Raw genomic sequence first — 113611 nt, 5'->3', positions numbered from 1 at the left:
CCGGCATTGTCGCCACCATCATCTTCGCCATGGCGCCGGGTGTCCGGTTCACCGAGCTGGGCATCCGCGGAGTTGACCGGGAGGTCGTCGAGGCCGGCCATGCCTTCGGCGCCAGCCCCGGAAAGATCCTGACCCGGATCCAACTCCCGCTTGCCACCCCGACCATCATGGCCGGCATCAACCAAGTCATCATGCTCTCCCTGTCCATGGTGGTCATTGCCGGCATGGTCGGAGCCGGCGGGCTTGGCGGCGACGTCGTTAAGAGCCTGAGCCGGATCGACGCGGCGCTGGGCTTCGAGGCCGGGATCTCGGTGGTCATCCTGGCCATCTTCCTGGACAGGGTCACCGCCAGCCTCGGACGCCGGTCCGCCCCCGCCGCCTAAGCGGCCGCGCACCACCCACAAGATTCCATCAAACCGCCCACGGATTCCCGTGGCGGCAGTTGACTGCGCCCTGGCGCAGGATCGAAAGGAAAAAATGAAGTCATCACCCATGATGCTCTTGACCGCTTTCAGCACGGCAGCGCTGCTGACCCTGTCCGGCTGCGGCGCCGGCGGCAGCTCGGCCGGGTCCGCTGAGGGACCCGGCAACGGCGACAAGAAAGACGTCAAGATTGCCGTCTTCAACGGCTGGGACGAAGGGATCGCGGCCTCCGAGCTCTGGAAGGCAGCCCTGGAGAAGAAGGGGTACAACGTATCCCTGGAATACGCCGAGCCTGCGCCCGTGTACTCAGGCCTCTCCACCGGGGACTACGACGTCACCCTGGACACCTGGCTGCCCATCACGCACAAGAGCTACATCGATAAGTACGGCGCGGACATGGAAGACCTCGGGTCCTGGAACGACGATGCGAAGCTGACCATCGCGGTTAACAAGGACGCCCCGGTGGATTCCCTCGACGAACTGGCCGCCAATGCTGACAAGTTCGGGAACCGGCTGGTCGGCATCGAACCCGGCGCGGGACTGACCGAGGCGACCACCAAGAAGGTCATCCCGGAGTACGGCCTGGACAAGATGGAGTACCTGACGTCGTCGACCCCGGCCATGCTCTCGGAGCTCAAGGCGGCCACCGGCGCCGGCGAGAATATCGCCGTCACCCTCTGGCGCCCGCACTGGGCCTACGACGCCTTCCCGCTGAAGGACCTCGCGGATCCGAAGGGCACCCTGGGTAAGGCCGAAGGCATCCACAGCTACGCCAGCAAGTCCTTCGCCAAGGATTACCCCGCCCTCTCCGGCTGGTTGAAGGGCTTCAAAATGGACTCCAAGCACCTTTACTCGCTCGAAAACGCCATGTTCAACGGTGAGAAGACCGACAACTACGGTCCGGTAGTGCAGAAGTGGATGGATGAGAACAAGGACTTCGTCGCGTCCATGACCGACTAAGTCCCGGCCCGGCGTCCGGCACCCAGGTGCCGCCAAGGCCTACCGCGTCCTTCCTCTCAGGGGGAGGGACGCGGGGCTTTTAAGCCTGCAGCCATGCCGCGGATCCGGTGCAGCGTGGCCCGGGACAAGGAGCTGAAAGCCCCGCTGAGGCGTAAAATCGTAGGTGGGGGAAGGGCCTGGAAAGGGATATCACCATGCTCAAAGACCAGCCGGTCGGCGCCGTGTTGCCGGCCGCGGATATCGCCCGCGCCCGCGATTTTTACCGCGACAAGCTCGGGCTCGAACCTGACAACCAGGATGCCCAGGACAACCTGCAGTACACCTGCGGCTCCGGGAGCCGATTCATGCTGTACCTCACGCCGAATGCCGGGTCTGCGAAGAATACGCAGATGGGCTGGATGGTGCCGGACCTGCCGGCCGCCGTCGAGGAACTGCGCGGAAAGGGCGTGGTCTTCGAGGACTACGACTTCCCGGGCCTGAAAACCGAGAACGGCATCGCGACCCTGCCGGACGGGAACTCCGCGGCCTGGTTCCTGGACAGCGAGGGCAACATCCTGAACCTCAACTCCGGCATGTGACACCCGGCATGCGGCGCCGTCGTCGGCGTTCAGGCAGGGACATCCCGGCCTGAACGCCGCCGCTTGCCACAAAGGGTCGCTACGGACGGCCCCTTAGCCGCCGTTTCCGGCAAACGGGCACGCGCGGATGGGCCCGGCGACAGAATGACCGGCCGGGTCAGCCCTCCGCGGGCGCCGGGGCAGCCCCGGAAGAAGCCTCGACCCCGGCCATGCTCGGCCCGATCGCGTCGACGGCCTGGGAGAGCGGGATGCCCGAACCGTCCCGGCGGCCGTGCTCCACCGGCAGGGAGCGCGCCACGCCGGCCAGCGAGGACGCCTTGGCCGGGCCGTGGCCCGCCCAGGCCAGCAGGAGCGTGTCTTCGCCCTTGAGGAACCGGTGCGCCCGGACCCCGCCGGTGCCGCGGCCCTTGGCCGGGTATTCGGAGAGTGCTGTCACCTTCGCGGCGCCCGGGGCGGTGCCCGGCAGGGCCCCTCGGTTCCGGCGATGGTGACGACGACGGCGGCCTCGTCATCGGCGCGGGCGGTGCCGAAGTGCAGCACCCGGTCCCCGGCGGCCAGCTTGATTCCGGCCATGCCGCCAGCGGTCCGGCCCTGCGGACGGACCGCGGAGGCGCCGAAGCGGAGCAGCTGGGCCTGCCGGGTGATGAAGACCAGGTCGACGTCGTCGCCGTCGGCCGCCTCCACGCCCACCACGGTGTCCTTGTCCTTGAGCGCGATGACCTCCCAGTCCTCGCGGTTCAGCGGGTAGTCCGGCTGGACGCGCTTGACCACGCCCTGGGCGGTGCCGACGGCCAGGACCCGGTCCAGCGGGGCGAAGGCCACCAGCGTCTCGCCCTTGAGCAGGGTGATGAAGTCCTTGGCGGGGACGCCGCCGGCCATGTTCGGGGTGCCGTTGGTGGGCGGCAGCACGGGCATGTCCACCACCTGCAGCCGCAGCATCCGGCCCTGGGAGGTAATGGCGGCGATCTCACCGCGGGCCGAGGTCTTCACCACGGAGCGGAAGACGTCGTGCTTGGCCCGTGGTCCGGCCTCGGCCAGGCTGTCCTGGTTGGCGGTCCGGGCGATCTGGCCGGAGGCGGTGAGGATCGCCCAGCACGGGTCGTCCGCGATCTCCAGGGCCAGCGGCGCGGCCTTGCCTTTGACCGGGGCGGCGGCCGCGGCGGCCAGGGTGGGGGAGACGGCCTCGGATTCGAGCAGCACCGTCCGGCGCGGCGTCCCGTACTTCTCTGAAATTTCCCCGAGCTCGTCGGAGACCAGGCCGCGCAGCAGTTCGGGCGAGTCCAGGATGGCCTGCAGCTCGGCGATCTCGCGCCGCAGCTCGTCCTGTTCCTTCTCCAGCTCGATCCGGGAGTACTTGGTCAGCTGCCGCAGCCGCAGTTCCAGGATGTAGTTGGCCTGGATCTCGGAGAGGTCGTAGATGGACATCAGCCGGGTCCGGGCCGCGGCCGCCTCGTCCGAGGAGCGGATGATCTGGATGACCTCGTCGATGTCGACGATCGCGATCAGCAGGCCCTCCACCAGGTGCAGCCGGTCCTGCTTCTTCGCCAGCCGGAACGCGGTGCGCCGGCGGACCACGGTGATGCGGTGGGTGACGTAGACGCTGAGCAGTTCCAGCAGGCCCAGGGTCTGCGGCTGGCCATCCACCAGGGTGACGTTGTTGATGCCGAAGGAGTCTTCCATCGGCGTGTAGCGGTAGAGCTGCTGCAGCACGGCGTTGGGGTTGAAGCCGTTCTTCAGCTCGATCACCAGGCGCAGGCCGTGCTTGCGGTCGGTGAGGTCCACGATGTCGCTGATGCCCGAGAGTTTCTTGCCGTTGACGGCGTCCTTGATCTTCTCGATCACCTTCTCCGGGCCCACCATGTACGGCAGTTCGGTGACCACCAGGCCGGTGCGGCGGGCGGAGAGCTGCTCGACGTCGACCTTCGCCCGGGTCTTGAAGGAGCCGCGGCCGGTGGCGTAGGCGTCCCGGATGCCGTCCAGGCCCACGATCCGGCCGCCCGTGGGCAGGTCCGGGCCGGGGACGAACTTCATCACGTCCTCCAGCGTGGCGTCCGGGTGGGCGATCAGGTGCCGCGCCGCCGCGATGACCTCGCCGAGGTTGTGCGGGGCCATATTCGTGGCCATGCCGACGGCGATGCCGGTGGCGCCGTTGACCAACAGGTTCGGGAACGCCGCCGGCAGCACGTCCGGCTGGGTGAGCTGGTTGTCGTAGTTCGGGACGAAGTCGACGACGTCCTCGTCCAGGTGGTCGGTCAGGGTCAGCGCCGCCGCCGCGAGCCGGGCCTCCGTGTACCGGGGCGCGGCCGGACCGTCGTCGAGCGAGCCGAAGTTGCCGTGTCCGTCGATCAGGGGCAGCCGCAGCGAGAAGTCCTGCGCCATGCGGACCATTGCGTCGTAGATGGCGGTGTCGCCGTGCGGGTGCAGCTTGCCCATCACCTCGCCCACCACGCGGGCGCTCTTGACGTGGCCCCGGTCCGGGCGCAGGCCCATCTCGCTCATCATGTAGAGGATGCGCCGCTGCACCGGCTTCAGGCCGTCGCGGGCGTCCGGGAGCGCCCGGGAGTAGATCACCGAGTAGGCGTACTCCAGGAAGGACCCTTCCATCTCGGAGGTGACATCGATGTCGACGATGTTCTCGTGATAATCCTGGGCTTCCCCTGCCGGGGGCGTGGTTTGGCGGCGTGCCATGGGGCTGGTGGGTCCTTCTGCGTGGTGCTCAACGGGTGCTGCGTAAGTTTATGGCTAGGCTAAGCCTATGGTGGATCAGCCCGTGGACGGCGTATATCCGGAACATTGGGAAGCCGATGTCGTGCTGCGCGACGGCGGCACGGCCCACCTGCGGCCCATCCACGCCGCCGACTCCGACGCCGTGCAGGCCTTCCACGTCGGCCAGTCGCAGAAGTCCATCTACATGCGCTTCTTCGCGTTCAAGTCCAAGCTCTCCAGCAAGGAACTCAAGCGCTTCACCGAGGTCGACTACAAGGACCGGGTGGCGCTGGTGATCACCATCGGCGGCGACATCATCGGCATCGGCCGCTACGACCGGCTCGATGACCCGGCCGAGGCGGAGGTGGCCTTCAACATCGCCGACGCCCACCAGGGCCGCGGCATCGGCTCCATCCTGCTCGAGCACCTCGCCGCCGCTGCCCGGGAAAACGGCATCCGCAAGTTCAGTGCCGAGGTGCTGCCGGAGAACCGGAAGATGCTGATGGTCTTCTCCGACGCCGGCTACGACGTCAAGCGGCACTTCGACGACGGCGTCGTCAGCCTCGAATTCAACATCGATCCCACGGACAAGTCCCGCGCTGTGATGGAATCCCGCGAACACCGCGCCGAGGCCCGCAGCATCCAGGAGCTGCTGGCCCCCGACTCGATCGCCGTGATCGGCGCGAGCCGCCGCTGGGGGACCGTGGGCTACCAGCTGCTCGAACACATCATCGAGGGCGGCTTCACCGGCCCGGTCTACGCGATCAACCCCGAGGCGCTGGAATTGGCCGGCATGCTCTCCTTCGCCCGTCTCTCCGAGGTCCCCGGCCCGGTGAAGCTCGCCATCATCGCCGTGCCCTACGACGAAGTTCCCAAGGTGGTACAGGAGTGCGGCGAGGCCGGGGTCAAGGGCATCGTGGTGGCCACCGCCGGCTACGCGGACGACGGCGAACGCGGCCTGGCGCGGCAACGTGAACTGGTCCGCCAGGCCCGCGCCAACGGCATGCGGGTGATCGGGCCGGCCTCGCTGGGGATCGTCAACACCAACCCCGCCGTCTCCCTCAACGCCTCGATGGCCCCCTCGTTGGCCCGCCGTGGCGGCCTGGGACTGTTCAGCCAGTCCGCCGCGATCGGCGTCTCACTCTACGCCGCGTCCAGCCGCCGCCGGGTGGGGATCTCCACCTTCCTCTCCGCCGGCAACCGTGCCGACGTCTCGGGCAACGACCTGATGCAGTACTGGGAGGACGACGCGGACACCACCGCCGTCGGCCTCTACCTCGAATCGATCGGCAACCCGCGCAAGTTCTCCCGCCTGGCCCGCCGGCTGGCGCGCACCAAGCCCGTGATCGTCGCCAAGTCCGACGCGATGGGCCTGAACCTGCCGCCGGGCCACTCGGTCCGCACCACGCAGGCGCCGCCGGAGGCGCTCGATGCCATGATGCGCCAGGCCGGCGTGATCCGGGTGGGGACCATCGAGGAACTCATGGACGTCGCGCAGATCGTCTCCAGCCAGCCGCTGCCCCAGGGCCCTGGTGTGGCCGTGTTCAGCAACTCCCGGGCCCTCGGCAAGGTGGTCTCGGACAGCGCCGAGGCCGCCGGGCTCGGCGTCGAGCGGATCGTCGCGGACGTCGACCTGGACACCGGCATGTCCCGCGCCCTCCCGGCGCTGCGCCGCAGCCTCCAGGAGACCCTGACGCTGGAGAATGTGCACGCCGTCGTCGTGGCCCTACTGCCCGCCCGGGGCCTGACCGTGGAGAAGATCGGCGCCGTGCTGGCCGAATGCTCGGCCGCCGCCGGCAAACCCGTGGTGGCCGCGTTCACCGGCATCCTGGACCCCTCCATCTACGTCGAGGGCATGGTGGGCGACGCCGGCGAGGCCCCGCCCGTGCCCTGCTACTCGAACCCGGGCGCCGCCGTCGCCGCCCTGGCCGCCGTCGTCCGCTACGCCCAGTGGAAGGTCCGGGACCAGGGCCTGTTCGTCGAGCCCGAGGGCTGCGACCCCGACGCCGCGCACCACGACCTCGAGGAACTGCTGCGCCCCGTCGGCGGCGAGCAGCTGGTCCGGCTGGACCCGGCCGCCGCGGACCGGCTCCTGGGCCACTACGGCATCCACGTGCTGCCCTCGACGGGGTTCGAGACCGACGACGACGCCGTCGCCGCGGCGGAGAGGCTCGGCTGGCCGGTGGCGATCAAGACCACCGACCCGGCGCTCCGGCACCGGCTGGACCTGGGCGGGGTGCGGCTGGACATCCAGGATGCCGACTCGCTGCGGGCCAACATCGCCCAGATGCGCCGGTCCCTGCAACGCTACGGCTCGCCCTCCCTGGAGGTGCAGACCATGGCGCCGGTGGGCCAGGCGTGCACCTTCCGGGCCATCGAGGACCCGCTGCTGGGACCGGTGGTCTCCTTCGGCCTCGCCGGGGACGCCGTGAACCTGTTGGACGACTGGGCGCACCGCGTGCCACCGCTCTCCGGCTCGGACGTGCACGACTTCATCCGCTCACCCCGGGCCTCGCGGAAACTCTTCGGCTACCAGGGGCTGCCCGCCGTCGACGTTGCCGCGCTGGAGGACCTCGCGGCCCGGCTCACTCGGCTCAAGGACAACCACCCGGAAATCGCCCTCGTGGAGTTCAACCCGGTCCTCGCGGGCACCGAGGGGGCGGTGATCCTCGCCGCCGACGTGCGGATCGCCAACGCCGCCCAGCGCACCGACACGGCCCGGCGTGCCATGCGCGCCTGAGGCTCCGGACCGCCCCGGCGTTGTCCACATCGGGGCGCCGCGGTTAGCAAGTGACTAGCCGATCTGTGAAAATGGAACCCATGACCTCCCAGCCCCCAGCATCCCAGCCACAGGCTTCCCTCTCAGCCCGCCACGGTGCGCCGCACGCCGGCCTGCACGACCACAGCGCGCAGGGACAGAGCCTCACGGATGCGCTCGAGCAGGCCGGCTTCTACCCGCGGCTGGTCGCCGACGTGGTGGCCGATGCCCTCGACGGGCGGGACTGCGTCTCCCACCTGGTGCACCTCGAAACCCACTTCGACCGGGCCGAGGTCCGCCGCCACATCACCGTGCTGGTGCTCACCGAGGACATGCTGGTCATCACCCACGTGGACGACCAGCAGCTGGACGAGGCCGGCGAGCAGATGGTCGCCCAGGTCTCCACCGAGTCCGTCCCGGTGGCCCAGATCCGCTCCGTGGTGCTCAGTTACATCTACGCCCAGCCGCAGGACTACAAGCCCTCGGACCCGGTCCGCGAACTCACGCTTTCCATCGCCTGGTCCGGCGGCCAGCGGCTGGACATGGGCCCGGCCAGTTGCGGGGACCCCCAATGCGAGGCGGACCACGGCTACAGCGGCACGATTGCCCAGGAGGACATCGTCCTGCGGATCAGCGCCGAGGCGGACGGCCTGCAGGCGGTCCAGGACGCCAAGCTCTTCGCCCGCGCCCTGCGCGCCGTGAACACCGGATCCGGTGCCCCGGCCGGCCACGGCGTCTCCACCCTGCCGCCGCGCTCCCGCGCCGGCGTCTTCGCCAACCGCCTGAGCCGCGGCCATCAGCGCTGAGATGGGCGCCGACAGCACCGCCGGTCCTGCATCGGTTTCGGGCGGCCCTGCCCTGTCCACCGGCCCCGCCCTGTCCACCGGCCCCACGCTTCCCTCGCCGCCGGCCTACGGCCGAAAGTCCATCGCCGAGGTCTTCGGCAGCGCGGCGGCCAGCATCGGTGTGCCCGGTTTTGAGAACCGGCTGTCGTTGCCCCCGGCGCGGCGGGTGTGCGTGGTCCTGGCCGACGGCCTTGGCCGGCAGCTGCTGAAGCAGCGCGCCGCCCACACGCCGTTCCTGCGCTCGGTGCTCCAGTCCGGGCAGGGTGAGGTCCCCGCCGGCGTCGATGCAGCCTTCCCGTCCACCACCGCGGCGTCGCTGGCCAGCTTCGGCACCGGCCGCTCCGCCGGCCAGCATGGCATGGTGGGCTACGACGTCGTGGATCCGGACCAGGACCGCGTGGTCAACATGCTCAGCAACTGGGACGACGGCGTCGACCCGCGCCGCTGGCAGCCGTTGCCTACCGTGTTCGAACGCGCCGCGCAGCACGCCGACGTCAGCACCGTCGCCCTGCCCCGCTTCAGTGACTCCGCCATGACCCAGGCGGCCCTGCGCGGCGGCCGGTTCATCGCCGGCACCACCGCGCACGCGCGCACCGCCGCCGCTGCCGAGGCGATGGCCGGGGCGGAGACCGCGCTGATGTACTTCTACGTGCACGAGCTGGACAAAGCCGGCCACCGCTATGGTGCCGCATCGGCCCAGTGGGAACACCAGCTGGAGGAGCTCGACGCGACCGTCAGCCGGCTGAACTCGACACTGCCGCCGGGGACCACCGTGCTGGTCACGGGCGACCACGGCATGGTGGACGTGCCCGAGTCCCAGCGCCTGGACTACTCCGCCGAACCGGCCCTGATTGAGGGGGTCCGGCACACCGCCGGCGAGCCCCGGATGGTCCACCTCTACCTGGAGGAGGACGCGGGGGAGGCCGGCCGCAGCCGGCTGGTGGCGGCCTGGCGGGCGCGGTTCGGCGAGCGGATCTGGGCTTTTAGCCGCGAGGAGGCTATCGCGGCGGGGCTGTTTGGCGACGTGCGCGACGCCGTCGGCCCCCGGATCGGGGACGTGATGATTGCCGCCCGCGACACCTTGGCGCTTTATGACACCCGGCGGGTCCCCGCGCGGGCGCTGGAGGTGGTGGGCCAGCATGGCTCGCTGACCAAGGCCGAGCGGGAAGTCCCGCTGCTGTGCTTCAGCGCCGCCGGCAAGACCGGCAGCCCCAAGGCCCGGCGCCGCTAACAATCCGTAGCGGGGACGGCAACAGTTCGATCTCTCGGTGGCTACTCGCTGCGGGTGCCGAAGACGATGTCATCCCAGCTGGGCACGCTGGAGCGCTTGGGTTTGGCCGGCTGGCGTTCGGGCGTCTCCCCGGCACGCTCCGCCCGCGCCTCAGACCGCGACAGTTCCGGGTTCCGGTTGCCGGCGGGGATGATGCTGTCCGGGGTGCGGGGCTGCTCGGGGGACTCCGGCCGGGCCGCGCGCCGGGAGGTTCCGCCGCCCAGCAGTTCGTCGAGTCCGGGGCTCGACGTCGGCCCCTGGCCGTTGCCGCGCACCGGGCGCAGCTGGGAGGCCGCGATGGTGATTTCCCGGGTCTCCGTGCTGACCCCGTCGTGCAAACGCAGCGCGTCGCCGGCGTCGGCGGCATCATGCCGGGGCGCCAGCGTCAGCCGGGAGAGCATCGAGGGCCGGGCATCGCGGCGGCGGGTGAAGGCATCCGGCCCGGGAATGGAATGCGGCTCAGCCTTGGCCGCCGGAGTGGAGGTCGTCTCCGGCTCGACGGTCTTGTCGGCGTCGCCGGCTTCGGCCTCAACGGTGGTATCCGTGCCGCTGCCGTTGGGAGTGTGAAGGTCGGCGTCATCGGAGGGACCGGCGTCGGACGTGGTGTCGCTGTCGGAGGCATCGCCCGGGGCGGGGACCTCGGAGGGCCGGGGGTGGGCCGCCGGGACGCCCTGGCTCAGCATGAGCGCAAGCGCGTCATCCGCGTCCTCGTCCACCCCGATCCGGTGCCCGCGGCGGGAGCGGAGCATGTCCAGCAGTCCGTCGTTGTCCCGGTCCTGGCGGGAATCCCCGGGCAGTGACCTGTCGGCGGGGACGATGCTGAGCTGCGCCGTCGCCGTGCGCGCGGCGGCCTCGGCGTCGGTCTCGAAATCGAAGGGCCGGTCGGAAACGGCCGAGAGCCGGCGGGACGGGACGGGCCCGTCCATCGGCTCAAGCTCACTGAGCTGCTGCGCCCAGCGGTTCGCGTTCTGCAGGGATTTCAGCGCGGGGCTGAACGTCCATGAGGCGGGCGGTTCCTCGCCGATGGCGGCGTGGCCGCCGGCCGGCAGCGAAAACGCCGCCACCACGTTCCACAGGCCGTCGGGGCGCCGCCAGGAATCCCACTCCACGGTCTCCGGCGCGACGCCGTAGGCGCGCAGCCGGTGGCTGACCATTTCCTCCAGGGTGGCAGGCTGGTCGCCGAAGTGGGAGCGGTACCCCTCGTGGCCCGCAGTGGGGGAGGCAACCTCGATCCGGCGCGCCTGCTGGGCGACGTATTCGCGCTCGGCCAGCACCGGACCTTCGTAACGCTCAACCTTGGCCAGCGGCATGCCCGAGAGCTCGGCGACCTCCGCGGCGGTTGCGCCGCTGCGGATCCGGGCCTGGATGTCCCGCGGGGACATCGCTATGGGCTCCGGCGCCGGGCCCGGGGCAGTCTTCGAGGGCCGGTTCACGGCAGCACGAAGCGCTTCATCGATCGGCAGCTGGAACATCTCGCCGCCGGCGCCACTGAACAGGAGATGCTCTCCATCGTCGTGGACGCCTACAAGCCGTAGATCCTGCATACAAATCCTCCACCCTGGCATTGCTAACACTCGAAACTCTGCCACTGCCGGGCACCAAAAGCGGTGAAGAGGGAGGGCGCGCCGCGAATTTCCGGCATTTTCCGCCCTTCACGGGCCCCGCTGGCCGGCATTGCGTGAACGCCCGGGCCCCACGTCCCGACCGCGTCCGCCGGACTCTGGCGCGCTGAACCCGCGTAGGCAAGAATGACCCGACGCCGGGCACAAAAACACCCGTCCGGCGTTGACGCCGGTGAACCGGACCCGGACCGCCCGGGGAAGAGCAAGACCCCGGCGGACGGCGACGGCGACGACCCCCAACGAGTGCGGAGTGTGAGCGAAAAGTAATGGCGACAGACTACGACGCGCCGCGGAAGAGCGAAGAGGACCTCAACGAAGACTCGATCGAGGAACTGAAGTCCCGTCGGACCGAGAAGCCCTCCGCGGCGGTGGACGAGGACGAGACCGATCTGGCCGAGGGTTACGAGCTCCCCGGCGCGGACCTCTCCGGTGAGGAGCTGCTGGTCCGGGTGATGCCCGCCCAGGCGGACGAGTTCACCTGCGCGTCCTGTTTCCTGGTCCGGCACCGATCCCAGATCGCGCGGGAAAAGGACGGCATGAAGTACTGCGTGGAGTGCGAGGGCTGAGGCGGCCCTCGATGGCCCCCGGCGGCGGCTTAGCGGTTCAGCGGCCCAGCGGCCTGTGAGTCAGCGGCTTAGCGCTTCAGGGCGGCGACGAATTCGGCGGGACGGCGGGTCGAGGCCAGCCAGTAGGGCGTGCGGTCCATCGGATCGGTGATCTCGATCCGCACCACCGGGTCGATCCAGCCGCGGATGCACATGAAGGCCAGCCCGTTGAGCCGGGGGCCGCGTTCCGCCGTCGCTTCCCCGCCCTTGAATGCCTCCACGGTGCCGACGAAGCGGCGCTCGATCGTCGCCCGGCCCACCCGCAGGGTTCCCGCGGTGACCTGAAGGGACGGGGTGGAGACGATCAACAGCACGGCCAGGATCACGAACAGCACCACCGCCGCGGTGATGCCCGCGGTCATGCTGATCGGAGCGAACACCAGGATGCCGGCCGCCGACAGTCCCGCCGCCACCAGCCAGATCCAGAAGCTGGGCCACAGCTTTTCGCTGAACAGGACGGTGGATTCGTCGGGGGTCTGGTTGGAGGCAGGCACGGCGGCGCTGGATTCGGGCATGAGGCCAGCTTTCCACTTTTCCCGGGCTATTTCACCTTGGCGGGACGTCCCGGGAGGGCCCCGACGCCCGGGCCCGCAAGGCATCCTCCCGCCCGGCGCCGCGGTAGGCCGAACGTTTCCGCTGGCGTTACAGTGGGGGACTGTGACTGAAGAAACAACCCCCGCACCCGCCGTCCCGGGTCCCACCCTGGCGGTCCAGCTGAAGATGCTCGACGACGGGTTGGAACCGCCGTCGTACGCGCACCCCGGCGACGCAGGCGCGGACCTGCGCGCCCGCGAGGACGTCGTCCTGGAACCCGGCGAGCGGAAACTGGTGCCCACCGGCGTCGCCATCGCCCTGCCTGTCGGCTACGTGGCGCTTATCCACCCGCGCTCGGGCCTCGCCACCAAGCACGGCCTGACCGTGGTGAACGCCCCCGGCACCGTCGACGCCGGCTACCGCGGAGAAATTGCGGTAACCCTGTTGAACACTGACCGCTCCGAGTCCATCGAGCTGCGGCGCGGCGATAGAATTGCCCAAATGGTCATCCAGCGTGTGGAGCACGCGGAGTTCGTTCCGGTCCAGGAGCTCAGTGATTCGGTCCGCGGCACCGGCGGTTTCGGTTCCACCGGCGGGTTCAGTTCCACCGGCGGGTTCGGCGCGACGCAGGCCTGACCGGCCCCAAGCTACACCGCCCGGCCCGTCAGGCCGGCACACCCGGTCCGTCCCGGACGAGCAGCGGCGGAACACAACGAAGGAGACAACCCATGGTTTTTGGGCGTGGCAGGAAAGCCAAGCAGGAACAGCCGAGCGAGGCCGTCGAGGCACCGGAGACCGGCGCCGACGCCGCCGCGGACACGGCCGTCCGCGGGTCCGGCCCGTACGACGTCTCGGAGATTGAGAACCAGGACGGCTACGTCGACCTCGGCGCCCTGCTGATCGCGCCGCGGGAGAACCTGCAGCTGCGGCTTGAGGTCGAGGAGGCCACCCAGCGCGTCGTCGCCGTGACCATGGACCTGGAGGGCTCCAGCCTGCAGCTGCAGGCCTTCGCGGCGCCCCGGTCCGAGGGGCTGTGGGACGAGATCCGCGAGCAGATCGGCCAGTCCGTCGGAAGCCAGGGCGGCCAGGTCGAGGAGATCGAGGGCCACTTCGGCATCGAACTCGTCGCAAAGCTCCCCGCCGGCGACGGCAGCGAGGGCTACCGGGTGGCCCGCTTCATCGGCGTCGACGGCCCGCGCTGGTTCCTGCGCGGCGTGCTCGGCGGGGAAGCGGCCATCGACCGGGAAGCCTCCCGGGATCTGGAGGACCTGTTCCGCAAGATCGTCGTGGTGCGCGGGGACAACCCGATGCCGCCGCGGGACCTGCTGCAGCTGCGCCTGCCCAAGGACACCAGCGCCACGGCCCCCGGCCCGGCCGGACGCCCCACCTTGGACCAGCCCGAACGCGGACCGGAGACCACCCAGATTGGGTGACGCCCCCGGAGGCCTGTCCTCCGACGCCGTCCCGGTCCGCGGCCTGCCCGAGCGCGGCCGCGTCCTCTGCCGCGGCTTCATCGAATCCGTCACCTACGCCCCCGCGGGCGAGGTGGCGGCGTTTACCGCGATCATCACGGACCACGACGCCCCGGCGGCGCGGCCCCGCCGCGTCACGGCCGACGCCGCACCGCCCACCGCCCGACGCCGCCGCCAGGTGGCCGCGGACCGGCTCCGCGTGGTCTGGCTGGGCCGCCGCCGCATCCCGGGCGTCCACGCCGGACTGGAGCTGAAGCTGGAGGGGATGGTTACCGTCCGCGACGGCCTGCCCACCATGTTCAACCCGCGCTACGAAATCCTGTCCCGCCTGGAGGAACACTGACCATGCCCGAGATCTCGCCGTTCCAGGACCCCCGGCCGCGCGAGTCCCAGCCCGGTTCCGCCCAGCCCCCTGAGGCGCAGCCCACGGGCGCCCAGCCGACCGGCGCCCAGCCCACCGTGGCCCAGCTCGCCGAGGATTACGCCGCGAAGGCGGGCCTGCACCGCACCAGCAACGGCAACATCGACGTGCTGAAAAGCGCCGGCGGTGTCCAGGGCCTGGCCGAGAGCATCCTGCCCGGCCTGGTCTTCCTGATCGCCTTCACGGTGTCCCGGGAGCTGACCCAGGCGCTGGTGGCCGCCCTCGCCGTCGCCGCCGCCTTCACCGTCGCCCGGCTGGTCCAGCGCAAGCCGCTGACCCAGGCGCTGGCCGGCATTGCCGGCGTCGGCCTCTCCGCCTGGCTGGCCAACACCACGGGCAAGGCCGAGGACTTCTACGTCCTGGGCTTCTTCACCAACCTGGGCTACATCGTGGCGATGAGCATCTCTATCGCCGTCCGCTGGCCGATCGCCGGGCTGCTGTTCGGCTTCATCCGCAACGAGGGCCTGCACTGGCGCAAGGACCCGGCCCGCGTGAAGGCCTACCGGATCGGCACCTGGGTGATCATCACCGTCCTGGCCCTGCGCCTCCTGGTCCAGGTGCCGCTGTACTACATGGGGGAGCAGGGCCTCGCCGCCCTCGCCACCACCCGGCTGCTGATGGGCGCCCCGCTGTACATCCTGGGCCTCTGGGTGGCCTGGCTCCTGACCCGGCCCGCCGACCCGGCAACCGAGACTTCGGCCGAACCCAACTAGCTCGCAGCTGAGGCCGTCATGAATGCTCATAACGGCCTCAGCTGTCAGTCAGTTGGGTCGGCCCGCCGACGGGGCACGGGGACGGCGGTTGGGGGCCTAGCCGTCGAAGCCGTCGTCCTCGATGGCGTGGCTGTGCGCGGGCTGGCCGGAGCGGCCGTCGGAGTCATCGTCGGGCCCGGCCGCGGCATCCGCAGCGGCGTCGCCCTCGCCGGCATCCGGGGCCGAGAGCAGGGCCCGCAGCTCGTCCTCGGCGGCGATGGTGGTGACGAAGAACAGCTCGTCGCCGCCGTCGATGACGTCGTCCCGGCTGGGGGTAATGGGGGCCTGGTCGCGGAGGATTGCCACCAGGGTCGCGTCCTCGGGCCATTCAATGGCGCCCACCGTCAGGCCGATCACGTGCGAATCGTGCGGCACGGTGAATTCCACCAGCGAGGAGACGCCGGTCTGCAGCGTCAGCAGCCGGACCAGGTCGCCGATCTCCACGGCCTCCTCCACCAGCGCCGTCATCAGCTGCGGGGTGTTGACCGCGACGTCGACGCCCCAGGAATCGTCGAACATCCAGTCGTTCTTCGGGTTGTTCACCCGGCCCACGGTGCGGCCCACGCCGAACTCGGTCTTGGCCAGCAGCGAGACCACCAGGTTGACCTTGTCGTCGCCGGTGGCGGAGACGACGACGTCGGCGTCCTCCAGGCGGGCGTCCTTGAGGGTGCTGAGCTCGCAGGCGTCGCCCACCAGCCAGTGCGCGCCGCGCAGGCCGCTGCGGCCGATCACCTCCGGCTTGAGGTCGATCAGCAGAATTTCGTGCTTGTGCGAGAGCAGTTCGCGGGCAATCGAGGAACCGACGCTGCCGGCACCGACGATGACGACCTTCACTTAGGACTCCTTGGCGGGGGATTTGGCGAGGATGTGGGCCACCTCGGAGGTGCGGTCCACGCTGAGCATGGCGTGGACGGTGTCGCCGTCCTGCAGCGACATGCCGGGCGTCGGGAGCATCCCCTCGCCGAAGCGGGTGAGGTAGGCGATGCGGATGTCCGCGGCCTTCTCAATAGCGGTCAGCGGGTGGCCGACCCAGCCGGCGTCGAGGTCCACCTCGGCCAGCACCAGACGGCCGGAGGGGTCGCGGAAGTCACCGGCGAGGTGCTGCTCGGGCAGGATCCGGCGCAGCACCTGGTCGGCGCTCCAGCGCACGGCGGCGACCGTGGGGATGCCCAGGCGCTGGTAGATCTCAGCCCGGCCCGGGTCGTAGATGCGGGCCACCACGTGCGGGACGTGGAAAGTTTCCCGGGCCACGCGGGTGGCCAGGATGTTGGAGTTGTCACCGCTGGAGACGGCGGCGAAGGCGTAGGCCTCCTCGACGCCGGCGCGCTTGAGCGTTTCGCGGTCAAAGCCGACGCCGGTGACCTTACGGCCGGTGAAGCCGGTGCGGAGCCTCCGGAAGGCACGGTCGTCCTGGTCGATGATGGCGACCGAGTGGCCGGCGTCCTCAAGGGTGTGCGCCAGGGTGGCACCCACCCGGCCGCAACCCATGATCACGAAGTGCGCCACATGTGCCTCCTAAAGCGTCTGTCTCACGTTGCTGCGTAAACTCTACCGGCCACCGGGGCCCGGCAGCCGCGCCCCGGCCGCCATGACATCGGGTGCGAATCAGACTAACTTTGTCTGGTGCTGACAATTTTCAATGCCGTGAAGCGGGTGCTGGTGGGGCGTCCCTTCCGCAACGACCGTCTGGCCCACACGCTGCTGCCGAAGCGGATCGCGCTTCCGATCTTCGCCTCGGACGCGCTGTCGTCGGTCGCCTACGCCCCGGACGAAATCCTGCTCACCCTGGCCCTGGCCGGCGTCAGCGCGGTGGCATTCTCGCCGTGGGTGGGCCTGGCGGTGATGGTGGTGCTGCTGACGGTGGTGGCATCCTACCGGCAGAACGTCCACGCGTACCCCTCCGGCGGCGGCGACTACGAGATCGCCAACGAGAACCTCGGCAAGTACGCGGGCCTGACCGTGGCCTCGGCCCTGCTGGTGGACTACGTCCTGACCGTGGCGGTGTCCATGTCCTCGGCCGCGGCATACCTGACCACTGCCGTTCCCTCGCTGCACGGCCAGCAGGCCGCAATCGCCACCATCGGCGTCGTGATCCTGGCCCTGGTGAACCTGCGTGGCATCCGGGAAGCCGGCAGCGTCTTCGCCGTCCCCACCTACATCTTCATGGTCTCCATCCTCGGCATGACCGCCGTCGGCGTCTTCCAGGCTGTCACCGGCCAGCTGGGCCAGGCACCCTCGGCCGAGTTCCAGATCGTCCCGGCGCCCGGCTTCGACGAGGGCCTGGTGGGCCTGACCGGTGCGTTCCTGCTGCTGCGGGCCTTCTCCTCCGGCGCCGCCGCCCTCACCGGCGTCGAGGCGATCAGCAACGGTGTGCCCAACTTCAAGAAGCCCAAGAGCAAGAACGCCGCCACCACGCTGCTGCTCCTGGGCGTCATCGCGGCGTCCATGCTGGCCGGCATCATCTACCTGGCCAACGCCACCAAGGTGCACATCGTGCAGGACCCGGCCAAGGAGTTCCTGCTCAACGGCCAGCCCGTGGACGAGGGCTACATCCAGAACCCGGCCATCAGCCAGATCGCGCAGACGGTCTTCGGCGCCGGCTCCATCCCGTTCTATATCGTGGTGGCCGCCACCGGCGTCATCCTCGTCTTCGCCTCCAACACGGCGTTCAACGGCTTCCCGGTGCTCGGCTCCATCCTGGCCCAGGACGGCTACCTGCCCCGCCAGCTCCGCACGCGCGGCGACCGGCTGGCCTTCAGCAACGGCGTGCTGGCCCTCGCCGCCGGCGCGCTGGTGCTGATCATCTCCTTCAACGCCGACGTCACCAAGCTGATCCAGCTCTACATCGTGGGCGTCTTCATCTCCTTCACCCTCAGCCAGCTTGGCATGATCCGGCACTGGGGCCGGGAGCTGAAGCTCGCCAAGGACCCGGCCGCGAAGCTGCGGATGCTCAAGTCCCGCACCATCAACACCATCGGCTTCGGCATGACCGGCCTGGTGCTGGTGATCGTGCTGATTACCAAGTTCGAACAGGGCGCCTGGATCGCCCTGCTGGCCATGTTCATCCTGTTCCTGATCATGTGGAGCATCCGGGCGCACTACGACAACGTCGCCAAGGAACTCGCCGTGGACGAGGACTCCTCGCCGCGCGCCCTGCCCACCCGCGTCCACGCGGTGCTGCTGGTCTCCCACGTCCGCAAGCCCGTGCTCCGCGCCCTGGCGTACGCCCGCGCGTCCCGGCCCTCCCGGCTGGACGCCATCACCGTGGACATCAGCCCGGAGGAGACCGAACAGACCCTCGCGGACTGGGAGAAGCTGGACATCCCGGTGCCCATCACGGTTCTGGCCAGCCCGTTCCGCGAGACGGTCACGCCCATCATGGAGTACATCAAGAACATGCGCCGGGACTCACCCCGCGACCTGATCGTGGTGTACATCCCGGAGTACGTGGTGGGCAAGTGGTGGGAGCAGCTGGTGCACAACCAGACCGCCCTGCGGATCAAGACCCGGCTGCACTTCGAACCCGGAGTGATGGTCGCCAGCGTGCCGTGGCAGCTGAAATCGTCCGAAGAAGCCAAGAGACTGCAGGATATTCAATGAGCACCGACCGCCGGACCCCTGCCGCCACCGAACTGGTCGTCGACGTCGGCCGGGTGGCCCACGGTGGCCACGCCGTGGCCCGGCACGAGGGCCGGGTCATCTTCGTCCGGCACGGCATCCCGGGGGAGAAGGTGCGCATCAGGCTCACTGACGACGCCGAGGGCGCCAAGTTCTGGCGCGGCGACGTCATCGAGGTGCTCGAGGCCTCCGAGGACCGGGTGGAACACTTCTGGCACGCCGCTGACGCGCGCCGCGCCTGGGCCCACGGCCACCCGCCGGTGGGCGGCGCCGAACTGGGCCACATCTCCCTGCCCCGCCAGCGCCGGCTGAAGGCCGAGGTGCTGGCCGAACAGCTGCACCGCCTGGCCGGCATCGACGCCCACGCCCTGGCCGGCCTCCCGGGCGCCGGCCACGTCGAGGCGGTGGGGGAGGACGCGACCTCGGGTGCGCCGGGGCTTGGCTGGCGCACCCGCACCGGGTTCGCGATGACCCCGTCCGGCCAGCTGGGCATGCACGCCTACCGCGCGGACACCGTCCTCGCCGTCCGCGAGATGCCGCTGGCCGTGGACGGCATCAACGACCTGCGCCTCTGGGACCACGACTTGCAGGGCATCGAACGGATCGAGGTCGCGGCCCCGGCCAACGGCTCCCGGCCGCTGGTGCTGCTGGTTCCCGCCCCCGGCACCCGGCCGCAACGGGTCGCCGCCATCGCGGCCCGGTTCCCGGAGACGGTCTCCGTCGCCCGGCTGGACCCCGCCACCGGTGAGGTCACCCAGCTGCGCGGCCGCACCTGGGTGCAGGAAACCGCGGCCGGCCACGACTTCCGCGTCACCGGCGACGGCTTCTGGCAGATCCACCGACACGCCCCGGAAACCCTGGTGGGCGCGGTCAAGGAGGCCCTGCACGACGGCGGCTACCTCGCCCCCGGCTCGGCCGTGGCCGACCTGTACGCCGGCGCGGGGCTCTTCACCGCCGCGCTGGCCGACGCCGTCGGAGTCACCGGCTCCGTGCTGTCCGTGGAAGGATCGCCCGGCACCAGCAGGGACGCACGCAAGAACCTGCACCACGCCCCGCAGGTAGAAATTGTCCAGGGCAAGGTCGAACGGGTGCTGCGGCAGAAACCGCGCAGCTTCGACGCGCTGATCCTTGATCCGCCCCGTGCCGGCGCCGGCAAGGCTGTGGTCAGCCAGCTGGTGGACTCCGCGCCGCGCGCGATCGCCTACGTCTCCTGCGACCCGGCGTCGTTCGCCCGCGACGTCGGCTACTTCCAGCAGCGGGGCTGGGCACTGAAGTCCCTGCGCGGGTTCGACCTGTACCCGCATACGCACCACCTGGAGACGGTGGCGTTGCTGACTCCCGGGGCCCGGGCCACTAGGATGGGCGGAGTAGTCCGACGTCGCGCGGGCTCAGCACCCCGTTTCCCGACGGTCCCGCGGAGAACATCCCGCTCCGGACCGTCCCGGCCGGCTTGTCCGGCAGCTGGTTAGGCTTGCCTAACTAGCTTAGGGGTCTGCGGCGCGACAAAGATGAAACAGTTGCGAGAGGAGTCCTGCGATGAGCATTGTGGACAGCTTCGGTGCAAAAGGCAAACTTAATGTAGCCGGTACCGAATACGAGATTTTCCGGTTGAACTCCGTCGAAGGCGCAGACAGCCTTCCGTTCAGCCTCAAGGTGTTGCTTGAAAACCTGTTGAGGACCGAGGACGGCGCCAACATCACGGCCGACCACGTCCGCGCCCTGGCCGGCTGGGATCCCAACGCCGAGCCCGACACTGAAATCCAGTTCACGCCGGCGCGCGTGATCATGCAGGACTTCACCGGCGTGCCCTGCGTTGTCGACCTCGCCACCATGCGTGAGGCCGTCAAGGACCTCGGCGGTGACCCCACCCGGGTGAACCCGCTGGCACCGGCCGAACTGGTCATCGACCACTCCGTGCAGATCGACGCCTTCGGCAACTCCGGCGCACTGGAGCGCAACATGGAGATCGAGTACCAGCGCAACGGCGAGCGGTACCAGTTCCTCCGGTGGGGCCAGACCGCGTTCGACGACTTCAAGGTCGTCCCGCCGGGAACCGGCATCGTGCACCAGGTCAACATCGAATACCTGGCCCGCACCGTCATGACCCGCGAGGTTGACGGCACCCTGCGCGCCTACCCGGACACCTGCGTCGGCACCGACTCCCACACCACCATGGTCAACGGCCTGGGCGTGCTCGGCTGGGGCGTCGGCGGCATCGAGGCAGAGGCCGCCATGCTCGGCCAGCCCGTCTCGATGCTGATCCCGCGCGTCGTCGGCTTCAAGCTGACCGGCTCCATCCCGGCCGGCGCCACCGCCACCGACGTGGTGCTCACCATCACCGAGATGCTGCGCCAGCACGGCGTGGTCGGCAAGTTCGTCGAGTTCTACGGCGAGGGTGTCGCGGCCGTGCCGCTGGCCAACCGCGCCACGATCGGCAACATGAGCCCCGAGTTCGGTTCCACCGCCGCGATGTTCCCGATCGACGACGTCACCCTCGACTACCTGCGCCTCACCGGCCGGGCGGACGAGAACGTCGCCCTGGTCGAGGCCTACGCCAAGGAACAGGGCCTCTGGCACGACCCGTCCCGCGAGATCAAGTTCTCCGAGTACCTCGAGCTGGACCTGTCGACGGTTGTTCCGTCGATCTCCGGCCCGAAGCGCCCGCAGGACCGCATCATCCTCTCCGAGTCCAAGGCCCAGTTCCGCGAGGACCTGCGCAACTACGTCAAGGTCGACCTGGCCGACGGCAGCCTGGACGAAGCGATCGATGAGAGCTTCCCGGCCTCGGACGCGCCGTCGTTCACCGCCAACGCCAGCCACCTCACCGAGGAGGCCCCGCACTCGCACGGACCAAAGGCCAATGGCCGCCCGTCCAAGACCGTGGCCGTCAAGACCGCCGACGGCCGCGAGTTCGAACTGGACCACGGCGCGGTGTCGATCGCCTCGATCACCTCCTGCACCAACACGTCCAACCCGTCCGTGATGCTGGCCGCCGCACTGCTGGCCCGCAACGCCGTCGAAAAGGGCCTGACCGCCAAGCCATGGGTCAAGACCTCCGTCGCCCCGGGTTCGAAGGTCGTTACCGACTACTACAACAAGTCGGGACTGACCCCGTACCTGGAGAAGCTCGGCTTCTACATCGTCGGCTACGGCTGCGCGACCTGCATCGGCAACTCCGGCCCGCTGGACGCCGAGATCTCCGAGGCCATCCAGGCCAACGACCTCTCCGTCACCGCCGTGCTCTCCGGTAACCGCAACTTCGAAGGCCGGATCAACCCGGACGTGAAGATGAACTACCTGGCCTCCCCGCCGCTGGTCATCGCCTACGCCCTGGCCGGCACCATGGACTTCGACTTCGAGAACGACCCGCTGGGCCAGGACGAAGCCGGCAACGACGTCTTCCTGAAGGACATCTGGCCGAACCCGTCCGAGGTCCAGGAGACCATCGACTCCTCGATCGACAAGGGCATGTTCGCCCGCGGCTACGAAGGCGTCTTCGAAGGCGACGAGCGCTGGAAGGCCCTCGACACCCCCGCCGGCGACACCTTCGCCTGGGACCAGGACTCCACCTACGTCCGGAAGCCCCCGTACTTCGAGGGCATGAAGGCCCAGCCGGAGCCGGTCCAGGACATCAGCGGAGCCCGCGTGCTGCTCAAGCTCGGTGACTCGGTGACCACCGACCACATCTCCCCGGCCGGTTCCTTCAAGTCGGACACCCCGGCCGGTAAGTACCTGCTGGAGCACGGTGTCGAGCGCAAGGACTTCAACTCCTACGGTTCCCGCCGTGGCAACCACGAGGTCATGATCCGCGGCACCTTCGCCAACATCCGGATCAAGAACCAGCTGCTCGACGGCGTCGAGGGTGGCTTCACCCGCGACTTCACGCAGGCCGATGGCCCGCAGGCCGCCGTGTACGACGCCGCCCAGAACTACCAGGCCGCCGGCACCCCGCTGGTCGTCCTGGCAGGCAAGGAGTACGGCTCCGGTTCGTCCCGTGACTGGGCTGCCAAGGGCACCGCGCTGCTGGGCGTCAAGGCCGTCATCGCCGAGAGCTACGAGCGCATCCACCGCTCCAACCTCATCGGCATGGGCGTCCTGCCGCTGCAGTACCCGGCCGGCCAGAACGCCGCCAGCCTGGGACTGACCGGCACCGAGTCCTTCTCCGTAGAGGGCGTCACCGCCCTCAACGAAGGCACCACGCCGAAGACCCTCAAGGTCACCGCCACGGCAGAAGACGGCACCACCACGAGCTTCGACGCGGTCCTCCGCATCGATACCCCGGGTGAAGCCGACTACTACCGCAACGGCGGCATCCTGCAGTACGTGCTGCGCCAGATCTCGGCCAGCTAGCACCACCGGCCGCGCCTCCGGGCGAGGCCACCCGAAGCCCCGGACCGTCACTGACGGGCCGGGGCTTCGGCGTTCCCGGGCCCGGCGGGGGAGCGGTACGCGCGGCTGGCGGCCCGGGATGCGCAACCGGCGGACACGCCGAGGCGTTAGAGTTGTAAGGCATGTCTACTACCCGCAAGGAGGGCCGTTGGGAATCTTGGAGAGCATCCGGAGTCCGCAGGACCTGAACACGTTGTCCCAGGCGCAGCTGGACCAGCTGGCCGCCGAGGTCAGGGAATTTCTGATCGGCAATGTGTCCCAGACGGGCGGCCACCTCGGGCCGAACCTCGGCGTCGTCGAACTCACCATCGCCGTGCACCGCATCTTCGACTCGCCGCGCGACAGCATCGTCTTCGACACCGGCCATCAGTCCTATGTGCACAAGCTCCTCACCGGACGCCAGGACTTCAGCACCCTCCGCCAGCAGGGCGGCCTCTCCGGCTACCCGGACCGGGGCGAGTCCGAGCACGACATCGTCGAAAGCTCCCACGCCTCCTCCTCGCTGTCCTGGGCGGACGGCATCTCCCGCGCCCGCCGGCTCACCGGCGACGGCGACCGGTACGTGATCGCCGTCGTCGGCGACGGCGCCCTCACCGGCGGCATGGCCTGGGAGGCACTGAACAACATCGCCGCGGACAAGAAACGCCGCGTCGTGATCGTCGTCAACGACAACGGCCGCTCCTACGCCCCGACCGTCGGCGGCGTCGCCGACTACCTCGCCTCGCTGCGCCCCACCATCGACTCGCTCCGCGCCGCCCCCGCCTACGAGGGCGCGCTGGACTGGTGGAAGAAGCGGCTGCAGAGCGGCGGCCCCGTGGGCCAGTTCACCTATAAGAGCCTGCATGCCATGAAGAAGGGCATCAAGGACTGGTGGGCCCCGCAGGGCATGTTCGAGGACCTCGGCATGAAGTACATCGGCCCCGTGGACGGCCACAACCTCCAGGCGATGGAAAACGCCCTCTCCACGGCCAAGAACTACGCCGGGCCCGTGATCGTGCACGCCATGACCGAGAAAGGCCACGGATACGCCCCGGCCCGCGCCCACGAGGCGGACCAGTTCCACGCCGTCGGCATCATCGACCCGGAAACCGGCGAACCCACCGAGGCCGGCGGCGCCAAGTCCTGGACCTCCGTCTTCGCCGATGAGATCGCCGACATCGCGGACGAGCGCAAGGACATCGTCGGGATCACCGGCGCCATGCTGATCCCCGTCGGCCTGCACAAGTTCGCCGCCAGGCACCCGGACCGAGTGTTCGACGTCGGCATCGCCGAACAGCACGCCCTCACCTCCGCCGCGGGCATGGCGTTCGGCGGCCTGCACCCCGTGGTGGCCGTCTACGCCACCTTCCTCAACCGTGCCTTCGACCAGCTGCTGATGGACGTGGCCCTGCACAAGGCCGGCGTCACCGTGGTCCTGGACCGCGCCGGCGTCACCGGCCCCGACGGCGCCAGCCACCACGGCATGTGGGACATGGCGATGGTGCAGATCGTCCCCGGCCTGCACCTGGCCGCACCGCGCGACGCCACCCGGCTGAAGGAAGAACTCCGGGAAGCCGTCGCCATCGAGGACGCGCCCACCGTGCTCCGCTACTCGAAGGGCAGCGTCGGCGCCGAGGTCGAGGCGCTCGAACGCCTGGCCGACGGCGTCGACGTGCTCGCCCGCCGGCCCGCCGGCTCCACCGACAACGACGTGCTGATCGTCAGCGTCGGCGCCATGTCCGAGCTGGCCCTCGACGTCGCCGGCCGGCTCGGGGCGCAGGGCATCAGCTCCACCGTCATCGACCCGCGCTGGGTGCTGCCCGTACCCGCCTCGGTGATCGCCCTCGCCTCCCACCACCGCCTGGTCATCTGCATCGAGGACGGCGTCCGGGCCGGCGGCGTCGGCTCCCGGATCCGCCAGGAGATGCGCGCCGCCGGAGTCGACACTGCCCTGAACGAGGTGGGCCTGCCGGTCGAATTCCTGGACCACGGGACCCGCAGCCAGGTGCTGGAACGCGTCGGCCTGACCGCCCAGCAGATCACGCACGACGTCGTCGCCCAGGTCCTCGGCACGAAGGTGCCGTTCGCGCGCCCGCTGCCCGGCCAGGAACACCCCAGCACCGGCAGCCTGCCGATCCTCTGACCGAACCACCAAAGGAACACAGCATGAGCGGCATCATCCGCGTCTACAAGCGCGACGAGGAAGGGGTCCTGCACTTCCGCGAGGCCTGGATCGACGAGGACTACTCCGAGTTCGTCATGAACCACGGCGTCGTGGGACACCAGAGCAAGACCGAGGAGACCGAGGTCGCCGATCCGGACGCCGGCGAATCCCTCATGGAGGCCTTCGCCGCCCAGTGCGCCGAGGACGGCTACGCCGAGGTCCCCGAGGAGGAACAGTCGTGGGTGGTGGCCCAGTACGCCCTCAAGACCAAGGAGGGCACCAGCCGGGACCGCTACCTCGAGGAGAAGGCCAAGGACGCGCTGATCAGCCACCTGGCCTGGCGTGGCCTGGGCGTGGTGGACCGGTCCGAGTTCTCGGACGCCAAGCTGAACATCTTCTGCCTGACCCCGGACGTGGCCAAAACGGTCAACGCGATCAAGGTCTGCATCCGCGGCGAGGCCCTGGACTTCACCAAACTCAGCATCGGGGCGGCGCCTTATGGCTCCACGGACTATAAACTGAAACACTCCGCAAAGCCGGCCTCCAGCTTCTCGCTGTAGCCGACGGCACCTGCAAGGAGCCGGACCCGGCTCACCTGGAATTGGGGGCAGCGACTGGAAGGACACGCAATGACGCGCAAATCCCCACGACCCGGCAGCACCCCTCCCCGCAGGACTGGCCGCCCCGGCCCGCCGCTCACTGGCGCACGCCGGGGTGGAGACGCTGGAACACCTGGTCCCGCTGGGCCGCCGCCAGCTCGCCGGCATGCCGGGCATCTGCCCGCGCACCCTGGCCCAGCTGCAGGACGCCATGGACGAGCACGGGCTGGAGCTCCCCGCGGGGTAGGGCGTTATAGGCTGAATTCCATGACTGATTACCGACGCGTAGGAAATTCCGGACTGACCGTCTCCGCCGTGGGCCTCGGCTGCAACAACCTGGGCCGGGCCGGTACCGCCACCGAGACGCAGGAGGGAACCGACGCCGTCGTCCACGCCGCGCTCGACGCCGGCATCACTTTCTTCGACGTCGCCGACGTCTACGGCCGCGAACCGGGCCTCAGCGAAACCATGCTGGGCAAGGCCCTCGCCGGCCGCCGCGACGACGCCGTCATCGGCACCAAGTTCGGCCTCGACATGAACGGCGCCAACGGCAACGACTTCGGCGCCCGCGGCTCCCGCCGGTACATCATCCGCGCCGTGGAGGCCTCCCTGCGCCGGCTCGGCACCGATTGGATCGACCTCTACCAGTTCCACACCCCGGACCCGCAGACCCCCATCGTGGAAACCCTCGACGCGCTCAACGAGCTCGTGACCAGCGGCAAGGTCCGCTACATCGGCCACTCCAACCGCGCCGGCTGGCAGATCGCCGAGGCCGAATACGTGGCCCGCGCCCGCGGCGGCGCCCGCTTCATCTCCAGCCAGAACCACTACAACCTGCTGGACCGCCGTGCCGAACAGGAAGTCACCCCGGCCGCGGAGGCCTACGGCCTGGGCGTCCTGCCCTACTTCCCGCTGGCCAACGGCCTGCTCACCGGCAAGTACGCCAAGGGCCAGGCCCCCGAGGGCTCGCGCCTGAGCCACACCCGCACCAACCTGGTCAACGACGCCGATTGGGACCAGCTGGGCCGGTTCTCCGCCTTCGCCGCGGAACGGGACCTCACCGAGATCCAGGTCGCGTTCTCCTGGCTCGCCGCCCAGCCCTCGGTCAGCAGCGTCATCGCCGGCGCCACCCGCCCCGAACAGGTCCGGCAGAACGCCGCGGCCGTCGCCTGGGTCCCGGACGCCGCCGAACGGGCCGAGCTGGACGAGATCTTCCCGCGCACGCCCAAGGTTGCCCTGTTCTGAGCGAGGCAGTCCCCGGCGCCCCGGCCGCCGGTCCCCGCATCCTGATGGACGTCGACACCGGGATCGACGACGCCCTCGCCATCGTCTACCTGCTGTCCCGCCCCGAGGTGGAGGTGCACGCCATCACCTGCACCGCCGGGAACGTGGGTGCCCGGCAGGTGGCGCTGAACACCCTCTCGTTGCTGGAACTCTGCGGCCGCAGCGGGATCGAGGTGGCCACCGGCGCCGAGGTCCCGCTGCAGGTCCCGCTGGTCACCACCGAGGAAACCCACGGGCCGCAGGGGATCGGCTACGCCGAGCTCCCCGCCCCGGCCAAGCCCATCTCGGACCGGCACGCCGTCGACCTCTGGATCGAGGAGGCCCGCGCGCATCCCGGCGAGCTCACCGGCCTGATCACCGGTCCGTTGACCAACTTCGCCCTGGCCCTGCGCCGGGAACCGGAGCTGCCGCGGCTGCTGAAGTCCCTGGTGATCATGGGCGGCAGCTTTTACTACCAGGGCAACACGACGCCGACGGCGGAGTGGAACACCCACGTGGACCCGCACGCGGCCAAGGAGGTCTACGCGGCCTACCGTGGCCTGCCCGAGGACAAGCTGCCCATTGTCTGCGCACTGGAAACCACGGAACGGATCGAGATGCGGCCCGAGCATCTGCGCCGGCTGGGGGAGGCCGCCGGGCTGCCGGAGCCGGAACTGGTGCTGCCGGAGCAGCCCGAGGGCCTGCGCAGCACCGCCGCGAACCCGCTGGTGGCCTGCCTCTCCGACGCGCTCCGGTTCTACATGGAATTCCACCGGCTCTACGACCAGGGCTACGTGGCGCACGTTCACGACGCGTTCGCCGCCTGTGCCGCCGCCGGGCGGACCCCGTTCATCACCCGGCTGGCGACGGTCGACGTCGAGACGGAGTCGCCGCTTCTGATGGGAACCACGGTGGCGGACTTCCGCGGCCTCTGGGGCTGCCGCCGAACGCCCGGATTGTCTCCGGCAACGACCCCGATGCCTGCTTCGCCGAACTGGTCGACTCGGTCGGGGCGCTGGCCCGCACCCTGGGCCCGGACCCTAACCCGAACCCTGGGCCGGATCCCAGCCCGAACCCCGGGCCGGTCACCAGGGTCCGCAAAGGCTAAGATGGTAGCTGCGCCGAGGTGACATCAGGCGGACTTTGCCGACCCCAGCCGAAGGATCCCCATGTCACAGCAGCCCCTGACTCTCCCCGCGACCGGACCCCGCGCCGGTGAACCCCGCGGCCGCCGTCGCCTGCTCCTGGAGATCGCCAGCGCCGTGGCCATCGCCGCCACCTACGTCTACCTGGTCCTGACCCAGCCCGTGGAACTGGCCGACGGCCCCACCAGCGCCTCCGCCCTCGTGGCCCTGGGCGGCTTCCTGCTCGGCGCCGTGCTGCTGCTCGTGGCCGTCCTGCCGACCCTGCCCACCTCCACCCTGGTGCTGATGCCGGTCGCGATCGTGCTCAACGTCGTCCTCGGCCAGCTGATCGGCACCACCGGGCTGCCGTTCTACATTGACGCCGTCGGTACCGTCCTGGTCGCGGTCCTCGCCGGACCGGCCGCGGGCGCCGCCACCGGCGTCCTGGGCAGCATCATCTGGTCCTTCTTCAACCCCACCGTCCTGCCGTTCGCCGCCGGCGCCGCGCTGATCGGCTTCCTCGCCGGCATGGGCGCCCGCGCCGGGCTGTTCCGCCGCTTCTACCTCGCCCCCGTGGCCGGGTTCGTCACCGGCATCCTGGCCGGCGTCGTCTCCGCGCCCATCGCGGCTTTCGTCTACGGCGGCACCGCAGGCCTGGGCACCGGCGCCCTCGTCAGCGCCTTCCGGGTCATGGGCGACACCCTGCTGGCCGCCATCACCAAGCAGGCTCTGATCTCCGACCCGATGGACAAGGCGATCGTCTTCACCATCGCCGCCCTCCTGGCCTACGCCCTGCCGCGCCGCACCACCTTCCAGTTCCCCTTCGTCCGCCGCTTCCGGGTCCTGGCCGGCAAGGCCCCGGCCACGCCCGACGCCTAGGGTGCGGCTGCACCCGCTCACCGCGCTCACGGCGGCGGCCTGCACCGCCGTCGTGACGACGGCGGCCGGCAGCTGGCCGCTGTCCCTGGCGGTCGCCGCCGGCGCGGCGCTGCTGGCCGCGCGGGCCGGCGTGGCCGGACGGGTGCTCGGCTCCGCGGCGGTGATCCTCGCCCCGCTCCTGCTCTCCCTGCTGGTGCTGCACGGTCTCTTCTTCCCCGAGGGGCGCACCGTCCTGGCCCAGTGGGGCCCGGCCCGGGTCACCACCGAAGGACTGAGCTTCGCCCTGGAGCTGGCCACCCGCACCACCGCCTCGGTGCTGGTGCTGCTGCTGTTCTCCTTCACCGTCAGCGTGCCCGACCTGCTGGCCGCCCTCGCCGCCCGGCGGATCCCGCCGCAATTCAGCTTCGTGCTCGCCTCCGCCCTGACCCTGGCGCCCGGGATGGCCGCCCGGCTGGAACGCATCCGGCAGGCCCAGGAAGCCCGCGGCCTGGTGGTCTCCGGCGGCTTCCTCTCCCGGCTCGTCGCCGCCCGGCTGCAGGCGGTCCCGCTGGCCCTGGCCCTCGTCGACGACGCCGGCGTCCGTGCCCAGGCACTGGACGCTCGCGGCTTTGGCAACCCCGGCCCGCGGACCAGCTACCGCGAACTCGAGGACCCGGCGGGGCAGCGGGTGTTTCGCGCCTGCGCCCTGCTGATCGCGGCGGCCGCCGTCGCGCTCCGGCTTGCCGGCGGCTGGTCGGCTGGCGGCTGGCTCGGCACCGGCTGGCTGGGGGCGGGAGAGTGAGCCTCCTCGCCGCCGCGATCAGCGGCTTCTCCTACCACGGCGACGACGCCCCGGCGCTGCACGGCGTCGACCTCACCCTCCGGCCGGGCACCCTCACCGCCGTCCTCGGCGGCTCCGGCAGCGGCAAGACCACCCTCGGCAAGATCCTGGCCGGCTGGCTCCGCGCCGGCACCGCGGGCAGCCTCCGCGGCAGCCTGGCCCTCGGCGGGGAACGGTTCGGTTTCACCGGCGGCGACGGCGACCCCCGGATCGACCCCGCCGCCTGGTCGGGCCGGGTGGGCTACGTGCCGCAGGACGCCGCGACCATGCTCTCCACCGTCCGCCACACCGTGGCCGAGGAACTCGCCTTCGGGCTGGAGAACCGGGGCGTGCCCCGCCCGGAGATGCTCCGGCGGGTGGCCCTCACGGCCGAACGGACCGGGCTCGGCGGCCTGCTGGAACGGAATCCGGAACGGCTTTCCGGCGGCGAACTCCGACGCCTCGCCGTCGCCTGCGCCGTGATCGGCGAGCCCGAGGTGCTGATCCTGGACGAACCACTCGCCTCGCTGGACCCCGCCGGGGCGCAGGGCATCGCCCGCCTGGTGGGCGACCTTCGGGGCGCCGGCACCGCCGTCGTCGTCCTCGGCCAGGCCGCCGACGGGCTCGCCCGCAGAGCCACCCACTGGCTGGTCCTGGGGGACGGAACGGCCGTGACCGCCGGGAAACCCTGCGACATCCCAGAGCAGGTGCTCCGGGACGCCGGGGTCCTGGCGGGCGACGCCGCCGGGGAGTCCGGCACCCGGCGCCCGTCGACCCTGCCGCCGCCCCCGTCCTGGAGCTGCGCGACGTCGGCTTCGGCTACGCACCCGCCGGCACCGGACCCGCGCGTTCGGGGCGCCTGCTGTCCCGGCTCCGGCCCGCCCGGCTCCGGCGCGAGCGGGCTGACGACGCCGACATCCCCCGCTGCTGCGCGGGCTGGACCTCGCGGTCCGGCCCGGCGAGATCGTCGCCGCGACCGGCCCCAACGGCGCCGGAAAGTCCACCCTGCTGCGCCTGGCCAACGGGCTCCTGCAGCCGCGGCACGGCGAGGTCCGGGTCCTCGGCGCCCCCATCGCCGGAGTCCCCGCCGGCCGGGTGGCGGACTCGGTGGGCCTGCTCTTCCAGCAGCCCCGGGACCAGCTGTTCGAACGGACCGTGCTGCGCGAGGTCGGCTTCGGCCTGCGCCGGCTCGCCGGCCCGGACGGGGACCCCACGGCGCGCGCCCTGGAAGCCCTCACCGCCGTCGGCCTGGCCGGCTCCGCCGCCGCGCACCCCGCCGAGCTGCCCTCCTCCCGGCAGCGGCTCCTGGCCCTGGCCACCGTGCTGGCCCGCCGCCCGGCCCTGCTGGCGCTCGACGAACCCACCGTCGGCCTCGACCGGCACGGCCTGGATCGGCTGCACGCCGCCGTCACGGACGCGGCCCAACGCGGCGCGGGCGTCCTGCTGGTCACGCACGACGCCGCCTACGCACGGGCGGCCGCACACCGGGTCCTGGAACTCGACGGCGGCAGGCTCCGGGAGACGTGGCGGCGGCCCGGGCCCTGATCGCTGGCGATCTCCAACCCTTTTCCCGGTATTCCCCCAGCCACGGCCTATACCGTCCAGCCATGACCTCAAAAACCCTTGTCATCAACTCTGCCCTGGGCGCCCTGATTCTCGCGCTCGGAGCGGGCACCTACCTCTCCGTCACGGCCGCAGGGTCCACCACCCCGGCCGCCTCGGTGCGGACGGTTGCGGTGACCAAGGCCGGCATCTCCTCGGTGGCCACCGCCTCAGGCAACGTCACCTCCGCCACCACCACCGTGGTCAACGCCCAGAACTGCACGGGCGCCATCATCTCCGTCAGCGCCGCAGCCGGCCAGCAGGTAGCCGCGGGCCAGCAGCTGTTGACCATCGATCCCACCAACGCCCAGAACGCGCTCAAGACCGCCGAGGCCCAGCTCGCCTCCGTCACCGCGCAGGCTAACCAGCAGGAGGTCAGTGCCGCCGGGCAGGTGTCCTCGGCGAACCAGAGCCTCGTCAACGCCCAGCAGTCCGCCAACCTGGACGCCGCCCAGCAGGCGGCGGCCGTGGCGGCGGCGCAGAAGGCCGTGGACGCGGACAACGCCGCCGTCACCGCGGCCCAGACACAGCCGGTGCCCAATCCCAAGCCGGCCAACTGGACGGACCCCGTCGTCGCGGCCCAGAACCAGCTCGCCAAGGACCAGCAGGCGCTCAACAACGCGCAAAACCAGTCCTCCTCCACCCAGCTCAAGGACAAGCAGCAGCTCGCCACCGCCTCCACCGCGCTGGGTAACGCCCAGAACTCCGCGGCCTCCGCCGGCGGCACCAACATTACGAGTGCCCAGGTGGCGGTGGAGACCGCGCAGGCCAACCTGGCCTCCTGCAACGTCAACGCTCCGGCCGCCGGCACGGTCACCGCCGTCAACGCGACGGTGGGCGCCCTGGCCGGGTCCTCCGGCGGCTCAGGCTCTGCGGCGGCGGGGTCCACCGGAAGCGGCGGAACCAGCGGCGGGGCGTCCGGCGGGTCCGCCGCCTCCGCCGGCAGCAGCACCACCGGGGCCAGCGGCAGTTCCTCCGCGGGCCTGGTCACCATCAGCGACACCACGCACCTCCAGGTGGTGGCCGGGTTCTCCGAGTCGGACATCGCCGCCATGAAGCCGGAGCAGACTGCCCAGTTCGTCTTCCCGGCCCTGAACGCGCAGGGCGACGCCCAGCCGGCCACCGCTGCACCGGTGACCGGCAAGGTGGTCTCCATCGCGCAGACCTCCAGCACCACCAACGGCGTCGTCACCTACCCCGTGACCGTGTCCATCGCCAACCCGCCCGCCGGCCTTCGCCTGGGCCAGAGCGCCAACATCACCGTCACCACCGCCGTCGCGGACAACGCCCTCTTGGTCCCGAGCCTAGCGGTGACCACCAGCGGCGACCGGCAGACCGTCAACGTGATCCGGAACGGCACCACCACTCCCACCAAGGTCACCACCGGAATCACCGCCAACGGCAGGACCCAGATCCTGACCGGGCTCTCCGAGGGCGACCAGATCGAGCTGCCCGCCATCTCCAACACGCTGGACAGCGGCACCGGAACCACCCAGCAGGGCGGCTTCGGCGGAGCCGGGTTCGGCGGCGGCACCCGCGGCGGCGGCAGCCGGAACGGGGGCCAGTAGGCCATGGCGGCGGTCATCGAGCTGACCAACGTCAGCAAGGTCTATGGCAGGGGAGAGGCCGAGGTCCGGGCCCTGGACGACGTCAGCATCGGGATTGAACGTGGGGATTTCGTGGCCATCATCGGTGCCTCCGGGTCCGGCAAGTCCACCATGATGAACATCATCGGCTGCCTGGACGCGCCCACCTCGGGCGGCTACTTCCTCGACGGTATCCGCACCGCGGACCTCGACGAGTTCCAGCAGGCGCAGATCCGCAACCGCAAGATCGGCTTCGTGTTCCAGAACTTCAACCTCATCTCCCGCACCAAGGCCGTGGAGAACGTGGCCATGCCGCTGGCCTACGCGGGCGTCGGCCGGCGGGAACGGCACACCCGGGCGCTGGCGATGCTCGACGCCGTCGGCCTCGCCAGCCGCGCCGACCACAAGCCCTCTCAGCTTTCCGGCGGCCAGCAGCAGCGCGTGGCGATCGCCCGGGCACTGGTCACCAACCCCGTGCTGCTCCTCGCCGACGAACCCACCGGCGCCCTCGACTCCCGGTCCTCCGACGAGATCCTCGACCTGTTCGAACGGCTGCACGCGGCCGGCCGGACGATCGTCATGATCACGCACGAGATGGACGTGGCGGAGCGTGCCGGCCGCGTGGTCCGGATGCAGGACGGCCGGATCATCTCCGACGTCCGGCAGCGTCCGCTCCGCATCCCTGCCCTGGCGGCGGCGCAGTGAGCCTCCTGGAATCCGCGCGCTTCGCCCTGGCCGGCGTCGCGGCCAACAAGCTTCGTTCGGTGCTGACCACGCTGGGCATCCTCATCGGCATCGCGGCGGTCATCGTGCTGCTCGCCGTCGGCGCCGGCACCAGCAACGCCATCAAGGCGCAGATCGGCAAGCTCGGCACCAACGTGCTGACCGTCAGCCGATCGACATCGGTGGGCGGGCGGGCCGGGGCCGGCACCGCGGTCAGCGGCACCCGGACCCGGAGCACCAACCTCACCCTGGACGACGAGAAGGCGCTGACGGACCCGGTGCTGGCGCCCGACGTCGCCCGGACCGCGCCGATCGTGCAGGCCCAGGGGGTGACCGGGACGTACAACAACGCCACCCACTCGGTGGCGAGCTTCCTCGGCACCACGGCGCCCTACTTCACCATCAGCAACAGCACGGTGGCCGCCGGCAGCCTCTTTACCGACGCGGACCAGCAGGGCGCCGCCCCGGTGGCGGTCATCGGCGCCACGGTGGCCTCGGACCTCTTCGGGATTGCCACCGCCTCCGCCGTCGGCCAGACCATCCAGCTCAACGGCCAGAACTTCACCGTGTCCGGGGTGCTCACCGCCAAGGGCTCCTCCGGCCTGAACGACCCGGACGACATCGTGGTGGTTCCGCTCTCGACGGCGCAGAGCAAGTTCACCGGCTACGCCCCGACGCTCGCCTCGATCACCGCCCAGGCGGCGTCCGCGGACGTGATGAACCAGGCGCAGAACGAGCTGCAGATGATCCTGGACGCCCGGCACGGGGTGGACGCCACCAACCGCGACTACCAGATCCGGAACCAGGCACAGATCCTCACCACGGCCACCAACACCACCCAGACCCTGACCATCCTGCTGGGTGCCGTGGCGGCGATCAGCCTGCTGGTGGGCGGCATCGGGGTCATGAACATCATGCTGGTCACCGTCACCGAACGCACCCGGGAGATCGGCATCCGCAAGGCCATCGGCGCCTCCCGCGGCAGCATCGTCGCCCAGTTCCTGATCGAATCGCTGATCATCTCCGTGATCGGCGGGGTCGCCGGGATCGTGATCGGCTTCGCCGGCAGCGCCTTCCCGGTGCTCGGCGTGCAACCCGAGGTCCAGCCGTGGACGGTGTGGCTCTCGCTGGCCGTCTCCGCCGTGATCGGCCTGGTCTTCGGGGTCTATCCCGCCAACAAGGCCGCGAAGCTGCGGCCCATCGACGCCCTCCGCTATGAATAGGACAGCCATGAAGAACGTATTTGCCGGGGCCGACGGCCCGCGCCGCCGCCGGGGGACCGTGGGGGAGAACGACGGCGGGGCCGCCCTAGGGAGTACGGGCCCCGAAACGGCCGGTACCGAGGCGCTGCCGGTGACCGCGGATACCGGGTCCTGGGGAGGCCCACACCCGGCCACGAAGGCGCTGCCCGCCGGGACGGCTAATGAGGCGTTTCACACCGAGGCGCTGCCGGCGGCGGCCCCGGAACTGCCGGACGCCGCGGACGAACCGTTCGTCCCGCGCAGCCGCTACGTGATGGGCCGGTCCACCAAGATCCTCGTCTGCGTCGCCCTGGTGGCCGGCGGTATGTTCGCGGGCTCCGCGGTGCAAAAGCAGATCGACGCCGGCAACCGCTCCCAGCGGACCAATTTCGGAACCTTCCAGAACGGCGGCAATGCCGGCTCCCAGAACGGGGCAGGGACCGGGAGCACGACGCCGGGTCAGGGCCGCCGCGGCGGCCAGACGGGAACCGGCGGAACCACCGGAACCGCCGGCGGCAGCGGGACCGGCGCGGGCGGACAGGCGTCGGCGCCGGCCCAGAGCGGAAGCAAGTAGGCCGGACCCTTGCCGCGCCGCCAGAGAAACTAGAAAGCGAAGCAGAAGAGCCAACACGGCAAAGCGCCGCCGCTCCCGTCCGTGAGGATAGGGAACGGCGGCGCCTTGTTGCCGGAATAACCCGGCGAACCACAATGGGAGGCCGGCAGCCTACGCGGCCGGCTCCGAGGCCACGCCCGCGGGCAGGAACTTCTTCCCGTTGACCCGCTCCGAGGCACCCACCCGGTCCAGGTAGGGGGTGATGCCGCCCAGGAACATTGGCCAGCCGGCACCCAGGATCATGCAGAGGTCGATGTCCTCCGGCCCGGCCACGACGCCCTCGGAGAGCATCAGGCCGATCTCCTCGGCCAGTGCGTCCTGCACCCGGTGCAGCACCTCCTCGCCGGTCGAGGGCGAGTCGCCGAAGCTCATCAGCGCCAGGGTTTCCTCGGGGATCCGGGGGGAGCCGGACTTCACCGAGGCGGGGTCCCAGACGGAGGTCACGCCGTTGTCGATCAGGGCCTGCAGGTTCTTCGAGACCGGGAAGCGGTCGCCGAAGGCCTCGTGCAGGGATTCCTGGACGTGCTGCGCGACCGGCAGTCCCACCATGGCGCCGAGGACGAACGGCGTCATCGGCAGGCCCATCGGGCGCAGGGCGTTGTCCGCCACGTCCGCCGGGGTGCCCTCGTCGAACGCGGCCGTGACCTCGCCCATCAGCCGCAGCAGGATCCGGTTGACCACGAACGCCGCGGCGTCCTTGACCAGAACGGCGGACTTCTTGAGGCCCTTGGCGAGGACGAACGCGGTCGCCAGCACGGCGTCGTCCGTCTTCGGCGCCCGGACGATCTCCAGCAGCGGCATCACGGCCACCGGGTTGAAGAAGTGGAAGCCCACCAGGCGTTCCGGGTGCTCCAGATCCTCCGCCATGGCGGTGACCGAGAGCGAGGAGGTGTTGGTGGCCAGGATGCACTCGGGCGAGACGATCGCCTCGACCTCCTTGAACACCTGCTTCTTTACGTTGAGTTCCTCGAAGACGGCCTCGATCACGAAGTCGGCGTCGGCGAAGGCTTCCTTGGACACGGAACCGCTGACCAGTGCCTTGGTGCGGTTCGCGGCGTCGGGGCTGATCCGCTTCTTCGCCAGCAGCTTGTCCACCTCGCCGTGGACGTAGGTGACGCCCTTGTCCACGCGGGCCTGGTCGATGTCCGTCATCACTACGGGGACCTTGAGCTGGCGGGCGAACAGCAGCGCCAGCTGGCCGGCCATCAGGCCCGCGCCGACGACGCCGACCTTGGTCACCGGCCGCGCGAGCTTGCGGTCCGGGGCCCTGGCGGGCCGCTTGGCCCGGCGCTGCACCAGGTCCAGGAAGGCGTACACGGTGGAGCGGAACTCGTCGGTCTGCATCAGGTCGGCGAGGGTCTGGCACTCCAGCTCGGCCGACTCGGCCTGGGTCATGGTGCGGTTTGCCTCGAGGACGTCCAGGACCTTGGCCGGGGCGGGGGAGGCGTTGGAGGTCTTGGCCTCCACGAACGCCCGTCCCGCGGCGACGGCGCCTGCCCAGCGTTCGGCGACGGCGGGATCGGCGGGGTCGACGGCGGAGGCGCGTGCCGGGGTTTCGACGCCGGCGATCACCTTCGCGGCCCAGGCCACGGACTGCTCCACGAAGTCGGCCGGCTCGAAGATCGCGTCCGCGACGCCGAGGTCGAAGGTCTGCGGGCCGGTCAGGGTGCGGTTGTTGCTCAGTGGGTTCTCGATCATCACCTTGACGGCGTTCTCCGGCCCGATCAGCCGCGGCAGGATGTACACGCCGCCCCAGCCCGGAACCAGACCGATGAACGCCTCCGGCAGCGCCAGGGCGCCCGCGCCGGTGGAGACCGTGCGGTAGGTGGACTGCAGCGCGATCTCAAGCCCGCCGCCCAGGGCCAGGCCGTTGATGAACGCGAAGCTCGGCACGCCCAGGTTCGCCAGGGTGGAGTAGACGTCGTGGCCCAACTGGGCCATCCAGAGGCCCTGCTCGCGGCCGCTGACCGACTTGACCGTGGACAGGTCCGCGCCGGCGACCAGGAAGTACGGCTTGCCGGTGACGCCGACGCCGACGATCTCGCCGCGGGCGGCCCGCTCGCGCAGGCCCTCGAGGACGGCGCCCAGTTCCACCAGGGTGTTCGGGCCCAGGGTGGTGGGCTTGGAGTGGTCCAGTCCGTTGTCCAGGGTGACCAGCGCGAAGGTGCCTGGGCTGGTGCCGTTCACGGCCGGAAGCGCGATGTCCTGGACGTACGAGTGGGTGACCGTCTCGTTCGGGAACAGGGTGGCAAGTTTCTGGAAATCGGCGGCGCTCATGCTGCTGCTCCCGTCTCGGTGGCGGTGTCGCCCGTGGTGGTGGTCTCGGTGCCGTAGTCGGCGTGGTGCGGGTTCTCCCAGATGACGGTGGCGCCCATGCCGAGGCCGATGCACATGGTGGTCATGCCGTAGCGGACGCTGTGGTCCTCTTCGAACTGGCGGCCCAGCTGGTTCATCAGGCGCACGCCCGAGGATGCCAGCGGGTGGCCGACGGCGATCGCGCCGCCGTAGCGGTTAACCCGGGGGTCGTCGTCGGAGATCCCGAAGTGATCCAGGAAGCTGAGCACCTGCACGGCGAAGGCCTCGTTGATCTCGAACAGGCCGATGTCCTCGATGCCGAGGCCGGCGTTCTTCAGTGCCTTTTCGGTCGCCGGGACCGGGCCGATGCCCATGACCTCGGGTTCGACGCCGGCGAAGGCGTAGCTGACCAGGCGCATCTTGACCGGCAGGCCCAGTTCCTCGGCGGCGTCGGAGGAGGCCAGCAGTGCGGCGGTGGCGCCGTCGTTGAGGCCTGCGGCGTTGCCGGCGGTGACCCGGCCGTGCGCGCGGAACGGGGTGCGCAGTCCGGCGAGGTCCTCGACCGTGGTGCCGGGGCGGGGCGGTTCGTCCACGGAGTTCACGGTCCAGCCCTGGCCCGGCTTCATGGTGGCCACGGGGACCAGGTCCGGCTGGATCTGCTCCTTGGCGTAGGCGGCGGCGAGCTTGTCCTGGGAGGCGACGGCGTAGGCGTCGGTGCGCTCCTTGGTGATGGCGGGGAACCGGTCGTGCAGGTTTTCGGCCGTGTTGCCCATGTTCAGGGCGGCGGGGTCCACGATCCGCTCGGACATGAACCGCGGGTTCGGGTCCGCGCCGGCGCCCATCGGGTGGTTGCCCATGTGCTCGACGCCGCCGGCGATGACGACGTCGTAGGCGCCGAAGCCGATGCCGCTGGCCGTGGTGGTCACCGCGGTCATGGCGCCGGCGCACATGCGGTCGATGGCGAAGCCGGGAACGGTGCGGGGCAGTCCTGCGAGCAGGGCGGCGGTGCGGCCGATCGTCAGGCCCTGGTCACCGGTCTGCGTGGTCGCGGCGATGGCGACCTCGTCGATCCGTTCGGCCGGGAGGGAGGGGTTGCGGCGCATCAGCTCGCGGATGCACTTGACCACCAGGTCATCGGCGCGGGTCCCGGCGTAGATGCCTTTCTCGCCGGCGCGGCCGAACGGGGTGCGCACGCCATCGACGAAGACGACGTCGCGCACGGCGCGGTGGGCGGAGCGGGGGGTGCCGCTGTTGCGGGCTCCGCTGGGGCTGTCTTGGCTCACGTGTAACTCCTCATTGAGACAGGGGTGCCGGGCCCGTCCCCGCGGCCGGTGACGGCTGGTGCGCGGGATGGCCCTGGCGGCATCGCTAGCAATGTTACTCGTGAGTAACATCACAAGCAAGGAGCCTGTTCAATGATGTCGGAGTGTCTTCGGTCCGACGTGTGACGTCCCGGAGGGTGCGCAGTCCGGCCGCCTGCCCTCAGGCGGCTGCCCTCAGGCGCCCGTCCGTCAGACAGCGGGCGGCGTGACCGGCTTCGGTTCCTTGGGTGGCAGCGGCTGCGGGTTGAGGAACGAGTCTGCGATCAGCCCGGCGGTGAGCTCGATCTGCCACTGGCGGGCGCCGAGGTTCTGCAGCTCCTCGGCGATGCCCTCCTCGCTGACCTCGGCCGGCGGGCGCCAGGCCACTCGGCGCAGGAAGTCGGGGGTGAGCAGGTTCTCCACCGGCAGGTTCAGTTCCTCGGCCAGGGCCTGCAGCCGGGGCCGTGCGGTGGCCAAGCGCGCCGCGGCCTCGGGGTCACGGTCGGCCCAGACGCGCGGCGGCGGGGGAGCGTTGGTGGGCAGGTGCAGCGGAGGAAGGTCCTCGAGGTTGCGGGCGGTGCTGATGCAGCGGAGCCAGCGCGGGGCCTCGCGCTGGGCGGCGCGGCCGTGGAAGCCCTTGGTGCCCAGCAGCTGCGGGACCGTGGTGGGCATCGCCTTCGCCGCGGCCACCAGGGAGGAATCGGGGATCAGCCGGCCGGGGGCGACGTCGCGCTTCTGGGCCAGGGAGTCGCGTTCGAGCCAGAGTTCGCGGACCGCGGCGAGCTGCCGGCGGTCGCGTATCTGGTGCAGGCCGGAGGTCTTGCGCCACGGGTCCACCCGCGGCGGCGCCTGTCCGGCCTCGAGGATCGCGGCGAATTCCTGTTCGGCGTACTCCAGTTTGCCGTCCGCGGTCAGCAGTTCGATCAGTTCTTCGCGGAGTTCGGTGAGGACCTCGACGTCGAGGGCGGCGTAGCGCAGCCAGGGTTCGGGCAGCGGCCGGGTGGACCAGTCTGCGGCGGAGTGTTCCTTCGCCAGGCCGAAGCCCAGGAGTTGTTCGATCACGGCGGCGAGGCCCACCCGGGGCAGTCCGGCCAGCCGGGCGGCGAGTTCGGTGTCGAAGAGTTTGTCCGGCCACATGCCCAGCTCGGAGAGGCAGGGGAGGTCCTGGCTCGCCGCGTGCAGGATCCATTCCACGCCGCGGAGCGCGTCGTTGATGATCGTCAGGTCGCGGAACGGTTCCGGGTCGATCAGCCAGGTTCCGGCACCCTCGCGGCGGATCTGGACCAGGAAGGCCCGCTGGCCGTAGCGGAAGCCGGAGGCGCGTTCGGCGTCGACGCCGGCGGGGCCGTGGCCCGCCGCGAGGGCCGCTGCGCAGCGTTCCAGGCCGGCCTGCGTTTCGATCACGAGGGGGACGCCGTCACGCGGGGCGTCCAGGTCGATGACCGCGGGGACCAGGCTGTCGAAGCCCTCGACCGTGATGTGCTCGGCTCCTCCGGGCTCCGGCGTGCCGGCCGCTGTGGCGGCGGCGGTGGGGGCGGCGGCTGGTGCGTCAGCCGTGTCTGCGGGGCTGGAGTCCGGTATCTGAGCGGTCATGGTGACTCCAGTTTACCGATAACCCCGCTGAGCAGGCCGAAAGCCGCTTGACGGGACCCCGCGGCAGGGTCCGGCGAGGGGTGTAAACGGGGCCGCAGGGGACGTCGGGAGGGGGCTCAGGCGGTCCGGGGGCGTCGGCGCGGGAGCGCGGCCACGCCCTCGGGGAGCGGCGGCAGCCCGGCGAAGGTGCAGACCATGTCGGCCCAGGCCTCCAGGTGGGCGCCGATGTCCCGTCCCTCCGGGGTCCATGAGGCCCGCAGCTCGATGTCGATGGTGCCGGGACGGTCCGCCAGTGTGCCGAAGCTTTCCGAGAGAACGCGGGTGGCGGTCCCGCCGGCGGAGCGGTACGGGGCCCGGTGGTTTTCCAGCGCCTCGACCAGCCAGGTCCACGCCACGGAGCCAAGCATCTCGTCGTTGCCCATATCGGGTTCGAGCTGGGCACGGATGTAGGTGACGATCCGGAATTCGCCGGCCCAGACCTCGGAACCGTCCGGGTCGTGCAGGAGGATGAAGCGCCCTGTGGCGAGTTCGACGTCGTCGCTCCCGGCGGCCGGTGCCAGCGCCGCGGCAGCGGGGCCGTGGACCGCGCCCGGTGCCCCGTCGCCGGGTCCCACCACTTCGGCGCCGAGGGCGACGGAGAAGGGGCCAGCCGGGCAGGGGCGGGGATCTCGTCGAGGCGCAATTCGCTGCGGCAGCGGGCTTCGCGGAGGGTGCCCAGGGCGAAGAGGAAATCCGCCGGCGCCTGGTCGAGTGCAGTCACAGGGACAGGGTAAGCACGGGGTCCGCCCCGGCCGGGCAGGCTCGCCGCCGGGCCGGAGCGGAGGGACGCCTAGTGGTCCGAGAGTTCGTGCCGGATGGCGGCGACAAACGCATCGACGTCGTCCTCGGTCGTGTCGAAGGAGCACATCCAGCGCACCTCGCGCCGCGCTTCGTCCCAGTCGTAGAACCGGAACGAGGTGCGCAGTCGGTCCGCCACGCCGGGAGGCAGGATGGCGAAGACGCCGTTGGACTCGGTCTTCTGGCTCAGCTCGACACCGGGGACGGACTCGACGCCGGCGCGCAGCCGGGCCGCCATGGCGTTGGCGTGCGAGGCGGAGCGCAGCCACAGGTCGCCCTCCAGCAGGGCGATGAACTGCGCGGACATGAACCGCATCTTCGAGGCCAGCTGCATGTTCATCTTGCGCAGGTAGATCAGGCCGTGGGCGGCCTCGGGGTTGAGGGCCACCACCACTTCGCCGAACAGCAGGCCGTTCTTGGTGCCGCCGAAGGAGAGGATGTCGACGCCGGCGTCGCGGGTGAAGGCGCGCAGCGGCACGCCCAGGTGGGCGGCGGCGTTGGCCAGCCGGGCGCCGTCCATGTGCAGCTTCATGCCCTTGGCGTGCACGTGCTCGGCGATGGCCCGGACTTCCTCCGGGGTGTAGCAGGTGCCCAGCTCGGTGGTCTGGGTGATGGAGACGGCCAGCGGCTGGGCGCGGTGCTCGTCGCCCCAGCCCCAGGCCTCCTGGTCGATCAGCGCGGGGGTCAGCTTGCCGTCCGGCGTCGGGACCTGCAGCAGCTTGATGCCGCCGATCCGCTCCGGGGCGCCGTTCTCATCCATGTTGATGTGGGCGGTGGAAGCGCAGATGACCGCACCCCAGCGGGGCAGCAGCGACTGCAGGGAGAGCACGTTCGCGCCGGTGCCGTTGAAGACCGGGAAGCACTCAATGCCGGTGCCGAAGTGCTCCTCCATCAGCTGCTGGAGTCGGGCGGTGTAGTCGTCCTCGCCGTAGGAGACCTGGTGGCCCTCGTTGGCGGCGGCCAGGGCGGCCAGCACCTCGGGGTGCACGCCGGAATAGTTGTCGGAGGCGAAGCCGCGGACCGCGGGGTCGTGCAGTCGGGCGATCGAGGGTGCTTGTTCGGGGGTGTGGACCGCGCTGGTCATCGTTTCGTTCACGCTTTCAGTGTAGGCAGGTGCCGGTTCAGCGGCTAAGCGGCAGGCGCCGGCCGTTGAGTTCCCCGGCGGGGGTGTCGAAGAGCCGGACGACGGCGGCGGCCAGATCGGCGACGTCGGTGTAGCCCGGGAATTTACGCTCCGGTGCCGCGGCGCGCATGGCGTCGTCGACCAGCGCCTTGACCACGAAGACCGCGGCGGCGCTGTGCTGCTCCACCGGGTGTTCCTTATGGCCGGACTGGTCCCGCCGGAAGCCGTCGGCCACGGCCAGGGTCCAGGCCTCGGCGGCGGCCTTGGCCGCGGCGTAGCTGGCCGCGCCTGCGGTCGGGGCGGCCGCGGTGGTGGAGGAGACCATGGCGAGCCGGCCGGTGCCGGAGGCGGCGAGGTCGGCGTAGAAGGCGCGGCTGACGTTGCGGAGCGTGGTCACGGCGTTCCGTTCCAGGAAGTCCCAGTCCTCATCGGGCTGGTCCGCGATGCCCTTGGCGCCGCGCCAGCCGCCCACCAGGTGGATGACGCCGTCGAGCCGGATGCCCCGCCCGGCGAGGTCGGCACGCAGGGCGGCGACGGCGGCCGGGTCGGCCAGGTCACAGGTCAGCGGAACCACGCCGTCGCCAGCGGCGGCCGCGGCGGCCGCGATCCGGGCGGTGTCCGAGCCCACGGTGAAGACCGTGTACCCGGCGCCGCGGAGGGCGCGGGCGACGGCGATGCCGGAGGCGCCGCTGCCGCCCGCGACCAGGACGTTCAGCACGTCAGCGCTCATGCGGCGGTTTCGGAGGTGCCGGTGATGCCCGCGGTGGACTCGATGACGGTGCGCATCTTCTTCTCCAGCGCCTCGTAGAACATCGAGAGCGGGAACTCGTCATCGAGGACCTGGTCGGTCAGGCCGCGCGGCGGGCCGTCCAGGGGAGTGCCTCCGGGCCCTTCGCCCAGACCGAGGCCGGGTTGGGCGTGACGGTCGAGGAGATGAGCTCGTACGCGGCCAGCCAGTGGGCGGTCTTGGGCCGGTCGATGGAGCGCCAGTAGAGTTCCTCGATCCGGGCGCCGAGTTCGACGACGACGTCGGCGGCCTCGTCCCAGTCGATGCTGAGCTTGCTGTCGGTCCAGTGCAGGACATGGTGCTGGTGCATCCAGGCGAAGAGCAGCTGGCCGCCCAGGCCGTCGTAGTTGCGGACCCGGCTGCCGGTGATGGCGAAGCGGAAGATGCGGTCGAAGATGACGGCGTACTGCACCAGCTTGGCGTGCCGGCGGGCCTCCGGATCGGCGTCCTCGTCCTTTTCGATCTTCACGGATTCGCGGAAGGCGGTCAGATCGCAGCGGAGTTCCTCCAGGGAGTACAGGAAGAAGGGCATGCGCTGCTTGATCATGAACGGGTCGAAGGGCAGGTCGCCACGCATGTGGGTGCGGTCGTGGATCAGGTCCCACATCACGAAGGTTTCCTGGGTCAGCTCCTGGTCCTCCAGCAGGGCCGCGGCATCGGCCGGCAGCTCCAGGGAGGTGATGTCCGCGGCGGCACGCAGCACCCGGCGGAAGCGGGCGGCCTCACGGTCGGCGAAGATGGCGCCCCAGGTGAAGGTGGGGGTCTCGCGGACGGCGACGGTCTCCGGGAAGAGCACCGCGGAGTTGGTGTCGTAGCCGGGGGTGAAGTCGAGGAAGCGGATCGGCACGAAGAGCTTGTTGGAGTACTCGCCCGCCTCGAGGCCGTCGATGAATTCGGGCCAGATGACCTCGATCAGGACGGCTTCGACCAGCCGGTTGGTGCTGCCGTTCTGGGTGTACATCGGGAAGACCACCAGGTGCTGGAGGCCGTTGACCCGGTGCTGCTGCGGCTGGAAGGCCTGCAGCGAGTCCAGGAAGTCCGGGACGCCGAACCCGCCGTCGGCCCAGCGGCGGAAGTCCGTGACGAGCAGGTCCAGGTAGGCGGCGTCGTGCGGGAAGGCCGGGGCCAGGGCGGCGATGGCTCCGGTGATGGTGGCGACGTGGTCCGCTGCGGCGGCGTGGTCCGCGGCCTCGGGAACCGAGCCGTCCTTGATCTGCAGGGCCTGCAGGGCGGTGGCGGCGGACTTCAGGCGCTGCCAGTCCGGGGACTCGGCGGTGATCGGGGCGGAAACGGTGAGGGCGGTAGCGGTCACGTCGGCGGCCTTTCTGGTTGCTCGGGAATCTACGGCGAGCGTAGCAAGCAAGCAGCATCCCTAACGCAAAATTAGCGCGAGCATAAGAAAGACTGGGGCAACCGTGGCTGCCCCAGTCTTCCAGCTCAAGCTGTCCGCGCCCTTGGCTAGTCCTCGGCCGGGACCAGAGTCAGGGACACGGAGTTGATGCAGTACCGCTGGTCCGTGGGGGTGCCGTAGCCCTCGCCCTCGAAGACGTGGCCGAGGTGCGAATCGCAGGCGGCGCACCGGACCTCGATCCGCTCCATGCCCAGGGTGCGGTCTTTGATGTAGCGGACATTTCCTTCCGCGAGCGGTGCCCAGAAGGAGGGCCAGCCGCAGTGCGAGTCGAACTTCTCGGCGCTGGTGAACAGCTCGGTGCCGCAGGCGCGGCATTTGTAGACGCCCTGGGTGTGGGTGTCCCAGTACTCGCCGGTGTAGGGCCGTTCGGTGCCGGACTGACGGAGCACCTGGTACTCGGCCGGGCTCAGTTCCTGGCGCCACTCATCCTCGGACTTGACCACCGGCTGCACGCCGGTGCCGGCAGACTCCGGTTCGGTGACGGGGGAAGGGACGGGTGAATTCTTGGGTTTGTTGCCAAAGATACTCATGGCATCCATAACGCTTAGGAGTCCCCGATAAATCCCGAGCCGGCGTACAGGTGCAGCACCGGCAGGCCCAGCTTGTCCTGCGCCTCGTTGGCCCAGTCGGTGTGGAAGGTGTCAGCCACCGCGTGCGGGCGGGTGATGACAACGGCCTGGCCGGCGTTGAGTTCCCGTGCCTTGGCAACCAGGGCATCCACCGGCTTGCCCTCGACCACCTCTCCCGTCACGCCGCCGCCGATGCCGCCCAGGGCGGTCAGCGAGGCCGCGAGGGTCTCCGCGGCGGCCGTGCGCTCGTGCTCCGGATCCGGCTGCTTGCCGGAGAGCTCGCGGAATGCCTTCGCGAACTCCAACATGGAGAGGTTCTCCAGGAAGTCCACCAGCAGGTGCCGTTCGGTGTTGGCTGGGACCAGGACCACCAGGGGCATGTCGCCGTCGGCGACCAGGGTCTCGATGTTGACGCGGTCGTCCGCGTTCAGGGGCTCTTCTGTCAGGATGACAATCGGGTCGCTCATGCCCCCAGCCTAGTCCCCGCGGTCAGCATCCGGGCGGGTCCCGCGCCCGATGCCGGACTGGCGTGCCGGGTGGGTGAGAATGATGGCATGGTCTCCCTTCCGCGTCCCTCCCGGCGTCCGGTGCCGGCACCGATGTCAGCCGCCCTCGCCGGGCAGAGTCCGTCTCCGGCGTCGCGCGCCATGCAGCGTTCCTCCGGCGGCGTGTTCCGCCGAGGCGCCAGCCGCCGCGTCCTGCCCGTGGCGGTTGCCCCCGCGCCGGCCGCGTCCCTGACCCGCAACGCGAAGTGGGCGGCGGCCGGGATTGCCGGCGGCGGGGCCGCTGCCGGACTTCTGGCCGCCGGATCGTCGGCGCTGGCGCTGTACTTCGCCCGCCGCGTGGTAACCCCCGTCCGGGTACGGGAGGAGGACCAGGAGGTCCTGGCCGTGATCCGCGACGGCGGCGGGAAGCCGCAGGTGATCCTCAAGGCCACCCCCGACGCCGTGGTGGACGGCGTCTATGGACTGTTCTTCGACGGCGGCCTCGGCCACGCCCGGATCGGCCGGATCGTCTCCTACTCACCGGCGGAACAGACCGTGCTGCGCGAGGTGGAGGCCGTCTACGGCGGCGACCTTAGCCAGGTCCGGCGCGCCTACTGGAGCGGCGCAGTGCATCCGCATCCCGCGGCGCTGGGCCTGCCCGCTGAGGACGTCGAGATCGAGGTCGACGGCGGCACGGCGCCGGCGTGGCTCGTCCGCCCCGCCCCGGCCATCGACGCCCCGGCCGGCGTTCCCGCCGCATCCTCTGCTGCCGGAGTGGCACCAGACGCATCCTTCGCGCCCGCCGCGGGTGAAACACCCGCCGCTCCCGGTGCCGCGGCGCCGTCGTCGGACGTATGGGCGATCATGGTCCACGGCCGCGGCGCCTCACGGCAGGAGGGCCTCCGGGCCGTCCGCGTGGCCCGCGACCTGGGTCTCACCAGCCTGCTGATCACCTACCGCAACGACGGCCAGGCGCCCTCCGCCCCGGACGGGCGTTACGGGCTGGGCTGGACCGAATGGCGCGACGTCGAGGCGGCCATCGGCTACGCCCTGGAGCACGGCGCCCGCGAGGTGGTGCTTTTTGGCTGGTCCATGGGCGGCGCCATCAGCCTGCAGACAGCGGACCTCTCCCGCTACCACCACCTGATCCGCGCCATGGTGCTGGACGCTCCGGTGATCAACTGGGTGGACGTGCTGGCCCACCACGCCCAGCTGAACCGGATCCCCTCGGGCATCGGACGCTACGGGCAGCTGATGATGAGCCATCCGCTGGGGCGGCGCCTCACCGGTTTGGCCGCGCCGGTGGACCTCAAGGCGATGGACTGGGTGTCCCGCGCGGTGGAGCTGCGGACGCCCACGCTCATCATTCACTCGGTAGACGACGAGTACGTTCCCTACGGCCCCTCCGCGGTGCTGGCGGAGAAGAACCCGGAGATGGTCACCTTCGAATCGTTCGCCACCGCGCGGCACACGAAGGAGTGGAACGTGGACCCGGAACGCTGGGAAGCGCTGGTGACGGCCTGGCTGGGACAGCAGTTGGCCCCGCGGGCCACCCCGGTGGATTAGGCAGAACGTCCGGCCGTTAGCGGCCGGTGCCGATCCGGGCCGTTCGGGCGCCGGTGAGCCGGATCAGGTCCTGCGGGCTGAGCTCCAGGTCCAGTCCGCGCCGTCCGCCGGAAACCAGGATGGTTTCGAGGGCCAGGGCGCTCTCGTCGACCACGGTGGGGGAGGCCTGCCGCTGGCCCAGCGGGGAGATGCCGCCGAGGACGTACCCGGTGCGGCGTTCCGCCGTCGCCGGGTCGGCCATGGCGGCCTTCTTCCCGCCGAGGGCCGCCGCGATGGCCTTGAGGTCCAGGTTGCCGCTCACCGGCACCACGCCGACGGCAAGCCGGCCGTCGACGTCGACCATCAGGGTCTTGAACACCCGGGCCTGGTCGATGCCCAGCACCTCGGCGGCCTCCATGCCGTAACTGGCCGCCGCCGGATCGTGGGTGTAGGGGTGCGCGGTGAAGGAAACCGCGGCCGCCGCGAGTGCCGCGGTGGCCGGGGTTCCCTGGGAGGCAGTCTTGCGTGCCATGGTGCCGTCTAGCCCTGCTGCGGCAGTTCGGCGACCTTGCGCTTGATCCGGCCTAGCATCGCGGTCATGCCGCGCATCCTCAGCGGCGTGATGGCGCGGGTCAGGCCCAGCAGCTCTGGCATGTCGTCCGGCACCGCCAGGATCTCCGCGGGGCTCAGCCCGTCCAGTCCCTCGTGCAGGACACCGGCGAACCCGCGCGTGGTCGGCGCCTCCGGCGGGGCCTTGAAGAACAGCCGGACGCTTTCGGCCCCGGACTGATCCGCGGCGGGCTCGGTCTCGATCGTGAGGAACAGCGGCGACTGGCACTCGACCACCTGTTCCATCAACTCCGGGTGGTCCTGGAGCCGGGCCGGCGGGTCGGGAAGTTCGCGGGAGAACTCCAGCAGCAGCTGCAGGCGCTCGGATTCCTCGAGGGCCTGGAAGTCGTCAACGATCTCCGCAAGGGCGGTGGGCAGGGCAGTGGAAGTCACGATTCCAGCTTACTTTCCCGCGGGGACGGTGCCGCGCTCGGTGCCCCTGGCGATGGGGACGCGGACGGCGTTGCCCCACTCGGTCCAAGAGCCGTCGTAGTTGCGGACGTTCTCGAAGCCCAGCAGGTACTTCAGGGCGAACCAGGTGTGGCTGGAACGCTCGCCGATCCGGCAGTAGGCCACGACGTCGTCGCCCGGGGTCAGCCCCGCCTCGCCCAGGTACAGAGCATCGAGCTCGGAGCGGTCGCGGTAGGTGCCGTCCTCGGCGGCCGCGCGGGCCCAGGGAATGGAGGCGGCGGTGGGGATGTGGCCGCCGCGGAGGGCGCCCTCTTCGGGGTAGGCCGGCATGTGGGTTCGCTGGCCGGTGTATTCCTCGGGGGAGCGGACGTCGATCAGGGGCTTGCCCAGGTGGGACAGCACGTCGTCCTTGAAGGCGCGGATCGGGGCGTCGTTGCGCTCGACCACGGGGTACTCGGCCGGTGCGACGGCGGTCTTGTCCGTGGTGAGCGGCCGGCCCTCGGCGATCCACTTGTCGCGGCCGCCGTTGAGCAGCCGGACGTCCTCGTGGCCGAACAGGGTGAAGACCCAGAGCGCGTAGGCGGCCCACCAGTTGGACTTGTCGCCGTAGATGACCACGGTGCTGTCACGGGAGATGCCCTTCGCGGAGGCCAGGGCGGCGAACGCTTCCCCGTCGACGTAGTCGCGGGTGACCTCATCGTTCAGGTCCGTGTGCCAGTCGATCTTGACGGCGCCCGGGATGTGGCCGGTCTCGTAAAGCAGCACGTCCTCGTCGGATTCGACCACCACCAGCTGGCCGTTCCCGACGGCCCCGTCCTCCAGTGCGGCGGCGAGCCAGTCGGTGGAGACCAGCCTCTCGGGGTGGGCGTAGCCGGCAAATTTCTCGTTCTGCTCAACGGGGTAGGGCATCAAGAGCGCCTTTCACTGGGAGTCGGGGGTGCCGGGCGGACGCGTGTCGCGGCCCCGGGCCTATGACAACACTAACCACGGGCGCGCGGGATTGTTCCTTCGGGGTTCTCAGGGGGAAATATGGTCTTCGTCACGGCCGCGGCCGCCGCCGGTAGCCACTGCGGCTTTGCCGGTAGTCTTTCTGGGGACACGAGACCAGCAGAACGGACCACCTTGGTACAGATCGAACAGCTCGCCGCCAGAACCCCGGCGGTTTCCGTGGATGAACTCCTCAAGGGTTTTTATCCATCGCCGCGCTTTGGTGAGGTCTCTTTCGCCAGCTACCGCCCCGATCCGGCCCAGCCCAGCCAGGCCCACGCGGTCCGGGCGCTGGAAACCTTCGCGGCCGGCGTCGGCGCCGGAAGCGGCGATGGCCTGTTCAAGCGGCTCTTCGGCAAAAAGGAGACGTCCCGCGCGGGCATCTACCTCGACGGCGGGTTCGGCGTCGGCAAGACCCACCTGCTGGCCTCGCTCTGGCACGCGGCACCCGGGCCCAAGGCGTTCGGCACCTTCGTGGAGTACACCAACCTGGTGGGTGCGCTGTCCTTCCGGAAGACCGTGGAGGCCCTGAGCAGCTACAAGCTGGTCTGCATCGACGAGTTCGAGCTCGATGATCCGGGGGACACGGTGCTGATGTCCCGGCTGATGCGCGAGCTCGCCGACGCCGGGGTCAAGCTCGCGGCGACCTCCAACACCCTGCCCGGTTCCCTGGGCGACGGCCGCTTCGCCGCCGTCGACTTCCAGCGCGAGATCCAGGTGCTGGCGGACCAGTTCGACGTCGTCCGGATCGACGGCGAGGACTTCCGCCACCGCGGCCTGCCCAAGGCTCCGTCGCCGTTGCGCAACGACGAACTAACCCACCACATGCAGCGGGAGTTCGACGGCAAGACCGTGGCCAAGGACGAATTCAGCACGCTGATCAACCACCTGGCCGGTGTGCACCCCAGCCGCTACCGGCAGCTGATCGACGGGATCGACGCCGTGGTGTGGCGCAACGTGGAGACCATCACCGAGCAGGCCGTCGCGCTGCGCTTCGTGGTGCTCGCCGACCGGCTGTACGACAAGGATGTGCCGATCCTCGCCAGCGGCGTCCCTTTCGACCGGCTCTTCACCGAAGAGATGATGACCGGCGGCTACTTGAAGAAGTACTTCCGGGCGGTCTCCCGCCTGACCGCCCTGGCCCGCGAGGGCCAGAACCACGAACCGTCGTAGGGTCCGCTACGGCTGATTAAACGACGAAGGTGCCGGCGCCGCCTCACGGCGGGACCGGCACCTCGCTGACGTACCTGGGTTAGAGGCCCTGCTGCCGGGGTTCCCCGGCTACTGGCGGGACTCCCGCGACGTGGGGTTCGCTGGCGGGACCCGTTTCGGGCCGGCCATTGGCGTTATCCACGTAATCGGAGGCGCCCCGCTGAACGGTGTCGACGCGGTCGGCGTACTTTCCGCCGGTCTTGGAATCGACGAAGTCACCGGCCTTCTCAATACCGTCCTTGATAGCCGTTTCGTTGCCATCAATCAGCTGCTGAGCCTTGCCCTTTAGATCGTCAAGTAAACCCACGGGCACCTCCTTTCAATCGCGGAGCCAGATCGCTCCTAGCGCTTTCGATCCTAGCCCCGGCCCGGAGGCATGCCAAGGGTACTGACGGTTTGTACGCCCAGAGGAGAAAGCCAGGGCTATAGGACAAAACGTGTGTATGGATTGGGCCTGCTTCCCAGTGACGGCGGGGGAAATCAGGGGTAGCTAAGCTTTGAAAGCTTAGGGTGGCTGGGGTGCTTGCATATCTCTGGAATGTTCGATCTGCGGTCGACCGCTGGTTCGGAACGGAAAAACGGCGGCTGGGAAGCAGCGGTACCGGTGTCTGTATTGCGGGGCGAGCCGCTCGGGTGAACGCCCGGATGTGAGCCGGCGCGCGGAGCTGGATGCTTTTCTGGGCTGGCTGCTGGGCACGGGCTCGCAGACGTCGGCTGCCTCGTTTGGCACTGCCCGGTCGTTCCGGCGCCGCACAGCATGGTGTTGGAATATCGCCCCCTCTATTCCGGCGACGGGCGAGATCTATGACCAGGTCCAGATCGACGGGATCTACGTCGGGTCATGGTGCTGCCTCATCGCGATCGCCGGAGAGCACGTGATCGGCTGGCAGTGGTGCGACACTGAGAAAAAGGCCGCCTGGGCCGCTTTGCTTCAACGCTTCCCGCACCGCGGGTGGTGATCACCGATGGTGGTTCCGGGATCGCGGCCGCCCTGTCCGATTGCTGGTCAGATACCGCGGTGCAACGCTGCCTCGTCCACGTTCAACGCAACGTACGCACCTATCTGACCAGCCGCCCGCGGACCGAGGCGGCCAGGGCCCTACTGCGGTTGGGGCGGGCTCTCACAAGGACCAGCACACCTGCGCAGGCCGCGGCGTGGCTGGGCCACCTCAACGACTGGCACCAAGACCACGGTCACCTCGTCCGGGCCCGCACCTACCGCACCGCGACCACCATGGCACCGGCATGGGTCCGGTCGAACCAGAGCTGGTGGTTCACCCACGACCGGCTTCGAAAGGCCTACCGCCTCCTGGAACGGCTCAGCCAGGCCGGGACGCTGTTCACCTACCTCCGCCACGAGTTCGCCGGACTCGACATTGCCGCCACGACCAACCGGATCGAGGGCGGCACGAACGCCCAGCTACGACTGATCCTCCGGGCCCACCGAGGGATGAGCGAAAAACACCAGAAACGGGCCATTGAGTGGTACCTCTACCTGCACAGCGAAACCCCGGTCCCGCCGTCAAAGCTCATCAAATCGCAACACCACACGCCCGCACGCCGCCCTGCTCAAACCACCCTTGAGCAACCCCACGGGCCGGAGCAATACGGCACCGCAGCCACCGCAGAAGAAGGCCTCTGGGCCCGGACGGGCTGGGCAGGACGCCCCTGACACACCCGGGATTTACACACGTTTTGTCCTATAACCCGAAAGCCATGGCGGGAGGGTCATCACGACGGCGGCCGGCGGCGGGGCAAGGAAGGGTGGAACCGAAAAAAGGGCTATAGGACAAAACGTGTGTATGGATTGGGCCTGCTTCCCAGTGACGGCGGGGGAAATCAGGGGTAGCTAAGCTTTGAAAGCTTAGGGTGGCTGGGGTGCTTGCATATCTCTGGAATGTTCGATCTGCGGTCGACCGCTGGTTCGGAACGGAAAAACGGCGGCTGGGAAGCAGCGGTACCGGTGTCTGTATTGCGGGGCGAGCCGCTCGGGTGAACGCCCGGATGTGAGCCGGCGCGCGGAGCTGGATGCTTTTCTGGGCTGGCTGCTGGGCACGGGCTCGCAGACGTCGGCTGCCTCGTTTGGCACTGCCCGGTCGTTCCGGCGCCGCACAGCATGGTGTTGGAATATCGCCCCCTCTATTCCGGCGACGGGCGAGATCTATGACCAGGTCCAGATCGACGGGATCTACGTCGGGTCATGGTGCTGCCTCATCGCGATCGCCGGAGAGCACGTGATCGGCTGGCAGTGGTGCGACACTGAGAAAAAGGCCGCCTGGGCCGCTTTGCTTCAACGCTTCCCCGCACCGCGGGTGGTGATCACCGATGGTGGTTCCGGGATCGCGGCCGCCCTGTCCGATTGCTGGTCAGATACCGCGGTGCAACGCTGCCTCGTCCACGTTCAACGCAACGTACGCACCTATCTGACCAGCCGCCCGCGGACCGAGGCGGCCAGGGCCCTACTGCGGTTGGGGCGGGCTCTCACAAGGACCAGCACACCTGCGCAGGCCGCGGCGTGGCTGGGCCACCTCAACGACTGGCACCAAGACCACGGTCACCTCGTCCGGGCCCGCACCTACCGCACCGCGACCACCATGGCACCGGCATGGGTCCGGTCGAACCAGAGCTGGTGGTTCACCCACGACCGGCTTCGAAAGGCCTACCGCCTCCTGGAACGGCTCAGCCAGGCCGGGACGCTGTTCACCTACCTCCGCCACGAGTTCGCCGGACTCGACATTGCCGCCACGACCAACCGGATCGAGGGCGGCACGAACGCCCAGCTACGACTGATCCTCCGGGCCCACCGAGGGATGAGCGAAAAACACCAGAAACGGGCCATTGAGTGGTACCTCTACCTGCACAGCGAAACCCCGGTCCCGCCGTCAAAGCTCATCAAATCGCAACACCACACGCCCGCACGCCGCCCTGCTCAAACCACCCTTGAGCAACCCCACGGGCCGGAGCAATACGGCACCGCAGCCACCGCAGAAGAAGGCCTCTGGGCCCGGACGGGCTGGGCAGGACGCCCCTGACACACCCGGGATTTACACACGTTTTGTCCTATAACCCCGAAAAAAGCAGCTCCCGGGGGAGCTGCTGTAAGAGTGGGCGATACTGGGATCGAACCAGTGACCTCTTCCGTGTCAGGGAAGCGCGCTACCGCTGCGCCAATCGCCCGCAACCGGAAGAATCCGGAGTGGATGGTAAAGAGAGCGGACGACGAGATTCGAACTCGCGACATCCACCTTGGCAAGGTGGTGCTCTACCAGCTGAGCTACGTCCGCATTTAGTCCGTCCGGCAATGCCGGCGGTACTGGATCAAGCAAGTTGCCTTGCTTTGGTGGGCGATACTGGGATCGAACCAGTGACCTCTTCCGTGTCAGGGAAGCGCGCTACCGCTGCGCCAATCGCCCCTATGCATCCGGCCGGAACCGGAAACCAGGGTTTTCACCGAGGTGGGTACGGGATTCGAACCCGTGTATACGGCTTTGCAGGCCGCTGCCTCGCCTCTCGGCCAACCCACCGTGTAGACAGAATCCGTGAAGATCCTAATCCGTGACAGTGTCCTGCGAGCGGACGACGAGATTCGAACTCGCGACATCCACCTTGGCAAGGTGGTGCTCTACCAGCTGAGCTACGTCCGCAGTGTTGATTGTTGATTTCCCGCCGCACTCGGCAGTTCCTCGCGTTCCAACGAGTAAGAACTCTATAGGAGGTTCAGGCAATCTACAAATCGACGGCGCTGCGCCGGCTTCCTACCCCGCGGATCCCTGTAACCACGCGGATTTTGCTAATTACAGGGCTGTAATTCGAGGCCGTTTCAGGGAGCGCCAAATGGGGTTGAGAGTGCGGGTTGAGCGGGGCCATGCTCGGCATGGCGCCACCTGGGAGGCTTCCGCATGCCGGTCGGGCGCTCTGAAACTTTGGCTTCGTAGCTCCGCGGGTTTCAAGGAGGATGCGATGCCGAATGCTTGGGAACGCCCCACATGGGGTCCCGGCGAAGGCGGAACAAGGGCGTCTCGGAGGCTACGACGTCGGATGGCTGCCCCGCGCGCCTCAGGAAGACGGGTGCCGGAGCTGAACGGAAAAGCCCGACGTCGACACTGGGCCAGGGCGCTACGCGAATATGACGCTGGTCGGGGGTGCAGCTCGGCACGGGGATGCGACGCCTGGCCTAAAGATGACGCGGGACCGGGCTTCAACGCGGGATTGGGGTGTAGAGGATGCCCCGATGCCCCGATGCCCCGAGGCTGCGGCGGACACTCATTCGACGACCCCGCGCAGCGTCGACAGGGCACTTAACGGGCTGCCTCGCCGCGGTTGAAGGCCGATTTTTGATTTCCGCCGGGGTGGGCTAGCATTCAAGGGCACCCGGGGCGATTGGCGCAGTGGTAGCGCGCTTCGTTCACACCGAAGAGGTCACTGGTTCGAACCCAGTATCGCCCACCAACAGATGGTCCGTTCCGCTCGTAGAGCGGGGCGGACCATTGTGTTTTAGCGGTGAGACGTCGTTAGGGGCTGGCTCCGGCGGCCCGTTCCCAGTACGGGTTTGGGTAACTCGGCGGACACCGGCCAGGGGCAGCGCCTCCCGGCTATCTACCGGCTACCGGCTACCGGCGCACGCAACCGTCGTCGTCGTTGATCGCCTCCACAGCTTTATATCGCGTCAGACCCCTGTGAAAGAGTTCTTGCCATGACAGCCCCACTCCTCGCCCACGCCACCGAGTACGGACGGATGTACGCCCGTTCCACCTCGGCCCAGTTCACGGTTCCCTCGATCACCACAGTGATCGGCCAGCAGCCGCACGGACTGGATGGCTGGTTTGGCTACATGGGCGCCAACAGCCTGGCCGCCGATCCGTCCCTGCCGGAAATTCTGGGCAGCCCGGCAAAGGTCCGCCAGGCCGTCAGCCGGGCGGCGAAGGCCGCGGAAACATACCGGGACGACGCCGCCAAGCGCGGCGACCGGGTCCACAACTACTGCGAACAGGTTGCCTTGCGCGCCCTGGGCCGCCCTCACCAGATGAAGGAGACCCGCGAGGCACTGGCGGCCAACGGCGAGGAAGCCTTCGCCGCCCGCTTCGACGAATGGTGGGAGCTCTTCCAGGTCGAACCGATCGCACCGGAGATCACTGTCTGGAATCAGACGGTGGGATACGCGGGCACGCTCGACCTGGTGGCCAAGATCAACGGCCGCACCTGCCTGATCGACTACAAGACCAAGGGCACCACGCGGGACGGCATGGTGAAGCCGCTGGACGCCAAAGTGGTGATGCAGCTGGTGGCCGGCATGAAGGCCGAGGAGAGCCTGGTGGACCCGGTGGCGGGGGAGTGGGAGCCCTGGCAGCACGGTGACTCGCCCATCCTGCTGGCCGTGGCGATCGGCGAGACCGAGGTCCGCCCGGAACGCGCCAACCCGAATGTGCTGAAGCACCACTGGTGGAAGTTCTGCGCGCTGCGCAGGGTCTGGGAGATGTCGGCCGACACCGTGGCGGCAGGTCCGGCTCTGCTGCCGATCGCCCCGCCGATGGCACGCTAACCCTTCGCCTTAGCGCGTCTTTCGGGCCGAAACGCCCTTCCGCGAAGCGGCGCCGGAGTAAGCACCCTAGGGCATGGCTAATCGGCGTAGCTCTCTTTATCACTGCATGGTCGGTGCCCTCACCATGGCACTGCTAAGCGGTTGCGCGGCTCCCGGCGGGCCGGGAGAGGGGACGGCATCCGCAGCACCCACCGTGGAATCGGGATCCCCGACCGCTCAGGCTCCTGGACCAGCGACCACGCCGGCATCCCGGTCGGGCGCCCCAGCCACTACGGCCGTGCCGGCGTCTGAGACTCCTGTGGCCGTGCCGTTCAACCTCTTCACGCATTGCGGTATCCGCGAGGCATTGGTCGACGGGACGTACTTTCTCGCCGATAAGATCCTCGACGACGGCAATGGCAACCCTCCCGGCGGCTGGGACAACCCTTACCAGGCCGGCACGATGACGGTCAGTGGCTCCACAGCGGTCTTCCGGGACGACGCGGGACACACAGTGACTTTCCGTTCGCGGCCGGGAGCCACCGGTTTCCTGAACATGTGTTCGTGACAAGGGTTTCCCGGAGTGCGACAGCACTGCCGCGCCGGCCGGATGCCTACCGGATGCCTATGGTCGCGCCCGGGCCAAGACAGCGTGGCCGGGGATGCCGGCGACAATGGGACGGAAGTATCGGGACGGAAGTAGCAGCACCGAGGTAGCGGGACGGAAGAACCGGCTAGGCAGCAACGGGACGGAAGAATCCGTTGCGGCGCGGTCTTCGGTCGGGGTCAACGTGCGGCGGCGGGATGAACCACGGCACCCCCAGGCGGACACGGAGTTCCCACTGCTCCTTATGGAGCACGTGGTGGTGATGCGAGCACAGCAGCACTCCGTTGTCCGTACTGGTGGCCCCGCCGCGTGACCAGTAGTCGATGTGGTGCGCCTCGCACCACGGTGCCGGGATGGAGCAGCCGGGGAAGGCGCACCCTTGATCCCGGGCAACCAGTGCCTTCCGGATATGCGGCGGGAACACCCGGGACGCCCTGCCGATGTCCAGGACGCGGCCCTCACCGCCGAGCACCACGGGAATGATGTCCGCGTCGCACGCGATCTTCCGCACCGTGGATGCTGTGACCGGTCCGGCGAAAAGCATCGACGCCGTGCCCTCGCTCGATTCGATCCGTTCCCGCAGGTCCCGATAGTCGATCGTCACCATCACCTGGGGCCGCAGTCCACCCGCAGCAGGCAGACCGCCGGAACCGAGGGCAAGCTTGCAGCCGCCTACCAATCCATCGAGACGTTTCTGGGCAACGGAACGCAGGTCCAGGGACACGCCGTCGTCGCTCCCGATCCGCGGGTTCGTCGCCGTGTTCATGACGGTGATGAGGTGTTCGCACTGCTCATCCGTGGCGAAAATCTCTAGGTGGTGCAGACCGTGCCTCCGCCTCCGGATGAAGGCGCCTTGCAACTGCCGGAGCAGTTCCTCCGACGGTTCGCTCCCGTCCTGGTCCACCGCGTTCAGCCACCGCTGGGCGATCCGGACAAGAAAATCGGGGTCATGCTCGACGGCGCTGCGGGTGAGCGCGTGTTCCATGCGTTCGAGCGTCCGGGCGTCGCAGACGGGTTTGGCCCTTTCCAGGGCCGCCACGGTGACGCCGGCCGACCGAGCGGAGACGTCGCCCGCTGCCACCGCGGCTCCGAGTTCCTCGCGGACCGGCGGCAGGAGTTTCCCCGTGAGGTCCTGCCGCGGCAGCACCGCCTCGGCCAGCCGCAGCCTGCTCCGCGCCTCGGCGAGAGAGATGTGCAGCCTGGCCCGGAGGAATTCCGCGGTATTCCGGAAGCCGTCGTCGGCGGCGCAAGACGCGGTGGCGCCGGCTTGCTCGTCGTCCATCAACCGCCCGGTTGCCGCCGTCGGTGCTGCAGCCGCAGTGGCTGAGACTGTGGGCGTGGCCGACTCCTGCCAGCCGGTGGTCCAGCCGGGAACGGCGCGGGCTTCGGGCGCGGCCAGCTTCCGGCTCCGGTTCACCGCCGCCGCGGCCACAAGTTGCCAGTATTCGGTAAGGCGGGAAAGCTCCTCGGCTGCATCCGCCAGATCGGCCGCGTCCTGTAGATCGAGCAGGGAGGCATCCCGAGCCCCCGCGGGACCGGCCTCCCGCATCAGGGACAGGGCCGCATACACTCCGGCGACCGACGTCGGTCCGGAATCGATCTCCGCGATGAAACCCCCGATGGCTTCCATGTATCGAGTCTCCTGCGGGGGTCTGACATTTTAGGCGGCCCATGGACATTGCGGGGGAGAAGCATCCCCCCAAAATCCTCGGCACCGAATCTGGCACTAAACTGGATGGAATCCCTGACCGCCCAGCTCGAAGGACAGATCACCCATGGCCATTTTGAACATCCGCATCATCGGGGACCCTGTGCTGCGCACAGTTGCCGATCCCGTGACGGAGTTCGGGCCCGAGCTGGAGAAGCTGGTGGCGGACATGCTCGAAACCATGGAAGACGTCGAGGGCGCCGGCCTGGCCGCCCCGCAGGTGGGCATCAGCCAGCGGGTCTTTACGTACCGGATCCGCGGCGTCGAAGGTCACATCATCAACCCCGTCCTCGAAAACAGCGAGGACTTCCAGCCCGACGAGGTGGAGGGCTGCCTCTCCATCCCCGGCCTGGGCTTCCCGGTCCGCCGCTTCCGCCACACGCGGGTCACCGGCGTCGACGTCCGCGGCAACCCGGTGGAACTCGAAGGCGAAGGCATGCTTGCCCGCGTCTTCCAGCACGAGACGGACCACCTGGACGGCATCCTCTTCACCGACCGTCTCGAGGGCGAAGACCGGAAGACCGCCCTGCGCGCCATCCGCAACGCCAACTACGACTCAATCACCGAAAAGACGACGTCGAAGCGCGCCAAGACCGTCGGCTCCAGCTTCGGAGCCGGCGCCTCCTTCGGTTCCGCCCAGTGAAGGTCCTCTTCGCCGGCACTCCCGCCGTAGCCGTCCCCTCGCTGGACGCACTGGTCGCGGCCGGGTTCGACGTCGTCGCCGTCCTGACGCGCCCCGACGCGCCGCTGGGGCGCAAGCGTGTCCTGACCCCGTCGCCGGTGGCGGCGCGGGCGGCCGAGCTCGGGATCGAGATCATCCACGCGGCCAAAGTCGACGCCGACGTGACGGCCCGGATTGCTGCGGCCGCGCCGGACGTCGCCGCGATCGTCGCCTACGGCGGCCTGATTCCGCGGGCCGCGTTGGGTGTCCCCGCCCACGGCTGGATCAATCTTCACTTCTCGCTGCTTCCGGCCTGGCGGGGTGCTGCCCCGGTTCAGCGCGCCCTGATCGCCGGTGACGACGTGACCGGCGCCGTGACCTTCCGGCTCGAGGAAGGCCTGGACACCGGACCCGTCTACGGCACCCTCACCGAGTCCGTCGGACCCGATGACACCGCGGGGGAACTGCTGGAACGCCTCTCCCACAGCGGCGCCGTACTGCTGGCCCAGACGCTTTCCGCGGTCGACGCCGGCAAGGCCGCCGCGGTCCCGCAGCAGGGGGACGTCACCCTGGCCCCGAAGCTCACCCTGGAGGACGGCCGCCTGGACTGGCAGCTTCCGGCGTTGGCGATCAGCCGCCGCTCCCGCGGCGTGACGCCCGAACCGGGGGCCTGGACCACCCTGGACGGCCAGCGGATCAAACTTGAACCCGTCCGGCTCCGGCCCCAGGCAGCGGCGCTTCCGCCGGGACACCTGGCGTTGGATGGCAAGGCCGTCCTGGTGGGAACCGGCTCACACCCGGTGGAACTGACCCGGGTACAGCCCGCAGGCAAGAAAATGATGGCCGCCGCCGACTGGGCGCGCGGGCAGGCAACACTGGAAAGCGTGGTCTTCGAATGAGCGAGTCCGGATCGAACGGAAACGGCCGCGGCCGCAGCGGAGGCGGCGCGGGCAACCAGCGCGGCCAAGGCAACTCCGGCAGCCAGCGCGGTAAGGGCGGCGCCGGGGCCGACAGCTCCCGCGCCGGCGTGCGCCGCGACGCGCAGGGCCGCGAACGAAACCGGGGACCCAAGCGCAACTTCACCGAGAACGCCCCGGCCCAGCGCACCCGTCGCGCCGACCCGGCCCGATTGGTGGCGTTCGAGGTGCTCCGCGCCGTCGCCGCCGAGGACGCCTACGCCAACCTGGTGCTCCCGGCGCGGATTCGCCACCACGGCCTGGACAAGCGCGACGCCGGTTTCGCCACGGAACTCAGCTACGGCGCCCTCCGCGGCCAGGGGACTTACGACGCCATCCTGGCCCGCTGCGTGGACCGGCCGCTGGACCAGCTGGACCCGGCGATCCTTGATGCCCTGCGGATCGGCGCACACCAGTTGCTGGCCATGCGCGTCCCGGCGCACGCCGCCCTCGACGAGACCGTCGGACTGGCCCGGGCCGTCATTGGGGCCGGCCCCTCCGGCCTGATCAACGCCGTGCTGCGCAAGGTCTCCGCCCACACCCTCGACGAGTGGCTCGAGCTCCTGCTCGCCGGCGAAGCGGACGAGACCAAGGGCGCCGCCATCCGCTATGCCCACCCGGAATGGATCGTCCGGGCTTTCCGCCAGTCCCTGGTGTCGCACGGCCGGCCGGTCTCCGAGATCAATAGCCTGCTCGAGGCGGACAACGCCGCCCCGGTGGTCAACCTGGTGGCCCTGCCCGGCCTCGGCAGCCTTGACGAGGCGCTCGAAAACGGCGCCACCCCCGGTGAGCTGGTGGAGGGCTCGGCTCTCTCCAGCGGCGGCGACCTGGGTCGGCTAGCCTCCGTCCGGGACGGCAGCACCCGCGTCCAGGACGTCGGCTCCCAGCTGGTGGCCCGCGCCCTCGCCGCGGTGGACCTCGGAGAGGCAGGCCACGGCGAAGACAGGAGCGACGACGGCGAACGCTGGCTTGACCTCTGCGCCGGACCCGGCGGCAAGGCGGCCCTCCTCGGCGCCCTCGCCCGGCAGCACGGTGCCACGCTGCTGGCCAATGAACCCGCCCCGCACCGCGCCAAGCTGGTCAGCCAGGCCCTCAGCGCCGTCCCGCGCGAGACCTGGCAGGTCCGCACCGGCGACGGCCGCGAAGTGGGAACCGAGATGACCGGACAGTTCGACCGCGTCCTCGTCGACGTGCCCTGCACCGGCCTTGGCGCCCTGCGCCGCCGCCCGGAATCACGCTGGCGCCGAACTCCCAAGGACCTCGCGGACCTGGGCCCGCTGCAGCGGGAGCTGCTCAAGTCCGCGCTCGACGCCGTTAAGCCCGGCGGCGTCGTGGCGTACGTGACCTGTTCGCCGCACCCGGCCGAGACCACCGCCGTCGTCAGCGACGCCCTGCGCAAGCGCGAGGACCTGGAACTGCTCGACGCCGGCGCCGCCCTGGACGCCGTGAGCCTCACCGGGCACCTGGAGGCCGGCCATGAGTCGACCGCCCAGCTCTGGCCGCACCTGCACCGGACGGATGCAATGTTCCTGGCGCTCATCCACAAAAAGGCCTGATCCAGCGCTCATACTGGCACCACACCGGCTCCACAGCAAAGGACTTTCATGACGCACACCTGCATCAACCCCAGCATCCTCTCGGCCGACTTTGCGAACCTGCAGACGGAGCTGGCGAAGATCCGGACCGCGGATGCGGTGCATGTGGACGTGATGGACAACCACTTCGTGCCCAACCTCTCCCTGGGCCTGCCCGTGGTGCAGCGGCTGCAGGAGATCAGCCCGATCCCGCTGGACGCCCACCTGATGATCGAGCACGCGGACCGCTGGGCACCCGCCTACGCCGACGCCGGCGTCGCCTCCGTGACCTTCCACGCCGAGGCGTCGATCGCCCCCGTGAAGCTTGCGCGCGAACTGCGGGCCAGGGGAGCGAAGGCCGGGCTGGCGCTGCGCCCGGGAAGCGGCGTCGAGCCGTTCTTCGACATGCTCGGCGAACTGGACATGATCCTGATCATGACCGTGGAGCCCGGCTTCGGCGGCCAGGAGTTCCTGGAACTGACCCTGCCCAAGATCCGCCGGGCCCGCGCGGCCATCGACGCGTCCGGCCTGGACGTGTTGCTGCAGGTCGACGGCGGCATCACCGAGGACACCATATGGCGCGCCGCCGAGGCCGGGGCGGACGTCTTCGTCGCCGGTTCCGCGGTCTACGGGGCCGACGATCCGGCCGAGGCGATCGAGCGGCTCCGCGAGGCCGGAAAGCGCTGACACCGGGCCCGGCGCCTGTTGCGTCCGGTGACGGCCGTGGGTCCGGAATACCCTGCCGTCAGTCGCGGTTGTGTCAGAATAGCTACACACATACGTGCTCCGGGGTCGGTGTAAGTCCGAACCGGCGGTGACAGTCCGCGACCCGCGAGCCGGCGCCTTCCAGCAGGAGGGCAACGGCGGACGGTTGAACCGGTGGAATTCCGGTACCGACAGTTAAAGTCTGGATGAGAGAAGCACGTACAGCTGTTCCTGCGGCGCCCCTTCGCGCCGCGGCACTGCGCTGTCGTATACCCCCGGAGCCATCGCGGTTCAGAGGAAAGGTATAGACAGACACATGAACCCCCTGCGATGGCTCTTCAACCGCACCGCGGTCCTCCGGGATCGGGCGGGCGGCCGATGAGCGTTCACCCCACCACACCTGACTTCAGCGCAGCAGAATCCGCTGCCATGGATGCCGCCCTCGCCGCGGCCGCCCTCGGCCCCCGCGGCGCAAATCCGCTGGTGGGAGCCGTCATCATCGCCCCCGACGGTTCCCCGCTGGTCACCGGCTACCACCGCGGCGCCGGCACCCCGCACGCCGAGGCCGACGCGATCGAGCAGGCGAAGCTGGCCGGGTTCGATCTCACCGGCACCACCATGGTGGTCACGCTCGAACCCTGCAACCACGTGGGCCGCACCGGCCCCTGTGCCCGGGCCATCATCGACGCCGGCATCGCCAACGTCGTGTACGCCGTGGACGACCCGCATGATCCCGCCGCCGGGGGAGCGGCCACCCTGCGCGCCGCCGGGGTCACCGTACGTTCCGGCCTGGCAGAGGAGACGTCGCTGGAGCTCAACCGGCGGTGGTTCGACGCCGTCGCCGCCCAGCGGCCGTTCGTCACCCTGCACATCGCGCAGACCCTCGACAGCAGGATCGCCGCCGCGGACGGCACCAGCCAGTGGATCTCCAGCCCCGAGTCGCTTCGGGATAACCACGCCCTGCGCGGCCGGATCGACGCGATCCTGGTGGGCACGCAGACCGTCCTGGTGGACAACCCGCGGCTGACTGCCCGCACCCCCGACGGCCGGAACGCGGACAAGCAACCGCTGCGCGCCGTGATGGGACTGCGGGGGATCCCGGAGGACGCCGCCGTGCACGGCGACGACGGCAAGGTGCTGCACCTGCCCACCCGTGAGCCGGCCGAGGCGCTGGAACAGCTATTCGACGCCGGCGTCCGGCACCTCATGGTAGAGGGCGGCTCCAGGATCCTCAGCGCGTTCCTGTCCGCCGGCCTGGTGGACGAGCTGATCCTTTACCTGGCGCCCACCCTGCTGGGCTCCGGCACGGCCGCCCTCGAGGATCTCGGCATCGGCACCCTTGCCGACGCCCAGCACTGGGACTGGGACGAGGCCACGGGCGGCTCCGTGCAGCGGCTCGGCCGCGACCTGCGGCTGCACCTGCGGCCCCGCACCGGCAACGCCGCCAGAGAAACAGCCACCCCTTCTTCATCTGAGTCCACCCCGCGCCATGCCGCGGTCACTGCCCCAGGAGGCAACTGATGTTCACCGGAATCATCGCCGAACAGGGAAAGGTGCTCTCGGTCTCCCGTGACGGGGACACCAGCGCCACCCTCCGGCTGCACGCACCCTCCAGCACCGAGGGCCTGGCCCACGGCGGCTCCATCGCCGTCAACGGCGTCTGCCTGACCGCCACGGACATCGACGGGACCGACTTCAGCGTCGACGTCATGGGCGAGACCCTGGTCCGGAGCACCATCGGCGGCCTCGCCGCAGGGGACCAGGTCAACCTGGAACGCTGCCTCCCGGCGGGCGGCCGTCTCGACGGGCACGTCGTCCAGGGCCACGTCGACGGCGTCGGACACCTCCTGGAGCGCGAGGCACTGGGCAACTGGGACCGGCTGCGCTTTGGTGTGCCCGCGCCGCTGGCCCGTTACATCGCCGAAAAGGGTTCCATCGCAGTCGACGGCGTCTCCCTCACCGTCACCGCGGTCAGCCCGGCCCCGGCGTCCGAGCCGTGGTTCGAGGTGGGGCTGATTCCCACCACGCTGGCCGAAACCGGGCTGGGTGCCAAGGAGATCGGCGCGCCGGTGAACCTGGAGGTGGACGTGCTGGCCAAGTACACCGAACGGCTCCTGGCCTTCGCCCCCGCCCGGACCACCGGGGAGGACGCATCATGAGCACGCTGCAGAACCGCCAGGACGACGCCGTTCGCGCCGCCGGCGCGGGTGCCCGGGTGCTGGACCCGGTCGAGGATGCCATCCGCGCCATGGCGGAGGGCCGTCCGGTGCTGGTGGTCGATAACGAGGACCGCGAGAACGAGGGCGACATCATCTTCGCCGCCGCGCACGCAACCCCGGCGTTGATGGGCTGGACCATTCGGCACAGCTCCGGCGTGATCTGCGTGCCGCTGGAGGACGACCGCGCGAATGCCCTGGCCCTGCCCCCGATGGTCACCATCAACGAGGACGCCAAGGGCACCGCCTACACCGTCTCCTGCGATGCCGCGATCGGTGTCAGCACCGGAATTTCCGCCACGGATCGGGCCCTTACGGCCCGGATTCTGGCCGATCCCACCAGCGAACCCAGCTCCTTGACCCGGCCCGGGCATGTTTTCCCGCTCCGCGCCGTTAAGGGGGTGTGCGGGAGAGGCCCGGCCACACCGAAGCAGCCGTCGAGCTGTGCCGGCTGGCCGGCGTCGAACCCGTTGGTGTGATCGCAGAAGTAGTGCACGACGACGGAGAGATGATGCGGCTGGACGGACTTCGCAGCTTCGCGCTGGAGCACGGCTGCCCGCTGATCTCGATCGCCGACCTGGTGGCGTACCTTGAGGCCGGGAACACCGGTAGCCACGCGGCGGCCTCCGCCTAGGACCTTGGACAGAGGAGAAACAATGACGACTTCCCCAGCGCAGCCGGCCACCCCGGCGCAGCAGCCGCACCCGGTCAGCGGCGGCCCGATCGTGCAGCTTCCCACCGCCTTCGGCGAATTCGTGGCCCAGGCCTGGACGGACCTGGAAACCGGCGCCGAGCACCTGGCGGTGAGCTCCCCGCTGCCCGCCACCGACGGCAAGGCGCCCCTGGTCCGGCTGCACTCGGAGTGCCTCACCGGCGACGTGTTCGGCTCCTACCGCTGCGACTGCGGCGAGCAGCTGGCCTACGCCCTGGAACTGATCCACGAGCACGGCGGCACCCTGCTCTACCTGCGCGGCCAGGAAGGCCGCGGCATCGGCCTCGCGAACAAGATCCGGGCCTACGCGCTGCAGGAAGCCGGCTTCGACACGGTTGAGGCCAACGAGCAGCTGGGTCTGCCCGTGGACGCCCGCTCCTACCAGGCCGCGGCCCAGATCCTGGCGGAGATGGGCCTGAACGAGGTCCGGCTGCTCAGCAACAACCCGGACAAGCAGGACCGGCTGGCCCAGGCCGGCGTGCACGTGGTCGAAATGGTGCCCACCGAGGTGCCCTCCCGCGAGCAGAACCTGCGGTACCTGCAGACCAAGAAGGACCGGATGGACCACCGCCTGGTCCTCGACATGCAGCCGGCCGCGCTGGACCCGGGAGCCGGGGCCGCCGGCGTCGAATCCGGTGTCCAGGCCGGCTAGGCCGCACGGAATCCCCACCCACTTTTCCCACAGAACCAACAGCAAGGACACCCCATGAGCGGCCACGGCGCCCCCACGATCGACCTGACCACCCAGTCCGCGGAAACCGGCAACCTCAAGGTGGCCATCGTCGCCGCCAGTTGGCACACCACCATCATGGACGGCCTGCTCGACGGCGCCCTGCGCGCAGCCAAGGACGCCGGCATCGCAGAGCCCACCGTCCTGCGCGTGCCCGGCACCTTCGAGCTGCCCGTCGCCGCCGCCCGGCTGGCACCGCACTTCGACGCCGTCGTCGCCCTCGGCGTCGTCATCCGCGGCGGCACCCCGCACTTCGAATACGTCTGCGAGGCGGCCACCATGGGCCTGACCGAGGTCAGCGTCCGCACCGGCACCCCGGTGGGCTTCGGCGTGCTGACCTGCGACACAGAGCAGCAGGGCATCGACCGGGCCGGCCTGCCCGGCTCGAACGAGGACAAGGGCCACGAGGCGTTCACCGCCGCCGTCGCCTCCGCCGTCACGCTCAAGCAGTACAGCTAGGCTGTGGAATCCCTCACATCAGGGGAGTCATCAGGAGACCCGGCAGGCGGGGCCACGCCCCGAGCAAGTAGGCTGGAGGGTGTGAAGAATTTCGAGTCGCTGTTCGCAGAACTGAGTGAGAAGGCCGCCAGCCGCCCGGCAGGCTCCCGCACCGTCGCCGAACTTGAGTCCGGCGTCCACGGCATCGGCAAGAAGGTCGTGGAGGAAGCCGCCGAAGTCTGGATGGCCGCCGAGTACGAATCCGACGAGGCCGCAGCCGAGGAGATCTCCCAGCTGCTCTACCACCTGCAGGTCCTGATGCTCGCCAAGGGACTGACCCTGGAAGACGTCTACAAGCATCTCTAGCCACGCGGTTCCGCGTCCCCGGCCCACGCCGGCGGACGCGGAGCAATCCGTGGCCCGCAGTGCCTGTTACCCCATGACGATCCACCCAGAAAGAAATCTCCCATGCTGAGAGTTGCCGTCCCGAACAAGGGATCCCTGTCCGAAGCTGCCTCCGCCATGCTCGCCGAGGCCGAGTTACCGCCAGCGCCGCGACAGCCGCGAACTGGTCATGGTCGACCCGGACAACGACATCGAATTCTTCTTCCTCCGCCCGCGCGACATCGCCGTCTACGTCGGGCAGGGAACGCTCGACGTCGGCATCACCGGCCGCGACCTGCTCCTCGACGCCGAGGTCGACGCCGAGGAGCTGCTGCCGTTGGGCTTCGCCGCCTCCACCTTCCGCTTTGCCGGCCCGGTGGGCGACTTCAGCTCCATCGACCAGCTCGAGGGCAAGCGCCTGGCAACCAGCTACGACGGACTGCTCCGCGGCTACCTGGCCGAGCGCGGCATCAATGCCAAGGTCGTCCGGCTGGACGGCGCCGTCGAATCCTCGGTCCGCCTGGGTGTGGCCGACGCGATCGCCGACGTGGTCGAGACCGGGACCACGCTCAAGGCCGCCGGCATGGAGATCTTCGGCGAACCGATCCTGAAGTCCGAGTCGGTGCTGATCGGCCGCAAGGGCGAGCAGAACCCCGCCGTCGAGATCCTCATCCGCCGTCTCCAGGGCGTGCTGGTGGCGCGCCAGTATGTGCTGATGGACTACGACATCCGCAACGAGCTCGTGGAGCAGGCCGCCGCCCTGACCCCGGGCCTGGAATCGCCCACGGTGTCGCCGCTGCGTGACTCCGACTGGGTTGCCGTGCGTTCGATGGTGCCGAAGAAGGACACCAACCGGATCATGGACGAGCTCTACGACCTGGGCGCCCGCGCCATCCTGGTCAGCAGCATCCACGCCTGCCGGATCTAAGTCAGCCAAGGCCCCGAACAGCACGTCAACAGCAGGAGCAGTCATGTCAGTAGCCGTTCGCGTCATCCCGTGCCTGGACGTCGACGCCGGCCGCGTGGTCAAGGGCATCAACTTCGAGGGCCTGCGCGACGCCGGTGACCCGGTGGAACTGGCCCACCGCTACGACAACGGCGGCGCGGACGAGCTGACCTTCCTGGACGTCACGGCCTCCTCGGGCAACCGGGAGACCACGTTCGACGTCGTCCGGCGCACCGCCGAGGAAGTCTTCATCCCGCTCACCGTCGGCGGCGGCGTCCGCGGCGTCGCCGAGGTGGACAAGCTGCTGCGCTACGGGGCGGACAAGGCCGCGATTAATACCGCCGCCGTGGCCCGGCCCGACGTGATCGACGAGATCACCCGGCACTTCGGTTCCCAGGTGCTGGTGCTCTCGGTGGATGCCCGCCGCACCCGGCCCGGGTCCAAGCCCACGGCCTCCGGCTTCGAAGTCACCACCCACGGCGGCCGCCAGGGCACCGGCATCGACGCGCTCGAGTGGGCGCGGGAAGCTGCGGACAGGGGAGTGGGGGAGATCCTGCTCAACTCGATCGACGCCGACGGCACCAAGGACGGCTTCGACCTGGAACTGATCCGGCTGGCCCGCGCCGCCGTCAAGGTTCCGCTGATCGCCTCCGGCGGCGCCGGCCGGCCGGAGCACTTCCCTCCCGCCGTGGCGGCCGGAGCCGACGCCGTCCTGGCCGCCTCGGTCTTCCACTTCGGTCCGCTGGACATGATCGCCCAGGTCAAGGCCGCAATCCGCGAGGCCGGGTTCGAGGTTCGGTAGATCGGGCCGGCGCTTTCCCGAATGACTTTGTGGTGCCGGGCGGGTTCCCCGGAATCCACTGGGCAACGCGTTGAGTCGGACTTGATCCCGGCCGCACCCCCGCCTCGCTGAGGGTGTCTCATAACTAATGTTTGGTACTCCGATTTCTCCACATGGTTTCGAGACGTAGTGTGACTTTCGGCGATAAATGGCGGCTTTTTCACGGCGCTCTTTGGCGCATGGTTCAGTCCGGAAGGGGATCCGTCACCGTTCAGTAGGTCCCTTGCTACGCTGTCGCCATGACCCATACGTTGCTCGAGCTCGAACGTGCCTTCCGTCTGTCGTGGAGTGCAGAGACGACGTGTCTCGACGCCAAGAGCCTCGCGAAGTGGCACCCCGGCAATGCGGCGCACGGCCAATGCGGACCCACAGCTCTCATCGTTCAAGACTTGCTCGGCGGTGACCTCCTCGTCGCAGACGTCAGCGGCGGCGAAGAGGACGAAGTCCACTACTGGAACCGGTTCCCCGGTGGCCTCGAAATCGACCTCACCAGAGAGCAATTCAGAAGTCACCGCATCATCGGGGAGCCCCGCGTCGTCGTCCGGCCCCCGGGAGGGCCACGAGCGTACGTCAGCGAGTACCAGCTGCTTCGCACAAGGGTGCTGGCCGCGTTGAACCTCTGATCCATTCGCTCGTCGAACGTCCGTTGAAGGATCCTTTACCGGGCGCTGTCAACGGTCGGTAGCGCCAGCTTCACTATCCCGTGGTTCCCAAGCTCCCACGAGGCAGCCCCGAGCTGACTACTAGGCTGGCGCCATGGAATCGTTGCCCAACACCGCTCCCGGCGCCTGGCTCAAACCTCTGATGGACACTGTGTGCCGTGACATGCACGTTGTGGTGCCACGGGGATTCCCCGCCTACGCCAGAATCTTCCATCCGATGACCCGGGACCGCCCAACGGACACCGGCTCCTGGCACGGACATCCCCGCGGTGGCGTCTTCCCCCTGGACGAGCAACAGGTCCGCTGGTCTAACGTCGCGACTGCTTTCGGGACCAAGATGCACCCACTAGCCCAATTCCACCGGCTCCTCGGGCAACGACCGGACCAGCAGGAAATTTTCGACAATGAGGGCTGGCGCTATTCCGAACCCCTAACCGGCAACCTCGCACCGAACATCCTCGCGGCCCTGGCTGCGCGCCTCTGCGAACATACGTCCACACCAAACAAGGGTGTGACCGCCATCTGGGAAGGATGGGGAGGCCTAACGAGTTCCCTCGGCTACGCCCAACTCACGTTCACGGACACGGAGATCCCCGGAGACATTGCTCCCGATTCTTCCTCACTCCCCACGGGACCCGGCTCGGGCCTGTTACCGGCAGAGGCGATCAACGGAGAAACACTTAGCCTTCCCGGCCGCGCCCACTACCTCTTCAACGCCGCGCCGCAGTTCTACCGCGACCGCGAGTGGGTGAACCATGTGCCCTGGCACCACTCCCCACACTTCCCGCAATCACCGAACATCCTCTGGCCAGAGGACAGAAGCTGGGTCATGGTGACCGAAATAGACTTCGACTCCACAGTGGTCGCGGGCAGCCAGGAACTCATAGCGGCGCTAGTGCAGGACCACGCCATCGAAGCGCTACCCCTAAAGGAGGGAGCAGACCTGACACGGGACGCCGACATCATCAACCGCCCCGGACAGTAGCCGAGCCTTGCACCTCACCGCACCCACAAGCGGCGCTATAGCACTCACCTCGTTTAGGGGCCCGAATGAGGATCCGCTTACGGGCTCAGATCCCCAGCTTGAGCAAGACGGACGTTAGATAAGCTGGCTCCGAACGGGCTGCCGAACAGCGCACACCTTGGGGGAAGATATGGATCACAAGACGAGACTATTGATTGCGGGCGCTGGGATTGCCGGCTTGAGTGCATTGACACAACTTCTGTTCGTCATAACGAAGCTCCCGGTCATCTTTTGGTCAGATCTTCTGGGCGGAATCGCCGCAGCCATCGTCACAGCAATTTTCCTGGTTCTTCTTCGTGGTCGCCTCCGGCGGTCGGCGTAAGGACCTCATTCGCTGACATATCTGATGGCTAGGTGTCCCGTTGAGGATCCCCTATCGAACGCGGGAGCGCCGCCCCTTAGGCCACCGGCTTACGGACCTAGGCGGACTGCCCTCTCTTCAGGATTGTGACCGTCAAGTGCTGCACGCGGCGGCCTTACCCCGGGGGAGTTTTGGCGATTCAAAAAGAGGCGTAGGGTTGCGATAAATTTTTTGGAGGGCAGACAAAGCCAATGACGAAGGCGACACTGGAACCAACACCCCGTAGCAGGTTAGAGAAGGCTTACGACTCCAATATCTTGACCTTTATACCGTCACTACTGGTCATGATGACGGTGATGAATCCCTTAATTCACGAATTGAGCTTTTGGTTGGGCCTCGCGGCCACCATCGCGATCGGGGCAACCCTCACGATAATCCTTACCCTGCCCCTGATTCCGGTCAAAAAACGGCGAGTGACAACGGATGCAGACAAAGGGATCTTCGAGTGCGCTCATAGGGAGAAGGGTTCAGCACTCAAAGGCAGATGGGCCCTAGGGTATGCAAAGGCAGAACCCGACAGACTCCTGTTCCAAGCAAAGACTGGTGTGATCGGTCCTGCAGCTGGACCGATCGAGGTCTATGCGGGGCCGACTCCTATAGGAGAACCTACAAAGGCACCTTGGGGAGTATTTCCAAAAGGAATGATTTTAGAGCTGAATACTGACAAGGGAGTGGTCGAGCTGGCGGCCACTCCTGCAAGCCTGCGTCTGCTCGGAGAACGATGTCGAGGAGAAGTCTCGTAGCAAGGGTGGTTGACCGACGAGCGAACAGTCGCAAACACCTGTCCAGAGCACCGTTGACAGTCATCGACATCACCCAGTTCCGTAGCGTGCGGACGCTCCCGAGGCCGCTAACCGATCCTCATTCGGGCCCCTAAACGAGGTGAGTGCTATAGCGCCGCTTGTGGGTGCGGTGAGGTGCAAGGCTCGGCTACTGTCCGGGGCGGTTGATGATGTCGGCGTCCCGTGTCAGGTCTGCTCCCTCCTTTAGGGGTAGCGCTTCGATGGCGTGGTCCTGCACTAGCGCCGCTATGAGTTCCTGGCTGCCCGCGACCACTGTGGAGTCGAAGTCTATTTCGGTCACCATGACCCAGCTTCTGTCCTCTGGCCAGAGGATGTTCGGTGATTGCGGGAAGTGTGGGGAGTGGTGCCAGGGCACATGGTTCACCCACTCGCGGTCGCGGTAGAACTGCGGCGCGGCGTTGAAGAGGTAGTGGGCGCGGCCGGGAAGGCTAAGTGTTTCTCCGTTGATCGCCTCTGCCGGTAACAGGCCCGAGCCGGGTCCCGTGGGGAGTGAGGAAGAATCGGGAGCAATGTCTCCGGGGATCTCCGTGTCCGTGAACGTGAGTTGGGCGTAGCCGAGGGAACTCGTTAGGCCTCCCCATCCTTCCCAGATGGCGGTCACACCCTTGTTTGGTGTGGACGTATGTTCGCAGAGGCGCGCAGCCAGGGCCGCGAGGATGTTCGGTGCGAGGTTGCCGGTTAGGGGTTCGGAATAGCGCCAGCCCTCATTGTCGAAAATTTCCTGCTGGTCCGGTCGTTGCCCGAGGAGCCGGTGGAATTGGGCTAGTGGGTGCATCTTGGTCCCGAAAGCAGTCGCGACGTTAGACCAGCGGACCTGTTGCTCGTCCAGGGGGAAGACGCCACCGCGGGGATGTCCGTGCCAGGAGCCGGTGTCCGTTGGGCGGTCCCGGGTCATCGGATGGAAGATTCTGGCGTAGGCGGGGAATCCCCGTGGCACCACAACGTGCATGTCACGGCACACAGTGTCCATCAGAGGTTTGAGCCAGGCGCCGGGAGCGGTGTTGGGCAACGATTCCATGGCGCCAGCCTAGTAGTCAGCTCGGGGCTGCCTCGTGGGAGCTTGGGAACCACGGGATAGTGAAGCTGGCGCTACCGACCGTTGACAGCGCCCGGTAAAGGATCCCTGAACGGACGCCATACAAAGGATCGGCCGCCGGGCGCTCGTTCGCGGGCGCTAGGGTAAGTCCCATGACGACGGTTGCTTCTCTGCCATCAGGCCTAAGCCTGACGGCAGCCTCCGCCGCTGATGCCGGCCATTTCTTGGGCGACGCTCCGTGGGCTCGAGCGGATGGGTGGCGCACAGGAGGATCCGCGCTCGTGGCAAAGGTACGGGATGAGCTGGCGGGAATCGTAGTCTCCGCCACGAACTCAATCCATCCGCAGAGAGACCTTGTTTTCGTGTTCGTTCCCGCGAAGTTCCGGCGCCAAGGCATCGGAACCGCGCTGGTGACCTCTATAAAGGCGCGGAGAGGCGTGCCGTTCTCAGTCAAGGCCCATCCGGGAACAGTGGCCCATTCTTTCTACAAATCACTCGGTGCCGTGCGTTACCAGTTGTGCCCGCCCGAGAGGATCGATGCCTCACATTCAGAGGTACGCCGTTGGGCACGCGAAAACCGTGGTGAAGCAGTCTACGCGGGCGATCGCTTCACACTCCCGCAGCTGACGGAGGCATGGACTGAGATGTACGCAGTCGTGCACGCGACCTGGTCACCCACCGGTCCACGGGAAACGCTCCTCGCTGAGTTCGGCCCCATGATCAAAGAAGAACTGGATCAGACCCCGAGCGCCATCCTTCTCAGGGAGGACCGGATTGTCGCGGCATGTTTTGTTTTTGGTACGGAACAGGATCCGGAAATTGAGGCGATCTGCGAGTCCATGGATCCATCTAGCGCGTCCGCGCGGGAGGACGTCGCAGCCTGCATGGCGAAAGTACTGACAGACGCGCGAAATACCCCGGTTATGTTCGACGGTCACATCACCGATCCCCACTTCTATCCGTTACTCCGGAGCATCCAGGTCGTCACAGGAAAGCCGTTGGAACTCCTCGAGATTCCGGCATAGCCGAACTCAGCCAGAGATACGGGGCGCTGCAAACTGTTGTCCGGATAGGGATCCGTGCACGTATGTAAGTGGGTCGCACTTGACCACGCTTGTGGCGTTGTGAGCGGAGAATTGGGACGTACGAGAACGCTCGCCGTAGGCTAACCTCGTGCTGCACCTCCTCATCGACACCTCGACATGTCTCGACCTTGCGCAACGTCGAGACGGACAGCGTCGGATCGTCGCTCTGCGGATACTCATCCTCCAGGGAAAGGTAAAGCTGAACCGTACCGGGTTTTAGGCCGTCTTCTTGCTGGTGGCCTCGTCGTCTGATGAGGCGTCTATTTGAGCATAGTAGTTCTGCTCGAACTCGTCGGGCGGGATCATGGACAAGGTGCTGTGAAGCCGCTTGGTGTTGTACCAGTGGACCCAGTTCATGGTCGCCTTCTCCACATCCGCCAACTGCTTTAGCGGGCCTGTCATGAAGGGACTGCCTTTGCGGACGCATTCGTTCTTGTACAGACCGATCGTGGATTCCGCGAGGGCGTTGTCGTACGCGTCGCCGACGCTGCCGACGGAAGCCGCCAAGCCTTCAAGCAGCAGTGCCTCTCCGAACCGGATCGAGGTGTACTGGGAGCCGGCGTCACTGTGATGAACCATGCCAGCAGGGACCGGCGTTCCGGCCTGATCCCGGCGCCAGAGCGCCATCTTCAAGGTGGTGAGCACCATGTCCGTGTCCTTGATCGTCGAGCCGTGCCACCCCACGATCGCCCGGGAGAAGACATCAATCGCGAAGGCCACGTACGCAAAGCCGGCCCACGTTCTGACATAAGTGAAGTCGGTGACCCACACGGCGTTCGGCCGGGCCGCGGTGAAGTCCCTGTTCAGCAGATCCGGGGCCCGCTGGGAGTCCTTCGCTGGCGCACCGGCTCTGGGTTTCCGGCCCCGGACGAGGCCGTTCATGGCTTCATCCCGCATGAGCCGGTCGACGGTACATCTGGCCACTTCGTGGCCCTCTCTGCGCAGCCAGGCTGTCATTTTCCGCCGTCCGTACAGGGACTCGGGTTTCTCTGCGGTGTCTTTCAGCGCGTTGACGATAGCAGCGTCCGTGACAGTCCGGGCAGCGGGTGCTTTGGATTTCCAGGACCGGTAAGTCCGCGGGGCGACCTGCACGCCCTGCTCACGCAGGACCTTGCAGGCCGGCTCGACCCCGTGGCCATCGGCACGCATTTCGTCGATGAATCCGGCTATTTGCGGCGGCGAGGGTCGAGCTCCCTCGCGAAGAAAATCGAGGCTTTCTTCAGGATCTCGTTGGCCTCCCGCAGTTCCCGGTTCTCACTTTCCAGCTCCCTGATCCGGGTCTGCTCGGCACTGGTGACGCCGGGACGTTCGTCGGCGTCGATCTGGGCCTGGAGAACCCACCGGCGCAGGGACTCCCTGCCGATATTGAGCTTGGGTCCGATGGCGGAGCAGGCGGCGAAAACGGAGTCGTACTCACTGAGGTGGTCCAGGACCATCCGCACGGCACGCTCACGCTGGTCCTGGGGGTATCGCTTGGGCATGATCGCCATCCTTCACAAAAAAGGAAGCGGCATCAAACCCGGTACGGTTCACTGCTGCCCTTGAAGGTGCTTAGCGCTTCCAGGAATTATGCTGTACGCCTCGCCGGTCAGCTCGCATTTTTCAGGGAGATCCAGCCCTGGCGCGGCGAATCCCACAAAATAGGCACAGAAGGTCCCCAGAAACGACGCAAGGCCCACGGCTAACCAGTGTTTCGGACTCCAACTTCGCATGACACCCATAGTCCCAGATGCAGGGATGAAAGGCCGGAGAATTAATGATGCCAAAATTCGCTAATTTGCCAGTCATTGAGTGAGCCCAGTGGGCGGCTCCCTGCCCGCAAGCCGATGCTCAACCGGGCGGTGAACGCGGGTGAAGCCTGAGCCCGCGTCATCGCCCTTTGATCAGACGTCCAGCAATGAATCGTCATACCAGACGTCTTCGTAGCCAGGTGCCAAGAGGAAGCGCCACCCCGGCGGCAAAGCGAGATAGGGAATGACTTCCGGGCACAAGCTATCCAGATGCTCGATGTGCAACGGGACAAAGAAGTCGTGCACGGTTCCTATCTCTTCGCCGCGCCAGATGAACCAGCCGCTGGTCCCTGTAGCGGCGGGATGCCTCAGGCCATTGAGTGGGAGAACATCACGTGATCGCACATTTTCGGCGACTCCTAGCTTCACTCCGTACGAGGGCGGTGCTGGGACAGCCCCGAACCTGGCGGTTAGCTGGATCTGGGCAGAAAGGATCAAATCATGCACACCAAGAATCTTCGCCTATAAAAGCAGGAATACCTGCCAGTTATTCGCTCCACCCCACCGCAAAACCCATGAAGCTACAAAACCGCAGGTTGTAAGGGATTGGCCTTCGTGGAATTCTTTACGCCATGCGCCTTTTCCGTAGGAAAGAACCGTCTGCTCCCCTGCACCCTATCTCTGCCTTTTGGGAGTGGTGGGTAAGGAAGGGCCACGTGCTCGATCCCCGGAACCAATCGCCTGCTATTGAACAGCTGAGTCAGAGGGTTGCAGCGATCCATCCGGACCTGACATGGCACTTCGGCGCCGGAAGCGAGTCCGAACACCGGCTCACTGTGTCGGCTAACGGAACAGCGGAGGTGCGGCCCTCGGCCCAGCGATGGCTCCGTGCTGCCCCGCCTGCAGATCCGACCTGGGAGTTCCGTTCGAGCCAAGAAGCAGACCCGAACGCTCTAGGCACCGTGTTGGAGATCGCCGGCAGTAAGCTCGATCTGTCGAAAACCGGGTTCCGCGTCGAAACCGCCGAGGAGGAGCTCAGGGTCCATATTGGGGTGTACCACCCGGTGTTCCGGGACCTTCCGGAGTCCACAAGACTGCAAGTGTCATTCCTCGTTCTTGACTGGCTTCTCGGCGAGGATGACGTCGAGCGCTGGCTGGGCCAGATTGAGGCACTTACAGTGCCTTCGGCGGACTCCACCAACGGCGACGGCGTCCTCCGCGCCGTCGAGTCGATCGCCGAACACCACGACCCTGATAAGTGGACACTATCCGGATGGGAAGACGCCAATGGCACTCCCGCGTTCGCGAGCTTTAGAAGATCTCTGCGCTGGATCGACCACCCGACTCTTGACGTTCACCACGGTGTCCATGCTTCGTTTGCATCCCAAGACAATGGACTTCCAGCCGACGGGGCCGCGCTCGACTCACTCCGAAGCCTCGAGGATGAGCTGGAATCGCTGCTTGGTCCTCGTGGTCTGGTCATTGGCCACGAGACCGCCTCCGGACGTCGCACCTTCCACGTCTACACCGACGGCGAGGACCAAAACGTAGCAGCCGGGCTGTCCGATTGGGTTCGAGCTCGACATCTTTCCATCGAGTCTGCCCCTGACCCGGCTTGGCGCCGCGTACGCCAGTTCACAGGCTGAGATCCGCAACGGGCCTGCCGGCGAACCTCGGGGTGGCAGCCCGAGCGCGCCCGCAGAAGGATCCCTCAACGGGCGTTTGCTGACAACGAACCGGATGTTCAGCCGGACAGGATCTTTTCGAATATGTCGTCCGTTTCAGTTGCCCACTGTTTGCGCCCGGCCTGGTCAACGTATTGGTACGTTGTCGTGGTCGTCCGCTCCGCGAATGAGAATCCCAGGCGTTGATAGAGACGGCGGGCTCCAGAATTATCGACGCCGACGCCAAGATACAGCTTGCCGAAGCCCCGCCGCGCGGCCTGGGTTTCTACCCATCCGCACAAGGCCGTACCTGCTCCGGCGCCCCGAAAGGCCTCGTGCACGAACAGATGCTTCAGCTCCGGGCGTCGTCGGAGCGGAAATCTAAGACGACAGTGCCAAGCAACTGTTGATCTCGCCACGCAGCTGCGAACACGATGTTCCCGGCTTCCTGCTCACGCAGAAAGTGGCGTGCGATACCCGAACCCGGCGGTTCGCCGGCTTCCAACGCAACCAAATCCCGGTCAGTACACCTTCGAACTTCTGGATCAATCCTCATTCAGTCCCCCACTGTACGTTTCGTCGAGCGTACCGACTCGCCAGACAAATGATGACTGAGCCCGTCCGAAAGGGGATCCCCTTACGGGCGCCCTTACCAAAGTGCGCAGCAAGGGGTTCCCAACCAGATCTGATGCTCCCGGACTCCGTCGTGCAAGAATCGCCGCATGGACGAGGACGAGCGGCACATGAGGGACGAATTGATGATCCTGGACGCTTTACTGAGTGCGATGGATCGACGTGACGAGGTCTTTCGGATAATTGAGGACTCAGAGAACGAAGACGAAGCGAGACGCAGGGTGGGCCAGCTGCTAGGGGTGGACGAGCTGGGCAGCCGGGTGGTCCTTGACCTGCAAGTTAGAAGGCTTACCCGAGATCAGCGGCAGAGGCTTGCTTCTCGGGTGGCGGAGTTGAGATCGCAGTTGCCTGCCGACCGATATCGGCGTCGAGCCCAGAGAGGGGTTTCCTACTCCTCGCCGGGCTTTACTCCGACCCAAAGTGGAGAGTCTTGGTGACCGCCACATCCTCCCGAGGTGGGTTCCCGGAAACGCGTGCTTAGCGCGCACGAGAACCCGATACACCAGCTACGGAAGCGTGCTGTTCTTCCCGGCGAAGGAACACTTCAAACGGATTTTCCAGTGCAGTCTCCGTAGCCCACCTAATGACATCTGTAACCTGCCCGGCATCCTTGACCGACCATTCATCGACCAGCTAGGCGAAACGCGGTGACGGCGGTGGAGTCCATACCGGACGCGATAGACGGGCCTCGGGTCAGCATCCCCAAGGACTATCCATCTTCCCTGCCGCGCAGAGCCCGTGTAGACCGGCCTTAGCGGCGAGGCGTGCCGTCCGGAGTAGCCCTCCATAACGGAACTTCCGAATCAATGTGTCTCATAACCTCAGTGCCTCGAAACCCTAGAGTTTCGAGACGCCTCGGAACCCCGGCTAGAGCTCCTGTGGCAACTCGCCCTTCCTCGAAAACTGTCAATCGTCAACGTCACCTCCCCCACCCTTTTGTCTATCGATGATTGTCGATATACTGAGGAAAGAGTCGAAATCACGCTGGTGACGTCCGTGCCGGATGTCCACCCGAATGAGTGGGCTCCGTGTTTCGGTATCGAATCGAACCACCCCGAGACCAAGGAGAACAACATGCCTGCTATCCGAATTTACGAATCCGCCCTCTGCTGCGACACCGGGGTCTGCGGCCCCGACGTGGACCAGTCACTGGTGGATGTGACCGCGGATGTGCGACACCTCCAGAGCCTCGGGGCAGACATTGCCCGCCACAACCTGGCCAGCGAACCTTCTGCTTTCGCGGAGGACGAAACGGTCCGTGGATTCATGCACCTGGTCGGATCCAAGGGCCTTCCGCTCACTATCGTCGACGGCGTTACGGTCGCCACCGGCACCTACCCCACCAGGGGGCAGCTGCTGACCTTCGCCGGACTGGACGAAGCCGCTGTTGAACCGCAGTCCCGTCCGGAACTTGGCCTGAGTGAAAAGTCCGGCTGCTGCGGCGGCTCAGCGAGCTGCGGCTAGGCCCCGGCGTGAAGTTTCTTGAGAGCGCGCCCCGGTTCCTGTTCTTCACCGGCAAGGGCGGTGTGGGCAAGACCTCCGTGGCGTGTGCAACAGCGCTCACCCTCGCCAAGTCCGGTAAGCAGGTGTTGCTGGTCAGCACTGACCCCGCATCCAACGTCGGGCAGGTCTTCGGTGTGACCATCGGAAACACCGTCACGCCCATCCAGGACGCGCCCGGTCTTTCAGCCTTGGAGATTGACCCGGAGCAGGCCGCCGAGGCATACCGGGAGAGGATCATCGCACCCGTCCGCGGTCTCCTGCCCGAATCTGAACTCGTCGGCATTGCCGAGAGCCTCTCGGGCTCCTGCACCACGGAGATCGCCTCGTTCGATGAGTTCACCAACCTGCTCGCCGACGACAGTTCCTACGGGGAGTATGACCACATCGTCTTCGACACGGCGCCGACCGGCCACACCATCCGGCTCCTTCAGCTGCCCGGCTCGTGGACCGATTTCCTGGCCGCCGGCAAGGGAGACCCCTCCTGCCTGGGCCCGCTGTCAGGACTGGAGAAGCACAAGCAGGTGTACGCCAAAGCAGTCCAGGCACTGACGGACCCGGCGAGGACCCGGCTTGTCCTGGTCAGCCGCGCGCAGACCTCGTCACTGAGCGAAATTGAGCGGACCTATCTCGAACTCAACCAGATCGGGATCGGTGGAGGTTACGTCGTCGTCAACGGCGTCCTCCCGCCCGCCGCCGGCGATGAGGAGCTGGCGCGGGCGCTACGGGTACGGGAGGCTGCCGCCATCGCGGCCATTCCCGGGACGGTCGCCTCTCTTCCACGAGACATACTGGATCTTAAGCCGGGCAACATGGTCGGCATTCCGGCACTCGAGTCCCTGTTCACGGCCACCTCCGGCGCCAACATCACTGATGCCGCTGCGCCGGTCTCCGAGGTTGAGGACGCTCCGCTGGCGGCCCTGGTGAATGAAGTGGAGCTCGACCGCCATGGCCTGGTGATGTGTATGGGCAAGGGCGGGGTCGGGAAGACCACCGTCGCTGCCGCCATTGCGGTTGCCCTGGCCAAACGCGGGCATGCGGTGCACCTGACCACGACGGATCCCGCAGCGCACCTCACCGAAACACTCCACGGCTCCATCCCGGGCCTGACGGTCTCCCGCATCGACCCGGAAGCGGCCATCGAGGAATATCGAAACCATGTGATGGAGACCAAGGGCCGGAATTTGGACGACGACGGGCGCGCGGCCCTCGCTGAGGACCTGTTGTCGCCCTGTACCGACGAGGTGGCTGTGTTCCGGCAGTTCTCCAAGGTGGTCCAGGAGTCCCGCCGGCACTTTGTCGTGATAGACACGGCACCGACCGGGCATACGCTGCTGCTTCTGGACGCCACCGGTTCGTACCACCGGGAGATCGCCCGTCAGGTCGGCGACACCATGGGGTTCGTTACGCCGCTGATGCGGCTTCAGGATCCGGCCCAGACCAAGGTCGTTCTCGTCACGCTGGCCGAAACGACGCCCGTGCTCGAAGCCGAAGAGCTGCAGGGTGATTTGGAAAGGGCCGGAATCCAGCCGTGGGCCTGGGTCATCAACAACTCGATCGCCGCCGCGCACCCGCAGGCGCCGTTCCTGCGGGCCCGCGCCGCGAGCGAAATCGAACAGATCACGAAGGTACACACCGTGGCGGACCGAGTCGCCCTCATTCCGCTGCTGCCCGAAGAACCCACCGGTGAAGAGAGGTTGTCGGCCCTGACGGCACTCAGCTCCCAGCCCGCCTGAGGGGGATGCAGCCGCCGCCGACGCGTGGCGGGGGCTGTGACCCGATCGGCTAGCCGTCCTGGCGCTCAGCCAGCAGGGCTTCTATGTCCCGGACAGCGGCTTCCAGTCTGGCGATCGTGTCGCGTTGGATCGACCGCAGGTACTCGGCATCCGACTCGCCGTCCTGCACCCAGTTCTCGTCGCCCGGTGAGTCCATTGCCTGGCGCGTGTTGGCGGTTGCCGTCCTGATGTTCTCCAGCATCGCGCGTAACCGGTCCTCGGTGGTGGGAGTTTCGGCATTCATGGTGTCCTCCTTGGTTGCGGTCGCGTCGTTGGCTTCCAGGGGCTACCTTCGCTGCCGCCGTGTTGGCAGCGCAAGAACTAAAGGACCCGCGTGCGCCGTTCGATCAGCACGGTGTCCTTCCATTGGCCGACAGCAGGGCCGTGGGCCATCCGGGCAATCTTCTCCCGCCGTCCCACCACCCTGAAGCCGTGGGCAAGGTGCAGCCTCATGCTCGGCTCGTTTTCCGGAAAAACGCTCGCCTGGATGGTCCAGATGCCGTCCTCTTCCGTCGAGTCGACCAACGCCTGAAGCAGGAGTGTTCCTATCCGCCGGCCGCGGGCTGCCTCGGAAACGTAGATGGAGTGTTCCACGACGCCGGAGTACACCGTGCGGCCGGAAGCGGCGGAAACAGCCGCCCAGCCGAGAACACTGTCGTCGGCCGCCTGCACAACGAGGCGGTGGCCGGTCAGCCTCGAATCATCGAATCTGCGCCAGTCCGGCGCCTCGACCTCGAACGTTGCCTGCCCCGTCGCGATTCCCTCAGCGTAGATCCGCTGGACCTCGGGCCAGTCGGATTCCCGCATCGGCCGGACGACGACGTCGGGCACCGGGCCCTGGGTCACAGGGACGCCAGGAGGCCGGCCGTCTGCTCCAGGGCGCCGGGGACCAGGGAGTAGTAGGCCCAGGTGCCGCGCTTTTCCCGATGCAGCAGGCCGGCGTCAACCAGGATCTTCAAGTGATGGGAAACGGTGGGCTGGCCCAAGTGCAGCGGCTCGGTCAGGTCGCACACGCAGGATTCGCCGGAGGCTTCGGCCTTGACGATGGAGAGCAGCCGTAGCCGGTTCGGATCAGCGAGGGCCTTAAAACCAAGGCCTTCTGCTTCGCCTCTTCAGCGCCCAGGGCCGGCGTTCCCGCCGGGGCGCAGCAGGATTTCTCCGTGGCCGGTTCGAGGGTAGAGAGCGGGTTCATGTACCCATTATGCCCCGATATTGACAGTCATCAATATAAAACCGTACCGGGCCATGTTCGGGCGCGGGCGCAGATGGTTGCTCCTTCAGCCGCTGGCTGATGCTACGAGTTGGCCGGTTCTGAGCTGTGAGGGAGGACTACCTCATCCGCGGTCTTGGCCGCGGAGGGGAACAGGACGAGGAGGAGGCCCACGCCTACGGCCGCGCCGATCAGTTGCGCTACCACAAAACCGGGAACGGAGGCCGGGGCGATGCCGGCGAAGGTGTCAGTGAAGATGCGGCCGATTGTAACGGCGGGGTTCGCGAACGACGTCGAGGACGTGAACCAGTACGCGGCGCCGATATAGGCGCCCACCGCGGGAGCTGCGAGGACGCCCCGGTTGGTGGCGGCCAGGGCGAAGATCAGCAGAACGAGCCCTGCTGTGGCGACGACCTCGCCGAGGAGATGCCCGGTGGTCGCCCGGTCCTTGCCCGAAATGGAGGTGCCCACGTCAAACATGGCGTTCGCCACGACGCTGCCGCTGATCGCACCCACTGTCTGCGCAACGATGTAGGTGCCAAGTTCCGGCAGGGTGAGTCCGGTGCCGCTGCGGCGGCCCAGAGTCCAGTCGACGAGCGAGACCACGGGGTTGAAGTGGGCGCCGCTGACCGGACCGAATACGAGGATCAGGACCGTCAGGCCCAGTACCGTAGCGGTGCTGTTCTGGAGCAACTGCAGGCCGACGTCGTTGGGGGAGAGCTGCGCGGCGGCGATCCCGGAGCCGACGACGATCATCACGAGCAAACTGGTGCCGAGCAGCTCGGCGACGGCACGGCGCCACAGCGGCGGTAGTTGAGAAGTCATGCCAACAGCTTGACTCAAGTTATTTACTCAGTCAAAATTGAACCAATGAATACTGACCCAGTTGAAGTCTTTCGGGCGCGGGTCGCCAAGCACGCGGCCCTCGCGGATCCCGCGCGGCTGCGCATCGTGGACCTGCTGACCCTGGGCGATCTATCCCCGACGGAGCTGCAGGCCGAACTCGGAATGCCGTCAAACCTGCTGTCCCACCACCTGCGCACGCTAGAAGGCGCGGGCCTGACCACCCGCCACCGCTCGGAGGCGGATAAGCGCCGCAGCTACATCCGGCTCACCGCCGGGGCGCTGGAAGGCCTGGTGCCAGGGGCTGAACAGGGCGCCCGCCGCGTCCTTTTCGTCTGCACCCGGAACAGCGCCCGGTCCCAGTTGGCCGTCGCACTCTGGAACCAGGCCAGTGAGATCCCTTCAATCTCGGCAGGTACGCACCCCGCGGACCGCATCGCCCCGGGCGCAATCGAGGTCGCCCGCCGCCACGGCGTCGCTCTCGCGGACCTTCCTCCGCGCCGGCTGGATGAAGTGGCGGACCATGAAGACTTCGTCGTGACCGTGTGCGATAACGCCCACGAGGAAATCCCCAACCTCGGCGGGATCCACTGGTCCGTACCGGATCCGCTCCGGCTGAACAGCCCGGACGCCTTCGAGGGCGCCTTCGCGGACATCTCCCGCCGCATCAGCGACCTCGCACCCCGCCTGTACGCCGCCTAAAATCCAAGGGCCCATCCATATTGACAAGTATCGATCTATTGTCCGATACTTCATGCATCGACAAACGTCAATGTCTCGTCGGTAAAGCGGTGCGGTGACAACGACCCAATGAAAACCGATCCACACCTAACTGATCCCAGGAGAAAACCCGTGAGCACCGAAACTGCCAAGAAGCCGTCCGTCCTGTTCGTCTGCGTCCACAACGCCGGACGCTCCCAGATGGCCGCCGCCTTCCTCACCACCCTGTCCAAGGGCGAGATCGAGGTCCGCTCGGCCGGTTCCCAGCCTGCGGACAAGGTCAACCCGGCCGCCGTGGAGGCCATGGCGGAACTTGGCATCGACATGTCCGCCGAGATCCCGAAGGTTCTCACCACCGAGGCCGTGAAGGAATCGGACGTGGTGATCACCATGGGTTGCGGCGACACCTGCCCGATCTTCCCGGGCAAGCGCTACGAGGACTGGGAACTCGAAGACCCTGCAGGCCAGGGCGTTGCCGCCGTTCGGCCCATCCGCGACGAGATCAAGTCCCGGATCGAGGACCTAATCGCTTCCCTCACCCCCGCCGCCAAGTAGGAGCAGAACCATGACTGAACATCTGATCATCATCGGGTCCGGCCCTGCCGGCTACACCGCCGCGATCTACGCCGCCCGCGCCGGCCTAAAGCCTCTTGTCATCGCCGGCGCGGTCACCGCGGGCGGCGCCCTGATGAACACCACCGAGGTGGAAAACTTCCCTGGCTTCCCCGCCGGCGTGCAGGGCCCGGATCTGATGGACGGGCTGCAGCAGCAGGCCGAAAAGTTCGGCGCGCCCGGGTGGTGTTCGACGATGTCACCGAGGTCACGCTGACCGGCCACCTCAAGCGTGTGGTCACGGCCGCCGGCGAAACCCACGAAGCGCCCGCGGTCATCCTCGCCACGGGCTCCGCCTACAAGGAACTGGGCCTGCCGGAGGAGAAGAAGTTCAGCGGTCACGGGCTCTCGTGCTGCGCCACCTGCGACGGGTTCTTCTTCCGCGACCAGGACATCATCGTCGTCGGCGGCGGGGACTCGGCCATGGAGGAAGCGACCTTCCTGACCCGCTTCGCCAGGACCGTGACCGTGGTCGTCCGCAAGGATGAACTGCGGGCCTCCCGGATCATGGCCCAGCGCGCCAAGGACAACCCCAAAATCAGCTTCGCCTGGAACTCCGCCGTAACCGCGATCCACGGCGACGGCAAGGTCACCGGCGTCACCCTGACCGACACCCGCACCGGCGAAACCCGGGAACAGGCCGCCACCGGCATCTTCGTCGCCATCGGCCATGTCCCGCGCACCGAACTGCTGCATGGCCAGGTTGACCTCGACGCCGAGGGCTACATCAAGGTCGACGCCCCCACCACCGTCACCAACCTGAGCGGCGTCTTCGCCTGCGGGGACGCCGTGGACCACCGCTACCGCCAGGCCATCACCGCCGCCGGCACCGGCTGCGCCGCCGCCCTCGACGCCGAACGCTACCTCGCCGCGCTCGACGACGCGGACAGCATCGCCACCGCCCTGGTGGAAGAACCCACCCACGCCTGACCCCCAAAGGACAGGGGGTGAGCTGAACGACGACAGGATGCTGCAGTGACTCTCCGGTTGCTGCGACCACTGCCCTGATGACATGCAGGGCTGCTGCTAGCCGCCCCCAACGCGACCCGCCCAACTAGCTCGCAGCAGGGGCCGTTTTGAACCCACAAAACGGCCGTAAGTGACAGCTAGTAGGGCACCGAACTGCCACACCTACGGATGAAACAGAGGACACCATGGATTCAGCGAAGAACCTACCCGTTGCCGTGATCGGCGCCGGCCCCGTGGGCCTGGCCGCCGCGGCCCACCTGATCGAACGCGGCCTCGAACCGCTGATCCTCGAAGCCGGGCCGACCCCGGCCGCGGCCATCGAGCAGTGGCGCCACATCCGGCTGTTTTCCCCGTGGCAGTACAACACCGACTCCGCCGCCGTCCGCCTGCTCGCCCCCACCGGATGGGAATCACCGGAGCCGACGGCGCTGCCGACCGGTGGGGACCTCATCGACCAGTACCTCACCCCGCTGGCTGCACTGCCCGCGATCGCATCACGCCTGCACACCGGCGCCCGCGTCATCGCGGTAACCCGCCTCGAAATGGACAAGACCCACAGCCGGAACCGTGCCACCACCCCCTTCGTGGTCCGGGTCGAACACGCCGACGGCGAAGTCCGCGACTACCAGGCCGCCGCCGTCGTCGACGCCTCCGGCACCTGGTCCACGCGCAACCCGCTCGGAAACTCGGGCCTGCCCGCCCTCGGCGAAGCCGCCGCAGCCAAGCACGTCTCCTCATCGCTGCCGGACGTGCTGGGCCGCGACCGTGGAGCCTTTGCCGGCCGTAGCGCCGTCGTGGTCGGCGCAGGACACTCGGCCGCCAACACCCTGATCAACCTCTCCGAGCTCGCGGCCGAGGTCCCCGGGACGAAGATCATCTGGGCGATCCGCGGCGCTTCGGCCGCCAAGGTCTACGGCGGCGGCGACAGCGATGGGCTGGCCGCCCGCGGCCAGCTCGGTGCCCGGCTCCGCAACCTCGTCGAGTCCGGCGCCGTGGAACTCCACACCGGCTTCGGGATCGCCTACCTCGCAGCGTCCGACGGAGCCGTCACCCTGACCTCCACGGACGGCCGCACCCTTGAGGCCGACGTCGTCGTTCCGGCCACCGGGTTCCGCCCCAACCTGGACATCCTCCGGGAACTCCGGCTGGAACTGGACCCGGGCGTCGAGGCGCCCCGCGCCCTCGGCCCCCTGATCGACCCCGAATTCCACTCCTGCGGCACCGTCGAACCGCACGGCGCCAGGATGCTCGCCCACCCCGAGCAGGACTTCTACATCGTGGGTATGAAGTCCTACGGCCGGAGCCCCGACCTTCCTGCTCGCCACCGGCTACGAACAGGTCCGCTCCGTCGCCGCAGCCCTGGCCGGAGACCGTGAAGCAGCCGACACCGTCCAGCTCGACCTCCCCGAGACCGGCGTCTGCTCCTCGGACATCGGCATCAGCTGCGACGTTCCCTCGGCCGCGCCGGCAGGGTTTGTGGCCGAAACCTCCGGCGGCTGCTGCGGAGCTCCCGAACCGGTCCTCGTCGGGTTCCCCACCGGCCTGGCCCACGGCCGCTCCGGCGAAAACTGACCCCGTTCACACGTCCATTGACCACATGGAGTTCTGACATGACCGACCACAGTGAACACGGCCTGGGGCTGCAGGACAACACCGAACTCCTGCACCGAATCAGCGCGCGGCTGGCGGACCGGTTCGCCGGCAATTTTGCCGCGGAGACGGTCGAACGCTACGTCTTCGAGTCCTACACCGCCCTGGCGCGGACCGCGAAGATCAAAACGCACCTGCCCTCCACCACCGAGCACTTCGCCAACGACCGGCTCAACGCCCTGGCCAAATCCAAGGGCGCCGTCACGAGCGGGGTCCCGGAGGTATTGTTCGTCTGCGTGCAGAACGCCGGCCGCTCCCAGATGGCCGCAGCACTCCTGAATGTCGAGGCCAAGGGCAGGATCCGCGTCCGGTCCGCCGGCTCCCTCCCCGCCGCCGAACTGGACCCCGCCGTCGTGGCTGCGATGTCCGAAATGGGCCTGGACCTGACCCGGGACTACCCCAAGCCACTCACCGACGATGTCGTGCGCGCCTCGGACGTGGTGATCACGATGGGGTGCGGTGACGCCTGCCCGATCTACCCCGGCAAACGCTACGAGGACTGGGAACTGGCAGACCCGGCAGGCCTGCCCGTTGCGGCCGTGCGGATCATCCGCGACGAGATCCACGACCGGGTCAAGGCACTCGCCGCATCCCTGCTCCACGACCCCAGCCCAGAGAAGGAAGAATCCAAGGCATGACCGAGACTACGAAAACACCCGGCGTCCTGTTCGTCTGCAGCAAGAACGGCGGAAAATCCCAGCTCGCCGCAGGACTGATGAATCAGTTCGCCGGCGGGTCCGTCACCGTCTACTCCGCCGGAACCAACCCCGGGAAGTCACTGAACCTCCAGGCCGTGGAGTCCCTGTCGGAACTGGGCATCGACATCACCGGCGAGCACCCCAAACCCGTCACCGACGAGGTGCTGGACGCGGTCGACGTCGTGATCGTCCTGGGCAACGAGGCAAAAGTCGAAGCCCCCGAGGGCAAGAGGCTTGAGGTCTGGGATACGGACGAGCCCTCCGAGCGCGGCATCGAAGGCATGGAACGCATGCGCCTGGTCCGGCATGACATCAAGGCCCGGGTCCGGAAGCTGCATGCGGAGCTTACCGGGAACTAGACCGTGCCAGCCCCCGCGCTATCCCGGACACTGATCGCGGAGGGTGCTCCGCGCGGCGGCCTGGCCGCGCTGTGCATCACCCAGACGACCGGGTGGGGCGTGCTCTACTACCCCTTGATCGCGGCGGTCCGCCCCATCGGCCAGGACACCGGCTGGGCCCCGGCCCTCGTGACCGGAGCCTTAACCTGGGCACCGTGCAGGGCATCTTCGTGGCCCCGCTGACAGCTGGCTACTTCCTTGATAGCGCGCACACCCTGGCGCCGCTCGGGTTCACCGTTGACGAAGCTCTCGCGGTGACGATCGCTCTCGGGATGCTGGCGGCGTCTCCGTTTGGAGACGCGGTGAGTTCTGCGCAGCGGAAAGTCGCTGCCGTCATGGAAGACCGCAATCTTAGAGAGACTGCGGGACTTGCAACGCGCATCCATCTCCTGGTCGAGGGTCCCACGGCAGTGGTGCCTGACGAATTCTCAACGGCGCTCCGATCCGGGCAGGTGCTTCGCATCGCCTACGTCGACCGCAACACCATCACTACCTCACGCGAAGTCGAACCTATGGGCTACATCGGGAAGGGCCGCAACTGGTACCTGGTTGCCTGGTGCCGCCTCCGAAACGGCGTTCGTGCGTTCCGTGGCGATCTCATCAGCATGGCTGAACCGACAGGCGAAAAGCCGCCGCAACGCCCACTGCATCCAGAGGACCTCGGCATTGTCCATGGGGTTCTCCGCGAGATCACCCCCGGCGGAGAAGTCGCTAAACACCGACACTACGGTGTCGGGACATCACTTTAGGCTGGACAGGTTGAGGCAAGACTCCTACAGACTGGAGAACCCATGGAATTCGCATCAATCCGCATTATTACCCACGACGTCGAGCGGCTCACCCGTTTCTATGAGATAGTCACGGGCACGACCGCTCTAAGGCCGGCTCCCGTATTCTCAGAGATCCGCACCGGCAAGTGTGTTATCGCGATCGGGAGCACAGCCACCGTGAGTATGCTTGGCGACCAGGCTCCGAAGCCCGGTAGCAATGACAGTCTCGTCATCGAGTTCCTCGTCCCGGACGTGGACGCTGACTTGCTCGACTCAGCGCTTCACTGGAGAACATCGTGCTCGAACCGACCACCATGCGGTGGGGCAACAGGTCGACGCTGTTCCGCGATCCTGATGGCAACCTCATCAACCTGTTCTCGCGCCCGGCAAACTGAGCTCAATCACCTCTTCAGCCCGGAAGGTCGAGTCTGAAGCGCAATCACGGCGGCCCCGTTGAAGGGTCCTCATCCAGACGTGCCTGCCTCCGGCGAATCAGCCGAGATCTCGGTTATTGCATTCACCCACGTCGAATGGACAACCATGCGTCCGGTGAAGAGGGTTTTGTTAGGGCAACTGATACTTCCGCGGGCTATGCCCTGATGTGTCTTAGGATCCAGGAGCCCCGAATCCGTGGCCTTTTGAGACGTCCCGGTGGGAAGCTACAGACCGGAATTATCGGCGGTGGCCCGAATTATCCAGGCCGACGAAATGTGATTGGCCCAGGGTGCGACCGCGGTGAAAGTCGCGAAGTGCCCGTTCCGATTCCGGGTCCGATCCCGCAGGCGGCCGCAGCGAGCGTCGTGAGACATCCCGCCATATAGACGCGACGATAATGACCAGAGCGGCAATGCCTAAAAGAATCCATTCCATGATCTCCCCCTAGGGCGTCAGTTTAGCTGGCGGCCAGAAGGGTGGCCAGCACCACGGCTTCACCGCCCGCGTAGCACCAAGGTGGGTAGCATGCGAAGGATGACGATCAAATTAGAGAACGTTGGAATTGCCGTCCGCGACATCGAAGCGACGATCGCTTTTTTGTTGACCTGGGCCTCAAACTTGTCGGCCGGGACACTATTGCGGGGAGTGGGCCGACACCGCAGTCGGCCTCGACGGGAACCACGCCAAAATCGCTGTTTTGACGACGCCGGACGGGCACGGCCAGATCGAGCTCTTCGAATACCTTCACCCCGATGCCATCGAGACAGGCCACCCTGCCCAACGAGATTGGGATGCACCGCGTGGCGTTCTCCGTGGACGACATCGACGCGGCGCTCGACATAGCGTCACGGCACGGCTGTTATCCGCTTCGCGGGGTGGCAACATATCGGGACCTCTACAAGCTCACCTACCTCCGCGGACCCAGCGGCATCCTGGTCATGGTGGCCGAGGACCTGACGAAGAACAGGGGTCCGGCTCAGTAGCGTCTCTACACATTTCGGGCGGCAGGAAAAACAAATTGTGCGCTCTCTGTTGCCCCGCCGTCGCGCTGGATAGTTTGGGCGCCATCGCGCCAGCGAGTGGCGCGCGAGGGGGACGAGCTGCACCTGCCGGTAAGTCTGCGGGCCCCGGACCTGCCGGAATGCGGATAGCGGGGCCGGAACAAAGGCCGACGCCGGCACCAGTTATGCACGCAGGTGTTACGCCCCGGTGATCCCGACTAACTCCCCGGACCATTGATTTACGGGTTTCCACCAATCACGGCGAACGAGGGCGTACAGTCGGTGTATCGGGACACCGTGACTGGACATCCGGTTTCCCGGGCATTGAAACCAGCTCCGCGCCCGCCGCCGGCAACCAGCGACTGCGACATCCGGTCACCGCAAACACGTGGTGATGAGTTGGGACGACGAGGGCGGCCACCACCGTACTGCCCCGCAGGCCGGTCTCTTGCGGCCCTACCCTCCCTTACGAGGGGCCCGGTTTCGGGTTCCTTGACACTCAGCCGCCGTCGATCCGGCCGTTCCCCGGCGTTTCGACAGCGAATCTTCAAGAAATGTTGGCGCTATGCCATGACCACCACTCCAGTACATCCTGTCCATGTCGAGGGGCGTCTTTCCCTCAGCGGCGTTCTCGCCTCCGCCCTCCCTCACGATCTCGGCACGGCTAAGGCCGCCTCTCGTTACATCGTCCCTGCGGTCTTCTCCCGCAGGCCCCAGCCCCGGGAACTCGATCTGCTCCATGATCAGAGCGTGACCCGGCGTTTGGCGGATGAAGGATACAGCGACGTCGAACTGCGCGTCTCGGACCGCCGCCTCCTGATTACCAACACGAATTTGCAGGATCTTAAGTCAGGTCTCGCACACCTGATTGGCACAATCCTGAACGATATTTCCGTCCAGGCCGAAGCCGAGCGCGCCCACAGGTCAGAAGAACTGGACGCCTTGGGGCTTCTCGACGAGCAGCGAATCGAAGCGATCCGTCGGTCCGCGGCGGAAATCAGCTTCGACTAACACTCAACAGCTCGCTCCGGTGTCACTTCTGTGTCTTGTGGTGCTTCCCCGGCACGTATTAGGGGGCCGGGGAAGCACCGCCCGGCACGAACCAGGAACGGAAGAGGAAACCATGACTACCATGCACCTTGAGGAACACTGGCACCGGCTGTCCGCGGCCAGCAAACAGTGGCTGATCGATAACCCCGGTTGTGTAATTTTGCCCCGGACCATCACGGCTGAAATAAATGCCGAATCGGGAGAGGGCGCAGATTCTGATGGTCACGGCGAAACTGTCCTGTCACAGGAAAACATCGATTTCATCCGCTCCAAGGCCCACCAGGAAACTTCCACGAAGCAGCCGACCTATCGGTTCTTCGATTCGGTACAGCCCTAGACCCCGGCTCCCTGGCCACCGTCGCCCAAACCCGGACGAATCCCACAGGAAGAAAAATAGAAACGGTCTCCGTTGTGCTGCACTGACGGCTCAACGGGACATAGGTGGAGGTATGGCAATCTACGATTCCCGGAGTTTTTACACGCGCGGTGATTCCATTACTGTCGGTGCCTCACGGGACCATATCGAACGTTCTCTTCTAACCTTCGGTGCAACCGATGTTCTTCTAAGCCAACGCGGTCACGTCAACGCTATTTCGTTCAGGGCCTGCGGAAGGCAATTTCGAATGGTGCTTCCGCTAGTGCAGGCAAAGGGGTTCGACACTGTTCCGGATGGCGTTTCCGAGGCCCCGGGCCGTGACGTTACCGCAAAAGTACTCGAACTCGATGCCCGTCGCTTTTGGCATGCCTTAGCCGTCCTGACGGATGCCAAACTCGCGGCGGTGACAGCGGGTGTTGCAACGCTGGAGTCTGAATTCCTGGCTCATGTCGTGCTCCCGGGTAACCGAACAGTGGTGGACGAACTCGGACCCGTCATAGCCTCTGCCTACAGGTCCGGGCAGCGACCCACGATAGGCACTGCGTGTCCTCCGACCTCGGCCAGGGCGAACACCATGACGTGAATCACAGGATTTCCCGGATTCCTATCGGACCGTTCCCGAGGGTTTAGAGTCGAGGCAAAACTAATGGGGGCGGAGTCTCGGTGCAGAAGCTGACGAGTCTGAACAGGCCGAATACAACGCCAGCGCCGGACCGTGGGCCGGCAATTGCTGTTGTCACCGCTGTGGCGGGTTCGCTGCTGCTCATTGTCTTGACGGGCTATCTCACGATGCAGCTTGTGATGTCCGAGATGGGCGCATTCATGACCCTTGATTCCCGTGCCGTTGGGATCTCAACCGGCTGGTTGCCTTCTGTGTGGCGGCTGAGTCTGATTCTTCTCGCCCTCGCAGCTGTGGTGGTGCACCGCAGTATCGTCCGGGGCACAACCGCCCGGATCGTTGCGCTGGCAACCCTGGCTGCTGTTGTGTTCATCGGCACCACGATGACGACCGGACCCCACCCCGCCGGGGAGCAGCAGTCCCTGATCCTGGTGATCGCTGCAGAAGGTGCCAAATCACCGCTAGTCCTCGCTCTCATTGGAGCAGGTGTTGCCGACCTGGTTGCCCGCCGCCAACCGACGCGTGCGCAGTAACCTGCCGCGGCACCTGACAATTGACAGCTAGGGAAGGGTCCTTTGCGCGGTCCTGCGACGGCGGGATTCCGCCGCAGCCTGCTTTCGGGACGTCGGACACTGTCGCGTGGGCCCGGTGGGGTCTAGTGTTTGGACCCTCTTGGTGGGCGTCGTGGGGGCGGTGCGCGGCTCCCGGGAGGGCCTGGTGGCCCAGGGCGGGAAACTCCCCGCGGTGTCCTAAGCGGGCCCAGTGATTCATGGACGGCGCCTTTGGAGGCAAAGGCGACAGATCGGAACAGCAATGATGGCTGACCCGGAATTCCCTCTGCCCGTTACCGCTCCTGGCAGCGGAGTCTATCTGTTGGACGACCACGAAATTGTGCGGCGTGGTGCGCGCTACTTGGTGGAGTCTGCCGGATTGGTTGTCGTGGGGGAGTCCGGGTCGGCGCGTGAGGCGTCCCGCCGGATTCCTGCCCTGCGCCCGGTCCTGGCCATTCTCGATGATGATCTGCCGGACGGCTCGGGAGCGGAAGTATGCCGCGCCGTCACCACGGCCGACCCATCTATCCGGTGCATCCTGGTGACGGCCAGCGACGACGAATCGGTGCTTATCCGCTCAATTCTCGCGGGTGCCTGGGGTTGCCTTTCGAAGCTGGATGACAGCGGTGAGCAGCTCAGGCTGATTTCCCGCGTTCTCTCCGGCCACGCCGCGTACAGCCGCAGGTTTTATCCGGCCCTCATGGGACCGGCCCGGGATGTGCATCCAGGGGTTGACGAGATGAGGCTACGGGACTTGTCGAAGCGCGAATCGACGGTTGCCCTGGGCATCGCCACCGGGCTCACCAATCGGCAGATTGGCCAGGAGATGTTCATCGCCGAGAAGACGGTAAAAAACATGGTCTCTTCGATATTGAGCAAGCTTGGCATGGCCCGAAGAACCGAGGTGGCCGTCATGGTAGCCGGGACGCTCAACCGTTCACGTGCCGTCGCTGCCGCCGGCGCGGACTACCGGTCCTGCGCTTCTCCCGACCTGGTCTCCGATGTCACGGCCGCACTGCGGGAATGCGTCAGCGAGGATCCTTTACAATCCGAGACCACGGGGGCGCGGACCGCAGCTGCTGCCAGGCTCGCCCGGACGCTGGCCGCCACCAATCCTTGAGCTGTCCCAGCTCCTGGCCTCCCTGCACTCGCGCCTGCGGGCAGTCGCCTAGAGCCCGACCTCGGCGGACTGCAGTAGCGCCACGGCATCGGGCTGGCCCTCGAAAGTCACCAGCGCGTGCCGGGTCCGGCCGTGGGCGTGCATCAGGAGCTCTCCGGGTTCACCGACGATCGCCACGGAGACGGGGGCCCGCTTGGCGACGTGCCGGGGCCCGGAGGGGCTGACCAGCACGATGCCCAGGTCAACGCCGCGGTAGAGGATGGCGGCGCGCTTGATCAGGTCATCCCACAGCGCATCCGAATAGCCCTCGTCCAGCGCCCGCGGAGCCCAGCGGTCCACGGCCCGGCGCACGTCCTCGGTGTGGACGAAATATTCGGTCAGGTTGGAGCTCTCGTCCAGCGCCTTGATCCGCATGGGGGAGAGGGCGGGCGGCCCGGCGCGGAAGGTGTTGACCAGCTTCGCGTAGGCCTCGGGGCTCTTCAGGGTCTCCGCGAGTTCCGCCGTCGCCTCGTCCGAGGTCTTCCTCAGGCTCTTGATGAGCAGGCCCAGTCCCACGCGCGCCTTACGCTCGCGCAGGTACAGGTGCGCGGCAAGATCACGCGTCTGCCAGCCCTTGCAGAGCGTGGGGGAGTCGGGGCCGGCCGCAAGCAGGGTTTCGGCCAGGACTTCTCGGGACGGGTCGACGAAATGCATCACTTGTGAAACTAGCACGAGACGCTCCTCCCTGCGCACAGGAAACGGCCGCCATTTCGCATCCCATGGCCGTAACCCGTGGTGCGGGTGATGAAGGAAATAGGACGACGACGGCGGGCCGGGCCCCGACGGGTGCCCCGGGGCACGGCGTCGAGGTCGCCCGGAAGTCATTCGGTAGCGCCCGGCCGCTTCGCAATCGGACCCGGCGGGCGGCGTGTCCCGCGCAGGCACTAGACTTGGGGGTGATGTCTGAGCAGCCCGCCCCCGCCCCCGCCGCGCCTTCCGGCCCCCTCCCCGAGGACCTCGCACGGTCCCTGAAGCGGGACGCCGCCGGACTGGTCGCCGCGATCATCCAGCAGTTCGACACCGGCGAGGTGCTGATGCTCGGCTGGATGGATGACGAGGCACTGCATCGGACCATGACCACCGGCCGGGTAACCTTCTACTCCCGGTCCCGCCAGGAGTACTGGCGCAAGGGCGATACCTCCGGCCACGTCCAGTGGGTCAAGTCGCTTGCGCTGGACTGTGACGGCGACGCCCTGCTGGTCCGCGTCGACCAGGTGGGCGCAGCCTGCCACACTGGCACCCGCACCTGCTTCGACGGACGCGACCTCGACGCCGTCGTCGGCCACGCCGGCTGACCGCCCGGAGCCATCCCGCGCAGCCGGCGACGCCGCGGCCGGAAACTACCGCAGCCGAACCAACCCGCACACCTAAGACCTACAGAACAGGTGGAAGTACGCAGCCATGCAGGACCTCGGAATCATCAGCCCCAGCCTGGAGGAGTTCCGCGAGCTCGCGGCCGGCAACCGCGTCATCCCGGTCCGGCTCAAGGTGCTGGCCGACGCCGAAACGCCTATCGGCCTCTACCGCAAGCTCGCCCAGGGCCAGCCGGGAACGTTCCTGCTCGAATCGGCCGCCGTGGGCGGATCCTGGTCCCGGTACTCCTTCATCGGTGCCCGGTCGCGCGCCACGCTGACCACCAAGGACGGCCAGGCGCACTGGCTCGGCGAACCGCCCGTGGGCGTCCCCCTGTCCGGCAGTCCCGTGGACGCCGTCCGCGACACCGTCCGCGCCCTGCACACCGAACGCTTCGAGGGCCTGCCGCCCTTCACCTCCGGCCTGGTCGGCTTCCTCGGCTGGGAGTCCGTCCGTCACTGGGAAAAGCTCACGAGCCCGCCCGAGGATGACCTGCAGCTGCCCGAGATGGCGCTCAATCTCGTCACCGACATGGCCGTGCACGACAACATGGACGGCACCGTCCTGCTGATCGCCAACGCGATCAACTTCGACAACAGCTCCGAGCGCGTGGACGAGGCCTGGCACGACGCCGTCGCCCGGGTCAAGGAGCTGCTCGCCAAGGTCAGCACCCCCACCGCGCAGCCGGTCTCCGTGCTCGAATCCGCCGCCCTGGACTTCGCTTCCAGCGTCCAGGAGCGCTGGGACGAGAACCAGTACCTCGCCGCCCTGGACCGCGGCAAGGAGGCGATCGTTGACGGCGAGGTCTTCCAAGTGGTGATCTCCCGCCGCTTCGAGATGGAATGCGGCGCGGACCCGCTGGACGTCTACCGCGTGCTCCGCAACACCAACCCCAGCCCCTACATGTACCTGTTCAGCCTCGCCGACGCCGACGGCCGCGAATACTCGATCGTCGGCTCCTCGCCCGAGGCGCTCGTGACGGTCACCGGCGACGAGGTCATCACCCACCCGATCGCCGGATCCCGTCCGCGCGGCAAGAGCGTGGAGGCGGACAAGGCCCTGGCCGAGGAACTGCTCGCCGACGAGAAGGAACGCGCCGAGCACCTGATGCTGGTGGACCTCTCCCGCAACGACCTCTCCAAGGTCTGCGTCGCCGGCACCGTGGACGTCACCCAGTTCATGGAGGTGGAGCGGTTCAGCCACATCATGCACCTGGTCTCCACCGTCGTCGGCCGGCTCGCCCCCGACGCAACCGCCTATGACGTCCTGAAGGCCACCTTCCCGGCCGGCACGCTCTCCGGCGCCCCCAAGCCGCGCGCCCTCCGGCTCCTGGACGAGCTGGAACCCCACCGCCGCGGCATTTACGGCGGCGTGGTGGGCTACCTCGACTTCGCCGGCGACATGGACATGGCCATCGCCATCCGCTCGGCCCTGCTGCGCGACGGGCGCGCCTACGTCCAGGCCGGCGGCGGCATCGTCGCGGACTCGGTCAACGCCGCGGAGGCCCAGGAAACCATTAACAAGGCCGCGGCCCCCATGCGCGCGGTGCACACGGCCCAGTCGCTGCACACCATCACCCCGGACACGGTGCCGGGTGCCGAGGGGAGCCGGGCATGAGCGGCACGGTCAAGAGCACCAGCCCGGTGGTTCCCCGCTGGGCCCGCAAATCCAGCCTGGTCCTGCTGATCGTGGTGCTGGCCCTGGCGGTCTTCGGCGCCACCACCCAGGCCTGGCTCACCGTCCGGCTGGACGCCGGGCAGCTGGGCCAGGCGGTCGCCAACCGTGACGGGCTCCAGGTGCAGGGGAGCAAGGCCGCGACTGCGGTCACGGCGCTGGCGCTCGTGGCGCTGGCCGGCGGACTCGCCGCCGCCATCGGCGGCAAGGTGGCACGCTGGGTCATCACGGTCATCATCCTGCTCGCCGCCGCCGGAATCGTCACCGCCGCCGGCACCGTGCTGGCGGATCCGCTGGCCGCCGCGCAGGGATCCATCGCCGCCGCCACGGGCATCAGCGGCAGCAACGTCTCCGTGGCCACCACCGTCTTCCCCGTCCTGGCCGTCGTCGCAGGGGCGCTGCTGGGCCTGTCCGCGCTGCTGATCGTCCCGGCCAGCCGACACTGGAAGAGCCGGACGAAATATGACGCCGCCGCCGTCAAGGCAGGTACCGGCGGTCCCGCCGACGAAATCGACAGCTGGGACCGGCTCACCCGCGGCGACGACCCGACGTAGGCAGCGCCCCGCGCGGCCCGGCTCACTTGCCGACCGGCCCGCCCGCGCCCCCGGCCATTGTCACGGCCAAAAAATGGCAGAATGTAAGCAGTATTGATCCTGAGGAGATTTCCATGAGCAAAGCCCCCATGTCTGCACCGAAGCCCGCCGCCGGCACCGGCATCTACGACGACGTCGACCACAGCGAGCCCACCGGCCACGGCAACAGCCCCGCCGCCTGGATGACCGTGATCATCATGCTGGTGGGCGCCCTCATCGCATCGATCGCCTTCGTGATCGCCAACACCCCGATCTTTGTCGCCGGCGCGGTCATCATGCTGGTCGGCCTGGTCGTTGGTTTCGCCATGCGCAAGGCCGGCTACGGCGTGGGCGGCAGCAAGCTGAAGAACTCCGGCCACTAGGAGTGAGTGTTCTCGACGACATCAATGCCGGTGTCCGGGAGGATATGGAGGGCCGCCAGCGGTTGGTTTCGCTCGCCGAGCTGAAGGACCGCGTGGCGGCCATTGCGCCGGCCAGGGATGCCTGGGCGGCCCTGGGCGGGGACTCCGCCAGGGACCAGCTGAAGGTGATCGCCGAGATCAAGCGCAGCAGCCCCTCCAAGGGGGCGCTGGCCACCATTGGCGATCCGGCCTCGCTCGCGCGGCAGTACGCCGACGGCGGCGCGGCCGTCATCAGTGTCCTGACCGAACAGCGCCGCTTCCACGGTTCCCTCGCGGACCTGGACACGGTCCGGGCCGCGGTGGATGTGCCGCTGCTGCGCAAGGACTTCATGATCGACGAGTACCAGTTCTGGGAAGCCCGGGCCCACGGCGCGGACCTGATCCTGTTGATCGTCGCCTCCCTCACCGATGCCCAGCTCCGTGATTACGCGGCGCTGAGCCACGAGTTGGGGATGAACGCCCTGGTCGAGACCCACACCCCGGAGGAAGTCGAACGGGCCGCGGCCGCGGGCGCCAGGATCATCGGCGTCAACGTCCGCAACCTCAAGACGCTCGACGTCGACCGCTCCGTCTTCGCGGACCTCGTGGCGGCCATCCCGGCCGGCGCGCTCGTAGTCGGCGAGTCCGGTGTTCGCGACGTCGACGACGTCCGGCACTACGCGGCGCACGGCGCCAACGCCGTCCTCGTCGGCGAAGCCTTGGTCAAGAACGCGACCCCGCAGGAGCGGATCGGCGAATTCGCTGGCCGCGGGCGCCGAGGAAATCGCAGCACGGGCCTGACGCCGGGAGGGCACCGGGCCCCTGCGGTCCGGCCCTCCGGCGCCTCCGTGCGGCCCCCAAGATCTAGTTAGCAGTGGAACAGGATGGTGAGACTGATGGTCGATGCACCCATGACCGGCTCAGAGGAAAGCCCCGCGGACGCGTTCCTGCAGGGCAATCGGCCCGATGAAGCAGCGCAGGGCACGCCTTCGTTGCGGCACGCCCCGGGACCGTACTTCGGTTCCTATGGCGGCCGCTGGATGCCGGAATCCCTGATCGCCGCCCTGGACGAACTCGAGGACACCTTCGAGAAGGCCAAGGCCGATCCCGAGTTCACCGCGCAGATCGCCGAGCTGAACAAGAACTACTCCGGTCGGCCCTCGCTGCTGACCGAGGCCAAGCGGTTCGCCGAGCACGCCGGGGGAGTCCGGATCTTCCTCAAGCGCGAGGACCTCAACCACACCGGCTCGCACAAGATCAACAACGTCCTCGGCCAGGCCCTCCTGGCCAAGCGGATGGGCAAGACCCGCGTCATCGCCGAGACCGGCGCCGGCCAGCACGGCGTCGCCAGCGCCACAGCCGCGGCCCTGCTGGGCCTCGATTGTGTCGTCTACATGGGCGCCGAGGACTGCCGCCGGCAGGCCCTCAACGTCGCCCGGATGGAACTCCTCGGCGCCACTGTGGTCCCCGTGACGAACGGCTCCCAGACCCTCAAGGACGCCATCAACGAGGCCCTCCGCGACTGGGTGGCCAACGTCGACAGCACCCACTACCTGCTGGGTACCGCCGCCGGCGCCCACCCGTTCCCGGCCATGGTGCGCTACTTCCACGAGGTCATCGGCGAGGAAGCCCGCGCCCAGATGCTGGAACAGACCGGCCGGCTTCCGGACGCCGTCTGCGCTTGCATCGGCGGCGGCTCCAACGCCATCGGCATCTTCCACGGCTTCCTGGACGATCCCTCCGTGAAGATCTACGGCTTCGAGGCCGGCGGCGACGGCGTCGAGACCGGCCGCCACGCCGCCACCATCACGCTCGGCCGCCCGGGCGTGCTGCACGGCGCCCGCTCCTACCTGATGCAGGACGAGGACGGCCAGACGGTCGAATCGCACTCCATCTCCGCCGGCCTGGACTACCCGGGCGTCGGCCCCGAGCACTCCTACCTCTCGGACATCGGCCGCGTCAGCTACGAGCCCATCACGGACAGCGAGGCCATGGACGCGTTCCAGCTGCTGTGCCGCACCGAGGGCATCATCCCCGCCATCGAATCCGCCCATGCCCTCGCCGGTGCGATCAAAATCGGCCAGCGCCTCGCCGCGGAAGCTGCCGAGTCCGGCAACCCGGAGAGCGTGCACGAGAAGATCGTGCTGGTGAACCTCTCCGGCCGGGGCGACAAGGACGTGGCCACCGCCGCGGAATGGTTCGACCTGCTGGACAAGAACTCTCCGGAAGCGGAGATCGCCAAGGAAGGGGAGCAGCTGTGAGCTCCGATACGCCTGCAGCGGCCAGCAAGTCCGCCGCCGCCATCGACCGCGCCCGGTCCCAGGGCCGCGCCGCGCTGATCGGCTACCTCCCCGCCGGGTACCCCAGCGTCGAGGAAACCATCGCCGCCGGCAGAGCGCTGGCCGAGAACGGTGCCGACCTGATCGAAATCGGCATCCCGTACTCGGACCCGGTCATGGACGGCCAGGTCATCCAGGCCGCCACCACCGAGGCACTCGCCAAGGGATTCCAGGTCAGCCAGGTCTTCGACGTCGTCCGCGGCATCACCAGCAAGACCGACGCCGCCGTCCTGGTCATGACCTACTGGAACCCCGTGGTCCGGATGGGCGTGGACGAATTCTCCCGCCGCCTGGCCGAGGCCGGGGGAGCCGGGCTCATCACGCCGGACCTGATCCCGGACGAGGCCACCGAATGGATGGCCGCCTCGGACAAGTACGGCCTGGACCGGGTGTTCCTGGTGGCGCCGTCGTCGACTCCCGAACGGATGAAGCGTACGGTCGATGCCAGCCGCGGCTTCGTCTACGCCGTCTCCATCATGGGCGTCACCGGTGCCCGCACCTCGGTCAGCTCCGCTGCGAAGAACGTGGTGTCCGCGGCCCGTGCCGCCGGGGCCGAGCGGGTCTGCGTGGGGCTGGGCGTCTCCAACGCCGGGCACGTCCGCGAGATCGCCGCCTACGCGGACGGCGTGATCGTCGGCACCGCGCTGGTCGCGGCGATCGGTGAGGGCGGCGTCGATGCGGTAGCGTCCCTGACGAAAGAGCTCAGCACCGGCCTCACCAAGGAAGAAGCGTAGTCAATGCAGGCAGTCCTCCACGCGGCAGCGCTGGTTCCCGCGAGCATACCGAGCCCGGTCTGGTCCGGATTCGACATCCCGCTGCCCTGGGGCTCCCTGCGGATTCACGCCTACGCGCTGTGCATCCTGGCCGGCATCATCGCCGGCCTCTGGCTCACCTCCGTGCGCTGGGCCAAGCGCGGCGCCCCTGAGGGCAGCGTCTGGGACATCGCCATCTGGGCCATCCCGTTCGGCATCATCGGCGGCCGGCTCTACCACGTGGTCTCCTCCCCGGATGCCTACTTCGGCCCCGGGTTCGACGGCACCGGCGACCTCTCGCTCATCCCGCAGATCCAGCGCGGCGGCCTGGGCATCTGGGGCGCCGTGCTGCTCGGCGCGGTGGGAGCCTGGATCGGCTGCCGCCGCTCCGGCGTCAAGCTCAGCGCCTTCGTCGACGCCGCCGCGCCCGGCCTGCTGCTCGCCCAGGCCATCGGCCGCTGGGGCAACTATTTCAACCAGGAACTCTTCGGCGGGCCCACCACGCTGCCGTGGGGCCTGCAGGTGGACCCCACCAACCCGAACTTCCCCGCCGGCATGCCGGCGGACACGCTCTTCCACCCGACGTTCCTCTACGAGTCCCTGTGGAACCTCGTCGGCGTCGTGATCCTGCTGGCCCTGGACCGGAAGTTCTCCTTCCGCCGCAGCCGGCTCTTCTGGCTCTACGCCATGTACTACACGCTGGGCCGGGTCTGGATCGAGGCCATGCGCATCGACGACGCCGAGCAGATCAGCCTGTTCGGTATCACCACCCGCCTGAACGTGTGGACCAGCCTCCTGGTCCTGGCCGCCTCGCTGCTGGCCTTCATCCTCCTCGGCGTGCGCAAGAAGACCGGCGAGGACACCGTGTACCTGCCCGGCCGCGAACCCGCCGCCGTCGAGGGTGACGACGATGTCGAAGACGACGATGCCGCCGAGGGCAGCACGGAAGAGCGCGACGCCGGCGACGCGGACGCCCGTGACGCCGAACGGGACGCGGAGGACCGCGACGGCGACGCCGTTGAGGGCGGCCGCGAGGGCGAGAAGGCCACCGTTCCACCCGTCCGCCATTCGGACTCCGCTGTCTCAGATAATGAATCCCGTGATAATCTCCCGGTGAATACCAGCGGTCCGGACCGGGCTTCGGCCCAGGCCGTCGCCGCGGGCGAACCCAACGGCGGCCACGATGCCGCCGCCGCGAATTCGGCAACCGGGAAAACCGGCCGCCGCGCCGCCGGAACCGCGCCGGAGACTGACGCCACCCCATAGTTCAGGACCGGCATTCGGGCTGCAGGGAAACCCCGGCCGGGCCCGTTACCCACAGCGTCGTGGTCTCACAGGACAGCGTGTCCGGCACATAACAGCCGCGCGCAAGTCCGGCCGGCGGCCCGCGTAACTGTTCGTGCAGTATGCGGCTCTGGCCTACAATTCCAGTAGGAAAATCACACTGTTGTGCCCGTCACACCGGCGCAGCGTCACGGGCCAATGTTGTCCCTCCCATACGCTCGATCAGGAGGAAGGACGTCTCCCATGACCCAAACTCTGCACAGCCCCAGCTGGTCTGAACCGGACCAGCCCGCGACGGCACTCTCGCCTTTCCGGCGCTTCGCGGCACTGCCCGACGCCGCAGGCCTGTACAACCCGGAGCAGGAGAAGGACGCCTGCGGCCTGGCCATCATTGCCACCCTCCGCGGCGAACCCGGCTACGACATCGTCGATGCCGCGCTCACCGCCCTGCGCAACCTCGAGCACCGCGGTGCCGTCGGAGCTGATGAGGGAACCGGCGATGGCGCCGGCCTCCTCATGCAGATCCCGGACGAGTTCTTCCGCGCCGTGACCAGCTTCGAGCTGCCCGCCGCCGGCCAGTACGTGGTGGGGACCGCCTTCCTCCCCGCCGAGCAGCGCGAGGCCGACGCCGCGAAGGCAGGCATCGAAGCCCTCGCCGCCGATGAGGGCCTCACCGTCCTCGGCTGGCGTGAGGTTCCGGTCGTCGCCGACCTGGTCGGCGCCATGGCGCGGGCCTGCATGCCGTACTTCTCCCAGCCGTTCCTGGCCTCCAGCACCGGCGAGGCGCTCTCCCGCAACGACCTGGACTCCCGGGCCTGGCGGATCCGCAAGCGCGCGCAGAACAAGTTCGGCGTCTACTTCCCGTCCCTGTCGTCCCGGACGATCGTCTACAAGGGCATGCTCACCACCGCCCAGCTGGAGCCGTTCTACCCGGACCTCTCGGACAAGCGTTTCAAGACCAAGCTCGCGATCGTGCACTCGCGCTTCTCCACGAACACCTTCCCGTCCTGGCCGCTGGCCCAGCCGTTCCGCACCATCGCGCACAATGGCGAGATCAACACCGTCAAGGGCAACCGGAACTGGATGCGGGCCCGTCAGTCCCAGCTGGCCAACCCGCTGCTGGGCGACAGCCCCGAGGAGCTTTACCCGATCTGCACCCCGGGTGCCTCGGACTCGGCGTCGTTCGACGAGGTCGCGGAGCTGCTCTGGCTCTCCGGCCGGCCCATCACGCACTCGATCATGATGATGATCCCTGAGGCCTGGGAAAACCACGCCACCATGGACCCCGCCCGCCGGGCGTTCTACGAATACCACTCGCTGCTGATGGAGCCGTGGGATGGCCCCGCCGCGGTGTCCTTCACCGACGGCGCCCTGGTGGGCGCCACCCTGGACCGCAACGGCCTGCGCCCGGGCCGCTACTGGATCACCGAGGACGGCCTGGTGGTCTTCGCCTCCGAGGTCGGCGTGATCGACGTCGAACCGGCCAAGGTGGTCAAGAAGGGCCGCGTCTCGCCGGGCAAGATGTTCCTGGTGGACACCGAGGCCGGCCGAATCATCGATGACTCCGAGGTCAAGGCCGAGGTGGCTGCGGCCAACCCGTGGGCCGAATGGCTCAAGGACAACCTGATCGACCTCAAGGACCTGCCCGAGCGCGAGCACGTGGTGCACACGGCCGCGTCGGTGAACATCCGCCAGCGCACCTTCGGCTACACCACCGAGGAACTGAAGATCCTGCTCGGCCCGATGGCTCGGACTGGCGCCGAACCCCTCGGCGCCATGGGCTCGGACACCCCGGTGGCCGTGCTCTCCAAGCGGCCCCGGCTCTTGTTCGACTACTTCGTGCAGTCCTTCGCCCAGGTCACCAACCCGCCGCTGGACGCCATCCGCGAGGAACTGGTCACGTCCCTGACCTGCGCAATCGGCCCGAACGGCAATCTGCTGGACACCAAGCGCGTGCGCCAGCCGCAGGTCTCGCTGCCGTTCCCCGTGATCAACAACGACCAGCTGGCCAAGATCGCGAACATCGAGAACGTCGACGGCGACCGCGTGGCCATGAAGGTCCGCGGCCTGTACCGGCCCGAGGGCGGCGAGAACGCGCTCCGGGCCCGGCTGACCGAAATCTGCGAGCAGGTCTCCGGCGCCATCAACCGCGGCGTGCAGTACATCGTGCTCTCGGACCGAGACTCGAACGCTCAGTGGGCCCCGATCCCGTCCCTGCTGCTGGTCAGCGCCGTGCACCACCACCTGCTGCGCAGTGCCAACCGCACCAAGACCGCGCTGGTGGTCGAGGCCGGCGACGTCCGCGAGACCCACCACGTGGCCGTGCTGATCGGCTACGGCGCGTCCGCGGTCAACCCGTACCTGGCGATGGAATCCGTGGAACAGCTCATCGCCTGCGGCGACGTCACCGGCGTCACCGCGCAGGACGGCGTCTACAACCTGATCAAGGGCCTGGGCAAGGGCGTCCTGAAGATCATGTCCAAGATGGGCATCTCCACGGTGGCCTCCTACACCGGCGCCCAGACCTTCGAGGCGCTCGGCCTCGGCCAGGAACTGGTGGACGAATACTTCGCGGGCACCCACTCCCAGCTCGGCGGCGTCGGCCTGGACGTCATCGCGGCCGAGGTGGCCGCCCGGCACCGCATGGCCTACCCGGAGAACGGGATCGAGCAGCCGCACCAGCCGCTGCTGGGCGGCGGCGAGTACCAGTGGCGCCGCGACGGCGAACCGCACCTGTTCAACCCGGAGACGGTCTTCCGGCTGCAGCACGCCACCCGCGAACGGCGCTACGACATCTTCAAGGCCTACACCCGCGGCGTGGACGATCAGTCCACCAACCTGATGACCCTCCGCGGGCTGCTGAAGTTCAAGGACGGACTGCGCCCGGCCGTGCCGCTGGAGGAAGTGGAACCGGTCTCCAGCATCGTCAAGCGCTTCTCCACCGGCGCGATGAGCTACGGCTCCATCTCCCAGGAAGCGCACGAAACCCTCGCCATCGCGATGAACCGCCTCGGCGGCAAGTCCAACACCGGCGAGGGCGGCGAGGACGTCGACCGGCTGCTGGACCCCACCCGCCGCTCCGCGGTCAAGCAGATCGCGTCCGGCCGGTTCGGCGTCACCAGCCTCTACCTGACCAACGCCGACGACATCCAGATCAAGATGGCCCAAGGCGCCAAGCCCGGCGAGGGCGGCCAGCTGATGGCCCAGAAGGTCTACCCCTGGGTGGCCCGGACCCGGCACTCCACGCCCGGCGTCGGACTGATCTCCCCGCCGCCGCACCACGACATCTACTCGATCGAGGACCTGGCGCAGCTGATCTACGACGCCAAGCGGGCCAACCCCTCGGCACGGGTGCACGTCAAGCTCGTCTCCGAGGTGGGCATCGGCACCGTGGCGGCCGGCGTCACGAAGGCCAAGGCCGACGTCGTGCTGGTCTCCGGCCACGACGGTGGCACCGGCGCCTCGCCGCTGAACTCGCTCAAGCACGCGGGCGTGCCGTGGGAGCTCGGCCTGGCCGAGACCCAGCAGACCCTGATGCTCAATGGCCTGCGCGACCGCGTGGTGGTGCAGGTGGACGGCCAGCTCAAGACCGGCCGCGACGTCGTCATCGCCGCGCTGCTCGGCGGCGAGGAATACGGCTTCGCCACCGCGCCGCTGGTGGTCTCCGGCTGCATCATGATGCGCGTCTGCCACCTCGACACCTGCCCGGTAGGCGTCGCAACGCAGAACCCGGAACTCCGGTCCCGGTTCAACGGCAAGCCCGAATTCGTGGTCAACTTCTTCGAATTCCTGGCCGAGGAAGTCCGCGAAATCCTCGCCGAACTGGGCTTCCGCAGCCTGGAGGAAGCGATCGGCCACGCCGAGATGCTGGACACCCGCGAGGCGATCAGCCACTGGAAGGCCGAGGGCCTGGACCTGGACCCCATCCTGCACGGGCTGGAGTTCGACGACGACGCGCCGCTGCGCAACCTCACCGGCCAGAACCACGAACTGGACAAGCACTTCGACCAGCGCCTGATCGGGATGGCCGCCGAGGCCCTCAGCGACCGGACGCCGGTGAAAATCTCCGTCGACGTGATCAACACCGACCGCTCCGTGGGCACCATGCTGGGCCACGAGGTCACCAAGACCTTCGGCACCGACGTGCTCGCCCCGGACACCATCGACATCACCCTGACCGGCACCGCCGGCCAGTCGCTCGGCGCGTTCCTGCCCGCGGGCATCACGCTGCGCATGTTCGGTGACTCCAACGACTACGTCGGCAAGGGCCTCTCCGGCGGCCGCGTCATCGTCCGCCCGGACCGCACCAACGTCTTCCCGGCCGAACGCAACGTCATCGCCGGCAACGTGATCGGCTACGGCGCCACCAGTGGCGAGCTGTTCCTGCGCGGCCAGGTGGGGGAGCGGTTCATGGTCCGCAACTCCGGTGCCACCGCCGTCGTCGAGGGCATCGGCGACCACGGCTGCGAGTACATGACCGGCGGCCAGGCGCTCATCATCGGACGGACCGGCCGGAACTTCGGCGCGGGCATGTCCGGCGGCACGGCCTACGTCCTGGACCTGCAGCCCGAACGGGTGAACAAGCAGGCCCTCGACGCCGGCGAACTCCTGCTGCGCGAGCTCGACGCCGAGGACCGCGAGATCGTCCGCGCGCTGCTGACCCGGCACGTGGAGGAAACCGAGTCCCAGCACGCGGCCCGGTTGCTCGAGGACTTCGACGACACCGTCGCCCGCATCACCAAGGTCCTGCCGCGCGACTACGCGGCGGTCCTGCAAACCCGTCTCGACGCCATCGAAGAGGGCCTTGACCCCGACGGCGAAGAAGTTTGGTCTCGAATCCTGGAGGTTACCGGTGGCTGATCCACGCGGATTTTTGAAAGTACGCCAGCGTGAGACCCAGCCGCGCCGCCCCGTCCCGGTCCGCATCATGGACTGGAAAGAGGTCTACGAGGCGCAGGAAAAGGGTGTCCTGAAGGCCCAGGCCGGCCGCTGCATGGACTGCGGCGTACCGTTCTGCCACCAGGGCTGCCCGCTGGGAAACCTGATCCCGGAATGGAACGACCTGGTCTGGCGGGACAAGGGCGAAGAGGCGATGGAGCGGCTGCACGCCACCAACAACTTCCCCGAGTTCACCGGCCGGCTCTGCCCCGCCCCTTGCGAGGCGTCCTGCGTGCTGGGCATCAACCAGCCCGCCGTGACCATCAAGCAGGTTGAGGTCTCGATCGTGGACCAGGCGTTCGACAACGGCTGGGTCACCCCGCTGCCGCCGGCGCGCCTAACCGGCAAGACGGTCGCCGTCGTCGGCTCCGGCCCGGCCGGCCTGGCCGTGGCCCAGCAGCTCACCCGGGTGGGCCATACCGTCGCCGTCTACGAACGCGACGACAAGATCGGCGGCCTGCTGCGCTACGGCATCCCCGACTTTAAGATGGAAAAGGACCACGTCGACCGCCGGCTGGACCAGATGAAGGCCGAGGGCACCCGCTTCCGCACCGGCGTCGCCGTCGGCACCGACGTGACCTGGGAACAGCTGCGCCGCCGCTACGACGCCGTCGTGATCGCCACCGGCGCCACCGTGCCCCGTGACCTGCCGATCCCGGGCCGCGAGCTCGAGGGCGTGCACTTCGCCATGGATTACCTGGTGCCCGCGAACCGCGTGGTGGCGGGGAGACCGTGGAGTACCAGATCAACGCCGCCGGCAAGCACGTGGTGATTCTCGGCGGCGGCGACACGGGCGCGGACTGCCTCGGCACCGCACACCGGCACCAGGCCGCCTCCGTGACCACCCTGGCGATCGGCAAACAGCCGGCCGCCGAGCGTGCGCCGCACCAGCCCTGGCCCACCTTTCCGACCCTGTTCGAGGTGGCCAGCGCCCACGAGGAAGGCGGCGAGCGGACCTACCTGGCCTCCACCGTCGAGTTCGTTGGAGAGAACGGCAAGCTCACCGGCGTCAAGGTCGCCGAGACCGAATTCGTCGACGGCAAGCGCCTGCCCAAGGCCGGGACCGAGCGGATCATCCCGGCGGACCTGGTGTTCCTCTCGCTCGGCTTCACCGGCGCCGAACCGGCCGGCATCACCGAGCAGGTCAGTGCCGACTTCGACGGCCGCGGCAACGTAGCCCGGGACGGCTACTACATGACCAACACCGAGGGCGTGTTCGTCGCCGGTGACGCCGGCCGCGGCCAGTCTCTGATCGTCTGGGCGATCGCCGAGGGCCGGGCCTGCGCCGCCGCAGTGGACAAGTTCCTGATGGGCAGCACCACGCTGCCCGCGCCAGTCGCACCGACGGACCGTGCCATTTCGGTCCTCTAACCCGGCTCCGGGCCGGCGGGGCGATCCCTCGCCGGCCCGTGAAGGACGCCTGCCGTTCTTCTCCCCGTCAGCTTAAACAACCAAGAGACTACTAGGGTAGGTATATGAGACGCGCTAAAATTGTGGCCACCTTTGGACCGGCGATCGCCAGCTTCGAGAACACTCTCGCCGTGCTGGAAGCCGGCGTGGACGTGGCCCGGATGAACATGAGCCACGGCGACTACTCCGTGCACGACAACACGTACGAGAACGTGCGCAAGGCCGCTAAGCAGCTGGGTAAGGCCGTCGCCATCATGGCCGACCTGCAGGGTCCCAAGATCCGCCTGGGCCGCTTCGTCGACGGCCCGCACCTGCTGGCCGTCGGTGACATCTTCACCATCACCACCGAAGACGTCCCGGGCACCAAGGACATCTGCTCCACCACCCTGAAGAGCCTCACCGAAGACGTCAACCCGGGCGACGCCCTGCTGATCGACGACGGCAAGGTGGCCCTGCGCGCCCTGGAGGTCGACGACGTCAAGGTCGTCGCCCAGGTGGTCGTTGGCGGCTTCGTGTCCAACAACAAGGGCATCAACCTCCCCGGCGTGGCCGTCAACGTGCCCGCGCTGAGCGAAAAAGACGAGGATGACCTCCGCTGGGCCATGAAGCGCGGCGTCGACATGGTGGCGCTGTCCTTCGTTCGCGACGCCTCCGACATCACCCGCGTCCACGAGATCATGGACGAAGAGGGCCGCCGGGTTCCGGTCATCGCCAAGATCGAGAAGCCGCAGGCCGTCGAGCAGCTGCCCGAGATCATCGACGCCTTCGACGCCATCATGGTGGCCCGTGGCGACCTCGGCGTGGAGCTTCCGCTGGAGGAAGTGCCGATCGTGCAGAAGCGCGCCGTCGAACTGGCCCGCCGCTGGGCCAAGCCGGTCATCGTCGCCACCCAGGTGCTCGAATCCATGATCGACAACCCGCGCCCGACCCGCGCCGAGGCCTCCGACTGCGCCAACGCCGTGCTCGACGGCGCCGACGCGGTCATGCTCTCCGGCGAGACCAGCGTGGGCAAGTTCCCGATTGAGACCGTCAAGACCATGGCCCGGATTATCGAATCCACCGAGGTCCACGGACTGGAGCGCGTCCCCCGCTGGGCACCAAGCCCAAGACCCGCGGCGGCGCCATCACCCGTGCCGCCGTCGAGATCGCCGACCAGCTGGAGGCGAAGTACATCTGTACCTTCACCCAGTCCGGTGACTCCGCCCGCCGCCTCTCCCGCCTGCGCCCCACCCGCCCGGTGTTCGCGTTCACCCCGGTGGAGCACGTGTGGAACCAGCTGGCGCTGACCTGGGGTATCCAGCCGGTGCTGGTCCCGATGGTGGGCCACACGGATGAGATGACGGCCCAGGTGGACCGCAACCTCCTCGAGATGGACCTCGTCGACGACGGCGACATGGTGGTCATCGCCGCCGGTTCGCCTCCGGGCAAGGCCGGTTCGACCAACATGCTCAAGGTGCACCGCGTGGGCGACCTCGCCGACGCCGGCAGCCAGGGCGACGCGACCGTCACCAAGGACAAGCTCGGCCCGTGGCCGGAAAAGAAGAAGAAGAACAACAAGATCTAGTTCTTCGGACAGATAAGGAGGGCCCCGCCGCTGGAATCCAGCGGCGGGGCCCTCCTTGTTATGTCTCTGTGGTGCCGTCCGGGCTTTAGTTGACCTGGTTGATGATGGTCTCGGCGACCTCGCGCATGCTCAGGCGGCGGTCCATCGAGGTCTTCTGGATCCAGCGGAACGCCTCCGGCTCCGTCAGGCCCATCTTGGTGGTCAGCAGGCTCTTGGCGCGCTCGACGAGCTTGCGGGTGGCGAACTGCTCCTGCAGGTCGCTGACCTCGCTCTCCAGGGCCTTGATCTCCTCATGCCGGGAGAGGGCGATCTCCAGGGCGGGGATCAGGTCCGCGGGGGTAAAGGGCTTGACCACGTAGGCCATGGCTCCGGCGTCGCGGGCGCGCTCGACCAGTTCCTTCTGGCTGAAGGCGGTCAGCAGCACGACGGGGGCGATGCGGGCCTTGACGATCTTCTCGGCGGCGGAGATGCCGTCCATGACGGGCATCTTCACGTCCATGAGGACCAGGTCCGGCTTCAGCTCCTCGGCGAGCTGCACGGCCTTCTCGCCGTTGTCCGCCTCGCCGACGACGTCGTAGCCTTCGCCGCGCAGGATCTCGATGATGTCCAGGCGGATGAGGGTCTCATCCTCGGCGACCACGACGCGGCGGGCGGGCTGGGAAGCGGGGGTGGAATCCGTCTGTTCTGACACGGGAACTCCTTGAAAAGGTACGGCGGGCGTTGTGCCATTCTGTGGCGCGTCCGCGGGTGTACTGGGGCCGTTGGGGATCGATGCGGCTTCACTGGCGCGATTCTGGAATTCAGCCTATCTGCATGTAGAGTAAATCCGCGCACCGGAAGCGATCGCGTTGCTCACAGGACCCCTGGAGCGGCCGATTATGACAGCCGGTGTCTCCGCGCCCGAGTGGCGGAATTGGCAGACGCGCCGCACTCAAAATGCGGTATCGAAAGGTGTGTGGGTTCGAGTCCCACCTCGGGCACAGTAACGCACCCAGCTAGGGGGCAGAGACCCTTATCCCTGCGACGGCGCCGGTCCAGGGGCCCGCGGGGTCGTACCGGATTAATCGGGCAATGACATGGCCCGCCTGCAACTGCACAATTTCTATTCGGGTAGCCGAGCAATCGACCTCGAAAATCTTATCTCTCTTACCCCCAACAACCTGCTCGGTCAGGCGAATTTGCGCATAAGGGATACCGACGCAGGCCATGGTGAAGATATAGGCGCCGGGGTCCTGAATGAGGGCGTCCTCGCGGAACCCGACGCTCGGGCCGTTCGCAGCGCTTGAGGCGGACAGCAGCACCCTGCCCGGCGCGTTCGCGAGGCGGCGCTCAATGTCGGTGTAGTTCCGGACTTCAGTGGCGAGCATGTCTGCATCTTGTTGCGGTGCGCCCCCTGCCTGAAGAGCGGAACTGGTTTTCACCTCCGCCGGAGGGTAATGCCCTTCCTGTTCGTCCTCGTAGGTGCAACCTGTAAGCAGTGTTAGGGCAACCAGTGCCGCGGAGACGTGGAGCCGTCTCTTTCTCCCTCTCCATGTCATGGGCCGAGCCGACCGGCGCAGGAGGCCGAGGGGTTATTCAACGTAGCCTCCCGCCTCATCGCGGAGATGCAGGATCGCGTGGACAGTCCCATAGGCGATGAGCGCCAGGACGAAGCTGAGGACCAGGGTCCATGCCGCGACATCGAAGTACGGGCCCCGCATGATCGGACACCATGCGGCGTCCGGCTGGCGGTGTAGGAGCGGATCGCACTCGATGCTGGACCGTGTCAGCGACAGGTGTAGCAATGCTGAGGCGATCGCACCGGAGCAGATCCCCGCCACCGCGGACGCGGGCCGATGGCGGCACGTAGGTTTCGCCGCGTCGGCCAGTTGCTCACGCGCGAGATCCTGATCGGTCCGGGCAACGGATGGCCGTGGTGGGACAGGACGCCCGAACGCGTTCGTTGGTATATGCGGCGCTGCGGGGTAGGGCTGGTCCGGCGAGTCTTCGGGGACTTCCATGGGTATGCTCCTGCTTGGGCATGCACAGCGTGGTCGGCTTTGGCTCCGGACGTCACCGTCGAGAGGTTGCCGCCTGCGGGGGAGTGCCGCTCGTCTGTCCCGACGTTCAGGGCGGTGACGATTGACGTATGTGAACCGTACCGGGTTTTAGGCCGTCTTCTTGCTGGTGGCCTCGTCGTCTGATGAGGCGTCTATTTGAGCATAGTAGTTCTGCTCGAACTCGTCGGGCGGGATCATGGACAAGGTGCTGTGAAGCCGCTTGGTGTTGTACCAGTGGACCCAGTTCATGGTCGCCTTCTCCACATCCGCCAACTGCTTTAGCGGGCCTGTCATGAAGGGACTGCCTTTGCGGACGCATTCGTTCTTGTACAGACCGATCGTGGATTCCGCGAGGGCGTTGTCGTACGCGTCGCCGACGCTGCCGACGGAAGCCGCCAAGCCTTCAAGCAGCAGTGCCTCTCCGAACCGGATCGAGGTGTACTGGGAGCCGGCGTCACTGTGATGAACCATGCCAGCAGGGACCGGCGTTCCGGCCTGATCCCGGCGCCAGAGCGCCATCTTCAAGGTGGTGAGCACCATGTCCGTGTCTTTGATCGTCGAGCCGTGCCACCCCACGATCGCCCGGGAGAAGACATCAATCGCGAAGGCCACGTACGCAAAGCCGGCCCACGTTCTGACATAAGTGAAGTCGGTGACCCACACGGCGTTCGGCCGGGCCGCGGTGAAGTCCCTGTTCAGCAGATCCGGGGCCCGCTGGGAGTCCTTCGCTGGCGCACCGGCTCTGGGTTTCCGGCCCCGGACGAGGCCGTTCATGGCTTCATCCCGCATGAGCCGGTCGACGGTACATCTGGCCACTTCGTGGCCCTCTCTGCGCAGCCAGGCTGTCATTTTCCGCCGTCCGTACAGGGACTCGGGTTTCTCTGCGGTGTCTTTCAGCGCGTTGACGATAGCAGCGTCCGTGACAGTCCGGGCAGCGGGTGCTTGGATTTCCAGGACCGGTAAGTCCGCGGGGCGACCTGCACGCCCTGCTCACGCAGGACCTTGCAGGCCGGCTCGACCCCGTGGCCATCGGCACGCATTTCGTCGATGAATCCGGCTATTTGCGGCGGCGAGGGTCGAGCTCCCTCGCGAAGAAAATCGAGGCTTTCTTCAGGATCTCGTTGGCCTCCCGCAGTTCCCGGTTCTCACTTTCCAGCTCCCTGATCCGGGTCTGCTCGGCACTGGTGACGCCGGGACGTTCGTCGGCGTCGATCTGGGCCTGGAGAACCCACCGGCGCAGGGACTCCCTGCCGATATTGAGCTTG

The 113611-nt window shown here is 68.0% G+C and carries 93 protein-coding genes, 7 tRNA genes, 17 pseudogenes, 1 riboswitch and 2 other annotated features (2 of these 120 cut by a window edge); of the genes and pseudogenes, 80 read left to right on the top strand and 37 right to left on the bottom strand.

The annotated features are described in order from the left end of the window. From ACRQ5B_RS15850 to ACRQ5B_RS15840, 3 genes are all read left to right on the top strand, one after another. A protein-coding gene (locus ACRQ5B_RS15850) for an ABC transporter permease (RefSeq protein WP_432395517.1) crosses the window boundary here: on the top strand, window positions 1–383 show its final stretch. It extends 463 nt beyond the left edge of the window; only the last 383 of its 846 coding nucleotides appear in the window; its start codon lies beyond the left edge, outside the window; it ends in the stop codon at window positions 381–383. 109 nt (window positions 384–492) lie between these two features. Continuing rightward, window positions 493–1383, top strand: a complete 891-nt coding sequence (locus ACRQ5B_RS15845) for a glycine betaine ABC transporter substrate-binding protein (RefSeq protein ID WP_432395514.1) — start codon at window positions 493–495, stop codon at window positions 1381–1383. 194 nt (window positions 1384–1577) lie between these two features. Then, a complete protein-coding gene (locus tag ACRQ5B_RS15840; RefSeq protein ID WP_432395511.1) occupies window positions 1578–1961 on the top strand; it encodes a VOC family protein in 384 nt (127 codons plus the stop codon). 157 nt (window positions 1962–2118) lie between these two features. Here the strand turns inward: ACRQ5B_RS15840 and ACRQ5B_RS15835 are convergent. Beyond that, window positions 2119–4649, bottom strand: a pseudogene (locus tag ACRQ5B_RS15835) (DNA gyrase/topoisomerase IV subunit A). A gap of 67 nt (window positions 4650–4716) precedes the next feature. On the opposite strand from ACRQ5B_RS15835, the gene ACRQ5B_RS15830 reads away from it, so the two are divergent. The 3 genes from ACRQ5B_RS15830 (at window position 4717) to ACRQ5B_RS15820 (ending at window position 9501) form a co-directional block, all read left to right on the top strand. Continuing rightward, entirely contained in the window at window positions 4717–7407 is a 2691-nt protein-coding gene (locus tag ACRQ5B_RS15830) for a GNAT family N-acetyltransferase (protein WP_432395508.1), read from the top strand. 80 nt (window positions 7408–7487) lie between these two features. After that, window positions 7488–8231 (top strand): DUF5998 family protein, encoded by a 744-nt coding sequence (locus ACRQ5B_RS15825; protein WP_290258122.1) that lies wholly within the window; start codon window positions 7488–7490, stop codon window positions 8229–8231. A gap of 1 nt (window position 8232) precedes the next feature. Continuing rightward, a complete protein-coding gene (locus ACRQ5B_RS15820; RefSeq protein ID WP_432395505.1) occupies window positions 8233–9501 on the top strand; it encodes an alkaline phosphatase family protein in 1269 nt (422 codons plus the stop codon). Between the two features lie 41 nt (window positions 9502–9542). Here ACRQ5B_RS15820 and sepH read toward each other — a convergent pair whose 3' ends face one another. Continuing rightward, window positions 9543–11084 carry a septation protein SepH gene (gene sepH, locus ACRQ5B_RS15815; protein ID WP_432395502.1) on the bottom strand — a complete coding sequence of 514 codons (1542 nt, stop codon included), beginning with the start codon at window positions 11082–11084 and terminating at the stop codon, window positions 9543–9545. 344 nt (window positions 11085–11428) lie between these two features. Between sepH and ACRQ5B_RS15810 the strand changes: the two genes are divergently transcribed. Beyond that, entirely contained in the window at window positions 11429–11728 is a 300-nt protein-coding gene (locus ACRQ5B_RS15810; RefSeq protein ID WP_432395499.1) for a DUF4193 domain-containing protein, read from the top strand. Window positions 11729–11796: 68 nt separating this feature from the next. Here ACRQ5B_RS15810 and ACRQ5B_RS15805 read toward each other — a convergent pair whose 3' ends face one another. Further along, entirely contained in the window at window positions 11797–12282 is a 486-nt protein-coding gene (locus ACRQ5B_RS15805) for a DUF3093 domain-containing protein (RefSeq protein WP_432395496.1), read from the bottom strand. A gap of 142 nt (window positions 12283–12424) precedes the next feature. Here ACRQ5B_RS15805 and dut point away from each other — a divergent pair, with 142 nt between their 5' ends. From dut to ACRQ5B_RS15785, 4 genes are all read left to right on the top strand, one after another. After that, on the top strand, window positions 12425–12937 hold the full coding sequence (dut, locus tag ACRQ5B_RS15800; RefSeq protein WP_432395493.1) for a dUTP diphosphatase: 513 nt from the start codon (window positions 12425–12427) through the stop codon (window positions 12935–12937). Between the two features lie 92 nt (window positions 12938–13029). Continuing rightward, window positions 13030–13734, top strand: coding sequence for a DUF3710 domain-containing protein (locus ACRQ5B_RS15795; protein WP_432395490.1), 705 nt, complete (start codon window positions 13030–13032; stop codon window positions 13732–13734). Further along, a complete protein-coding gene (locus tag ACRQ5B_RS15790) occupies window positions 13727–14116 on the top strand; it encodes a hypothetical protein (protein WP_412882743.1) in 390 nt (129 codons plus the stop codon). Before ACRQ5B_RS15795 ends, ACRQ5B_RS15790 begins: the two co-directional genes overlap by 8 nt. A 2-nt stretch (window positions 14117–14118) precedes the next feature. After that, window positions 14119–14907: a DUF3159 domain-containing protein gene (locus ACRQ5B_RS15785; protein WP_432395487.1), complete on the top strand. Its 789-nt coding sequence runs from the start codon at window positions 14119–14121 to the stop codon at window positions 14905–14907. A gap of 96 nt (window positions 14908–15003) precedes the next feature. Here ACRQ5B_RS15785 and ACRQ5B_RS15780 read toward each other — a convergent pair whose 3' ends face one another. Together ACRQ5B_RS15780 and ACRQ5B_RS15775 are read right to left on the bottom strand one after the other, a co-directional pair. After that, complete coding sequence (locus ACRQ5B_RS15780; RefSeq protein ID WP_432395485.1) at window positions 15004–15780, bottom strand: potassium channel family protein; 777 nt, start codon at window positions 15778–15780, stop codon at window positions 15004–15006. Next, on the bottom strand, window positions 15781–16452 hold the full coding sequence (locus ACRQ5B_RS15775; protein ID WP_290258111.1) for a potassium channel family protein: 672 nt from the start codon (window positions 16450–16452) through the stop codon (window positions 15781–15783). A 117-nt stretch (window positions 16453–16569) separates the two neighbouring features. Here ACRQ5B_RS15775 and ACRQ5B_RS15770 point away from each other — a divergent pair, with 117 nt between their 5' ends. The 16 genes and pseudogenes from ACRQ5B_RS15770 (at window position 16570) to ACRQ5B_RS15695 (ending at window position 35486) form a co-directional block, all read left to right on the top strand. Then, window positions 16570–18546, top strand: coding sequence for an APC family permease (locus tag ACRQ5B_RS15770; protein ID WP_412882746.1), 1977 nt, complete (start codon window positions 16570–16572; stop codon window positions 18544–18546). Beyond that, complete coding sequence (locus tag ACRQ5B_RS15765) at window positions 18543–20033, top strand: class I SAM-dependent RNA methyltransferase (protein ID WP_432395482.1); 1491 nt, start codon at window positions 18543–18545, stop codon at window positions 20031–20033. Before ACRQ5B_RS15770 ends, ACRQ5B_RS15765 begins: the two co-directional genes overlap by 4 nt. 67 nt (window positions 20034–20100) lie before the next feature. Then, a complete protein-coding gene (locus ACRQ5B_RS15760; RefSeq protein WP_432395479.1) occupies window positions 20101–22914 on the top strand; it encodes an aconitate hydratase in 2814 nt (937 codons plus the stop codon). A gap of 187 nt (window positions 22915–23101) precedes the next feature. Then, window positions 23102–25075, top strand: coding sequence for a 1-deoxy-D-xylulose-5-phosphate synthase (dxs, locus tag ACRQ5B_RS15755; RefSeq protein ID WP_432395476.1), 1974 nt, complete (start codon window positions 23102–23104; stop codon window positions 25073–25075). Between the two features lie 23 nt (window positions 25076–25098). Further along, the gene (locus ACRQ5B_RS15750; protein WP_432395473.1) at window positions 25099–25656 is read left to right on the top strand and encodes a hypothetical protein; all 558 of its coding nucleotides are present in this window, start codon (window positions 25099–25101) and stop codon (window positions 25654–25656) included. Window positions 25657–25810: 154 nt separating this feature from the next. Further along, window positions 25811–25942, top strand: coding sequence for a hypothetical protein (locus tag ACRQ5B_RS15745; RefSeq protein ID WP_432395470.1), 132 nt, complete (start codon window positions 25811–25813; stop codon window positions 25940–25942). Window positions 25943–25962: 20 nt separating this feature from the next. Next, window positions 25963–26940 carry an aldo/keto reductase gene (locus tag ACRQ5B_RS15740; RefSeq protein WP_432395467.1) on the top strand — a complete coding sequence of 326 codons (978 nt, stop codon included), beginning with the start codon at window positions 25963–25965 and terminating at the stop codon, window positions 26938–26940. Between the two features lie 44 nt (window positions 26941–26984). Then, window positions 26985–28066, top strand: a pseudogene (locus ACRQ5B_RS15735) (nucleoside hydrolase). Window positions 28067–28127: 61 nt separating this feature from the next. After that, window positions 28128–28961, top strand: a complete 834-nt coding sequence (locus tag ACRQ5B_RS15730; protein WP_432395464.1) for an ECF transporter S component — start codon at window positions 28128–28130, stop codon at window positions 28959–28961. A 1-nt stretch (window position 28962) separates the two neighbouring features. Next, window positions 28963–29742 (top strand): energy-coupling factor transporter transmembrane component T, encoded by a 780-nt coding sequence (locus tag ACRQ5B_RS15725; protein ID WP_432395462.1) that lies wholly within the window; start codon window positions 28963–28965, stop codon window positions 29740–29742. Beyond that, window positions 29739–30224: pseudogene (locus ACRQ5B_RS15720) on the top strand (ABC transporter ATP-binding protein); the annotation flags it as partial. The gene ACRQ5B_RS15725 and the pseudogene ACRQ5B_RS15720, both read left to right, overlap by 4 nt. Before the next feature lie 478 nt (window positions 30225–30702). Next, window positions 30703–31305: pseudogene (locus ACRQ5B_RS15715) on the top strand (energy-coupling factor ABC transporter ATP-binding protein); the annotation flags it as partial. Between the two features lie 62 nt (window positions 31306–31367). Further along, the gene (locus ACRQ5B_RS15710) at window positions 31368–32930 is read left to right on the top strand and encodes an HlyD family efflux transporter periplasmic adaptor subunit (RefSeq protein ID WP_432398787.1); all 1563 of its coding nucleotides are present in this window, start codon (window positions 31368–31370) and stop codon (window positions 32928–32930) included. Between the two features lie 3 nt (window positions 32931–32933). Next, window positions 32934–33653 (top strand): ABC transporter ATP-binding protein, encoded by a 720-nt coding sequence (locus tag ACRQ5B_RS15705; protein WP_432395459.1) that lies wholly within the window; start codon window positions 32934–32936, stop codon window positions 33651–33653. Beyond that, a complete protein-coding gene (locus ACRQ5B_RS15700) occupies window positions 33650–34894 on the top strand; it encodes an ABC transporter permease (RefSeq protein ID WP_432395456.1) in 1245 nt (414 codons plus the stop codon). Before ACRQ5B_RS15705 ends, ACRQ5B_RS15700 begins: the two co-directional genes overlap by 4 nt. A gap of 7 nt (window positions 34895–34901) precedes the next feature. Next, window positions 34902–35486, top strand: coding sequence for a hypothetical protein (locus tag ACRQ5B_RS15695; RefSeq protein WP_432395454.1), 585 nt, complete (start codon window positions 34902–34904; stop codon window positions 35484–35486). A 150-nt stretch (window positions 35487–35636) separates the two neighbouring features. On the opposite strand, the gene ACRQ5B_RS15690 is transcribed toward ACRQ5B_RS15695, so the two are convergent. The 9 genes and pseudogenes from ACRQ5B_RS15690 to ACRQ5B_RS15650 all read right to left on the bottom strand — a co-directional run bounded on the left by ACRQ5B_RS15690 (window position 35637) and on the right by ACRQ5B_RS15650 (window position 45908). Then, window positions 35637–37802 (bottom strand): 3-hydroxyacyl-CoA dehydrogenase NAD-binding domain-containing protein, encoded by a 2166-nt coding sequence (locus ACRQ5B_RS15690; RefSeq protein ID WP_432395451.1) that lies wholly within the window; start codon window positions 37800–37802, stop codon window positions 35637–35639. Next, window positions 37799–39103, bottom strand: a complete 1305-nt coding sequence (locus ACRQ5B_RS15685) for a thiolase family protein (protein ID WP_432395448.1) — start codon at window positions 39101–39103, stop codon at window positions 37799–37801. The genes ACRQ5B_RS15690 and ACRQ5B_RS15685 overlap by 4 nt, the downstream gene beginning before the upstream one ends. A gap of 228 nt (window positions 39104–39331) precedes the next feature. Next, window positions 39332–40714: an HRDC domain-containing protein gene (locus ACRQ5B_RS15680; RefSeq protein ID WP_432395445.1), complete on the bottom strand. Its 1383-nt coding sequence runs from the start codon at window positions 40712–40714 to the stop codon at window positions 39332–39334. A 116-nt stretch (window positions 40715–40830) separates the two neighbouring features. Further along, window positions 40831–41474 (bottom strand): annotated as a pseudogene (locus ACRQ5B_RS15675) (DUF3000 domain-containing protein). A gap of 69 nt (window positions 41475–41543) precedes the next feature. Beyond that, complete coding sequence (locus ACRQ5B_RS15670; protein ID WP_412883254.1) at window positions 41544–42635, bottom strand: threonine aldolase family protein; 1092 nt, start codon at window positions 42633–42635, stop codon at window positions 41544–41546. Window positions 42636–42672: 37 nt separating this feature from the next. After that, window positions 42673–43404: an SDR family NAD(P)-dependent oxidoreductase gene (locus tag ACRQ5B_RS15665; RefSeq protein WP_432395442.1), complete on the bottom strand. Its 732-nt coding sequence runs from the start codon at window positions 43402–43404 to the stop codon at window positions 42673–42675. Next, a pseudogene (locus ACRQ5B_RS15660) lies at window positions 43401–44773 on the bottom strand (DUF6421 family protein). Before ACRQ5B_RS15660 ends, ACRQ5B_RS15665 begins: the two are co-directional and overlap by 4 nt. Window positions 44774–44919: 146 nt before the next feature. Then, complete coding sequence (msrB, locus tag ACRQ5B_RS15655; protein ID WP_432395439.1) at window positions 44920–45402, bottom strand: peptide-methionine (R)-S-oxide reductase MsrB; 483 nt, start codon at window positions 45400–45402, stop codon at window positions 44920–44922. A 14-nt stretch (window positions 45403–45416) separates the two neighbouring features. Continuing rightward, window positions 45417–45908, bottom strand: a complete 492-nt coding sequence (locus ACRQ5B_RS15650; protein ID WP_290258084.1) for a hypothetical protein — start codon at window positions 45906–45908, stop codon at window positions 45417–45419. A gap of 87 nt (window positions 45909–45995) precedes the next feature. Here ACRQ5B_RS15650 and ACRQ5B_RS15645 point away from each other — a divergent pair, with 87 nt between their 5' ends. Next, window positions 45996–47492, top strand: coding sequence for an alpha/beta hydrolase family protein (locus ACRQ5B_RS15645; protein ID WP_432395435.1), 1497 nt, complete (start codon window positions 45996–45998; stop codon window positions 47490–47492). Between the two features lie 16 nt (window positions 47493–47508). Here ACRQ5B_RS15645 and ybaK read toward each other — a convergent pair whose 3' ends face one another. From ybaK to ACRQ5B_RS15630, 3 genes are read right to left on the bottom strand one after another with little or no spacing between them, the layout of a single operon-like run. Further along, window positions 47509–48003 (bottom strand): Cys-tRNA(Pro) deacylase, encoded by a 495-nt coding sequence (ybaK, locus tag ACRQ5B_RS15640; protein WP_432395432.1) that lies wholly within the window; start codon window positions 48001–48003, stop codon window positions 47509–47511. Between the two features lie 8 nt (window positions 48004–48011). Continuing rightward, the gene (locus ACRQ5B_RS15635) at window positions 48012–48473 is read right to left on the bottom strand and encodes a SufE family protein (RefSeq protein ID WP_412882769.1); all 462 of its coding nucleotides are present in this window, start codon (window positions 48471–48473) and stop codon (window positions 48012–48014) included. Between the two features lie 9 nt (window positions 48474–48482). Beyond that, window positions 48483–49400 (bottom strand): sulfurtransferase, encoded by a 918-nt coding sequence (locus ACRQ5B_RS15630; protein WP_432395428.1) that lies wholly within the window; start codon window positions 49398–49400, stop codon window positions 48483–48485. A 213-nt stretch (window positions 49401–49613) separates the two neighbouring features. Between ACRQ5B_RS15630 and zapE the strand changes: the two genes are divergently transcribed. After that, on the top strand, window positions 49614–50651 hold the full coding sequence (gene zapE / locus ACRQ5B_RS15625) for a cell division protein ZapE (RefSeq protein ID WP_432395425.1): 1038 nt from the start codon (window positions 49614–49616) through the stop codon (window positions 50649–50651). 79 nt (window positions 50652–50730) lie between these two features. On the opposite strand, the gene ACRQ5B_RS15620 is transcribed toward zapE, so the two are convergent. Further along, the gene (locus tag ACRQ5B_RS15620; RefSeq protein ID WP_432395422.1) at window positions 50731–50997 is read right to left on the bottom strand and encodes an antitoxin; all 267 of its coding nucleotides are present in this window, start codon (window positions 50995–50997) and stop codon (window positions 50731–50733) included. Window positions 50998–51217: 220 nt separating this feature from the next. Between ACRQ5B_RS15620 and ACRQ5B_RS15615 the strand changes: the two are divergent. The 4 genes and pseudogenes from ACRQ5B_RS15615 to ACRQ5B_RS15600 form a co-directional block, all read left to right on the top strand. Further along, window positions 51218–51304, top strand: a pseudogene (locus ACRQ5B_RS15615) (IS1/IS1595 family N-terminal zinc-binding domain-containing protein); the annotation flags it as partial. A gap of 33 nt (window positions 51305–51337) precedes the next feature. Then, a complete protein-coding gene (locus tag ACRQ5B_RS15610; protein WP_432395419.1) occupies window positions 51338–51649 on the top strand; it encodes a hypothetical protein in 312 nt (103 codons plus the stop codon). Beyond that, window positions 51643–52362 carry a transposase gene (locus ACRQ5B_RS15605; RefSeq protein ID WP_432395417.1) on the top strand — a complete coding sequence of 240 codons (720 nt, stop codon included), beginning with the start codon at window positions 51643–51645 and terminating at the stop codon, window positions 52360–52362. Before ACRQ5B_RS15610 ends, ACRQ5B_RS15605 begins: the two co-directional genes overlap by 7 nt. A 214-nt stretch (window positions 52363–52576) precedes the next feature. Beyond that, window positions 52577–53722 carry an IS1249 family transposase gene (locus tag ACRQ5B_RS15600; protein ID WP_432398761.1) on the top strand — a complete coding sequence of 382 codons (1146 nt, stop codon included), beginning with the start codon at window positions 52577–52579 and terminating at the stop codon, window positions 53720–53722. Between the two features lie 73 nt (window positions 53723–53795). Here the strand turns inward: ACRQ5B_RS15600 and ACRQ5B_RS15595 are convergent. The 5 genes from ACRQ5B_RS15595 to ACRQ5B_RS15575 all read right to left on the bottom strand — a co-directional run bounded on the left by ACRQ5B_RS15595 (window position 53796) and on the right by ACRQ5B_RS15575 (window position 54334). Beyond that, window positions 53796–53867: transfer RNA gene (locus ACRQ5B_RS15595), tRNA-Val, on the bottom strand. A gap of 34 nt (window positions 53868–53901) precedes the next feature. Next, window positions 53902–53974, bottom strand: a tRNA-Gly gene (locus ACRQ5B_RS15590). Window positions 53975–54028: 54 nt separating this feature from the next. Continuing rightward, a tRNA-Val gene (locus ACRQ5B_RS15585) sits at window positions 54029–54103 on the bottom strand. A gap of 40 nt (window positions 54104–54143) precedes the next feature. Next, a tRNA-Cys gene (locus ACRQ5B_RS15580) sits at window positions 54144–54214 on the bottom strand. Window positions 54215–54261: 47 nt separating this feature from the next. After that, window positions 54262–54334: transfer RNA gene (locus tag ACRQ5B_RS15575), tRNA-Gly, on the bottom strand. 730 nt (window positions 54335–55064) lie between these two features. On the opposite strand from ACRQ5B_RS15575, the gene ACRQ5B_RS15570 reads away from it, so the two are divergent. The 3 genes from ACRQ5B_RS15570 (at window position 55065) to ACRQ5B_RS15560 (ending at window position 56776) form a co-directional block, all read left to right on the top strand. After that, window positions 55065–55139: transfer RNA gene (locus ACRQ5B_RS15570), tRNA-Val, on the top strand. A 244-nt stretch (window positions 55140–55383) separates the two neighbouring features. After that, on the top strand, window positions 55384–56229 hold the full coding sequence (locus tag ACRQ5B_RS15565; protein WP_377972928.1) for a cytochrome: 846 nt from the start codon (window positions 55384–55386) through the stop codon (window positions 56227–56229). A 304-nt stretch (window positions 56230–56533) separates the two neighbouring features. Then, on the top strand, window positions 56534–56776 hold the full coding sequence (locus ACRQ5B_RS15560) for a hypothetical protein (protein WP_412882772.1): 243 nt from the start codon (window positions 56534–56536) through the stop codon (window positions 56774–56776). A 166-nt stretch (window positions 56777–56942) separates the two neighbouring features. Here the strand turns inward: ACRQ5B_RS15560 and ACRQ5B_RS15555 are convergent, their stop codons facing one another. Further along, the gene (locus ACRQ5B_RS15555; protein WP_412882773.1) at window positions 56943–58445 is read right to left on the bottom strand and encodes an HNH endonuclease; all 1503 of its coding nucleotides are present in this window, start codon (window positions 58443–58445) and stop codon (window positions 56943–56945) included. Window positions 58446–58590: 145 nt separating this feature from the next. Here ACRQ5B_RS15555 and def point away from each other — a divergent pair, with 145 nt between their 5' ends. From def to ACRQ5B_RS15480, 15 genes and pseudogenes are all read left to right on the top strand, one after another. Further along, a complete protein-coding gene (gene def, locus ACRQ5B_RS15550; protein WP_412882774.1) occupies window positions 58591–59166 on the top strand; it encodes a peptide deformylase in 576 nt (191 codons plus the stop codon). Further along, window positions 59163–60083, top strand: a complete 921-nt coding sequence (gene fmt, locus ACRQ5B_RS15545) for a methionyl-tRNA formyltransferase (RefSeq protein ID WP_432395412.1) — start codon at window positions 59163–59165, stop codon at window positions 60081–60083. The genes def and fmt overlap by 4 nt, the downstream gene beginning before the upstream one ends. Then, complete coding sequence (locus ACRQ5B_RS15540; RefSeq protein WP_432395409.1) at window positions 60080–61696, top strand: RsmB/NOP family class I SAM-dependent RNA methyltransferase; 1617 nt, start codon at window positions 60080–60082, stop codon at window positions 61694–61696. The genes fmt and ACRQ5B_RS15540 overlap by 4 nt, the downstream gene beginning before the upstream one ends. A 48-nt stretch (window positions 61697–61744) precedes the next feature. Continuing rightward, a complete protein-coding gene (rpe, locus tag ACRQ5B_RS15535) occupies window positions 61745–62401 on the top strand; it encodes a ribulose-phosphate 3-epimerase (protein WP_412882777.1) in 657 nt (218 codons plus the stop codon). A 90-nt stretch (window positions 62402–62491) separates the two neighbouring features. Further along, window positions 62492–62642, top strand: a riboswitch (FMN riboswitch). A 155-nt stretch (window positions 62643–62797) separates the two neighbouring features. Beyond that, window positions 62798–63940 carry a bifunctional diaminohydroxyphosphoribosylaminopyrimidine deaminase/5-amino-6-(5-phosphoribosylamino)uracil reductase RibD gene (gene ribD / locus ACRQ5B_RS15530; protein WP_432395406.1) on the top strand — a complete coding sequence of 381 codons (1143 nt, stop codon included), beginning with the start codon at window positions 62798–62800 and terminating at the stop codon, window positions 63938–63940. Beyond that, on the top strand, window positions 63940–64578 hold the full coding sequence (locus tag ACRQ5B_RS15525; protein ID WP_432395403.1) for a riboflavin synthase: 639 nt from the start codon (window positions 63940–63942) through the stop codon (window positions 64576–64578). The genes ribD and ACRQ5B_RS15525 overlap by 1 nt, the downstream gene beginning before the upstream one ends. A gap of 89 nt (window positions 64579–64667) precedes the next feature. Continuing rightward, window positions 64668–65269, top strand: a pseudogene (gene ribB, locus ACRQ5B_RS15520) (3,4-dihydroxy-2-butanone-4-phosphate synthase). Window positions 65270–65291: 22 nt separating this feature from the next. After that, the gene (ribA, locus tag ACRQ5B_RS15515; RefSeq protein WP_432395400.1) at window positions 65292–65999 is read left to right on the top strand and encodes a GTP cyclohydrolase II; all 708 of its coding nucleotides are present in this window, start codon (window positions 65292–65294) and stop codon (window positions 65997–65999) included. Between the two features lie 54 nt (window positions 66000–66053). Then, window positions 66054–66536, top strand: a complete 483-nt coding sequence (gene ribH / locus ACRQ5B_RS15510) for a 6,7-dimethyl-8-ribityllumazine synthase (RefSeq protein WP_412882782.1) — start codon at window positions 66054–66056, stop codon at window positions 66534–66536. A gap of 81 nt (window positions 66537–66617) precedes the next feature. Then, window positions 66618–66881 carry a phosphoribosyl-ATP diphosphatase gene (locus ACRQ5B_RS15505; protein WP_290258065.1) on the top strand — a complete coding sequence of 88 codons (264 nt, stop codon included), beginning with the start codon at window positions 66618–66620 and terminating at the stop codon, window positions 66879–66881. Window positions 66882–66983: 102 nt separating this feature from the next. Next, window positions 66984–67827: pseudogene (hisG, locus tag ACRQ5B_RS15500) on the top strand (ATP phosphoribosyltransferase). A gap of 43 nt (window positions 67828–67870) precedes the next feature. Next, the gene (gene hisF / locus ACRQ5B_RS15495) at window positions 67871–68647 is read left to right on the top strand and encodes an imidazole glycerol phosphate synthase subunit HisF (protein ID WP_432395395.1); all 777 of its coding nucleotides are present in this window, start codon (window positions 67871–67873) and stop codon (window positions 68645–68647) included. 278 nt (window positions 68648–68925) lie between these two features. Continuing rightward, window positions 68926–69309: a YunG family protein gene (locus ACRQ5B_RS15490; RefSeq protein WP_432395392.1), complete on the top strand. Its 384-nt coding sequence runs from the start codon at window positions 68926–68928 to the stop codon at window positions 69307–69309. 133 nt (window positions 69310–69442) lie between these two features. Continuing rightward, on the top strand, window positions 69443–70333 hold the full coding sequence (locus tag ACRQ5B_RS15485; RefSeq protein WP_432395387.1) for a hypothetical protein: 891 nt from the start codon (window positions 69443–69445) through the stop codon (window positions 70331–70333). Between the two features lie 591 nt (window positions 70334–70924). Continuing rightward, entirely contained in the window at window positions 70925–71476 is a 552-nt protein-coding gene (locus tag ACRQ5B_RS15480) for a hypothetical protein (RefSeq protein ID WP_432395390.1), read from the top strand. 187 nt (window positions 71477–71663) lie between these two features. Here the strand turns inward: ACRQ5B_RS15480 and ACRQ5B_RS15475 are convergent, their stop codons facing one another. After that, window positions 71664–72554: a hypothetical protein gene (locus ACRQ5B_RS15475; protein ID WP_432395387.1), complete on the bottom strand. Its 891-nt coding sequence runs from the start codon at window positions 72552–72554 to the stop codon at window positions 71664–71666. 170 nt (window positions 72555–72724) lie between these two features. Here ACRQ5B_RS15475 and ACRQ5B_RS15470 point away from each other — a divergent pair, with 170 nt between their 5' ends. Further along, the gene (locus ACRQ5B_RS15470) at window positions 72725–73597 is read left to right on the top strand and encodes a GNAT family N-acetyltransferase (RefSeq protein ID WP_432395384.1); all 873 of its coding nucleotides are present in this window, start codon (window positions 72725–72727) and stop codon (window positions 73595–73597) included. A 276-nt stretch (window positions 73598–73873) separates the two neighbouring features. Here ACRQ5B_RS15470 and ACRQ5B_RS15465 read toward each other — a convergent pair. Both ACRQ5B_RS15465 and ACRQ5B_RS15460 read right to left on the bottom strand, forming a co-directional pair. After that, a protein-coding gene (locus tag ACRQ5B_RS15465; RefSeq protein ID WP_432395381.1) for an IS3 family transposase occupies window positions 73874–75138 on the bottom strand; the annotation gives its coding sequence in 2 pieces (ribosomal slippage) (window positions 73874–74865 and window positions 74865–75138; 1266 coding nt in all). After that, window positions 74735–74869 (bottom strand) — a sequence feature (AL1L pseudoknot). It overlaps the preceding gene by 135 nt. Before the next feature lie 402 nt (window positions 75139–75540). Further along, window positions 75541–75894: an immunity protein Imm33 domain-containing protein gene (locus tag ACRQ5B_RS15460; RefSeq protein WP_432395378.1), complete on the bottom strand. Its 354-nt coding sequence runs from the start codon at window positions 75892–75894 to the stop codon at window positions 75541–75543. A 209-nt stretch (window positions 75895–76103) separates the two neighbouring features. Between ACRQ5B_RS15460 and ACRQ5B_RS15455 the strand changes: the two genes are divergently transcribed. Further along, the gene (locus tag ACRQ5B_RS15455; RefSeq protein WP_432395376.1) at window positions 76104–77033 is read left to right on the top strand and encodes a DUF695 domain-containing protein; all 930 of its coding nucleotides are present in this window, start codon (window positions 76104–76106) and stop codon (window positions 77031–77033) included. 98 nt (window positions 77034–77131) lie between these two features. Here the strand turns inward: ACRQ5B_RS15455 and ACRQ5B_RS15450 are convergent, their stop codons facing one another. Beyond that, the gene (locus tag ACRQ5B_RS15450; protein ID WP_432395373.1) at window positions 77132–77470 is read right to left on the bottom strand and encodes a GNAT family N-acetyltransferase; all 339 of its coding nucleotides are present in this window, start codon (window positions 77468–77470) and stop codon (window positions 77132–77134) included. A 1288-nt stretch (window positions 77471–78758) separates the two neighbouring features. Here ACRQ5B_RS15450 and arsD point away from each other — a divergent pair. Both arsD and arsA read left to right on the top strand, forming a co-directional pair. Next, window positions 78759–79148: an arsenite efflux transporter metallochaperone ArsD gene (gene arsD / locus ACRQ5B_RS15445; RefSeq protein WP_432395370.1), complete on the top strand. Its 390-nt coding sequence runs from the start codon at window positions 78759–78761 to the stop codon at window positions 79146–79148. Window positions 79149–79156: 8 nt separating this feature from the next. Beyond that, entirely contained in the window at window positions 79157–80920 is a 1764-nt protein-coding gene (gene arsA / locus ACRQ5B_RS15440; RefSeq protein WP_432395368.1) for an arsenical pump-driving ATPase, read from the top strand. 49 nt (window positions 80921–80969) lie between these two features. Here arsA and ACRQ5B_RS15435 read toward each other — a convergent pair whose 3' ends face one another. The 4 genes and pseudogenes from ACRQ5B_RS15435 to ACRQ5B_RS15420 all read right to left on the bottom strand — a co-directional run bounded on the left by ACRQ5B_RS15435 (window position 80970) and on the right by ACRQ5B_RS15420 (window position 82994). After that, window positions 80970–81203 (bottom strand): hypothetical protein, encoded by a 234-nt coding sequence (locus ACRQ5B_RS15435; protein ID WP_432395365.1) that lies wholly within the window; start codon window positions 81201–81203, stop codon window positions 80970–80972. Window positions 81204–81280: 77 nt separating this feature from the next. Then, window positions 81281–81805: a GNAT family N-acetyltransferase gene (locus ACRQ5B_RS15430; protein ID WP_432395363.1), complete on the bottom strand. Its 525-nt coding sequence runs from the start codon at window positions 81803–81805 to the stop codon at window positions 81281–81283. Next, window positions 81802–82151, bottom strand: a pseudogene (locus ACRQ5B_RS15425) (ArsR/SmtB family transcription factor). The gene ACRQ5B_RS15430 and the pseudogene ACRQ5B_RS15425 overlap by 4 nt, the downstream one beginning before the upstream one ends. Before the next feature lie 102 nt (window positions 82152–82253). After that, window positions 82254–82994, bottom strand: a complete 741-nt coding sequence (locus ACRQ5B_RS15420; RefSeq protein ID WP_432395360.1) for an aquaporin — start codon at window positions 82992–82994, stop codon at window positions 82254–82256. Between the two features lie 45 nt (window positions 82995–83039). Here ACRQ5B_RS15420 and ACRQ5B_RS15415 point away from each other — a divergent pair, with 45 nt between their 5' ends. The 13 genes and pseudogenes from ACRQ5B_RS15415 to ACRQ5B_RS15355 all read left to right on the top strand — a co-directional run bounded on the left by ACRQ5B_RS15415 (window position 83040) and on the right by ACRQ5B_RS15355 (window position 93981). Further along, window positions 83040–83714: a helix-turn-helix domain-containing protein gene (locus ACRQ5B_RS15415; RefSeq protein WP_432395357.1), complete on the top strand. Its 675-nt coding sequence runs from the start codon at window positions 83040–83042 to the stop codon at window positions 83712–83714. Between the two features lie 150 nt (window positions 83715–83864). Further along, on the top strand, window positions 83865–84287 hold the full coding sequence (locus tag ACRQ5B_RS15410; protein WP_432395354.1) for an arsenate reductase ArsC: 423 nt from the start codon (window positions 83865–83867) through the stop codon (window positions 84285–84287). Between the two features lie 10 nt (window positions 84288–84297). After that, window positions 84298–85274: pseudogene (gene trxB / locus ACRQ5B_RS15405) on the top strand (thioredoxin-disulfide reductase). Window positions 85275–85498: 224 nt separating this feature from the next. After that, a pseudogene (locus tag ACRQ5B_RS15400) lies at window positions 85499–86885 on the top strand (FAD-dependent oxidoreductase). Between the two features lie 38 nt (window positions 86886–86923). Next, on the top strand, window positions 86924–87601 hold the full coding sequence (locus tag ACRQ5B_RS15395) for an arsenate reductase ArsC (RefSeq protein ID WP_432395351.1): 678 nt from the start codon (window positions 86924–86926) through the stop codon (window positions 87599–87601). Continuing rightward, window positions 87598–88020, top strand: a complete 423-nt coding sequence (locus tag ACRQ5B_RS15390) for a low molecular weight phosphatase family protein (protein WP_432395348.1) — start codon at window positions 87598–87600, stop codon at window positions 88018–88020. Before ACRQ5B_RS15395 ends, ACRQ5B_RS15390 begins: the two co-directional genes overlap by 4 nt. Window positions 88021–88214: 194 nt before the next feature. Then, window positions 88215–88808 carry a helix-turn-helix transcriptional regulator gene (locus ACRQ5B_RS15385; protein ID WP_432395345.1) on the top strand — a complete coding sequence of 198 codons (594 nt, stop codon included), beginning with the start codon at window positions 88215–88217 and terminating at the stop codon, window positions 88806–88808. Between the two features lie 317 nt (window positions 88809–89125). Further along, window positions 89126–89224 carry a VOC family protein gene (locus ACRQ5B_RS15380; RefSeq protein WP_432395343.1) on the top strand — a complete coding sequence of 33 codons (99 nt, stop codon included), beginning with the start codon at window positions 89126–89128 and terminating at the stop codon, window positions 89222–89224. 574 nt (window positions 89225–89798) lie between these two features. Continuing rightward, window positions 89799–90247 (top strand): annotated as a pseudogene (locus tag ACRQ5B_RS15375) (VOC family protein). 588 nt (window positions 90248–90835) lie between these two features. Continuing rightward, window positions 90836–91276, top strand: coding sequence for a hypothetical protein (locus tag ACRQ5B_RS15370; protein ID WP_432395341.1), 441 nt, complete (start codon window positions 90836–90838; stop codon window positions 91274–91276). 112 nt (window positions 91277–91388) lie between these two features. Then, window positions 91389–91652, top strand: a complete 264-nt coding sequence (locus tag ACRQ5B_RS15365) for a hypothetical protein (protein WP_432395338.1) — start codon at window positions 91389–91391, stop codon at window positions 91650–91652. 702 nt (window positions 91653–92354) lie between these two features. Then, a complete protein-coding gene (locus ACRQ5B_RS15360) occupies window positions 92355–92843 on the top strand; it encodes a hypothetical protein (RefSeq protein WP_432395335.1) in 489 nt (162 codons plus the stop codon). Between the two features lie 340 nt (window positions 92844–93183). Beyond that, the gene (locus tag ACRQ5B_RS15355; RefSeq protein ID WP_432395332.1) at window positions 93184–93981 is read left to right on the top strand and encodes a response regulator; all 798 of its coding nucleotides are present in this window, start codon (window positions 93184–93186) and stop codon (window positions 93979–93981) included. Window positions 93982–94029: 48 nt separating this feature from the next. Here ACRQ5B_RS15355 and ACRQ5B_RS15350 read toward each other — a convergent pair whose 3' ends face one another. Further along, window positions 94030–94674, bottom strand: coding sequence for a TIGR03085 family metal-binding protein (locus tag ACRQ5B_RS15350; RefSeq protein ID WP_290258047.1), 645 nt, complete (start codon window positions 94672–94674; stop codon window positions 94030–94032). A 245-nt stretch (window positions 94675–94919) separates the two neighbouring features. Here ACRQ5B_RS15350 and hisI point away from each other — a divergent pair, with 245 nt between their 5' ends. From hisI to pyk, 11 genes and pseudogenes are all read left to right on the top strand, one after another. After that, window positions 94920–95315: a phosphoribosyl-AMP cyclohydrolase gene (gene hisI, locus ACRQ5B_RS15345; RefSeq protein ID WP_364137633.1), complete on the top strand. Its 396-nt coding sequence runs from the start codon at window positions 94920–94922 to the stop codon at window positions 95313–95315. 106 nt (window positions 95316–95421) lie between these two features. Next, window positions 95422–96990, top strand: coding sequence for an anthranilate synthase component I (locus ACRQ5B_RS15340; protein ID WP_432395328.1), 1569 nt, complete (start codon window positions 95422–95424; stop codon window positions 96988–96990). Beyond that, on the top strand, window positions 96987–97601 hold the full coding sequence (locus ACRQ5B_RS15335) for a Trp biosynthesis-associated membrane protein (protein WP_432395326.1): 615 nt from the start codon (window positions 96987–96989) through the stop codon (window positions 97599–97601). The genes ACRQ5B_RS15340 and ACRQ5B_RS15335 overlap by 4 nt, the downstream gene beginning before the upstream one ends. 113 nt (window positions 97602–97714) lie before the next feature. Beyond that, a complete protein-coding gene (locus tag ACRQ5B_RS15330; protein ID WP_432395323.1) occupies window positions 97715–98002 on the top strand; it encodes an HGxxPAAW family protein in 288 nt (95 codons plus the stop codon). A gap of 2 nt (window positions 98003–98004) precedes the next feature. Beyond that, a pseudogene (trpC, locus tag ACRQ5B_RS15325) lies at window positions 98005–98821 on the top strand (indole-3-glycerol phosphate synthase TrpC). 95 nt (window positions 98822–98916) lie between these two features. Next, window positions 98917–100281, top strand: coding sequence for a tryptophan synthase subunit beta (gene trpB, locus ACRQ5B_RS15320; RefSeq protein WP_432395320.1), 1365 nt, complete (start codon window positions 98917–98919; stop codon window positions 100279–100281). Beyond that, entirely contained in the window at window positions 100278–101093 is an 816-nt protein-coding gene (gene trpA / locus ACRQ5B_RS15315; RefSeq protein ID WP_432395317.1) for a tryptophan synthase subunit alpha, read from the top strand. Before trpB ends, trpA begins: the two co-directional genes overlap by 4 nt. Before the next feature lie 3 nt (window positions 101094–101096). Next, a complete protein-coding gene (gene lgt, locus ACRQ5B_RS15310; protein ID WP_432395314.1) occupies window positions 101097–102377 on the top strand; it encodes a prolipoprotein diacylglyceryl transferase in 1281 nt (426 codons plus the stop codon). Window positions 102378–102638: 261 nt separating this feature from the next. After that, window positions 102639–107255: a glutamate synthase large subunit gene (gltB, locus tag ACRQ5B_RS15305; RefSeq protein WP_432395311.1), complete on the top strand. Its 4617-nt coding sequence runs from the start codon at window positions 102639–102641 to the stop codon at window positions 107253–107255. Continuing rightward, window positions 107248–108704: pseudogene (locus ACRQ5B_RS15300) on the top strand (glutamate synthase subunit beta). Before gltB ends, ACRQ5B_RS15300 begins: the two are co-directional and overlap by 8 nt. A 104-nt stretch (window positions 108705–108808) precedes the next feature. Further along, a pseudogene (gene pyk / locus ACRQ5B_RS15295) lies at window positions 108809–110307 on the top strand (pyruvate kinase). An 85-nt stretch (window positions 110308–110392) separates the two neighbouring features. Here the strand turns inward: pyk and ACRQ5B_RS15290 are convergent. Further along, window positions 110393–110998, bottom strand: a complete 606-nt coding sequence (locus ACRQ5B_RS15290) for an ANTAR domain-containing response regulator (protein WP_290258035.1) — start codon at window positions 110996–110998, stop codon at window positions 110393–110395. Window positions 110999–111205: 207 nt separating this feature from the next. Between ACRQ5B_RS15290 and ACRQ5B_RS15285 the strand changes: the two genes are divergently transcribed. Further along, window positions 111206–111287: transfer RNA gene (locus ACRQ5B_RS15285), tRNA-Leu, on the top strand. A gap of 15 nt (window positions 111288–111302) precedes the next feature. Here ACRQ5B_RS15285 and ACRQ5B_RS15280 read toward each other — a convergent pair. From ACRQ5B_RS15280 to ACRQ5B_RS15270, 3 genes and pseudogenes are all read right to left on the bottom strand, one after another. Continuing rightward, complete coding sequence (locus ACRQ5B_RS15280; protein ID WP_432395307.1) at window positions 111303–111674, bottom strand: hypothetical protein; 372 nt, start codon at window positions 111672–111674, stop codon at window positions 111303–111305. 204 nt (window positions 111675–111878) lie between these two features. Continuing rightward, the gene (locus tag ACRQ5B_RS15275; protein ID WP_432395304.1) at window positions 111879–112007 is read right to left on the bottom strand and encodes a hypothetical protein; all 129 of its coding nucleotides are present in this window, start codon (window positions 112005–112007) and stop codon (window positions 111879–111881) included. Between the two features lie 447 nt (window positions 112008–112454). Beyond that, window positions 112455–113611 (bottom strand): annotated as a pseudogene (locus ACRQ5B_RS15270) (IS3 family transposase) (it continues 107 nt past the right edge of the window). Further along, window positions 113315–113449: a sequence feature (AL1L pseudoknot), on the bottom strand. (Overlaps the previous pseudogene by 135 nt.)

Origin of the sequence: Pseudarthrobacter sp. L19 (assembly GCF_050859435.1) — a bacterium.
In the GTDB taxonomy this organism is placed as follows: Bacteria; Actinomycetota; Actinomycetes; order Actinomycetales; family Micrococcaceae; genus Arthrobacter.
This window is presented reverse-complemented; position numbering and strand designations above follow the sequence as displayed.

What these genes read in the sequence shown, in the direction of transcription:
- ybaK (WP_432395432.1), bottom strand. Translation starts at nt 48,003, where the DNA reads ATGGCACGCAAGACTGCCTCCCAGGGAACCCCGGCCACCGCGGCACTC.
- ACRQ5B_RS15480 (WP_432395390.1), top strand. Translation starts at nt 70,925, where the DNA reads ATGACGAAGGCGACACTGGAACCAACACCCCGTAGCAGGTTAGAGAAG.
- ACRQ5B_RS15395 (WP_432395351.1), top strand. Translation starts at nt 86,924, where the DNA reads ATGACCGACCACAGTGAACACGGCCTGGGGCTGCAGGACAACACCGAA.
- ACRQ5B_RS15665 (WP_432395442.1), bottom strand. Translation starts at nt 43,404, where the DNA reads ATGAGCGCTGACGTGCTGAACGTCCTGGTCGCGGGCGGCAGCGGCGCC.
- gltB (WP_432395311.1), top strand. Translation starts at nt 102,639, where the DNA reads ATGACCCAAACTCTGCACAGCCCCAGCTGGTCTGAACCGGACCAGCCC.
- hisF (WP_432395395.1), top strand. Translation starts at nt 67,871, where the DNA reads ATGTCAGTAGCCGTTCGCGTCATCCCGTGCCTGGACGTCGACGCCGGC.
- sepH (WP_432395502.1), bottom strand. Translation starts at nt 11,084, where the DNA reads ATGCAGGATCTACGGCTTGTAGGCGTCCACGACGATGGAGAGCATCTC.
- ACRQ5B_RS15760 (WP_432395479.1), top strand. Translation starts at nt 20,101, where the DNA reads ATGAGCATTGTGGACAGCTTCGGTGCAAAAGGCAAACTTAATGTAGCC.
- ACRQ5B_RS15830 (WP_432395508.1), top strand. Translation starts at nt 4,717, where the DNA reads ATGGTGGATCAGCCCGTGGACGGCGTATATCCGGAACATTGGGAAGCC.
- ACRQ5B_RS15280 (WP_432395307.1), bottom strand. Translation starts at nt 111,674, where the DNA reads ATGCTCGCCACTGAAGTCCGGAACTACACCGACATTGAGCGCCGCCTC.
- hisI (WP_364137633.1), top strand. Translation starts at nt 94,920, where the DNA reads ATGTCTGAGCAGCCCGCCCCCGCCCCCGCCGCGCCTTCCGGCCCCCTC.
- ACRQ5B_RS15710 (WP_432398787.1), top strand. Translation starts at nt 31,368, where the DNA reads ATGACCTCAAAAACCCTTGTCATCAACTCTGCCCTGGGCGCCCTGATT.
- ribD (WP_432395406.1), top strand. Translation starts at nt 62,798, where the DNA reads ATGAGCGTTCACCCCACCACACCTGACTTCAGCGCAGCAGAATCCGCT.
- ACRQ5B_RS15330 (WP_432395323.1), top strand. Translation starts at nt 97,715, where the DNA reads ATGAGCAAAGCCCCCATGTCTGCACCGAAGCCCGCCGCCGGCACCGGC.
- ACRQ5B_RS15485 (WP_432395387.1), top strand. Translation starts at nt 69,443, where the DNA reads ATGGAATCGTTGCCCAACACCGCTCCCGGCGCCTGGCTCAAACCTCTG.
- ACRQ5B_RS15765 (WP_432395482.1), top strand. Translation starts at nt 18,543, where the DNA reads ATGAGCACCGACCGCCGGACCCCTGCCGCCACCGAACTGGTCGTCGAC.
- ACRQ5B_RS15370 (WP_432395341.1), top strand. Translation starts at nt 90,836, where the DNA reads ATGACCACCACTCCAGTACATCCTGTCCATGTCGAGGGGCGTCTTTCC.
- ACRQ5B_RS15630 (WP_432395428.1), bottom strand. Translation starts at nt 49,400, where the DNA reads ATGCCCTACCCCGTTGAGCAGAACGAGAAATTTGCCGGCTACGCCCAC.
- ACRQ5B_RS15795 (WP_432395490.1), top strand. Translation starts at nt 13,030, where the DNA reads ATGGTTTTTGGGCGTGGCAGGAAAGCCAAGCAGGAACAGCCGAGCGAG.
- ribH (WP_412882782.1), top strand. Translation starts at nt 66,054, where the DNA reads ATGAGCGGCCACGGCGCCCCCACGATCGACCTGACCACCCAGTCCGCG.
- ACRQ5B_RS15650 (WP_290258084.1), bottom strand. Translation starts at nt 45,908, where the DNA reads ATGAGCGACCCGATTGTCATCCTGACAGAAGAGCCCCTGAACGCGGAC.
- ACRQ5B_RS15365 (WP_432395338.1), top strand. Translation starts at nt 91,389, where the DNA reads ATGACTACCATGCACCTTGAGGAACACTGGCACCGGCTGTCCGCGGCC.
- ACRQ5B_RS15695 (WP_432395454.1), top strand. Translation starts at nt 34,902, where the DNA reads ATGAAGAACGTATTTGCCGGGGCCGACGGCCCGCGCCGCCGCCGGGGG.
- ACRQ5B_RS15705 (WP_432395459.1), top strand. Translation starts at nt 32,934, where the DNA reads ATGGCGGCGGTCATCGAGCTGACCAACGTCAGCAAGGTCTATGGCAGG.
- ACRQ5B_RS15475 (WP_432395387.1), bottom strand. Translation starts at nt 72,554, where the DNA reads ATGGAATCGTTGCCCAACACCGCTCCCGGCGCCTGGCTCAAACCTCTG.
- ACRQ5B_RS15805 (WP_432395496.1), bottom strand. Translation starts at nt 12,282, where the DNA reads ATGCCCGAATCCAGCGCCGCCGTGCCTGCCTCCAACCAGACCCCCGAC.
- ACRQ5B_RS15350 (WP_290258047.1), bottom strand. Translation starts at nt 94,674, where the DNA reads ATGCATTTCGTCGACCCGTCCCGAGAAGTCCTGGCCGAAACCCTGCTT.
- ACRQ5B_RS15730 (WP_432395464.1), top strand. Translation starts at nt 28,128, where the DNA reads ATGTCACAGCAGCCCCTGACTCTCCCCGCGACCGGACCCCGCGCCGGT.
- ribA (WP_432395400.1), top strand. Translation starts at nt 65,292, where the DNA reads ATGACGACTTCCCCAGCGCAGCCGGCCACCCCGGCGCAGCAGCCGCAC.
- ACRQ5B_RS15335 (WP_432395326.1), top strand. Translation starts at nt 96,987, where the DNA reads ATGAGCGGCACGGTCAAGAGCACCAGCCCGGTGGTTCCCCGCTGGGCC.
- ACRQ5B_RS15525 (WP_432395403.1), top strand. Translation starts at nt 63,940, where the DNA reads ATGTTCACCGGAATCATCGCCGAACAGGGAAAGGTGCTCTCGGTCTCC.
- ACRQ5B_RS15340 (WP_432395328.1), top strand. Translation starts at nt 95,422, where the DNA reads ATGCAGGACCTCGGAATCATCAGCCCCAGCCTGGAGGAGTTCCGCGAG.
- ACRQ5B_RS15435 (WP_432395365.1), bottom strand. Translation starts at nt 81,203, where the DNA reads ATGAATGCCGAAACTCCCACCACCGAGGACCGGTTACGCGCGATGCTG.
- rpe (WP_412882777.1), top strand. Translation starts at nt 61,745, where the DNA reads ATGACGCACACCTGCATCAACCCCAGCATCCTCTCGGCCGACTTTGCG.
- ACRQ5B_RS15275 (WP_432395304.1), bottom strand. Translation starts at nt 112,007, where the DNA reads ATGCGGGGCCCGTACTTCGATGTCGCGGCATGGACCCTGGTCCTCAGC.
- ACRQ5B_RS15670 (WP_412883254.1), bottom strand. Translation starts at nt 42,635, where the DNA reads ATGACCAGCGCGGTCCACACCCCCGAACAAGCACCCTCGATCGCCCGA.
- ACRQ5B_RS15740 (WP_432395467.1), top strand. Translation starts at nt 25,963, where the DNA reads ATGACTGATTACCGACGCGTAGGAAATTCCGGACTGACCGTCTCCGCC.
- ACRQ5B_RS15825 (WP_290258122.1), top strand. Translation starts at nt 7,488, where the DNA reads ATGACCTCCCAGCCCCCAGCATCCCAGCCACAGGCTTCCCTCTCAGCC.
- ACRQ5B_RS15750 (WP_432395473.1), top strand. Translation starts at nt 25,099, where the DNA reads ATGAGCGGCATCATCCGCGTCTACAAGCGCGACGAGGAAGGGGTCCTG.
- ACRQ5B_RS15820 (WP_432395505.1), top strand. Translation starts at nt 8,233, where the DNA reads ATGGGCGCCGACAGCACCGCCGGTCCTGCATCGGTTTCGGGCGGCCCT.
- ACRQ5B_RS15420 (WP_432395360.1), bottom strand. Translation starts at nt 82,994, where the DNA reads ATGACTTCTCAACTACCGCCGCTGTGGCGCCGTGCCGTCGCCGAGCTG.
- arsD (WP_432395370.1), top strand. Translation starts at nt 78,759, where the DNA reads ATGCCTGCTATCCGAATTTACGAATCCGCCCTCTGCTGCGACACCGGG.
- ACRQ5B_RS15680 (WP_432395445.1), bottom strand. Translation starts at nt 40,714, where the DNA reads ATGACCGCTCAGATACCGGACTCCAGCCCCGCAGACACGGCTGACGCA.
- ACRQ5B_RS15540 (WP_432395409.1), top strand. Translation starts at nt 60,080, where the DNA reads ATGAGCGAGTCCGGATCGAACGGAAACGGCCGCGGCCGCAGCGGAGGC.
- ACRQ5B_RS15645 (WP_432395435.1), top strand. Translation starts at nt 45,996, where the DNA reads ATGGTCTCCCTTCCGCGTCCCTCCCGGCGTCCGGTGCCGGCACCGATG.
- ACRQ5B_RS15470 (WP_432395384.1), top strand. Translation starts at nt 72,725, where the DNA reads ATGACGACGGTTGCTTCTCTGCCATCAGGCCTAAGCCTGACGGCAGCC.
- ACRQ5B_RS15785 (WP_432395487.1), top strand. Translation starts at nt 14,119, where the DNA reads ATGCCCGAGATCTCGCCGTTCCAGGACCCCCGGCCGCGCGAGTCCCAG.
- ACRQ5B_RS15810 (WP_432395499.1), top strand. Translation starts at nt 11,429, where the DNA reads ATGGCGACAGACTACGACGCGCCGCGGAAGAGCGAAGAGGACCTCAAC.
- ACRQ5B_RS15565 (WP_377972928.1), top strand. Translation starts at nt 55,384, where the DNA reads ATGACAGCCCCACTCCTCGCCCACGCCACCGAGTACGGACGGATGTAC.
- ACRQ5B_RS15415 (WP_432395357.1), top strand. Translation starts at nt 83,040, where the DNA reads ATGAATACTGACCCAGTTGAAGTCTTTCGGGCGCGGGTCGCCAAGCAC.
- ACRQ5B_RS15490 (WP_432395392.1), top strand. Translation starts at nt 68,926, where the DNA reads ATGACCCATACGTTGCTCGAGCTCGAACGTGCCTTCCGTCTGTCGTGG.
- ACRQ5B_RS15840 (WP_432395511.1), top strand. Translation starts at nt 1,578, where the DNA reads ATGCTCAAAGACCAGCCGGTCGGCGCCGTGTTGCCGGCCGCGGATATC.
- ACRQ5B_RS15690 (WP_432395451.1), bottom strand. Translation starts at nt 37,802, where the DNA reads ATGAGCGCCGCCGATTTCCAGAAACTTGCCACCCTGTTCCCGAACGAG.
- def (WP_412882774.1), top strand. Translation starts at nt 58,591, where the DNA reads ATGGCCATTTTGAACATCCGCATCATCGGGGACCCTGTGCTGCGCACA.
- msrB (WP_432395439.1), bottom strand. Translation starts at nt 45,402, where the DNA reads ATGAGTATCTTTGGCAACAAACCCAAGAATTCACCCGTCCCTTCCCCC.
- ACRQ5B_RS15555 (WP_412882773.1), bottom strand. Translation starts at nt 58,445, where the DNA reads ATGGAAGCCATCGGGGGTTTCATCGCGGAGATCGATTCCGGACCGACG.
- ACRQ5B_RS15390 (WP_432395348.1), top strand. Translation starts at nt 87,598, where the DNA reads ATGACCGAGACTACGAAAACACCCGGCGTCCTGTTCGTCTGCAGCAAG.
- ACRQ5B_RS15845 (WP_432395514.1), top strand. Translation starts at nt 493, where the DNA reads ATGATGCTCTTGACCGCTTTCAGCACGGCAGCGCTGCTGACCCTGTCC.
- lgt (WP_432395314.1), top strand. Translation starts at nt 101,097, where the DNA reads ATGCAGGCAGTCCTCCACGCGGCAGCGCTGGTTCCCGCGAGCATACCG.
- trpB (WP_432395320.1), top strand. Translation starts at nt 98,917, where the DNA reads ATGGTCGATGCACCCATGACCGGCTCAGAGGAAAGCCCCGCGGACGCG.